Source organism: Sodalis sp. dw_96, from assembly GCF_018449575.1.
In the GTDB taxonomy this organism is placed as follows: domain Bacteria; phylum Pseudomonadota; class Gammaproteobacteria; order Enterobacterales; family Enterobacteriaceae; genus Acerihabitans.
The window spans coordinates 57,672-173,014 of sequence record NZ_JAAVUT010000002.1 but is presented as its reverse complement, the minus strand read 5'-3'; the positions used below and the strand labels follow the sequence as shown (position 1 = coordinate 173,014).

Below are 115,343 nucleotides of genomic sequence, written 5' to 3'. Positions count from 1 at the left end.
CTGGCGGGTCGTGGCGCTGTCATTGTTATTAGGTACACCGACATTGAGCCTGGTGGGTGCCGTCGGCGTGGGGTTAACCGTCGGCTTACGCAGAGGCGGTGTATTGCTGAGTTTATTATTGTTACCCTTGTTTATTCCGGTGTTGATTTTCGCCACGGCCGCCATTGATAGCGCGGCTCAGGGTTTACCCATTAACGGGTTTTTGGCGATCCTCGGTGCATTCCTGGTGTTAAGCGTCATGTTGGCGCCTTTTGCCGCCGCCGCAGCGTTACGCATAACGCTGCAATGATTTTTGCCGCGACGGTTTGATTGTTTTGACAGTGGACAATGTTAAGCATGTGGAAAATGATTCATCAATTGGGCAGGCCAGAGCGGCTTTATCGGCTGTGTGGCGGTCTGATTCCCTGGTTGGCGCTGGCCGCGGCGAGCTCGTTGCTGCTTGGCTGGGTCTGGGGGTTTGGTTTTGCGCCACCGGATTATCAGCAGGGTAATGGTTTTCGCATCATCTACGTTCATGTACCCGCCGCCATGTGGTCTATGGGAATCTATGTAGCGATGGCGCTGGCGGCGTTTACCGGTGTGGTTTGGCAAATAAAAATGGCGGATTTGGCGGCGGCGGCGATGGCGCCGGTGGGGGCGGTATTTACCTTTATCGCTCTGGTGAGCGGCTCCGCCTGGGGTAAGCCCATGTGGGGCACCTGGTGGGTATGGGATGCTCGCCTGACGTCGGAACTGGTATTGCTGTTTCTGTATTTGGGGGTCATCGCGTTATATAACGCCTTTGAGGATCGGCGTCTGGCCGGACGGGCAGCCGGTATTCTGATCCTGGTGGGGGTGGTGAATATCCCCATCATCCATTATTCGGTGGAGTGGTGGAATACCCTGCATCAGGGATCCACCAATATGCAGCAAAGTATTGACCCCAGTATGCGCACACCGCTGCGCTGGGCGATCCTGGGTTATCTGCTGTTTTTCCTGACGCTGACGCTGATGCGTTTGCGCAACCTGATCCTGCTGCAAGAACGCCATCGTCCCTGGGTGGTGGCATTGGCAACCAAGGAGCATGTGTCATGAGCCCGGCATTCAGTTCCTGGGCGGCCTTTTTTGCCATGGGCGGTTATGCTTTTTATGTCTGGTTGGCGGTGGCCGCGACGTTGCTGCCGCTGGCCGCGCTCATCATTCATACCCTGTGGCGCCGACGGGCATTGTTGTCGGAAATCCGTCGCCAGCAGGCGCGCCTGCTGCGTATCCGCCAGGGTTCGTCCGTTTCCCGGCCGCAAATAACTCCCGCCTCACACTCAGGGGATATCCAATGAATCCTCGCCGTAAAAGCCGTCTCTATTTATTGCTCGGCATGCTGGCGGGCGTTGCGCTGACCGTGACACTGATTCTGTATGCGCTAAGCTCCAATATCGACCTGTTTTATACGCCTCGTGAGATGCTGCTGGGCAAAGGCGAGCAGCATGAATTGCCGCATGTAGGCCAGCGCCTCCGTATCGGCGGCTTGGTCATGCCGGGCAGCGTGCGGCGCGATGCGCAAACACTGAAGGTGAGCTTCAAAATATATGATGCCGCCGGGGCGATTGCGGTAAGTTATGACGGCATCTTGCCGGACCTGTTTCGGGAAGGGCAGGGGGTGGTGGCACAAGGTGTGCTGGGGGACGGTAATCTGGTGCAAGCGAAGGAAGTATTGGCAAAACACGATGAGAATTATACTCCGCCTGAAGTGAAGGAAGATATGAAGAGTTCTGCCGCGCTTCCGTCCGGCGGCTCGCGTTCCTTGAGCTCGCCCTTTCCTAGTGCGCCGGATGCGGGTAAAACCGGTTTCAATATTGCACAAACCAAGGTTGCGCCATGATCCCGGAACTGGGTAATTTCCTGCTCTGCCTGGCTATCGCGCTGGCGCTGTTATTGAGCATCTATCCGCTGTGGGGCGCGGCCCGTCAGGATGCAAGGCTCATGGCAACGGCGCGCCCGCTGGCTTGCGGATTGTTCTTGTGCATCGGCGGAGCCTTTGTTTGTCTGGTGTACGGGTTTGTGGTCAATGATTTCACTCTGAACTATGTGGTGAATAATTCCAATACCCGCTTGCCGCTGTATTACCGCATTGCCGCCACCTGGGGCGCCCATGAGGGGTCATTGCTGCTGTGGGTGCTGCTGCTGAGCTGCTGGACATTGGCGGTGGCGCTGTTCAGCCGCCAAATGCCCGACGAGGCGGTGGGACGTGTACTGGCGGTGATGGGGATGATCAACACCGGTTTTCTCGCCTTTATTTTACTCACCTCCAACCCCTTCAGCCGTACCCTGCCGGATTTTCCCATCGACGGGCACGATTTGAATCCGGTGTTGCAGGATATCGGGTTAATCTTTCATCCGCCATTGCTGTATATGGGATATGTGGGATTTTCCGTGGCCTTTTCCTTCGCCATCGCTTCGCTTATTGCCGGTCGTCTTGATACCGCCTGGGCGCGCTGGTCGCGTCCCTGGACCCAGGCCGCCTGGATTTTTTTGACCATGGGTATCGTGCTCGGCTCCTCCTGGGCCTATTACGAGCTTGGCTGGGGCGGATGGTGGTTCTGGGATCCGGTGGAAAACGCCTCCTTTATGCCCTGGCTGGCGGGGACGGCTTTGTTGCATTCACTGGCGGTGACTGAAAAACGCGGCACCTTCCGATCGTGGACGGTGCTGTTGGCTATCGCCGTGTTCTCCCTCTGTCTGCTGGGGACTTTTCTGGTGCGCTCCGGGGTGCTGGTCTCGGTACACTCTTTTGCCTCCGATCCGGCGCGCGGGATGTTTATCCTGGCGTTTCTGGTGTTGGTGATCGGCGGTTCGCTGCTGCTGTATGCCATCCAGGGGGGGAAGGTGCGCAGCCAGGCGCAAAATGAGCTGTTGTCGCGCGAAAGCTTTTTGTTGAGCAATAACGTGCTGCTGATGGCGGCGATGCTGGTGGTACTGCTGGGCACGCTGCTGCCCCTTATCCATAAGCAGCTTGGCATGGGTAGTATCTCCATCGGCGAACCTTTCTTCAACAGCATGTTCACCTGGCTGATGGCGCCGTTTGCCCTGCTGATGGGGATTGGTCCGCTTATCCGCTGGCGGCGGGATGAAGCGAAAAAATGGATTAAGCGCCTGGGCTGGGCGCTGGCCGCCTGTCTGGTGCTGTCGGTGTTGTTACCCCGGCTGATGGGGGATGATATCCGCGGTATGACCGTGACCGGCCTGATGATGTCCCTTTGGGTGATTATCCTGACCCTGATGGAGCTGCACGAACGCGCCACCCATCGCCACTCGTTCTGGCGCGGACTGGCGCATCTGACCCGCAGCCACTGGGGTATGGTGTTCGGCCATCTGGGGGTGGCGGTAACGGTCATTGGCATCACGTTCAGCCAGAACTACAGTCTGGAACGGGATGTGCGGATGAAAACCGGCGACAGCGTGGATATCCGGGGTTACCGCTTCACGTTCCGGGATTTAAGCAGCCTGGCGGGGCCGAACTATACCGGTGCGGCGGCGGTGTTCGACGTAACGCACAACGGTAAACCGGAGGCCCGGTTACAGGCGGAAAAGCGTTATTACAGCGTGAGCAGGACCGTCACCACAGAAGCGGCCATCAGCGGCGGTTTAACTCGCGATCTGTATGCCGCACTGGGTGAGGAGATGGATGACGGCGCCTGGGCGGTCAGGCTTTATTACAAACCTTTTGTCCGCTGGATCTGGCTGGGAGGGCTGTTGATGGTGGCAGGCGGTTTGTGCTGCCTGGCTGATCCCCGTTACCGTGCCCAGAAAAAGTCCCGGTTAACCGGATCGGCGGAGCTATGAAACGCAGGCTGCTATTCCTCGTCCCGCTGCTTTTGTTCCTGGCGCTGGCGGCGGCCTTTATCGTGCAACTGACCCGTAATGCCCACGGCGATGATCCCACTTTACTGGAGTCGGCGCTTATCGGTAAGCCGGTGCCGGTTTTTACCCTGCAATCCCTGGACAATCCGGCCAAGCGTTACGATCAATCGGTTTTACGCGACGGTAAACCGCTGCTGCTGAATGTGTGGGCCACCTGGTGCCCCACTTGCCGGGCGGAGCACCAATTCCTTAATACGCTGGCGGCGCAAGGTATTAGGGTGGTAGGCATGAATTATAAAGACGACCGGTTTAAGGCGGTGAATTGGCTCAATACCTTGGGCAATCCTTATGCGTTGAGCCTGTATGACGGCGACGGCATGCTGGGGTTGGATCTGGGTGTCTATGGCGCGCCGGAGACCTTTCTTATCGATGGACGGGGCATTATTCGCTATCGGCACGCGGGGGACTTGAACGCCGAGGTCTGGCGGCGGGAAGTGCGGCCGCTCTATGAAAAATATGCCGGGGGGGCCTGAATGCGCTTGCATACTCTGTTTACGGTCCTGGTGTTGATGAGTTTTACCGCCGGCGCCGCCATTGATACCCGGCAGTTCAACAGCGTGGCGCAAGAGCAGCAATATCGGGAATTAACCGAGCAACTGCGTTGCCCCAAATGTCAAAATAACAGCATTGCCGACTCCAATGCGATTATCGCCGCCGATATGCGTACCAAAGTGTACCAGCTGATGCTGCAGGGACAGACTAAACGACAGATCATCGATTACATGGTGGCGCGCTATGGCAATTTCGTCACTTATGAGCCGCCGTTAAATCCCCTGACGCTAATGTTATGGTTCGGACCGCTGCTAGCGGTGGTTATAGGGGGACTGGCGGTGATATTACAGGCCATGCGACGCGGCAGCGGGACGGAATCGCTGTCGTCCGATGAGCGGCGACGTCTGAAGCAGTTGCTGGATAAGCCGGACGGGAAGCAATCATGATAGCCTTGGGTGTGACCATGCTGGTCCTACTGATCCTGGCCGGGGGAGTATTTGTGTTGCCGGCCCTGCGCCACGGTCCTCGTCCCGGCGCGCTGACCCGTGACGGCCTGAATACCCTGTTTTACCGGCGGCGCCTGGACGAGTTGGCCCATGATGAAGCGGAGGGCGTGATTATTGAGCGCTCGCGGCACATAGAGGATTTACAGCAAAATCTGCTGGCGGATATTCCGCCGGGACAGCAAGCGCCCCGGCGCACGCTGAGCGCCTGGGTGATGTTGCCGGGGGTAGTGGCGCTGGTGGTGGTGACCCTGGGTTTTTACGCCGGGACCGGCGGCATGGGACAGCTTTGGCGCTGGCAACGGACGGTGGATGAGCTGCCCGCGCTTCGCGCCCGTATCATGGACCCCAAGGCCCGGCAATTGACGCCGGAGGAGTTGTCGCATTTCGCGGTGGGGCTGCGCGCGTCATTGCAGCGGCAGCCGGACAATCTGCGGGATTGGTTAATTCTCGGACGTATCGGGGTGGTGTTAAAAGACGCGTCCATGGTCACTCATGCCTTCGAGCGAGCCTGGCTGTTAGCGCCGGATGATGAAAGTATTGAGCTCGATTATGCCGACGTGCTGACCCGATCCGCCGATCCGGGAGACAATCTGGACGGCAACCGGCTGCTGCTGCGTTTTGTGCAGCGCCGGCCGGATAATCTTCAGGCTCTGGGCCTGCTGGCCGTCAGCGAGTATCAGCAGAATAATTTTTCGCAGGCTATTATACTCTGGCAGCGTCTGTTGACATTATTACCCGCAAACGATGCCCACGTGGAGATTATCAAGCATAGTATCGCACTGGCTCGCGAGCAATCCGGCCAGGAGACGGCTAAACTCGATGTTACCGTTACGCTGGCGCCGGCGATAGCCGATAAATTACCGCGGCGGGGGGTGCTGTTTATTTCGGCCACCGATGGTAAAAGCCCGCAGCCGGTGGCGGTAAAAACCTTGCCGCTGAGCCGTTTTCCATTATCGTTATCCCTGGACGACAGCAACGCCATGATGCCGGAGCGTTCGCTTTCCGCTCAGGCTCAGCTAAAAGTGCGGGTCAGACTCTCTTTGGACGGTACCGCCGAGGCTAAACCGGGGGATTGGTTTGGCGAGAGCGCCGTACAGGATTTTAACGGCGCCGGCCGGATTGCCGTGCAAATCGATCAACAAGTGCCCTAGAGGCGGGCATAATAATTTAAAACGGAGTCGAATGATGAATTACCGCCTGTCAGGTGTTGCGCTGGCCACAGTATTGATTCTGGGGTGTGCCGGCAAAACCGATCAGTCAGCTCAGAAACGTTCTGATCCGCTGGAAGGGTTTAACCGGACAATGTTCAATTTTAACTACAATGTCCTTGACCCTTATGTGGTGCGTCCGGCGGCGGTGGCCTGGCGCGATTATGTGCCGATGCCGGCGCGTAACGGTCTGAGCAATTTTTTGAGCAATCTTGAAGAACCGGCGTCCATGGTGAACTACTTCGCCGTCGGCAAGCCGTATGAAGCCATGATTCATTTCAACCGCTTCTTCCTGAATACCTTGCTGGGCATGGGTGGGCTGATCGATGTGGCTTCCATGGCGAACCCCAAACTGGCTAAGGAGCAGCCTAGGCGCTTCGGTACGACGCTTGGCACCTATGGCGTGGGATATGGTCCGTATGTGGTGCTGCCCGCTTACGGCAGCTTTACGCCCCGTGAGGATCTTGGCGGCGCGGTGGATAACTTCTATCCGGCCCTCAGTTATCTGACCTGGTGGATGAGCATTGGCAAATTTGTTTTCCAGGGCATAGAAACCCGTGCCGAATTGCTGGATTCGGACAGTCTGCTGCGTAACTCCTCCGACCCGTATGCCTTGGTGCGCGCGGCCTATTTCCAGCGGCACGATTTCCTGGCCAACGGCGGACGTCTGTTACCGCAGGAAAACCCGAACGCACAGGCGATACAAGGAGACCTGAAAAGTATCGATGCGCCTTAGACGGAGGAGGTTCAGCCTTCTGGCCCTTAACGCGTGGCTACGGGGGCGCCGTGATTCAAGCCTCAGTGGTTGCGGGCCTGGCGTGCAGGATGGTTGCTCGGCCGGTGGTTCCAAACGTGCGAAGTGATGCCGCCCGCGGCGGCGATAAGCCGTGGGCAGTGGGTTAACCCCTGTTATCATCTTGGCGGGACGCGTATAATCAACCACAGATACTTCTAAGCTTATTATTGTTAAACAGGTTTATCCTGTGGAGAAAAAACGATGGCCCATTCAATTAATAAATGCAGCGCTGAAGAAACGGCGGCCTGCTGTTGTGTCGACGTCGGTACCATTATCGACAACGAAGATCGCAAGGCGTCTTTCAGCCATGTCTATGAACAACGCCCCCAGGCTGAAGCCATGTTGGCGAAGCTGACGGAAAAAGCCCGTGCGGTGGAATCTGATCCTTGCCAGATAACCAGTCGCATTGAACCCTCTGAAGGCGGCGTAACGTTAACGGCTGATTTCAACTTCAGTTGCGAAGCTGAAAGTTTAATCTTTCAGCTCGGGTTGCGTTAAATTCGCACTATCGCGGGACGGAGAACGGCCCGCGATTAACCCATTCTCTTCATTTATTTTTCCTTTTTTATTTCCCCTTTTCCACTTTAATAGATATTGAATATATTCAAAAAGCTTCATCGTGAAATAAGATTTTTTTCAAAAAAATATACTTTTTATCGTTATTCAATAAAATAAAATGCCTCCTTTCCTTGATGCATTCCTCAATAAATAATAGCAGGTCCTTGTTTAAGGCTTCCCATAAGGAGGAGTAGCGGCGCAAAAAATGTAATGGTTTGATAAGAGCAAATAAAATTTCATACGCCCGCCTGGCTTATGGCGGAACATCGCTGTAATTGCAGGAAGCGAAGCGGTAAAACCGGCGCGTAGGATCCGGCGCGAATCCTCAGTGGTGCGGATTGTCGATTACCTGCTATATTTGAAATTAAGATTAAAAGCATTCGCTGGAATTAGGCACGAAGGTATGCTTATAGTAAGAAGGCAGGTATAACATTAAATTCCCGCCGGAGTTATAGCCACCCGGTCTCTAAGAATTTAACAACTTATTAATTAAAAGCCGTGGCGGCATCGGACGCATGTACTCCTTTGTCAGCAGATTGATTTTTATTAAATGTTTACCACGGGATCGTAATCCATATGAATACCCTTTTTTGCCATAACGCGCGTCAAAATGGGGAGCTTGGGAGGACCACTTGACCCATCCACTTTTATAGCCGTCCGGTCTCTTCCCGATCGACCCGTTGAGTCCCGTGGCCGCATCCGTGGTAAGCCGTTAGGGACTTGGTTGGGGGCCGACAAGTGTCAATTGCAAAAATGTTACTTAACGCGCACCTTTATCTTAAAGTGTTGTCTTATGCTAATAGCCATTACACTCAGTAGGCGTATTTGTTATGACATTTTGTTTTCGGGAGGGGCATCTGTGTTCGATGTGTTGACTACCTAGTGGGTATTGATGTAAAAAACAGCGTTTTATTACGTGATTTCGAGCTCTCAATGCCCGGTCGCTTCGGGGGAACGGTTTGCTATGCGTTTTTGGGTTGTCATAGATTCTCAGAAATAGCGACAGCATATGGCCAAACACGGTAAAACCTGTTTTCCCATGGCGTTTTTTGTCAAATAACAACGGTGCACTATGCAAGTTTTAATTATGCGGCACGGCGACGCTGCGTTAGAAGCCGCCAGTGATGCTGAAAGACCTTTAACTGTTCGTGGCCGTGATGAATCACGCCTGATGGCGAGTTGGTTGACTAGCAAGATTATCGACACCGACCGCGTTTTGGTCAGCCCTTATTTGCGTGCCAGGCAAACGCTGGATGTCATGCGGGAAGAACTGGCGTTGCCCGAAGGTGAAGAGAGCCTGCCGGAGCTGACTCCGGGGGGTGATGTGGCCATGATCTGCTGTTATTTGCAGGCCCTGGCCAATGAGGGGCTGGGAACCGTGCTGGTGATCTCCCATCTGCCGCTGGTGGGGTACCTGGTGGCGGATCTGTGCCCTACGGAGCAGGCGCCGATGTTTGCCACCTCGGCGGTGGCCTGTGTGGATTTGGAGGCGGGCGACGGTAAAGGGGTGTTGAACTGGCAGGTCAGTCCGTCGCAACTGCTCGCGAAGGTTTGAGTCAGCCGTTACCGGCATTGAGGGGTTATTCGTCCAGCTCGATCAACACCAAGAGCGCGGCGTCACCGCCAAAATTTTTCGGCGCCTGATGAAAACCGAGCACGTCGGGATGCTGCGCCAGCCAAAGCGGCGTTTGTTGCTTCAAGATATGTTTACCATGGCCGTGCATGACGCAGGCGCAGTGCACATGTTCCCGCCGGCAGGCGGCCAGCAGCGCACCCAGTTCCTGCTTGGCTTCGGCCTGGGTCATGCCGTGCAGGTCGAGAAATAATTCAGGTATGTAATCACCCCGCCGTAATTTTTTCACCTCGTAGGGGCTTACGTCAGGTCGCATATAGCGGGCCGGCCCTTCGCTCTCCAGCAGCGGCTGGAACTCATCGGAAAAATAAAAACTGGCGTCCACCTGTTCATGCAACAATCGCCGGGCGGGCAGAGTGCTGGTCTTCAACCGCGGTTTGGGCGGTTTGACGGTATCCTGCCGCAAGGGTTTAGTACCGGCCACAGACTCGCGAAACAGATGGCGTTCTTCTTCGGCCAGGTGATATCTTTTTTTCATTCCCCACTCTGCAATTGCTATTTTTAGCAAGTTTACCCTCTCTTTTCCTTTTCCGGCGAACCTTTCCGGCAAAAAAAATGAGGTGAGAGATGTCCCGGGACGGTTATGCCTGCTGCTTTGTGGGGCGCTTCATGGCAAACTACCCGGCAGATGAGATGACAATGCCCTTGCGGAGAGCAAATTGGATAAAATTTTTGTGGATGAAGCGGCCGCCGAGCTGCACACGGTACAGGATCTGCTGCGCTGGACCGTCAGCCGGTTTAATGCAGCGCAGATCTTTTACGGCCACGGCACCGACAATTCCTGGGACGAGGCGGTACAGCTGGTCCTGCCAAGCCTGTTCTTGCCGCTGGATTTTCCTGAGGAGATGTATCACTCACGGCTGACCTCCAGCGAGCGTTACCGCATTGTGGAGCGGGTGGTCCGCCGGGTTAACGAACGTATTCCGGTGCCTTATCTGACGAATAAAGCCTGGTTTTGCGGGCTGGAATTTTATGTGGACGAGCGGGTACTGATTCCCCGTTCCCCTATCGGCGAACTGATAGACGACCGCTTCCATGATTTGTTGCCCGGCCCGCCGACCCATATCCTTGATATGTGCACCGGCAGCGGCTGCATCGCTATCGCCTGCGCATTTGCTTTTCCGGAGGCGGAAGTGGATGCGGTGGATATTTCCGGCGACGTGCTGTCGGTGGCGGAAATGAATATTCAGTCCTATGACTTGGATCAACGGGTGACGCCAATCCGTTCCGATTTGTTCCGTGAGCTGCCGGCGCTACAATATGACCTGATAGTCACCAATCCCCCGTATGTGGATGAAGAGGACATGAGCGACCTGCCGCAGGAGTTTCGGGCGGAACCGGTATTGGGCCTGGCGGCGGGCAGCGATGGACTGAAATTGGTGCGCCGCATTCTGTCCGCCGCGCCGAACTACCTGAGCGAGGACGGGGTATTGATTTGCGAAGTGGGTAACAGCATGGTTCATCTGTTGGAACAATACCCCGACATCCCTTTCAGGTGGCTGACCTTCAACCACGGCGGCGACGGCGTCTTTATGCTGACACGGGCGCAGCTGGCGGCCTGTAGCGGGACCTTCGCATTGTATCGGGACTGATTGGTATCGGAATTGTTTGGCGGGCATCGCTCCACGTGAGCGGGGGTAGTCTTCAAGGTCCTACTCTTATGGCAAAAAACCGGTCAGGGTTAATTACTTATTGTGGTTAAACAAAGGAGTCCCGATGGCAGGGAACAGTATTGGCGAATTATTTCGTGTCACGACCTTTGGCGAATCCCACGGGGTGGCGCTGGGGTGCGTGGTTGACGGCGTTCCCCCCGGTATCCCGCTGACGGAAGCCGATTTACAGCACGATCTCGACAGGCGGCGGCCCGGCACCTCCCGCTATACCACGGCGCGGCGCGAGCCTGACCAGGTGCGGATCTTGTCCGGGGTGTTCGAAGGCGTCACCACCGGCACCAGTATCGGATTACTGATCGAAAACACCGACCAGAGATCGCAGGATTACAGCGCCATCAAAGACGTGTTCCGTCCAGGCCATGCGGACTACAGCTATGAAATGAAATATGGCCTGCGCGATTACCGCGGCGGCGGACGCTCCTCGGCGCGGGAAACCGCGATGCGGGTGGCGGCGGGGGCGATTGCGAAAAAATACCTGGCGCAAAAACACGGCGTCCTGGTGCGGGGATATCTGGCGCAGATTGGCGATATCCGCTGTGAGTTGAAAGCCTGGGAACAGGTGGAACAAAATCCGTTTTTTTGTCCCGATCCCGACCAGTTGGACGCGCTGGATACCCTGATGCGCAACCTGAAAAAAGACGGCGATTCCATCGGCGCCAAGGTGACAGTGGTGGCTGAGCGCGTGCCGGCCGGTCTGGGTGAGCCGGTATTCGATCGTCTGGATGCCGATTTGGCCCATGCCCTGATGAGCATCAATGCGGTAAAAGGGGTGGAAATCGGCGACGGGTTCGCCGTGGTCACCAAACGCGGCAGCGAAAACCGCGACGAAATCACGCCGGCGGGTTTTGTCAGCAATCATGCGGGCGGGGTGCTGGGCGGTATCAGCAGCGGGCAAACGATCATTGCCCATATCGCGATGAAACCCACCTCCAGTATCATGGTGCCCGGCCGTACCATCAACCGCCAGGGCGAACAGGTGGAAATGGTGACCCGTGGCCGGCATGATCCCTGTGTCGGCATCCGCGCGGTGCCCATCGCCGAAGCCATGATGGCCATCGTGCTGATGGATCATCTATTGCGGCAGCGCGCGCAAAACGGCGATGTCGTCCCAACCCTGCCCCGGTGGTAAAAAATGCGACAATGGATAGTCGGGTTATTGGCCGTGCTGGCCTTCAACGCCTTCGCGGCTCCAACGCCCTGGCAGAGAATCATCCATCCGGTGGCCGGCAGTCCGCAGGCAATCGGCGCTTTCGCTAACGGCTGTATTATCGGCGCCCAACCGTTGCAACTGGAGGCGGCGAATTACCAGGTGTTGCGTCCGGATCAGCGACGTTATTTCGGCCATCCCGACCTGCTGCTGTTTATCCTGCGGTTGAGCAATCAGGTCAGGAATCTGGGGCTGGGAGAGGTGCTGGTGGGGGATATGGCGATGCCTGCCGGCGGCCGCTTCAGCACTGGCCATGCCAGCCATCAGTCCGGGCTGGATGCGGATATCTGGCTGCAAACGCCGCGTCAACGCTGGACGGCGCAAGAACTGCTGAAACCACAGCCGCTGGATTTAGTGGCGGCGGACGGGCGGGACATTAATTCGCGCCTGTGGCAGCCGCAGACCATGATGCTGATCAAGCTGGCGGCCCAGGATAGCGACGTGACGCGGATTTTTGTCAACCCGGCCATTAAAAAACAGCTGTGCCGCGTCGCCGGGCCGGATAGCGCCTGGCTGACCAAGGTGCGGCCGTGGTTCGGTCACCGCGCCCATATGCATGTGCGTCTGCGCTGTCCGCCCGATAGCCGGGAGTGCCAGGATCAGCCCCCGCCGCCGGCCGGCGACGGTTGCGGCGCCGAATTGGACAGCTGGTTCCTGCCGCCCAAGCCCGGCAAGCCGCCGGTGAAAAAGGCGCCGCCGCCGCTGCCGCCGTCGTGCCAGGCACTGCTGGATAACCATCTGGTGGCTGACTGAAAAGGCGTGACCTGCGCAGCTTTATGTAAACAGTAGGCGGATGGGCGGCCGGGCACGGCCAGTCAAAATAGTCACGGATAAAACATGGATTGGTTAGCGGTTTCACCCCCGGTATTGCTACTGCTGTTCGGCGTGGCAATCTTTGCCGGGTTTATTGATTCCATTGCCGGCGGCGGCGGTTTGATTACCGTGCCGGTGCTGCTGGCGGCGGGATTACCGCCTGCTCAAGCGCTGGGCACCAACAAACTTCAATCGGTGGGCGGCTCTTTTTCCGCCAGCCTCTACTTTATTCGCCGACGGGCGGTGGATCTCGGCGGGCAAAAACTCACCATCGCCATGACGTTTATCGGCTCCATGACCGGCGCTATCCTGATTCAGCATCTGCAGGCTGGTTTGCTGCGTCAGGTCCTCCCGCTGCTGGTCATCGGCATCGGCCTGTATTTCCTGCTGATGCCGCGTATCGGCGAGGAGGATAGGCAGCGTCGCTTATCCCCCTGGCCGTTCGCCCTGGCGGCCGGTTGCGGAGTGGGATTTTACGACGGATTTTTCGGCCCCGGCGCCGGCTCGTTTTATGCCCTGGCCTATGTAACGCTGTGCGGTTTTAATCTGGCCAAATCCACCGCCCATGCCAAGGTACTGAATTTTACCTCCAACCTCGGCGGTCTGATCCTGTTTATAGTTGCGGGTAAACTGGTGTGGAGCGTAGGATTTGTCATGCTGGCCGGCCAGATAATCGGAGCCCGGCTGGGCGCCCGCATGGTATTGACCAAAGGGCAAAAATTGATTCGTCCGATGATTGTGGTGGTCTCGCTGTTGATGAGCATAAAACTTCTCTATGACAGCCATGGCGCCGATATCACGTTGTGGCTCACCTCCCATTGGTAAAATACAAAGAAATTATGCGAACCGAAACCCATCATTATCAGCAGTTAATCGAGATATTCCATCGATGTTTCGCCGACAGCCTCAATACCCGGTTGGTCAAGGGGGATGAGGAGCCGATCTACCTGCCGGCTGATGAACTGATTCCTTATCATCGTATTGTGTTCGCCCATGGTTATTATGCCAGCGCATTACATGAAATCGCCCATTGGTGTGTGGCCGGAGCGTCCCGCCGTCTGCAGGTTGATTTCGGCTATTGGTATTGTCCCGACGGGCGGGACGCGCCGACCCAGCGGCAATTCGAGCAGGTGGAAATCAAACCGCAGGCGCTGGAATGGCTGTTTTGTGTCGCGGCGGGCTTTCCCTTCAATGTCAGCTGCGATAATCTCAGTGGAAATTGTGAACCGGACCGCATGGCTTTTCAGGGCCAGGTGCACGGCAAGGTTATGGACTATTTATCCCGCGGTATCCCTCAACGGGCGGCCCGTTTTATCGGGGCATTGCAGTCATTTTACCAAACAGCGCCGTTAACGCCGGCGCTGTTTCGCCATCCCGCCGATCTCGCGGCGGTTTCGGCGCGGAATAATCAATAGAGGACATTTGATGATCGCAGATTTTGAAGCGCGTATCCTGGCGTTAATTGACGACATGGTGGAACATGCCAGTGATGACGAATTGTTTGCCGGCGGCTATCTGCGCGGCCACCTGACGCTGGCGGTGGCCGAAGCCGAGGAGAACGATGAGCATACCCTTGAGGCCCTGCATGAACGGGTTCAGGGCGGTATTAATAAAGCCATCGGCAACGGTGAGCTGTCGCCGCCGGATCAGGTTCTGGTATTGGGTATGTGGCACAAGCTGTATGAGCGCGCGAAAATCTGAATTGACCTCTTACCAAAGGTAAACGAAACTGAATTATCCGCCCCGACAGCGCTATTAATCACGTAAAATCCCTACCCTGTGGTCACAGGTTTGCAGGCCGGCGGTGTGGATGATTCAGATTCTCTCCGGTTGGGCCGCGATCGGCCTGGCCGGGGGGCAATGACATAGACATTGTTGCCGCTCGATTTCATCTTCCCCGATCTCTTGCCCCGTGATTCGCCTTCTTAAGCCTGACCGCAGCTGCGGCAACGTTGCCCAGGCGGTGTTCCCGCCAAAAAAAACGACCGGAAAGGAGTTTTTGCCAAGCGAACCAGCTCTTCTCCCCGGATGATCATGATCTCTTCGGCCCGGGATCGATCGGCGGTCAATGGATGCTTAATTATAAGGAAGGTTGATGTCTATCAAATTCTCTCCCCCTAAAAGCCTGCCCGGATATCGCGGTTTTGCACGTCTGGTGCCGATTTTCACACTGGCGGCCTTTAATAGCGTCGCCGCGCAATCCCTGCCGCTGGAAGAGAGTGAGGATCCACGGCGAAAAATCGAAGATGCGGATGTTATCACCGTCACCGCTCCCCGGGGATCGCCGCTGACGGTGGTCACTTCTCCCAGAACACCGCGACAGCCGGTGCCGGCAAGCGATGGCGCCGACTACCTGAAAACCATTCCGGGATTTTCCCAGGTCCGCAACGGCGGAACCAACGGCGATCCGGTTTTTCGCGGCATGTTCGGTTCGCGCTTGAAGATTCTGGCCTCCGGGGCGGAAGTTCTCGGCGCCTGTCCCGGCCGCATGGATGCGCCTACCGCCTATATCTCGCCGGAAAGCTTTGACCTGCTGACCCTGGTAAAAGGTCCGCAGACCGTGTTATGGGGTCCCGGAGCCTCGGCGGGCGTCGTGCGTTTCGAACGCATTCGTCCCCACTTCGCTAACGGGGGCGCCGCTGCCGATGCCGGCCTGTTGGCGGGGTCCCATCGGCGTCTCGATAAAAATATCGATGCCCGCCTGGGTAACGAACAGGGATATGTGCAGCTTATCGGCACACAATCACGGGCCGGGGATTATCGGGACGGCGCATCCCGGCGCATCCCGTCCCGCTGGAATAAATGGAGCGGCGACGTGGCGCTGGGCTGGACGCCGGGCGTCGACACGCTGGTGGAGGTCAGCGGTGGAAAAAGCGACGGCGAGGCCAGTTATGCCGGTCGGGGCATGGACGGTTCGCAGTTCAAGCACGAACGCCTCGGCGTCCGTTTCGAAAAACAGGGGATTGGTCAGGTGCTGGATAAAGTGGAAGCGCAGCTCTACTACGGCTATGCCAACCATGTCATGGACAATACCACCCTGCGTACCCCCGGCAAACAGCCGGGCTGCTGCTGCAAGCCAACGCAGCATGGGATGAATGCCGCCAAACGCAAGAACCTGGATCGGCGCACCGCCGGGGGCCGGGTCACGACCGACTGGTTATGGCAGGACCTGAAGCTGCAATCCGGTGTGGGTATGCAGGCCGATAGCCATCGCGGCAAAACCAACGGGACCTGGGTTAAAGACGCCCATTTTGCCGATTACGGCCTGTTCGGTGAACTGACATGGTTTGCCGGCGGGCCGAGCCGCTATATCGGCGGGGTGCGTCTGGATCAACATCGGGGAGAAAAATTCGGTTATGGCGGCGAGCAATCCCGTTCGGCCGTCGCTACCGCCGGGTTTGTCCGTTACGAGCACAGGCCCGCCGCGCTGCCGTTCATGTTGTATGCCGGATTGGGTTATACCGAGCGCTTTCCTGACTATTGGGAGCTGTTTTCTCCCTCATACGGGCCCGGCGGCGGCAATCCTTTCAACACCCTTAAAAGTGAAAAGACCAGCCAAATCGATGTGGGCGCCCACTATATTGGCGAAAAATACAATGGCTGGATCTCGGCTTACCTGGGCCGGGTCAATGATTTTATCCTGATCAAATACGATCCGAAAAACGCCAACCGCAGCCAGGCCGATAATACCGATGCGGTCATCATGGGCGGCGAGCTGGGGATGGAATATCAGATAACCGAACGGTGGAAAACCGATGCCGCCCTGGCTTACTCGTGGGGTAAAAATAGCCGTGACGGCCGGCCGTTGCCGCAGATACCGCCCCTGGAGGCGCGGTTCGGGCTGGTGTATGAAAGGGAGCATTGGAGCGCTGCCGGGTTATGGCGCGTTGTCGGCAGCCAGCACCGGATAGCGTTGAACGAAGGCAACGTGGTGGGGAAAGACTATGATGCCGGCGCGGGTTTCGGCGTGCTGTCGGCCAACGTCGCGTTTAAGCTGACCAAACAGGTGAAGATAAGCAGCGGCATCGATAATATCTTCAATAAACGCTACAGCGAGCACCTGAACCTGGCGGGGAACAGCGGTTTTGGCTATTCCGCCAATGAGCCGGTGAATGAACCGGGCCGAACGGTGTGGGCTAAACTGAACGTCTCTTTTTGAGCCGCTCAAATCTCCTGTCCTTTTAACAGCTTTCTCATCCAGAAACGATTGGGGCTTACGGCCGCCGCGAGCTCACGGCTGACGGGAAGCGGCTCGCCGAAGATTTGCGCCGCCAGGATCTCAGCCGCCAGCGGCGCCGAGCATAAACCCCGGGAGCCCAGAGCACCCAGCATAAATAGATTGGCGTGGTGTGGCGCAGGCGAGATGGCGCCGCCGCACTCCAGCAACCGGGGCAGATAGCGGTAATGGGCCAGGGTGGCATCGTGATCGGGCACATTGCCCACCATGGGCATATGATCCCGCGCGCTGCAACGGACGCTGCAACGGGCCTGCCGATGATGGATATCCACACTGTCGGTCCAGGATTGATGGGGCAGGCAGGCTACCAACCGGTCATGATTCCGCTGCTGCTCGGCGGGGCTGAAGTCGGTGCTTTCATCATGCCATACCGCGCTGGCGCCCAGACTGTGGGTCTGGTGGCCGGGGCTGGCGGGCGTCAGGTAGCCGTCATAACAGAGCACCTGTTTCAGGGCCGCCAGCCCGGGGACGGCGGGGATATGGCTCACCTGTCCGCGCACGCTGGTGAGGGGCAGGGAACGGGTGACCGGCCATTGCAGCATATGATGGCCGTTGGCCAGCACCACCACGGCATGATCGGCGATGGCGCCATGGGCGAACCGCAGTTGCCACCCGGCGACGATGGGCTCCAGTCGTTCCACTGAATGACCGTAATGGATGCTCATACCGCATCGCTGTCCCTGTTCCAATATACCGGCTATCAGCTGCGCCGGATTCAGCCAGCCCCCCAGGGGATAAGTGGCGCCGCCGGTGCCCGCCGCCAGTCCGGCCAGTTGTTCCACCTCATGGCTCTCCACGCCGCGCACCAGGGCTTCCGGCAAGCCCAGCGCCAGGATTTCACCGATTTTGCGCGCGCTGCGCGCGTCATAGGCCAATTGCGTCACGCCGCACCATTGATGTTCGAATCGGATGCCCCTGCGGGCAAAGTCCCGGTAACTGCGGCAGGCGAAAGGGAACGCGGCGGCGAAAAATTGCGTCAGAGCCGGGTCTTCACTATTGAGCAAGGGATACAATGCGCCCTGGCGATTACCGGAGGCCCCCCGGGCCGGGGCGTCATCGGCACAATAGAGGGTGACCCGCGCCCCGCGCCGTTGCAAAGCCACCGCGCAAAGCGCGCCGGCAATACCGCCGCCGATAATCGCCACTTCTTGGGGGTAACCCGGGCTTTGCCGGTGATACCAAGGGGTGCCGACGATCCGCGGGGCGGGGACATCAAGTTGCCCCACCAGCATTTCCCGTTTTTGACCAAAGCCCGGCGGCTTGTCGACCTTGAACCCCGCCTGCTGCAATCCCCGGCGCACAAATCCGGCGGCGGTAAAGGTGGCGAATGTTCCCCCGGGCCGGGCCAGGCGCGCCATGGACTGAAAAAGCCTGTTGCTCCACATGGCGGGGTTTTTCGCCGGCGCGAAACCATCAAGAAACCAGGCGTCCACTTGACCGTCGAGGCTATCGTCCAACTCCGGCAGCACGTTGTTCACATCCCCAAACCACAGGTCCAGGGTGACCGCGCCGTCGTCCAGGATCAGCCGGTGGCAGCCGGCGATGGCCGGCGGCCAGAATTCATATAGCTGCGCGGCGTAAGCGGCCAATTCCGGCCAGCGCTCCAGGGACAGCACCAGATCGGGAACCTGCAGGGGAAATTGCTCGAAGCTGATGTAATGCAGGTGCCGCAGGACTTCGCCCTGATTATCCTGACGGAACCGACGGAACGCCTGCCATAAGGCCAGAAAATTCAGACCGGTGCCGAACCCGGTCTCCGCCACGATAAACGACGACCGGGGATGCTGAAGGAAACGGGCGGGCAGGCCGTTGTTTCGCAGAAAAACATAACGGGTTTCTTCCAGCCCGTCCTCATTGGAAAAGTAAACGTCATCAAATTGTCGGGATACAGGTGTACCCTGTTCATTCCAATCAAGTACCGCATGGCCGATAGGGACGCGATTCAAGGCAATAGCCTCATTTATCTGGGTGTGAAGCGATTCTAACCAGGTGTGCTTCGGGGCGCAAATTTTGCAAAGTTCGTCTGATCGGACTTGTTCAGCGTACAACTGTAAGCTAAAGTGCGTCACAGAATCTCATATATAAATACAAGAGGTATTAAATGAAACGTGCGGTGATTACCGGCCTGGGAATTTTATCGAGTATCGGGAACGACCAGACGGAAGTTTTGTCTTCCCTGCAACAAGGCCGCTCCGGAATCACTTTCTCCCAGGAGTTGAAGGATTCGGGCATGCGTAGCCATGTCTGGGGCAATATCAAACTCGATACAACCGGGCTGATCGATCGAAAAATTGCGCGCTTTATGAGTGATGCTTCAATTTACGCTTATCTCTCCATGGAACAGGCAATCAAAGACTCCGGACTGAGTCCCGAAGACGTTTCCAACGATCGTACCGGCCTTATCGTCGGCTCCGGCGGCGGTTCGCCGCGTAATCAGGTAGCCGGTTCGGACGGAATGCGCGCCCGCGGCCTGCGCGGCGTCGGCCCCTATATGGTCACCAAGGCCATGGGATCCGGGGTTTCCGCCTGCCTGGCGACGCCGTTCAAGATCCGCGGCGTTAACTATTCCATCAGTTCCGCCTGCTCCACTTCCGCCCACTGTATCGGTAACGCGGTGGAAATGATCCAGCTGGATAAGCAGGATGTGGTTTTTGCCGGCGGCGGTGAAGAGCTGTGCTGGGAAATGGCCTGCGAATTTGACGCCATGGGCGCTCTGTCCACCCGTTATAATGAGACCCCCGCCAAAGCCTCACGCACCTATGACGTCAACCGCGACGGTTTTGTCATTGCCGGCGGCGGCGGTATCGTGGTGGTGGAAGAACTGGAGCACGCGCTGGCCCGCGGTGCGCATATCTATGCCGAGGTTATCGGGTATGGCGCGAATTCCGATGGGGCCGATATGGTGGCGCCGTCAGGGGAAGGGGCGATTCGCTGTATGAAGATGGCGCTGAAAAATGTCGATACGCCCATTGATTACCTGAACGTTCACGGCACCTCTACGCCGGTGGGTGATGTGAAAGAGCTGTGGGCGATTCGCGAAACCTTCGGCAGCAGCCAGCCGGCTTTTTCATCCACCAAAGCCATGACCGGACACTCGCTGGGTGCCGCCGGGGTACATGAAACCATTTTTACCCTGCTGATGCTGGAGCATAATTTTATTGCCCCGAGCATTAATATCGAGGAACTGGACCCTCAGGCGGAAGGCATGAATCTTATCACCGAACCCACTGAACGGCCCTTGACCACCGTGATGACCAATAGCTTTGGTTTTGGCGGTACCAACGCCACGCTGGTGATGCGCAAGCTACTCTAACCGCCGGCATTTCCCCGGCATCAAGCCTGAACCACCTGGATACCGTCACCGGCCGAAGGTGGTTCTTTAACTGCGTTCGCGACAGCCCATTAACCCACCCGGCGCTGAGTCGACAGCCTATCAGCACCCGTAACGGACAGGGCTCGGCGCCAATTCAACACCCGCTATACCAATATCATTAACTCAGTCTGGCGCTAAACCAGCAGCCACACCAGCACCAATACCGCCAGCAGCGCCAGCACCACCGCCCAGCGGCTTTTGGCGATACCCACGGTATGTTCCCTGGGTTCGGTGACAATCAGAGGATTCATCACCGGTTGCAAAAGTCGTAGGTCGGAGGTTTGATGCTGACTTTGGGTACGTGACAGGCGGTAGATAAACAGGAACTGCATCACCGCGCTGACCTGGGCGGGACTTAGCACGCTTTGGGCGGTGGCGTTGAAATGCAGCAGGCAATAGGCTTCGATGGCCTGCTGTTCGTCGCTGCTGGTGGGCTGTTTCAAGGTGGCCTGCACCGTCGCCAGGGTGGGCGAGGCTTGTTGCGACAACGTCACATGACCCTGAACAAACTGCATCAGCAGGGGAAAATGGCGAGCCGGAATGGGATCGCCGGACTTCAGCCCCATCATGGTCATCAGGCTTTGCCAGATATCCGCCGGCGATTCGCCGGTGACCGCCGCCAGCCGTACCACCTGCTGATTCAGGGTATTATGCTCGGCGGGCAACAGGGTCCGATCGGAGATGGCGGCCTGTTGCGGCTGGGGAATATCCAGCCGCCCCTGCTGCAACAGCTCCACGACCTGCTGCAGCTGTTCGGCGTCCAGCTGGCTCAATACGGTATGGCCGAATTCCCGCCGTATATAATCGCTCACCGCCTGGCGGTTATTGCCTTGGGGCAGCAGGTCGGTTAATTGCTGCATCAATTGCCGTCCGGCAAGGGTTTGCTGCGCCTGATCGAGCCGGCCTTGCAGCAACAGTTCCGCAGGCTGGAATTGACCCGAGGTCAACTCCCCCTCGCCGGGGATATCAAGCTGATGGCGCAACGCGGCCCAGATTTCGGGGGATTTGCTGCCGCTCAACGCCATGATTTTGACAATCAGCCGCTCAAGGGCGGTTCGTTGCGCTGTGCTGAGCGGGCTGTCATTGTCCCGCACAACGTGAGGGGGAGCACCCGTCCGACCCTGGGGCGGATCGCCCGGCGCCGGGTTGCCGGGACCTTGTACAGGTTGCATATGACTCATCCTTTCTTAACAGAGGGTTGCTGCCATTCAACCCGGTCATATCGGCGGGCGTCCGAAATTCGTGCGGCGAATAATAACAAGTCGCACAATTATAGGGTAGCAGCAAGCGTCAGGAAGGCATTTTCTGCTCTTAATGGGGGCGGTATGGCAAAAATACGGGGTTGATTCATCCCGGACGGCAACAGGTTGTGCTGAAATATTGCATGTTAGCGTTGGGTTTCCATGGCTTTCGGTGGCAGAATATTCTCCTTTTTAAATTCAATGACAGTCTGTTAATGGCTGACGGAGCCCGATGTGAAAATCCTGGTGGACGAAAACATGCCATACGCCCAAGCGCTGTTCAGCAGGTTAGGGGAGGTGCTGCCGGTTGCCGGGCGTCACATCGCCGCCGATACGCTGCGGGGGGCCGATGCGCTGATGGTACGCTCCGTCACGCCGGTGAACGCCGGCTTGCTGCAGGGCAGTGGGGTGAAATTTGTCGGTACCGCCACCGCGGGCACCGATCATGTGGATGAGCAGTGGCTTGCCGACGCCGGCATCGGTTTCTCGGCGGCGCCGGGCTGCAACGCGGTGGCGGTGGTGGAGTACGTTTTTTCCTCGCTGCTGTGGCTGGCCGAGCGGGATGGATTTGCCCTGGCGGATAAAACCATCGGCATTATCGGGGCGGGCAATGTCGGCGGCCGGTTGAACCGGCGTTTGCAATCTTTAGGCATCCGGACCCTGCTATGCGATCCCCCCCTTGCCGCCCGCGGCGACGCCGGGCCGTTTTACCCGCTGGAAAAACTGGTGGCGCAGGCGGATGTGCTGACCTTTCACACGCCGCTAACCCGCACCGGCCCCTATCAAACCTGGCATCAGGTGGACGACTCCCTGCTGGCGGCCCTGCCGGACGGACGCATACTGATTAACGCCTGCCGCGGCGGCGTGGTGGATAATGCCGCCTTGTTAACCGCGCTGGAACGGGGCAAGAAGCTGAGCGTCATTCTGGATGTCTGGGAGCCGGAACCGGCGCTGTCGCTGCCGTTGCTCGGCAGGGTGGATATCGGCACGCCGCATATCGCCGGCTATTCGCTGGAGGGTAAAGCGCGCGGTACCACCCAGGTCTATGAGGCCTACAGCCGTTTTCTCGGCACGCCGCTGCTCGCTCCCCTGGATCAACTGCTGCCGGCCCCGGCGGTGGAGCGGGTGCGGATACAGGGCCCTTTGGATGAAGGGATGCTAAGGCGGCTGGCGCATCTGGTGTATGATGTGCGCCGCGATGATGCGCCGCTGCGGCGGGGAGCGGCGGTGCCGGGGGAATTCGATCGGCAGCGCCGCCAGTATCAGGAACGCCGCGAGTGGTCGTCGCTGCGGGTGGAAAGCGATGACCCCGCGGTGGTCGGGCTGTTGCGGGATCTCGGATTTAGCGCCGTCCCCGCGGATTCTTAACCTTTCTGGAGAACATCATGTCTGACGGCTGGAATATCGCCCTACTGGGCGCGACGGGCGCTGTGGGTACGGCGCTGTTGGAACTATTGCAGGAACGGCAGTTTCCGGTAGGGGAACTCTATTTATTGTCCAGTGAACGGAGCGCCGGCGAGACGCTGCGTTATGACGGCAAAAGCTACCTGGTGAGCGATGCCGCGCTGTTCGACTGGTCGCAGGCGCAGCTGGCGTTTTTTATCGCCGGCAGCGCCGCCAGCGCAAGTTATGCCGATCAGGCCGCGATGGCGGGCTGCCTGGTTATCGACAGCAGCGGATTGTATGCTCTTGAACCGGACGTGCCGCTGGTGGTGCCCGGCGTGAACGACCAGGTGCTGGCGGATTATCGCAACCGCAATCTGGTGGCGGTGGCGGACAGTTTAACCAGTCAGCTGTTGCTGGCCATCAAACCCTTGACCGAACAATCCGGGTTAACGCGCCTGAACGTGGTGAATCTGCTGTCGGTATCCGGCCAGGGCAAGGCGGCGGTGGATGCCCTTGCGGGCCAGAGCGCGAGGTTACTGAACGGGCTGCCTACCGAATCGGGATTTTTCAGCCGGCAGTTGGCCTTTAATCTGTTGCCGCTGTTGCCGGATGAAGGAGGCAGCGTGCAAACCGAGCGTCGCCTGGTGGACGAGGTCCGCAAGATATGGCTGGACGAAGGGTTGCCTATCTCGGTGGGCACGGTCCAGGCCCCGGTGTTTTACGGCCATGCGCAAATCGTGCATATGGAAACCGAGCGTCCCATGGGCGCGGGGGAAGCTCGCTCCCTGCTGGACAACGTCGAACATCTGAGCGTGAGCGAAGAGCAGGATTACCCCACCCAGGTGGAGGATGCGTCGGGACAGGTGCGGCTGAGTATCGGCTGTCTGCGCAATGACTATGGCATGCCGGATTTGCTGCAATTCTGGTCGGTGGCGGATAATGTTCGCTTCGGCGGCGCGCTGATGGCGTTGCTCACCGCCGAGCTTTTGGTGACGGAGTATTTGAATTAATGTCGCAGGCGGTATCCGGGTTTGCTCCGGCGCCGATGAAAATCGCGCTGGGGATTGAGTACGACGGCAGCCGTTTTTACGGTTGGCAACGACAGCAGGAGGTGGTCAGCGTCCAGGCTTGCCTGGAACAGGCCCTGTCCAAGGTGGCGGACGAGCCGGTGACGGTCTTTTGCGCCGGGCGCACCGATGCCGGGGTGCACGCTACCGGTCAGGTAGTGCATTTTGAAACCCGCGCCCGGCGCGAGGACGCCGCCTGGACCCTGGGGGTGAACGCCAATTTGCCGGCGGATGTGGCGGTGCGCTGGGCGACCGGCGTGACGGCGGATTTTCACGCGCGTTTTAGCGCCACGGCACGCCGTTACCGCTATATTATCTATAATCACCCTTATCGCCCGGCCATTTTATCCCGCGGGGTGACGCATTTTTATCATCAGCTGGATGCCCAAAAAATGGAGCGGGCGGGGCGCTGCCTGCTGGGCGAACATGATTTCACGTCGTTTCGCGCCATGCAGTGCCAGTCACGCACCCCCTGGCGCAATGTAAAACATTTGACGGTCACCCGTCAGGGCGCGTATGTGGTGGTGGATATCAAAGCAAATGCCTTTGTTCATCACATGGTTCGTAATATTGTAGGCAGCCTGCTGGAAGTGGGCTGCGGGCGCCAGGAGGAAAACTGGATGGAACAGCTGCTGGCGGCCCGCGATCGAACCCTGGCGGCGGCCACCGCCAAAGCGGAAGGTTTATATTTGGTGGCGGTGGATTATCCGGTAGGCTTTGACTTGCCCGTGCCGGCCTTGGGACCGCTGTTTTGGCGGAGTAACCTTTATTGAATTTCTTGCGCTTCCGGGGATGGTTATATGGAATTTATCCATTTTGTTGTTGATTTTGTTCTGCATATTGACGTTCATTTGGCGCAATTGGTGGCGCAGTACGGTATCTGGGTTTATGCCATTCTGTTTTTGATTCTGTTTTGCGAGACCGGCCTGGTGGTGACGCCTTTTTTACCGGGAGACTCATTGTTGTTCGTCGCCGGCGCGCTGGCGGCATTGCCGTCCAATAGCCTGGATGTGCATCTGATGGCGTTTTTACTGGCATGCGCGGCGGTGCTGGGGGACGCGGTGAACTATACCATCGGACGGCTGTTCGGCGAGAAGCTGTTCAGTCGTCCCGACTCCAGGGTTTTCCGCCGCAGCTATCTGGATAAGACCCATGAGTTCTATGCCCGCCACGGCGGCAAAACCATCATCCTGGCCCGTTTTGTGCCCATTGTCCGCACCTTCGCGCCGTTTGTGGCGGGGATGGGACATATGTCATATCGCCATTTTGCCCTGTTCAACATCACCGGCGGCGTGTTATGGGTAGCCCTTTTCACCTATGCCGGCTACCTGTTCGGCGATTTGCCGGTGGTTCAGAGCAATCTGAATTTACTGATTGTGGCCATTATCGTGCTGTCCGTGCTGCCGGGCGTGATTGAAGTCTGGCGGCATCGCCGGGCCGCCGGCCGAGGATAATGCGCTTTATACCGCTGCGTTAAGCGTGAATTATGCGCATCGGGCAGAGTTTTCTATCCCAACTGGTTGGCGGTTATGGTTTAATGGGCAACATTTTCAAAGACCATTCTCTTTCCCCTGAGAAAGCGCGCGGCGAATGTTACGACCGCGCGGTGGTCTTAGTATGAATATGAACAGCGGACTGGCGCTTGCCAGGTTCAAACAGAAAGGTTATCGATGAGCTGGATTGAACGAATTCTCAATAAGAGCACTGTCACCCCGGCGCGCAGGGCGAATATCCCTGAAGGTGTCTGGACGAAATGCGATAGTTGCGGCCAGGTTTTGTATCGTGCGGAGCTTGAGCGCAACCTGGAGGTTTGTCCCAAATGCGATCACCATATGCGTATGACCGCGCGCGCGCGTTTGCTCTCCTTCCTGGATAAAGGCAGCGAAGTTGAGCTGGGCAGCGAGCTCGAGCCGCGGGACATTCTCAAGTTCAAAGATTCGAAAAAATACAAGGATCGCCTGGCGGCGGCCCAGAAAGCCACTAATGAAAAAGACGCCATGGTGGTCATGAAAGGGATGTTGTACGGCATGCCGGTGGTGGTCGCGTCATTTGAATTCGCCTTTATCGGCGGTTCCATGTCGTCGGTGGTGGGCGCGAGGTTTGTCCGGGCGGTGGAGCAGGCGCTGGAAGACGAATGTCCGCTGGTCTGTTTCTCCGCCAGCGGCGGCGCCCGTATGCAGGAAGCCCTGCTGTCCCTGATGCAAATGGCGAAAACCAGTGCCGCACTGGCAAAACTGCGGGCCAGACGCTTACCCTATATATCCGTGATGACCGACCCCACCATGGGCGGCGTCTCCGCCAGCCTGGCTATGCTGGGAGATTTGAATGTCGCCGAACCGAAAGCGCTAATCGGCTTCGCCGGACCGCGGGTGATTGAGCAAACGGTACGGGAAAAATTACCGGCCGGTTTCCAGCGCAGCGAGTTCCTGCTGGAAAAAGGGGCTATCGATATGATCGTGCGCCGGCCGGAGCTGCGTCTGAAGCTGGCAGGCCTGTTGGCCAAGTTTACCCACCGGCCCCAGCCCGAAGCCACCCATTTGATGCCGGAGCCGCGACAGGAATTCATTCCCGAGGAGCATCAGGACGGGGCATAGCCGAGACTAAACCCCCCGCTGCAAGCGGTCCGGGGCTTTTTAGTGAATCAGTACAGTCAATGAACGGGACGTATGGAAAAGCTTCTTACTCCTCAAGCCACGTCGCCATTGGAGGCGTGGCTTTATTATCTTGAGCGCCTGCATGCAAAAACCATCGACCTGGGCCTGGAACGGGTAGGGGCGGTGGCCGCCCGCCTGCAATTGCTGCAGCCCGCGCCGCGGGTTTTCACCGTGGCGGGCACTAACGGCAAAGGCACCACCTGCCGTCTGCTGGAAACGATTTTGCAGGCCGCGGGTTATAGCGTCGGCGTCTACAGCTCGCCCCATATGCTGCGTTATACCGAGCGAGTGCGCATTCGGGGTGAGGAATTGCCCGAAGCGCGGCATAGCGAGGCCATGGCGGCCATTGAGTCCGGTCGTGGCGATATCTCCCTCAGCTATTTCGAATTCGGCACCCTGGCGGCGCTGTGGCTGTTTAAACAGGCACGGCTGGATGTGGTTATCCTTGAGGTCGGTCTGGGGGGACGCCTGGACGCCACCAATATCATCGATGCCGACGTGTCGGTGATAACCAGCATCGGGCTCGACCACACTGAATTGCTGGGACCCGATCGCGAAAGTATCGGCCGGGAAAAGGCGGGCATCCTGCGCGGCGGCAAACCGGCGGTTATCGGCGAGCCCGATCGCCCGGCTTCCATCGATCTGCACGGGCAAGCGGTAGGGGCGAAGCTGTTCTGCCGTGACCGTGACTGGTGGTATGAACGGGATGGGGCCGGCTGGAACTGGCGGGACGACGAAGGGTCGTTTACCGGTCTGCCGCTGCCGGCTATCCCGCTGGCCAACGCCGCCACCGCCCTGGCCGCCCTGCGGCGCTCGTCTCTCAAAACGGACGAAGCGGCCATCCGCCGGGGGCTTGAGTCAGCGTCCCTGCCGGGCCGCTTTCAGATTATCGGACAGCATCCTTTACGTATCCTCGATGTGGCGCATAATCCCCATGCCGCCGCCTATCTTTCCACGCAGCTGGCGCAGCTGGCGCAGCTGGCGGTGGCGGGTAAAGTGCGGGCGGTGGTGGGGATGCTGGCCGACAAGGATATTCCCGCTACCCTGGACTGCCTGCGCGGACAGGTGGACGAATGGTACTGCGCCAGCCTTGAAGGGCCGCGCGGCGCCGACGCGGCTCAGGTTGCGTCCTGTCTGGAGCGGGCCCGCCGTTTCGACGACGTGGCCGCCGCCTGGCGCCAGGCGCTGCTGGATGCTGATTCCCGGGATTGTGTGCTGGTATTCGGCTCGTTTCATACCGTGGCGCCGGTCCTGGCGATGGTTAACGCGGAGAAACAACGTGGCGAGTAAATTTCAAAACCGTCTGGTGGGAACCATCATCATTGTCGCGCTGGGGGTGATTGTGTTGCCCGGCTTGCTGGACGGCAAAAAGAAGCATTACCAGGACGAGTTCGCCGCTATTCCCCTGGTGCCTAAACCGGGGGACACCGATGAAACCGAAGTGTCGCCGCAGGCTAACCAGGCGTTGCCCAGCCAGCCTCCGGAAGGCGCGGGGGCAGCCGTGAAGCAGGCCAATAACGCCCCTGAAAGCGAATCGCAGTCGGCGGCGCCGGTTCCGGATGTCCCCGAACAGCCCACCATCGTGTCTCCGAGGCCTAATCCGCCCGCCCCGCGCCAGCAGGTGAAACCGCCTGTTCGCCCGTCAACCGCCAAAACAGCGGTTAAACCGGAAGGCAAATCGCCGGCGTCAATGGCGGAAATGACGCCGGAAGCGAAACCGGCATTGACCAGAAAAGAAAACAAGCCGACGGAAGAGACGGCGCCCAAGACCATGGCCGCGGCACCGAAACCCGCCGCGCCGGCGCCGAAGCCCGACACGCAGCAAACCGCCGAGCAGCCGCCGAAAGGCCAGGCCTGGGTGGTGCAACTGGGGGCATTAAAAAATGCCGCCAAGGTGACTGAAATCGCCGCCAAGCTCAGGTTGTCGGGTTATCGGGTCTACACCGTGCCGTCTCAGCCGGTAGCGGGCCAGATTACCCGGATTTTTGTCGGACCGGACGCCTCAAAGGATAAGCTGCAGTCCGCGCTGCCGGAAATGAATCAGCTAAGCGGCCTGTCTGGACAACTGCGTGCCTATCAGGTGCATTAACCGCCAAAGGGGCGGAGCGAAACGCCGGGTTTTCCCCCGTTTCGCTCTATCTTCTTGCGGCGGATGGTTTTTTTTAATCGCCGTTATTTATTTGACGAGAGGACGGAATTCCGGTGCGCAAACGTTTTCTTTTTCTGATAGAATTCGCCGCGAACCAGTTGTCGGGGCGGATAATCATGGAATGTACGCATGACTTGGGTTGATTATGTCATCATCGGCATCATTGCTTTCTCAGCCTTGGTAAGTCTGATTCGCGGGTTTATACGTGAAGCGTTGTCGTTAATAACCTGGGGATGTGCTTTTTTTGTCGCCAGCCACTATTATGTATATCTCGCAGTCTATTTTACCCGCTTTGAAGACCAACTTGTTCGCAACGGTATCGCGATTGCCTTGTTGTTCGTGGCGACTCTGATCGTCGGGGCAATCGTCAATTACGTGATTGGCTCTTTGGTGGAACGGACCGGTTTATCCGGCACCGACCGCGTGTTGGGGGTGTGTTTCGGCGCGCTCAGGGGCATATTGATCGTCGCGGCGATCTTGTTCTTTCTGGACACCTTCACCGGCTTTGCCCAAAGCGCGGACTGGCATCAGTCGGAGTTGATACCGCAATTCAGCGGTATCATCAGATGGTTCTTTGACTATCTGGCAAGCACGTCGAGTTTTTTACCGAAGCATTAATCGCTCCGGTAACGCTGATGAGGAAATGACAACATGTGCGGTATTGTCGGTATCGCCGGTTTTATGCCGGTCAACCAGTCGATTTATGACGCGTTAACGGTGCTTCAGCATCGTGGGCAGGACGCCGCGGGCATCGTCACCATCGATGCATTGAACTGTTTTAGGTTGCGCAAAGCCAATGGCCTGGTGAAAGACGTATTTGAAGCCCGCCATATGCAACGGCTGCAAGGTAACATGGGCATCGGTCATGTCCGTTATCCCACCGCCGGCAGTTCCAGCGCTTCCGAAGCCCAGCCCTTTTATGTCAATTCCCCGTTCGGTATTACCCTGGCTCATAACGGCAACCTGACCAATGCCCATGAGCTGCGCACAAAATTATTCGATAAAGGGCGTCGTCACATCAACACCACGTCCGATTCGGAAATCCTGCTCAACATCTTTGCCAGCGAGTTGGACCGCTTCCCGGATTATCATCTGGAAGCGGACAATATCTTTGCCGCCGTGGCCGCGACCCATCAGCAGATCCGCGGCGCCTATGCCGTGGTGGGCATGATCATCGGCCACGGGCTGGTGGCGTTCCGCGATCCCAACGGCATACGTCCGCTGGTCATCGGTAAACGTACCCTGGCGGACGGACGCAACGAATACATGGTGGCGTCGGAAAGCGTGGCGCTGGATACCCTGGGTTTTGAGTTCCTGCGCGACGTGGCGCCGGGCGAAGCGGTGTACATCACCGAAAAAGGCCAGTTGTTTACCCGGCAATGCGCTGAAAATCCGCAAAACCATCCCTGCTTGTTCGAATACGTCTACTTTGCCCGGCCGGATTCCTTTATCGATAAAATTTCCGTCTACAGCGCCCGGGTGCGCATGGGACAGAAATTGGGCGAAAAAATTGCCCGCGAATGGGAAGATCTGGACATTGACGTGGTGATTCCGATTCCGGAAACCTCCTGCGATATCGCCCTGGAAATCGCCCGCATCCTGAATCTGCCCTATCGGCAGGGGTTTGTAAAAAACCGCTATGTCGGCCGGACGTTTATCATGCCGGGCCAGCAGGTTCGCCGCAAGTCGGTGCGCCGTAAACTCAACGCCAACCGCGCCGAGTTCCGTGATAAAAATGTGCTGCTGGTGGATGACTCCATCGTCCGGGGCACCACCTCCGAGCAAATCGTCGAAATGGCGCGCGAGGCCGGCGCCCGTCACGTCTATCTGGCCTCCGCCGCGCCGGAAATCCGTTTCCCCAATGTCTACGGCATCGATATGCCGAGCGCCACCGAGCTGATTGCCCATGGCCGCGAGGTGGATGAAATCCGCACATTGATTGGCGCCGATGCGCTGATATTCCAGGATTTAAGCGACCTGGAGCAGGCGGTGCGCGAGGATAATCCGGACATTGCGCAGTTTGAATCCTCGGTGTTCAACGGTATTTACGTCACCAAGGACGTGGATCAGCGTTATCTGGACTATTTGGAATCCTTGCGTAACGATGACGCCCAAGCGGTACGGATGCAAAATGAAGTGGAAAATCTGGAAATGTATAACGAAGGTTGAGACACACCTTCCCGGTGCATTGACTTAACGACTGCACTTCCCCGCGGCATAGCGTGCCACAGGGAAGTGCAAAAATTCACGCACCCGGGCGGTTACGCGCGCCGGGTGTTTTTTATTCAGGGCATACGCCATGGGGATAGTTTCCGGGATGACGAAATGAAACGACTGATTGTGGGCCTTACCGGGGCCAGCGGGGCTATCTATGGCGTACGGCTATTACAGGTATTGAAATCGGTGGAGGGGGTCGAGACCCATCTGGTCCTGAGCAACGCCGCTCGCCAGACCTTGGCGCTGGAAACCGATTATAGCGTACGGGATCTGCAGGCGCTGGCGGACGAAGTGCACGACAGCCGCGATATCGCCGCCAATATCAGCTCCGGCTCGTTCAAAACCGCCGGCATGGCGGTGCTCCCCTGTTCGATGAAAACCCTGTCCGCCATTGTCAACAGCTACACCGACGGACTATTGTCCCGGGCGGCGGACGTGGTGTTGAAAGAGCGCCGCACCCTGGTGCTTTGTGTCCGCGAAACCCCTCTGCATGTGGGTCACCTGCGCTTAATGACCGCCGCGGCCGAGATGGGGGCGGTTATCATGCCGCCGGTGCCGGCGTTTTATCATCGCCCCTCGACGCTGCAGGACATTATCGATCAAACGGTTAACCGGGTGCTGGATCAATTTGACATTGAGCTTCCGCAGGATCTGTTCGAACGCTGGAAAGGTTCCTGAAGGAGCGTGCCGGCAGGCTGCCAGTTCCATTTTAAAGACTCATTTTCCATCAGGGACGCTGCCTGATGGCGCGTTCTTATAACATTGCACCAATAATGATCATGCTGTGTATAATCATGGTGCAAAGCGCGGCATCTTTTCAAGCAGCGGGGAAACGGCTTGCGCCGCTCCCGGTTTGGATACGGTGGAAAAGGTGACGTGAGGGTAACTTTATGCACCCCGGCCGTGGGTGCTTCCGCTAATGATTAAAATGGCACGGAAAGTGCAAATGAAATAGCCGTAAAAGCCGGAAAAGGCTGAAAAGGCCTCAAAACATCATAGGGTCTACCTAACTAAAATAATTCCGAGGGTATTGTATGAATAAGCTGGTTAAAGTTCTTCCCCTAATATTGACTATGGCTTGCGCGGGGAGCGTTTTCGCGGCGGTACCAAAAAGCATCAAGATCGGCACCGATCCCACCTATGCCCCGTTCGAATCAAAAGATTCCAGCGGCCAACTGGTGGGTTTCGATATCGATTTGGCGAAAGAACTTTGTAAGCGTATCAAAACCAAGTGTACCTTTGTGGAAAGTGATTTTGATGCCTTGATCCCCTCCTTAAAAGCTAAAAAAATCGACGCCATCATCTCTTCTCTTTCCATTACCGAAAAGCGCCAGCAGGAAATTGATTTTACCGATAAGCTGTATGCCGCCGACGCGCGCCTGATTGCCAAAGCCGGAACCAATATCACGCCGACCCTGGATTCCCTGAAGGGTAAACGTGTGGGCGTTCTGCAGGGTTCTACCCAGGAAGCCTATGCCAACGCCAATTGGCAGCCAAAGGGTATCGATGTGGTGGCCTATGCGAACCAGGATCTGATTTACGCCGACCTCGCCGCCGGCCGTATCGACGTGGCGTTCCAGGATGAAGTGGCCGCCAGCGAAGGCTTCCTGAAACAGCCTGCCGGCAAAGGCTATGTATTTGCCGGTCCGTCAGTGAAAGACGATAAATTCTTCGGCGTGGGTACCGGTATGGGCTTACGTAAAGATGAAACCGATCTGAAAGCTGCGTTGAACAAAGCCTTTGCCGATATGCGCAAAGACGGCACCTACGAGAAGTTTGCCAAGAAATATTTCGATTTCGACGTGTACGGCGGTTAATCCTGTCATTCGGTGTATGCCCGCCAGCGTTGCGGGCATACATGTTTTTATCCTCCGCCAGGACAGGATATGATCGATGCTTTATGGCTACGCACAACTTATATTTAACGGTGCCCTGGTTACTCTTGAACTGGCGGTGAGTTCCGTATTGCTCTCGGTGGTTATCGGCCTGATTGGCGCAGGGGCAAAACTTTCCCAAAGCCGTGTGCTGGCGGGTATCTTTGAAGGCTACACCACGCTTATTCGCGGCGTGCCCGATCTGGTGTTGATGCTGCTGATTTTTTACGGTTTGCAAATCGCCCTGAACAGCGTTACCGAGTCCCTGGGAATGGATCAAATCGATATCGATCCGATGTCGGCGGGTATCATTACCCTGGGTTTCATTTACGGCGCGTATTTCACCGAAACCTTTCGCGGCGCCTTTATGGCGGTGCCGAGAGGACAAATCGAAGCGGCTACCGCCTTCGGCATGTCCAGTCAACAAATTTTTCGCCGCGTCATGTTTCCCGCCATGATGCGTTTTGCCTTGCCCGGTATCGGCAATAACTGGCAGGTTATTCTCAAGGCCACCGCCCTGGTGTCCCTGCTGGGCCTGGAAGACGTGGTGAAAACCACCCAACTGGCCGGTAAAGGCACCTTTCATCCGTTTTATTTCGCGGTAGTGGCCGGTGTGGTGTATTTGATATTTACCACGTTGTCCAACGGGGTTTTGTTATGGCTGACGCGCCGCTATTCTCTCGGTGTTAAAAAGGCCGAATTATGATTGAGATCCTTCAACAGTACGGCCATGCATTATTATGGAGCGACGGCTACCGTTTTACCGGTCTGGCCATTACCCTGTGGTTATTGATTTCCTCTGTGGTCATGGGGGGTATCCTGGCGGTTTTTATGGCGGTGGCGCGGGTGTCGCCTCTGCCGTGGCTGCGATTTCCGGTCTGGCTGTTTACCTATATCTTTCGCGGTACACCGCTTTATGTGCAACTGCTGGTGTTCTATTCCGGCATGTACAGTCTGGATATTATCCGCGGTTCGGATTTCCTCAATGCGTTTTTCCGCAGCGGCCTGAACTGTACCATTCTGGCCCTGACCCTCAATACCTGTGCCTATACCACGGAAATTTTCGCCGGCTTCATTCGCGGGGTGCCCAGCGGAGAAATCGAGGCGGCCCGGGCCTATGGTTTTACCTGGTTCAAGCTCTACCGCTGTATCATTCTGCCTTCGGCCCTGCGTTCCGCCATTCCGGCGTATAGCAACGAAGTGATCCTGATGCTGCATTCCACGGCGCTGGCGTTTACCGCCACCGTGCCCGATGTGCTGAAAATCGCCCGGGATATAAATGCGGCGACTTACCAGCCGTTTTATGCTTTTGGTATTGCGGCGGTGATATATTTGATGATCTCTTTCGTGCTGATCGGGTTGTTCAAACAGGCCGAAAAACGCTGGTTGCGGCATGTTAAGCCGCAATAATCCCTCAAGGCGCAGAATATGGGTAACGATATGCAAGACACTAAATTATTGATTCAGGAACTACACAAGCGCTATGGGGATCAGGAAGTCCTCAAAGGGGTTTCCCTGGAAGCGCGGGCCGGGGATGTCATCAGTATTATCGGCTCCTCGGGATCCGGTAAAAGCACTTTTTTACGCTGTATCAATTTCCTTGAAAAGCCCAGCGAAGGGTCCATCAGCGTCAATAACGTCGATATCCACATGGTCCGCGACCATGACGGCCAGCTTAAGGTGTTTGATAAAAAACAGCTGCAGCTGCTGCGTACCCGCCTGACTATGGTGTTCCAGCATTTCAATCTGTGGAGCCATATGACGGTGCTGGAGAACGTCATGGAAGCCCCGGTACAGGTGCTGGGCTTGAGTAAACGCGAAGCCCATGACCGGGCGGTTTTATATCTGGATAAAGTGGGCATAGACGAACGGGCCCGGGCCAAATATCCCATCAATCTCTCCGGCGGGCAGCAGCAGCGGGTATCCATTGCACGCGCGCTGGCGATGGAGCCGGAAGTGCTGCTGTTTGACGAACCGACTTCGGCGCTCGACCCCGAATTGGTGGGCGAAGTTCTGCGCATTATGCAAAAACTGGCGGAAGAGGGTAAGACCATGGTGGTGGTCACCCATGAAATGGAATTTGCCCGGCACGTTTCCAATCACGTCATTTTTCTGCATCAGGGGGTCATTGAGGAAGAGGGCTCGCCGGCCGACGTGTTCGGTAATCCCAAAAGCCCGCGCCTGCAGCAGTTTCTCTCCGGTGCGCTGAAATAAGGCCTGTCGCAAAGGCGTATTCGGCCCGAGGTTATAGCGTTGGTTTAGCGGGCACGGCGCTTCGCGGCGACGGCCGTTTAGGCCGCAGAGGCGACAATCTCTTCCAGGGCTTCGCGCAGTTCGCTGTAACGGAACACGAAGCCGGCCTGTTCCAGGCGTTTCGGTACGGCGCGCTGCCCGCCCAGCACCAGGGCCGCGCCTTCTCCCAGCATCAATTTCACCGCGCTGGCCGGCGCGCGCATGATAGCCGGCCGGTGCAGCACTTCCCCCAGGGTCGCTGCAAACTGCTCATTATGCACCGGGTAAGGGGAAACCAGATTAAAGGGCCCTCGCAGAGTATCCGTGGTCAGCAAAAACAGCAGGGCATTTACCATATCCTCAATATGGATCCAGGGTAAAAACTGACGTCCGTCGCCCACCGGCCCCCCCAGCCCCATTTTAAACAGCGGCAGTAACTTGCTCAGCATGCCGCCGTCCGGGGCCAGCACCACGCCGGTGCGCGACAGGCATACCCGTGTCTTGCCGCTATCCGCCGCCAGCGCCAGGGTTTCCCAACGCTCGCACAGGGTATGGGAGAATTCATTGGCGGGCGGTTCGTCCTCGGTAACCAACTGTTGGTCCTGATTGCCGTAATAACCGGCGGCGGAACCCGATATAAAGACCGAGGGCGGATTGTCGCTCTGGTTGATCAATTGACTCAGGCGCTCGGTGATATCCCAGCGGCTGCGGCACAGCAGATCTTTTTGTTCAGGGGTCCAGCGTTTCTCCGCGATGGACTCGCCGGCCAAATTGATTACCGCATCGAATTCATTCAGTTTTTGGCATGAGGTGAGGGAAGTGAGAGTGGTGATATGCGAGCCTAGTTTTTGATGGGCGCGGGGCGTATCACGGGTCAATACCGTAATTTGGTGTGATAATGCCAGCAGCCTGATGATCAGGTGCCGCCCAATCAGTCCGGTTCCTCCGGTCATCAAAATTTTCATCATTGCTCCCCTGTTACACCGGTGTAACCATACCGTTATGTTTAAATCATAGGACATATTGAAGCAAAATTGCGTGTTTCATCACCGCTAATGGGGAATTTAACCGCAGCCCGGCGGAAAAAATGGCTGCCAATCAGTAAAATGCCGCGCTTTGCGAGGCGAAGCGCGGGTTTTGGGTTATTTTTTGGCCGTCAGACCATAAGCGCGTTGCACCGCCGGGCGCGATGCAATCAGATCAAACCAGCGCCGCACCGCCGGATAATCAGCAAGATCGATGCGCTGGCGTTCGTGGGACACTGCCCAGGGATAGGTGGCGATATCGGCTATGGAGTAGTCTTCGCCGGCCAGGTATTCATGATGCTGCAGTTGCCGGTTGAGAACGCCATACAGCCGCGCGGTCTCCACCTGGTACCGTTCCATGGCATAGGGCACCGGTTTAGGGGCAAAATGATTAAAGTGGTGGTTTTGCCCAAGCATCGGCCCGAATCCCGATACTTGCCAGAACAGCCACTGGAGGGTGGATTGACGTTCCCGCAGATCTTTTGACAACAATTGACCGGTTTTTTCCGCCAGATAAAGCAAAATGGCGCCGGATTCAAACAAGCTCAACGGTGCGCCGCCATCGGCGGGCTCCTGGTCAACAATGGCCGGAATTTTGTTGTTGGGGGAGATGGCGAGAAACGCCGGAGAAAACTGTTCATTTGCCGAAATATTGATGGGGTGAATCTGATAAGGCAGGCCGGTTTCTTCTAAATAGAGAGTAATTTTATGCCCGTTAGGGGTAGGGGCGTAATACAGGTCAATCATAGCTTCTCCTTGTCGCCGCGTAGGTAAATCAATGCTGACACTTTAGAACAATTATCACAGGAAAGCATCCTCCCGGCCCCTATTCACCGTCGCGCCAGGCCATGAATCGGGAGAGGAGCGTTACCGCATCAGCGAAGTTTGTTAAGCTAGGCAAAACGCCCACTCCGTCCGTTTGTCGTTCGTGCGTAGTTAGAGATAATACATTCATAATTTCATAGAAAGTGAGGAGAGGTAAATGAAACTGCTGTTTGCCGCCGATATCCATGGTTCCCTGGCCGGCGCCAGGCAAATGCTGGCCGCCTTCGACGCAAGCCGAGCCGATTGGCTGATTCTGCTGGGAGATTTGCTTTATCACGGGCCGCGCAACGCGCTGCCGGAGGAATACCGCCCGGCGGATGTGGCTGACTTGTTGAATAATTATGATGACCGCATTATCGCGGTACGCGGCAATTGCGACAGCGAAGTCGATCAGATGCTGCTGAAGTTTCCCATTACCGCCCCTTGGCAACAGGTCTTGCTGGAGCGGACCCGCCTGTTCATCACCCACGGTCATCTGTTTAATCCCGACGCCCACCCGCCCATGCGCCCGGGCGATGTACTGGCCTACGGCCATACGCATATCCCCCAGGCCGAGGTGGTGGAGGGAATTATCTGCTTTAATCCCGGCTCGGTGAGTTTGCCCAAGGGCGGCTTTCCACCCAGTTACGGCGTGCTGGAAAATGGAACATTGCGGGTAGTTTCATTGGAAACGAGCGAAACTATTGCGCAAGTCGCGATTACCCACTAATTTATGACGGATCTCGGTACGAATATTTTCCAATTTTTTACAAAAGGTGCGCGGCTCTTCCGCGTCTTATAACAAGGGATTCGAAAGATGGTGCAACAAAGTCAGGCTGCGGGTATTGAATGGGTTGACATCGTCAACGAAGAGAATGAGGTCATTGCCCAGGCCAGCCGTCAGCAGATGCGTGCCGAACGCCTGCGGCATCGCGCCAGCTATATCGTGGTCCACGACGGCGCCGGCAATATCCTGGTACAGCGCCGTACCGAGATCAAGGATTTCTATCCCGGTTATCTGGACGCCACCGCCGGCGGCGTGGTGCAAACCGGCGAGAATATGCTTGAATCCGCCCGGCGTGAAGCGGAGGAAGAGCTGGGCATCGCCGGCGTGCCTTTTGCCGAGCACGGCGTGTTTTACTTTGAAAACGAGCATTGCCGAGTGTGGGGCGCGCTGTTCAGCTGCGTTTCCCACGGCCCTTTCGCCCTGCAGGCCGAGGAAGTGGAGGCGGTGAAATGGCTGCGTCCGGAAGAGATAACCGCCCGCTGCGACGAATTTACTCCCGATTCGCTGAAAGCCCTGTCCCTGTGGATGAGCCGCAATAACCCTCAGGGCTACGGCAAACCCCTGGCCCCATCCGCCCCGCAAGAAAAGCCCGCCGAACAATAGCGGTCGCCAACACCGGGCGTGCAACGATCGTGTTAAAGGGAGACCGTGTTGATGGGGCCAAAGCGGCCATTGTCGGCCGCAGAGCGCCCCACAGCGCGCTAAGCCGCAATCATCGAACGTGCAGCGAACGTGTTAAAGGGAGAGTGTGCTGATGGGGCCAAAGCGGCCATTGTCGGCCGCGGAGCGCCCCATAGCGCGCTAGGCCCGCCATCACCGAACGTGCAGCGAACGTGTTAAAGGGAGAGCGTGCTGATGGGGCCAAAGCGGCCATTGTCGGCCGCAGAGCGCCCCACAGCGCGCTAGGCCCGCCATCATCGAACGTGCAGCGAACGTGTTAAAGGGAGAGCGTGCTGATGGGGCCAAAGCGGCCATTGTCGGCCGCAGAGCGGCCCACAGCGCGCTAGGCCCGCCATCACCGAACGTGCAGCGAACGTGTTAAAGGGAGAGCGTGCTGATGGGGCCAAAGCGGCCATTGTCGGCCGCGGAGCGCCCCATAGCGCGCTAGGCCCGCCATCACCGGACATGCAACAAACGTGTTAAAGGGGGGGAAGCGCGGCAATAAAAACGCCGGCTTGCGCCGGCGTCATGGTGACAGCTTTAACACCCGTCAGGCTTATTTAGCCGTTTCAGCCTGTTTTGACTGAATGGCGGTCAGGGCGATGGTATAGACGATATCGTCCACCAGGGCGCCACGGGACAGGTCGTTAACCGGCTTGCGCATGCCTTGCAGCATCGGCCCGATGGAGATCAGGTCGGCGGAACGCTGAACCGCTTTGTAAGTGGTATTGCCGGTGTTCAAATCCGGGAAGATGAACACGGTGGCCTTACCGGCTACCGGTGAGTTCGGCGCCTTGGACAGCGCAACGTCGGCCATAATGGCCGCGTCATACTGCAACGGACCGTCGATCACCAGGTCAGGGCGTTTCTCCTTGGCCAAACGGGTGGCTTCACGGACCTTCTCCACATCGCTGCCGGCGCCGGAGGTGCCGGTGGAATAAGAAATCATCGCCACACGGGGATCGATGCCGAAAGCGGCGGCCGAGTCAGCGGACTGAATAGCGATCTCGGCCAGCTGTTCCGCGGTGGGGTCCGGGTTGATGGCGCAGTCGCCGTAAACCAGCACCTGTTCCGGCAGCAGCATAAAGAACACCGAGGACACCAGGGAACTGCCCGGGGCGGTCTTGATCAACTGCAGCGGCGGGCGGATGGTGTTGGCGGTGGTATGAACCGCGCCGGAAACCAGCCCGTCCACTTCGCCCTGTTCCAGCATCAGAGTACCCAGCACCACGTTGTCTTCCAACTGTTCGCGTGCCACTACTTCAGTCATGCCTTTGCTCTTGCGCAGCTCAACCAGACGCGGCACATAACGTTCGCGGGCGACTTCCGGATCGATGATTTCGATGCCTTTACCCAGTTCCACGCCCTGCACCGCGGCAACACGATGGATTTCATCCGGGTTGCCCAACAAAACGCAATGGGCGATGCCGCGTTCGGCACAGATGGCGGCCGCCTTGATGGTGCGCGGTTCGTCGCCTTCCGGCATCACGATACGTTTGCCGGCCTGGCGGGCCAGTTCGGTCAGTTGGTAACGGAACGCGGGCGGCGACAGACGGCGTGAACGTTCGGAGCTGGCGGTCAGCGATTCTATCCACTTATTGTCGATATGGCCGGCCACGTAGTTAGCGACTTTTTCCACCCGGCTATGGTCGTCGGCCGGCACTTCCAGGCTAAAGCTTTGCAGATTAAGGGAAGTCTGCCAGGTATTGGTATTGACCTTGAACATCGGCAAGCCGGTGCGGAAGGCGCGTTCGCACAGGCTGTTGATGACAGGATCGATTTTGTAACCGCCGGTCAGCAGAATGGCGCCCAGTTCAACACCGTTCATGGCCGCCAGGCAAGCCGCCACCAGAACATCGGGACGGTCGGCGGAGGTTACCAGCAGCGAACCCGGACGGAAATGCTCCAGCATATTCGGCAGGCTGCGGGCGCAGAAGGTGACCGATTTGACGCGGCGGGTCTGGATATCGCCTTCATGGATAATGGTAGCGCCGAGATGCTTGGCCATATCGATGGCGCGCACCGCGATCAGATCGAAACTCCAGGGCACAACGCCCAATATCGGCAGCGGGCTGTTGTCGAACAGCTGTTTGGCATCGATATTAGCGACGCTGGCTTTGGTGGAGTCATCGAATATTTCGGATAAATCGGGACGGGTACGGCCCTGGTCATCCACCGGCGCATTCAGCTTGTTGACGATAACGCCGATGATGCTTTTATTCTTGTTGCCGCCGAAGCTGGAACGGGCCAATTCAATCCGTTCTTTCAGCTGATCGGGAGAATCGTTGCCCAAGGACAGGACAAACACGATTTCAGCGTTAAGGGTTTTGGCGATTTCATAGTTCAGCGCATTGGCGAACTGATGCTTGCGCGTCGGGACCAGACCTTCCACCAGCACCACTTCCGCATCTTTGGTATTGTCATGATAGCGGGCGATGATCTCTTCCATCAGCACGTCTTGCTGATTAGACCCCAGCAGCGATTCCACATGGCTCATCCGCAGCGGTTCGGCGGAGGGAATGGTGGAATTGGCGCGGATAATATTGGTCGTGGCATCAAGTGCATCATCACCGGAACGGGGCTGGGAGATCGGTTTGAAGACACTCAGACGCACGCCTTTTTGTTCCATGGCGCGAATGACACCCAGGCTGATGCTTGTCAGTCCGACACTGGTGCCGGTGGGGATCAACATGATTGTACGGGACACGGCTAAACCTCTTTTATACGGTTGCTCGTTGGTCAAACAAGTGTTCCGCCGGGGAAATCCTGCGGCGGAACGGAGAAAGTATCACGCGGTCAGACGGGCGGCGTCCTGGGCGATGACCAGTTCTTCATTGGTCGGGATAACAATGGCCGGGCGGCTGGCATCGGTGGTGATAACGCCGCTTTTGCCGAAACGGGCGGCTTCGTTGCGTTCCAAATCGATTTCAAAGCCCAGCAGCGACAGTTTCTTCAGCGTCAGCTCCCGAACCATGGCCGCATTTTCACCAATGCCGCCGGTGAAGATAATCGCATCGAGCCGGCCGTCCATCAACGCGGTATACGAACCGATATATTTCGCCAAGCGATGGCAGAACACATCCATGGCGCGTTTGGCTTCCGGTTTCGCCGCATAATTGTCGATGACCCAACGCATATCGCTGGTTTCGCCGGTCAGTCCCAGCAGGCCCGATTCCTTGGTCAGCAGATGGTCGATTTGATCAACCGACATCCCCATGGCATTATGAAGATAAAACATGATGGCGGGATCGATATCGCCGCTGCGTGTGCCCATGACCAGGCCTTCCAGCGGAGTCAGTCCCATGGACGTATCCACGCTCTCGCCGTTGCGCACCGCGGTAATAGAGCCGCCATTGCCGAGGTGACAGGTGATAAGGTTAACCGCCGACATCGGCTTATTCAGGAATTTGGCCGCTTCACGGGTCACGTAAAAGTGGCTGGTGCCGTGGGCGCCGTAGCGGCGGATGCCGTGTTCTTTATATATCGAGTACGGCAGGGCATACAGGTAGGCTTCTTCCGGCATGGTTTGATGGAACGCGGTATCAAAAACCGCCACGTTTTTCTCAGCCAGTTTCGGAAAATTCTTCAGCGCTTCGTTGATGCCGATAATATGCGCGGGATTATGCAGCGGCGCAAACGGGATGGAATCCTTAATGGCTTGTAAAACCGCGTCGGTAATCACGGCCGAGCTGGTATATTTTTCGCCGACATTGACAACACGATGACCGATAGCGGTGATTTGTGCCGATAATTCTGGTTTTTGCGCCAAAATTGTATTAACTATAAAGCGTAATGCTTCACTGTGTGCGGCGCGGTCGCCCAATTCAGCTTCGTGTTTAGCGCCGTCCATCTTCCATTTGATGCGCGCTTCCGGCAGGTTGAAGCACTCGGCGAGACCGGAAAGGAATTCTTCACCGCTTGCAGCATCGATAATGGCAAATTTAAGGGATGAACTGCCACAGTTAAGAACCAGTACTAGCTTACTCGACATGGAAGTACCTATGTGTTGTGCATGGTTAATAAATCATCAATCAGACTTAAAGCGTAGCGCATTAGCCCATTGAGATTTATGATTAACATCATGCCAAAGGTCATTTTTTTGACATGAAGTCGAAAATAGTTGAAGTTACTCAATTTTTTTTGAAACGTAATTTTGCTTATTCCCCGCCGCTATGGGCGGAGAATATTTGAATCCTGCAGTCCGGGCTGATGTATTCCCGCCGCGAGACGGCAATAAGGATAACGATTGCCGACAGCAAAGACAAAATATATTTAAATGTTCCAAAGTTATCTTGTGATATTGCACAAAAAATTTAATTTTTATTCGTAAAGTTGAGGTCCGCTATGGCGACAATCCCCTCCGGTTCGGTAAGCTGGTATAAAATTTTCCAGCGCGGACAAGACTATATGAAAACCTGGCCGACCGACAAACGCCTGGCGCCGCTTTTCCCGGAAAACCGCATGATCACCGCCACCCGTTTCGCCGTGCGGTTTATGCCGGCGGTGGCCGTCTTCACCCTGAGCTGGCAAATTGCCCTCGGCGGTCAGCTCGGCCCCGCGGTGGCGACCGCCATTTTCGCCTGCAGCCTGCCGATGCAGGGGCTTTGGTGGCTGGGCAAGCGCTCGGTCACTCCGCTGCCGCCGACCCTGCTGCACTGGTTCCACGAAGTGCGCCACCAATTGACCGAAGCCGGGCAGGCCATGGCACCGGTGGAGGGCACGCCTACCTACCAGATGCTGGCGGATGTTCTCAAGCGGGCCTTCAAGCTGCTCGACAAAGCCTTTCTGGACGATTTATAAGCGTACCGCGCCCGCCGACGTATGCGGCGGGCCGATATTTCATCATCGGCTGTTTTAAATCAAAAAAAAGCACCGGCTTCAGATACCGTCACCGCCTGCAGTATGACATGCTAACGGCGGGATAGTTTCGGCGATATAAAGCACAAAATCAGGAGTGGATGATGGAGATGACAAACGCCCAACGGCTTATTCTGTCGAACCAGTATAAAATCATGATCATGCTGGATCCGGACAATGCCGAGCGTTACCGCCGCCAGCAGACCATTGTGGAACGCGGATACGGCTTGCAGATGGCAGAATTGGATCGGGATTTTGGCCAATTAAGCGAAGATGTCTGCCGCACGATTATCGATATTATGGAAATGCATCATGCCCTGCAGGTGTCCTGGGGCAATTTGAAGGAGCGCCAGGATATTGATGAACGGCGCTTATCCTTCCTGGGTTTCGATGCCGCCACGGAATCCCGTTACTTGGCTTATGTCCGCTTTATGGTCTTTACCGAGGGACGCTACACGCACTTCGATTCCGGTACGCATGGATTTAATGCCCAAACCAAAATGTGGGATAAATACCTGCGCATGCTCGCCGTTTGGCAGTCCTGCCCGCGTCAATACCATTTGAGCGCGGTTGAAATTACGCAAATCATTAATGCCTGAAGGCCTAATCCGGAGATATGCCAGTGCTTTGTAGAGGTTTTTTGTTTGACCTTGATGGAACCTTGATTGATTCATTACCGGTGGTGGAATTAGCCTGGAGTAATTGGGCTAAAAGCAAAGGTGTGCCGGTTGAGGACGTTTTTAATTTTATCCATGGTAAACAGGCCATTTTTTCATTGCGCCATTTCATGCCGGGCGCCAGTGAACAGACGCTGCGGGCTGAATTCCTCGCCCTGGAAAAATTTGAATCGGAGTGTACCGACGGCGTGACGGCGTTGCCCGGCGCGGTGGCGCTGCTCAATCGCCTGAATGAACTGGATATTCCCTGGGCCATCGTGACATCGGGAACGATGCCGGTGGCCTCCGCCCGGATACGGGCCGGCAATCTGCCGGCGCCGGCGGCGCTTATCACCGCCGAGCAGGTGGCGCGGGGTAAACCCCAGCCGGATGCCTACCTGCTGGGAGCGGATAAGCTGGGATTCGCGCCCCATGACTGTATTGTGGTGGAAGACGCCATCGCCGGTATACAGGCCGCGCTCGCCGCCGGTTGCCCGGTGATAGCGGTTAACCCGCCGGACCACACGCCGCAGAAGGACGCCGTGGGCATGGTGCTCACTTCCCTTGAACAATTGCGCATCGACCGTGACGCCGACGGCGCCAGGGTCAGCTTAAGATAACCTGCCTGAGCGCCTCATGGCACGGCCAGCTGTCACCGATCGTGCAACGAGCCTGTTAAAGGGAGAGCGCGCTGATGGGGTCGAAGCGGGCGTGGTTTTTCCGCCCGCCGGAGTGCCCCACAGCACGCTAGGCCCGCCATCACCAATCGTGCAACGAGCCTGTTAAAGGGAGAGCGCGCTGATGGGATCGAAGCGGGCGTGGTTTTTCCGCCCGCTGGAGTGCCCCACAGCACGCTAGGCCCGCTATCACCAATCGTGCAACTAGCCTGTTAAAGGGGAGGCGCCCTTACAGCGGCGAATCATGGTTGCTGATTTCGTCCAACGACAGGCTGAAGCTCGGGATAAACACCGTCATAAAATACTCCATCTCCGGGCTGTTGCGCTCTTCGAGGGTTTTTTCCAGCCGCGCCATGGCCGGGGTGAACTCATTGTTGCCGGCGGAAATCTCCTCCAGGCATTTCAGGTAGGCGCACAGAGTATCCGCCTGCTTCACCACCGCTTTCTCCTCCGGCGCATAGGACTGCTCGTCAATCAGCGGCCGGAAATCCTCCCGCAGCTCTTCCGGCAACATCTCAATCAGCTTTTGCTGGGCAATTTTTTCGATGTTTTTGTACTCATGGGCGATTTGCGCATTGAAGTACTTAATCGGCGTCGGCATATCGCCGGTGAGCACTTCGCTGGTATCATGATACATGGCCAGCAATGCGATACGTTCAGCATTCAGCCGGCCGTCGAACCTGCGGTTTTTAATCACCGCCAGGGCGTGGGCCACAAACGCCACCTGCAGGCTGTGTTCGGACACATTTTCGGTACGGATGTTGCGCATTAACGGCCAACGATTAATCAGCTTCAACCGGGACAAATGGGCAAAAAAATGGCTCTGGTTCATAACTCACTCTTATTGCTGATGATATTTCTGCAAAAAACGACTGAATTTGCCGATGGCGGTTTCAAGAATATCCACTCGCGGCAGCGTAACGATCCGCAAATGATCGGGCCACGGCCAGTTAAACGCGCTGCCCTGCACCAGCAGCACCTTCTCTTCCAACAGCAAATCCAACACCAATTTCTGATCGTCGAGGATATTGAAACGACGGGCATCGATACGCGGAAACATATAAAGCGCACCGCTGGGTTTGACGCAGGAGACGCCGGGAATATCGTTAATCAGTTCCCAGGCGCGGTTGCGCTGTTCGTATAACCTTCCCCCCGGCATGATAAATTCGCTGATGCTCTGGTAACCTCCCAGCGCGGTTTGGATGGCATGCTGCATCGGCACATTGGCGCATAAACGCATTGACGCCAGCATTTCCAGTCCTTCAATATAGCCTTTGGCCTGTTTTTTCGGTCCGTTCAGCACCATCCAGCCCTGGCGAAAACCGGCGACACGATAGGTCTTGGACAGGCCGTTAAAGGTCAGGGTAAGCAAATCGGGCGCCAGGGCGGCTATAGAATGATGCTGCGCCTCGTCATAGAGTATTTTGTCATAGATTTCGTCCGAGAAGATAATCAGGTTATGTTGGCGGGCTATCTCCACCAACTCCAACAGCATCTCCTTACTGTAGACCGCCCCGGTGGGGTTATTAGGATTGATGATCACCAGTCCCCGGGTGCGCGGCGTAATTTTTTTACGAATATCGTCCAGATCCGGGAACCAGCCGGCGCCTTCGTCACAGAGATAATGCACGGCGTTACCGCCGGACAGCACCACCGACGCGGTCCATAACGGATAATCCGGCGCGGGTATCAGCATCTCGTCGCCGGTATTGAGCAGCGCCTGCATTGATTGCAATATTAACTCGGATACCCCGTTGCCGATATAAACGTCCTCAACGGTAATATCCAGCATATTACGCGCTTGATAATGCTGCATGATGGCTTTACGGGCCGAATAAAGGCCCTTCGAATCACAATAACCCTGCGAGGTGGGCAAATGGCGAATCACATCTACTAAAATTTCATCTGGAGCCTCGAATCCGAACGGGGCGGGGTTGCCGATATTTAGCTTAAGAACTTTATTACCTTCTTCTTCGAGACGCTTGGCTTCTTTGAGCACCGGGCCACGAATGTCGTAACAAACATTTTCTAATTTGCTGGATTTTTCAACGCTAGTACTCACGATATTATGCCTTATGCAGGGAAAACGTATTCCAACCCGGAAATCACGCATTCTGCATAATGTACTCCACTGGTTTGCCCTTTAGAAGGTTTCACGGCGGCATTCGCGGTTAAGTTCAGGCTGAGAGGAGTAAGGCAATATGGGATTTTCCCGTTGCTGTCGCAGGCAGAAAAAAATACCGTAAAAATAGTAATGTTAAATATTTTATGCTGATGAAATAATCTTTACATTACGCTTAGTTTCACGGTTTGAGTATTTTATATACTAATGACGGCTAATAGGGTCTACTCTGATAAAAGAGGTCGGTTGGCGACCGGTCTAGTTACCAGCGGTTAAGATGTTAAGAAAAATTGCGTAAATATCCCTTTCGCATTCCTTTTAGCGTAAGTGGGCGTGGATGAAGCCAAGTAGCATGATACTTATCACACTTTTCACCCAAGCAAAGTATCTCTACTTCATCGGCTTGTGAGCACTTTCCCATTGAAAATTAAAGGTCAACTTTTGATGCTTACAAATTATTGTTGTTTCGTTTAAGGTGGCTATTTATGGTATACATTTACCGGTAAGAAAATTTTGGTATGAGTTATATTTTGATCGTAGAAACAATAGTTAAGAAAAATTTATGTAAATAAAGCAGGTTGAGATAAAAAAATACGACCTAGCCACTAATATTCAACATTTGTAATTGAAGTGAGCGTGCCATTTAATTAATTACATTTAAGTTTTAGTTTACTGTTAAGCCTTTCTTTGTTTTACATTTAGCTGTATGCAGATGATATCCTTGTGAAATTTAGCCCTTTATCCGTTGTGGGCGCTAGGTTTCAACGATACTAGCCACTATTTATATAAGTATGAGCTTTGCCTGTAAAACGCAAAGTCCCTGCAAGATTTAAGTGCGTATCGGCTATGGAAACGACTGACAATGTTGTCGTTGAGGTACGTGGGGGATACCTGCATACGGTTATAGCTTGGAAATGCGATTTTTAGAAACGCCAGGGTAGTAGTGTGTAATTAGAATTCAAAAGTGAAGACAATATTATGACCAATGCAAATCGTCCAGTGCTCAATCTAGATCTTGATTTATTGAGAACGTTTGTTGCCGTCGCTGATCTTAACACCTTTGCGGCCGCAGCAGCTTCAGTATGCCGAACACAATCGGCTGTAAGCCAGCAAATGCAACGATTAGAACAGCTTGTCGGAAAAGAATTGTTTGCCCGTCATGGTCGAAACAAGCTTTTGACCGAACACGGAATTCAATTGCTTGGTTATGCCAGGAAAATTTTGCTTTACAACGACGAAGCATGCACGTCCCTCATGTACAGCAACATCCAGGGCTCGCTGACAATCGGCGCATCTGATGATACGGCTGACTCCATACTGCCGTTCCTGCTCAGTAGGGTCACCAGGATTTACCCGAAACTGTCCATTGATGTCTGTGTCAAACGTAGTCCTCTCATGCAGGAAATGCTGAACAGCGGGGAAGTGGATTTGGCTATCACCACGCTGGGCGAGGGAAAACATCCCCATGTCACCCTGCGGACTTCCCCCACCCTGTGGTATTGCGCCGCCGATTACCGTTTCAGTCCCGGCGATGTGATACCGCTGGTGGTTTCCGATGAACCCAGTCCGTTTCGAACGCAGGCCATTGAGTTTCTACAGGAAGCGGGTATTCCATGGCGTATCGCATACAGTGCGTCCACCTTGGCGGCTATTCGCGCTGCGGTTAAAGCGGGTCTCGGGGTTACCGCCAGGCCGGTGGAAATGATGAGTTCGGATCTCCGGGTCCTCGGGCAAAGCGACGGATTGCCGGTACTGCCGGATACGCAGTATGTTCTGTGTAAAAATCCTCAATGTGAAAACGAGTTGGCCATGGCGATTTTCAGCGCCATCAACTCCGGTAACGGCTCCTATAGTCCGGTATTTCCGCGCGCCGCGGATGGGGAGGGAGAAGGTGAAAGCTTCACCGTCAAAGACGAATAATCGTGAGATATAGCTGATTAAGCCCCTGATTAAAGGGGCTTAATTTTTTAAAAGTTCTTAAAAAGGTAATTATATAAAATTATTAAATTGAAGCTCTTATAAATATCGATTTTAGTCTCTCCACTTTCCCCCGCGCCATTACGGTGCCGCGTTTTCATTCGCCGACAATGTTAAGCAGTGCTTTATCCATGAATATCAAAATCAAAACGCCGTTTCTGTAAAAAAAATCGTTGCGAGGCGCACATAAAGTGCAACTTTTACCGTCAAAAGTTGCAAAATTGTGTCCTGGATCATATTTTGCCCTTACCAAAAACACGGAATAACATGATTTCCCGCGAAAATGGTATAGTGTCTTCCAGGTTATCTCGTTACCAGATGAGTTTGTTGGACCGTTCTCATCGTTAACTGACACGATTAAGCGACTAACTTACGCATCAAATGTTAATAAGATATTGCATGTGTAAATTACTATGAAGTTTCCTTTGTCCAAGTTGACAGAAGGTTATGCAAAGGAGTAAAAACCCCACATAATGACTGTGTTTGCCGGTGGCTGCAGTGCACTATGCGGTTTTTTTAATCCTTCCCATGAATCGATGTGGTGAGTCGAACTGCCGTTAAAGAGCAGGCTGCAAACGCCACTTTTGATGAGTAAGCAAAGAGAATGTCAATAACCACTGAAGTCACCGCCCATTATTGGGCACTCGCCGTGTTTTTCGTTGGCGCCGCCGGTCTCTGCTGCTTCATGTTATCCGGCGGTTATCTCCTGGGCGGAAAAGCCCATGCCCGTTCGAAAAATGTCCCGTTTGAATCCGGTATCGATCCCGTTGGAACCGCAAGATTGCGGCTTTCGGCCAAATATTACCTGGTTGCCATGTTTTTCGTCATTTTCGACGTGGAAGCATTGTATCTATACGCCTGGTCGACTTCTATCCGCGAAGTGGGGTGGGGCGGCTTTTGCGAAGCAGCCGTTTTCATTTTAGTGTTGTTGGCGGGATTGGTTTACCTGGTGCGGATTGGCGCGCTGGATTGGACGCCCGAACGTTCCCTGCGTCTGCGCCGGTCCGGCCACATCGCCGAAAACCAACGTCGACAGCCGTAACAGCGAGGCAAAGAAATGGATTATACACTTACCCGAGCTAATCCGGACGATAACGAAGACGGTAACAGCGGAAATGACCGCTATCCGCTGCAAAAACAGGAAATCGTCGCCGATCCCTGGGATGGGCAGGTAAATCGCAGCGTCTTTCTCGGCAAGCTTGAAACCGCGTTGCATAACGCGGTGAATTGGGGTCGCGGCAACTCTCTTTGGCCCTATAACTTCGGTCTTTCTTGCTGTTACGTTGAAATGACCACCTCTTTCACCGCGGTGCACGATGTGGCGCGCTTCGGTTCCGAGGTTATCCGCGCCTCACCGCGCCAGGCGGATTTCATGGTCATCGCCGGCACACCTTTCACCAAAATGGCCCCGGTTATCCAGCGCCTGTATGATCAGATGCTTGAGCCGAAATGGGTGATTTCCATGGGTGCCTGCGCGAATTCCGGCGGCATGTATGACATTTATTCGGTGGTGCAGGGCGTGGACAAATTCCTGCCGGTGGATGTGTATATTCCCGGTTGTCCTCCGCGTCCCGAAGCTTATATCCAGGCATTGCTGCTGTTGAAGGAATCTATCGGCAAGGAGCGGCGGCCCTTATCTTGGGTGGTGGGCGACCAAGGGGTCTATCGCGCCAATATGCAGTCGGAACGCGATCGCAAGCAGGGTGAACGAATCGCGGTAACCAACCTGCGTTCCCCCGACGAAATTTAGTTTTAAAGCGCGAAGCAACCAGACATTTGTCGGCCATAATCAGTTAACGCGCTCAATGGCATGACGCCGGTACAGCCTTAATTTGGTGAAAAAAACTATGACAGAGTTGATGACGCAAAACCTCGCCCAGCCGGCCTGGCAAACTCGCGATCACCTTGATGATCCGGTTATCGGCGAATTGCGTGACCGTTTCGGCCCGGATGCCTTCACAGTACAGCCCACCCGTACGGGCATTCCGGTGGTATGGGCCAAGCGCGAGCAGATTCTCGACGTCCTGCTGTTCCTGAAAAAACTGCCGAAGCCCTATGTGATGCTATACGATCTGCATGGGGTGGACGAGCGTTTGCGTTCTCATCGCGAAGGCTTGCCGGCGGCGGACTTCACCGTGTTTTATCACCTGATTTCCATCGAACGGAACCGGGACGTCATGCTCAAGGTGGCGTTGTCGGAAAGCGACATGCATCTGCCCACCGTCACCAAAATTTTCCCCAACGCCAATTGGTACGAACGTGAAACCTGGGAGATGTTCGGCATGACCTTCGACGGCCATCCCCATTTGACCCGGATCATGATGCCTAAAAGCTGGCAAGGCCATCCGCTGCGCAAAGATTATCCCGCGCGGGCCACCGAATTCGATCCCTTCACGCTCACCAAGCAGAAGCAGGACTTGGAAATGGAAGGACTGACCTTCAAACCCGAGGATTGGGGCATGAAGCGCAGCCGCGAGAACGAAGACTTCATGTTTTTGAATCTCGGTCCTAACCATCCCTCGGCGCACGGGGCGTTTCGTATTATTTTGCAGCTGGACGGCGAAGAGATTGTCGACTGTGTCCCCGATATCGGTTATCACCACCGCGGCGCGGAAAAGATGGGCGAGCGGCAATCCTGGCACAGTTATATCCCCTATACCGATCGGGTTGAATACCTGGGGGGATGCGTCAATGAAATGCCTTACGTGCTGGCGGTGGAAAAACTGGCCGGTATCGTGGTCCCGGACCGGGTAAACGTGATTCGCGTGATGCTCTCCGAGCTGTTTCGCATCAATAGCCACCTGCTGTACATCAGCACCTACATTCAGGATATCGGCGGTATGACGCCGGTATTCCTGGCCTTTACCGATCGCCAGAAAATCTATGACGTGGTGGAAGCCATTACCGGCTTTCGCATGCATCCGGCCTGGTTCCGCATCGGCGGCGTGGCCCACGATCTTCCCCGCGGCTGGGACGGATTGCTGCGTACTTTCCTCGAGTGGCTGCCCAAACGCCTCGATTCCTACGTGAAAGCGGCGCTGAAAAACAGCGTGCTGCGCGGACGGGCCGAGGGCGTCGCCGCTTATGGCGCCCAGGAAGCATTGGATTGGGGGGTGACCGGCGCTGCGCTGCGCGCCACCGGCATCTCCTTTGACGTGCGCAAATGGCGGCCCTATTCGGGGTATGAGAATTTTGATTTCGAAGTGCCGGTGGGCGACGGCATCAGCGACTGTTACAGCCGCGTCATGCTTAAGGTCGAGGAGATGCGCCAGAGCATGCGTATTCTTCAGCAGTGCCTGGATAATATGCCGGAAGGGCCGTTCAAGGCCGCTCATCCCCTGACCACGCCGCCGCCTAAAGAACGCACGTTGCAGCATATCGAGACGTTGATTACCCACTTTCTCCAGGTGTCCTGGGGACCGGTGATGCCGGCCAACGAGTCTTTCCAGATGATCGAGGCTACCAAGGGTATCAACAGCTATTACCTGACCAGCGACGGCAGCACCATGAGTTACCGGACCCGTATCCGCACGCCGAGTTTCCCGCATCTCCAGCAGATACCTTCGGTTATACGCGGCAGCCTGGTTTCCGATCTCATCGTTTATCTGGGCAGTATCGATTTTGTTATGTCAGATGTGGACCGCTAATTATGCCAGAATCTAAAGCCACCCATGAACAGACCGTTGCGTCCGGCCAGCCGGCCGCAGCCGAAGTTTTTGCGCTGAGCGCCCTTGAGCGTGATGCCATAGAACATGAAAAACAGCATTACGAAGATGCCCGCGCCGTTTCCATCGAAGCGCTGAAAATCGTGCAAAAGCAGCGCGGCTGGGTGCCGGACGGCGCCATTGACGCCATCGCCGAGGTGTTGGGCATCCCCGGCAGCGATGTGGAAGGGGTCGCCACCTTTTATAGTCAGATTTTCCGCCAGCCGGTGGGGCGGCATATTATCCGTTATTGCGACAGCGTGGTATGCCACATCACCGGTTATCAGGGCATTCAGGCCGCGTTGGAACAGTCCCTCAATATAAAACCGGGCCAGACCACCGGGGACGGGCGTTTTACTCTGCTGCCCACCTGCTGCCTGGGAAATTGCGATAAGGGGCCGACCATGATGATCGACGACGATACGCACGTTCATCTGACGCCGGAAGGTATCGGTTCGCTATTGGAGCAGTATCGATGACCAAACAGATTATACTTACTGCTGAAACGCATCCGCTGACCTGGCGCCTGCGGGACGATCAACAACCGGTCTGGCTGGACGAATACCGCGGCAAAAATGGTTATGCCGGCGCCCAAAAGGCCCTTAAAGGCATTTCCCCGGAAGATATCGTCGCCCTGGTGAAGGATTCCGGCCTGAAAGGGCGCGGCGGCGCCGGCTTTTCCACCGGGCTGAAATGGAGTCTGATGCCGAAAGACCCGTCCATGAATATCCGCTATTTGCTGTGCAATGCGGATGAAATGGAACCCGGCACCTATAAAGACCGGCTGCTGATGGAGCAACTGCCCCATCTGCTGGTGGAAGGCATGCTGATTGCCGCCTTCGCGCTGAAAGCCTACCGCGGGTATATCTTCCTGCGCGGTGAATATATCGAAGCGGCGGCGCACCTGCGCCGCGCCATCGCCGAGGCCACCGAAGCCGGTTATCTGGGCAAGAATATTCTCGGCAGCGGATTTGACTTCGAGTTGATGGTGCATACCGGCGCCGGCCGCTATATATGTGGGGAGGAAACCGCGCTGATAAGCTCGCTGGAAGGCCGCCGCGCAAATCCGCGTTCCAAACCGCCGTTCCCGGCCACCGCCGGAGCCTGGGGTAAACCCACTTGCGTCAATAACGTGGAAACCCTGTGCAACGTGCCGGCCATCGTGGCCGATGGGGTGGAGTGGTACAAAGGCATCACGGCGGGCAAAAGCAACGATACCGGCACCAAGATGATGGGCTTTTCCGGCCGGGTAAAAAATCCCGGCGTCTGGGAACTGCCCTTCGGCATCACGGCGCGGGAAATCCTGGAGGATTATGCCGGCGGCATGCGCGACGGCCTGACCTTGAAAGCCTGGCAGCCCGGCGGCGCCGGTACCGATTTTCTCACCGGGGATCACCTGGATCTGCCGATGGACTTCGAGCATATCGGTAAAGCGGGCAGTCGTCTGGGAACCGCGCTGGCCATGGCGGTGGATAATGAAATCAATATGGTTTCCCTGACGCGCAACCTGGAAGAATTTTTCGCCCGTGAATCCTGCGGCTGGTGTACGCCTTGCCGCGACGGCCTGCCCTGGAGCGTGAAGCTGCTGCAGGCGCTGGAAACCGGCCGGGGACAGCCGGGGGACATAGAAACCCTGGAGCAGCTTTGCCGTTTCCTCGGCCCGGGCAAGACTTTCTGCGCCCATGCTCCGGGTGCGGTTGAACCGTTGCAAAGCGCCATTAAATATTTCCGGGAAGAATTCGAAGCGGGAATTGCACCGCAGCATATCGGTAATACCCGTGCGATTGCCGGTGTACAGCCAAATTTGCTGAAAGCGCGTTGGTAACCCTGCAGTGGTTGTCCGCCGTCGGGCATGGGCGACCGCTGTTATGCACAAGACGCATTTTTGATTAACGCCCGCGGTTTTACGGGCCACACGGAAGCATGCTGACTATGGCTACCATTCATGTAGACGGCAAGGAATATGAGGTTAACGGGGCGGACAATCTGCTGCACGCTTGTCTCTCGCTGGGCCTTGATATTCCCTATTTTTGCTGGCATCCGGCGCTGGGCAGCGTCGGCGCTTGCCGCCAGTGCGCGGTCAAGCAATACCAAAACGCCGAAGACACCCGCGGCCGGCTGGTGATGTCCTGTATGACGCCGGCGTCGGACGGCACCTTTATTTCCATTGCCGATGACGAAGCGAAAAATTTCCGCCAAAGCGTGGTGGAGTGGTTGATGATCAATCATCCCCACGACTGCCCGGTATGCGAAGAGGGCGGTAACTGCCATTTGCAGGATATGACGGTGATGACCGGGCAGAATTTCCGCCGCTACCGTTTTACCAAACGGACCCATCGCAACCAGTATCTCGGACCGTTTATTTCCCATGAGATGAACCGCTGCATCGCCTGCTACCGATGCGTCCGTTACTATAAAGACTATGCCGACGGCACGGATCTCGGCGTCTATGGCGCCCATGACAACGTCTATTTCGGCCGTACCCAGGATGGGGCGCTGGAAAGCGAGTTCTCGGGCAATCTGGTGGAAGTTTGTCCCACCGGGGTGTTTACCGATAAAACCCATTCCGAACGTTACAACCGCAAATGGGATATGCAGTTCGCTCCCAGCGTCTGCCAGCAATGCAGCGTCGGCTGCAACACCAGCCCCGGGGAGCGTTACGGTGAACTGCGCCGCATTGAAAACCGCTTTAACGGCAGCGTGAATCACTATTTTCTCTGCGATCGCGGTCGTTTCGGCTACGGTTACGTCAATCTTAAGGACCGTCCCCGCCAGCCCCGGCAGCGTCGCGGCGAGGACTGGATCGCCCTGAACGCCGAACAGGCGATGCAAGGGGCCGCCGACGCGCTGCGGCAGGCCAAAAAAATGATCGGCATCGGGTCGCCTCGAGCCAGCGTGGAGAGCAACTTCGCTCTACGCGAACTGGTGGGCGCCGCCAATTTTTATACCGGTGTCTCCGCCGCTGAACAGGGCCGGATGGCGCTGATGCTGCGGATATTGCGCGACGGCGGTATCCGCACCCCGGCCCTGCGGGAAATCGAGGGTTACGATGCGGTGTTGATATTGGGTGAAGACCTGACCCAGACCGGCGCCCGTATCGCCCTGGCGGTTCGCCAGGCGGTCAAGGGCAAGTCGCGGGAAATGGCCGCGGCGCAAAAAATCTCGGACTGGCAGATTGCCGCCATTGAAACCATCGGTCAACGCGCCGGTTATCCTTTGTTTGTCACCAATGTCGATAGCACCAGGCTCGACGATCTTTCCGCCTGGACCTATTGCGCTCCGGTGGAGGATCAGGCCCGTCTTGGTTTCGCCATCGCGCATGCCCTGGATGACGGCGCGCCGGCGGTGACGGACCTGGCCGACGAGGTGAAAGATAAACTGGATGTGGTGGTGCAGGCCTTGGCCGGCGCCCGTAAGCCGCTGATTATTTCCGGCGGCGGAGCAGGCAGCGAAGCGGTGATTGCCGCCGCCGCCAACGTTGCCCAGGCGTTGAAAGGCCGCGGCGCCGATGTCGGTATAACCTTTGTCGCGCCGAGCGCCAACAGCATGGGGCTGGCGATGATGGGCGGCGGTTCTCTTGACGATGCGCTGGAACAGTTGGAAAGCGGCGCGGCGGACAGCGTTATCGTGCTGGAAAACGATCTCTATCGCCATGGCTCGGCCCCGCGTATCGATGCCGCATTGGCGAAAGCCATTAACCTGATTGTGGTGGACCATCAGCATACCGCCATTATGGATAAAGCCGATCTGATCCTGCCGGCGGCCAGCTTTGCCGAAAGCGACGGCACGCTGGTGAACCAGGAAGGCCGGGCGCAGCGTTTCTTCCAGGTGTTCGATCCGGCGTATTATGATAGCCAGACAGTGATGCTGGAAAGCTGGCGCTGGCTGCACTCGCTGCATTCCACCTACCTGAATCGCCACGTGGACTGGACTCAGTTTGACCATATCATCGCCGCCTGCGCCGAGGCGCTGCCGCAATTGGCAGGCATCGTCCAGGCCGCGCCGAACGCCGGCTTTCGCGTCAGCGGCCAGAAACTGGCCCGCGAACCCCACCGCTACAGCGGGCGGACCGCCATGCGCGCCAACATCAGCGTGCACGAACCCCGCCAGCCGCAGGACCAGGACACCATGTTCGCCTTCTCCATGGAAGGAAACAGCAGTCCGCAGGGCCTCAGTAAACAGGTGGCTTTCGCCTGGGCGCCGGGCTGGAACTCCCCGCAGGCCTGGAACAAGTTCCAGGATGAAGTGGGCGGACATTTGCGAAACGGCGATCCCGGCGTTCGGTTGCTGGAACCCGGTGACGGCAGCCTGGCTTACTTCACCGCCATCCCGGCGGCCTTTTCCCCGCTATCGGACGGACGGTGGCGTATCGCCCCGTATTATCATCTGTTCGGCAGTGAGGAAACCTCACAGCGCGCGGCGGTTATCCAGGAGCGGATGCCTGCGCCTTATGTGGCGGTCAACCGACGGGACGCCGAGCGGCTGGGGGTCAACAGCGGCACGCTGTTGGAGTTTACCTGCGCCGGCCAATCGGTGCGGCTGCCGGTGAGATTCAGCGAGGGCTTGACCGTCGGTCAGATCGGTCTGCCGCTGGGTTTACCGGGCATTCCGCCGGTGTGGCTGGGGCAAACCGTTGACAATCTGCGGGAGGCCGCATTATGAGTTGGTTAACATCGGATGTGATTGACGCCATTATTGCCGTGCTGAAAGCGATTGTCATTTTGCTGGTGGTGGTGTCCTGCGGTGCGTTCATGAGCTTTGGCGAACGCCGTCTGCTGGGGTTGTTCCAGAACCGTTACGGACCAAACCGGGTAGGGTGGGGCGGTTCGCTCCAGCTGGTGGCGGACATGGTGAAGATGTTCTTTAAAGAGGACTGGATCCCGCCGTTCGCCGACCGGATGATATTCACCCTGGCGCCGGTGATCGCCTTTACCGCGCTGCTGCTCTCCTTCGCCATCGTACCGGTGAGTTCCAGCTGGGTGGTGGCGGATCTCAACATCGGCGTGCTGTTCTTTCTGATGATGGGTGGTCTGGCGGTATACGCGGTGCTGTTCGCCGGCTGGTCGAGCAATAATAAATACTCCCTGCTGGGGGCCATGCGCGCCTCGGCGCAAACCCTGAGCTACGAAGTGTTCCTCGGGCTGTCGCTGATGGGCGTGGTGGCGCGGGCCGGATCCTTCAAGCTGGGGGATATCGTCGCTTCCCAGGCGCATTTGTGGAATATCATCCCGCAGTTCTTCGGTTTCGCCACCTTTGTGCTGGCCGGGATTGCGGTGTGCCACCGCCATCCCTTCGACCAGCCGGAGGCCGAACAGGAACTGGCCGACGGTTATCACATCGAATATTCCGGCATGAAATTCGGTCTGTTTTTTGTCGGGGAATACATCGGTATCGTGACGGTGTCGGCCCTGATAGTGACGCTGTTTTTTGGTGGCTGGCAGGGGCCGTTTTTACCCTCCTTTATTTGGTTCGCCATCAAGACCGCCTTTTTTATGATGATGTTCATCCTGATACGCGCGGCGCTGCCCCGTCCGCGTTATGACCAGGTGATGGCTTTCGGTTGGAAATTCTGTCTGCCGTTAACGCTGCTGAACCTGCTGGGAACAGCGGCGGTCATCTTGTACAACGCTCAATAGGGGGTGAAAAAACCATGACATTAAAAGAGCTGGTCTTTGGTTGCGGCACCCAGTTACGCAGTATCTGGATGATTGGCATGCAAGCGTTTAATAAACGCGAAACCCAGATGTATCCCGACGTGCCGGTGAATCCGCCGCCCCGTTTCCGCGGCCGCATCGTATTGACCCGGGATCCCGACGGCGAGGAGCGCTGTGTTGCCTGTAACCTGTGTGCCGTAGCCTGTCCCGTGGCCTGTATTTCGCTGCAGAAGGCGGAGACCGCCGATGGACGCTGGTATCCGGAATTTTTCCGTATTAACTTTTCCCGCTGCATTTTCTGTGGTTTGTGTGAAGAAGCCTGCCCCACCACGGCAATCCAGCTGACGCCGGATTTTGAAATGGGCGAGTACAGGCGGCAGGATTTAGTGTATGAGAAAGAAAATTTGCTGATTTCGGGGCCGGGTAAGTATCCGGAATATAATTTTTACCGGATGGCCGGCATGGCGATCGGTGGGAAAGATAAGGGCCAAGCGGAAAACGAAGCCAAACCCATCGACGTCAAAGGTTTGCTGCCCTAAGGAGTTAAGCATGGAAGTCGCTTTTTATGTAGCCGGTCTGGTGGCCATATTGGCCACGCTGCGGGTCATTACCCACACCCATCCGGTCCGCGCACTGCTGTATCTGATCGTGTCGCTGCTGGCCATTGCCTGCGTGTTTTTTACCCTTGGCGCGTATTTTGCCGGCGCGCTGGAAATTATTGTGTATGCCGGCGCCATCATGGTGCTGTTCGTGTTCGTGGTGATGATGCTTAATCTCGGGGCGTCCACGGCGCGCCAAGAGCGTGATTGGCTGACGCCCTCGGCCTGGATCGGACCGGGTATCCTGTCGCTGCTGCTGCTGTGGACCCTGATTCGGGGGATACACGGCGCCCCGGATCATGGCATCAGCGGCGAGATGATCAGTGCGAAAAACGTCGGTATCACGCTGTTCGGGCCTTATGTCCTGGCGGTGGAGCTGGCTTCCATGCTGCTGCTGGCCGGTTTGGTGGTGGCCTTCCATTTGGGACGTGAAGACCGTGAAATGGATGTCCAGGCCAAGGGGCCGAAACTTCCCGATGCCATAAAAAGAAAATCGGAGGAACAAGCATGATCCCGTTATCCCACGGACTCATTCTGGCCGCCATACTGTTTGTTCTCGGTTTGACGGGCATGCTTATCCGCCGCAACCTGCTGTTTATGCTGCTGGGGCTTGAAATCATGATCAACGCCTCCGCCCTGGCGTTTGTGGTGGCGGGCAGTTACTGGGGACAGGCCGACGGACAGGTGATGTATATTCTGGCCATCAGTCTTGGCGCGGCGGAGGCCAGTATCGGCCTGGCACTGTTGCTGCAGCTGCATCGTCGTCGCCAAAACCTGAACATTGATAAAGTCAGCGAGATGCACGGATGAACCTACTTTACTTAACCATTCTGTTCCCTTTGCTGGGATACCTGCTGCTGGCGTTTTCCCGGGGACGCTGGGGGGAAAACGCATCGGCCTTCGTGGGCGTCGGTACCATACTGCTGGCGGCGCTCACCACCCTCTGGGTCGCCATTGATTTCCTCGGTACCCGCAGCGGCGACACGGCGGTGTTCAATCAGCCGCTCTGGACCTGGATGTCGGTGGATAATTTTAATATCGCCGTGACCCTGAGCCTGGACGGCCTGTCACTTACCATGCTGTCGGTGGTCACCGGGGTCGGCTTCCTTATCCATCTGTTCGCCGCCTGGTATATGCGCGGTGAAGAGGGATACTCGCGTTTTTTTGCCTACACCAACCTGTTTATCGCCAGCATGGTGCTGCTGGTGCTGGCGGATAATCTGCTGCTGATGTATCTCGGTTGGGAAGGGGTGGGATTGTGCAGTTACCTGCTCATCGGTTTCTATTATACCGAATCGAAAAACGGCGCGGCGGCGATGAAAGCGTTTATCGTCACCCGCGTCGGCGACGTGCTGTTGGCCTTTGCCCTGTTTATCCTGTTTACCCAGTTGGGCACGCTGAATTTCCGTGAAATGGTGGTGCTTGCGCCGCAGCATATGGCGGCGGGTTCCACCGCCATCACCCTGGCAACCTTGATGCTGCTCGGGGGGGCGGTGGGTAAATCGGCTCAGCTGCCGTTACAGACCTGGCTGGCGGACGCCATGGCCGGTCCCACCCCGGTATCGGCGTTGATCCACGCCGCTACCATGGTGACCGCCGGGGTTTACCTGATTGCCCGGACCCATGGCCTGTTCCTGATGGCGCCGGAGGTCTTGCATCTGGTGGGCATCGTCGGCGCCATCACCCTGGTGCTGGCGGGATTCGCCGCCCTGGTGCAAACGGACATAAAGCGCGTTCTGGCCTATTCCACCATGAGCCAGATAGGCTACATGTTCCTGGCCCTGGGTGTTCATGCCTGGGATGCGGCCATTTTCCACCTGATGACCCACGCGTTTTTCAAAGCCTTGCTGTTCCTCTCATCGGGCTCGGTTATCCTGGCCTGTCACCACGAGCAGAATATTTTCAAGATGGGTGGGCTGCGTAAATCCATCCCGCTGGTCTACATCTGCTTTTTGGTGGGTGGCGCGGCGCTGTCGGCCCTCCCCATCGTCACCGCCGGTTTCTACAGTAAAGATGAAATCCTCTGGGGCGCCCTGCTGAACGGCAATAATAACCTGATGCTGGCGGGCCTGGTGGGGGCGTTCCTCACCTCCATTTACACATTCCGCATGATTTTTATCGTCTTTCACGGCAAAGAGCAGATCAAGGCCCATGCCGGCAAAGGCATCAGCCACCATCTGCCGCTGCTGGTGCTGCTGGTGCTCTCCACCTTTATCGGCGCGCTGATTACGCCGCCGCTGGCGGGGGTCCTGCCGGACATCCGTGCCGGCGAGGACGGCAAGATGGCGCTGGAAATCGTCTCCGGCGTGGTGGTCATCGCCGGTATTCTGATTGCCGCCTGGCTCTATCTCGGTCAGCGTCTGCTGGTGAAATCCATCGCCGCCAGCGCGCCGGGACGGTTGCTCACCCTGTGGTGGTTTAACGCCTGGGGGTTCGATTGGCTGTACGACAAAGTGTTTGTACAAACCTATCTGGGCATAGCCAGACTGCTGCAGCGGGATCCGCTGAATGCCTTGATGAATACCCCGGCGGTGTTGGCACGCTGGGGAGGTCGCGGCCTGACCCTGAGCGAAAACGGGCAGGTACGCTGGTATGCGGCATCGATGAGTTTAGGAGCCGTGATTGTCGTGGCGCTGCTGATATTAATCTGACGTTTATCCGTTAACGCTTCTCGGCAAACGGATGGTGTCTGACAAAATAACGGTGGTTACGACACGCGCGGAGCGGGGGAAGTACGGTTTCCCCGTTCGACAGCAAGTTTTTCAGGTTTTTTCAATTTAGGGACGCATAACGCCATGCTACTACCTTGGCTGATACTTTTCCCCTTCATTGGCGGTCTGCTGTGTTGGCAAAGCGAGCGATTCGGTACTAAGGTACCGCGCTGGATTGCCGTGATCTCCATGGGGCTGACACTGGCGCTCTCCCTGCAGTTGTGGTTGCAGGGAGGTTATTCACTGGTTTCGGCGCAGGGGCTGCCCCAGTGGCAATCTGAATATGTGCTGCCGTGGATACCGCGCTTCGGCATTTCATTCCATTTGGCGCTGGACGGGCTGTCCTTGCTGATGGTGGTGCTGACCGCGCTGCTGGGGGTGCTGGCCATTCTCTGTTCCTGGCGTGAAATTCAGCGCTACCAGGGATTCTTCCACCTTAACCTGCTGTGGATCCTCGGCGGCGTCATCGGCGTGTTCCTGGCTATCGACATGTTCCTGTTTTTCTTCTTCTGGGAAATGATGCTGGTGCCGATGTACTTCCTGATCGCCCTATGGGGACATCGGGCATCGGATGGTAAAACCCGTATCGCCGCCGCCACCAAATTCTTCATCTACACCCAATCCAGCGGTCTGGTGATGCTGGTGGCCATCCTGGGGCTGGTGTTCGTCCACTACAACGCCACCGGGGCCTGGACCTTCAACTACGAAGATCTGCTGCATACCCCCATGTCTTCCACGGTGGAATATCTGCTGATGCTGGGATTCTTCCTGGCCTTTGCGGTGAAGATGCCGGTGGTGCCGCTGCACGGCTGGCTGCCGGACGCGCACAGCCAGGCGCCTACCGCCGGCTCCGTCGACCTGGCGGGCATACTGTTGAAAACCGCGGCCTACGGCATGCTGCGCTTCAGCCTGCCGCTGTTTCCCCATGCCTCCCACGAATTCGCCCCCATCGCCATGTGGCTCGGGGTAATAGGTATTTTTTACGGTGCCTGGATGGCGTTTGCCCAGACCGATATCAAACGCCTGATTGCCTATACCAGCGTGTCCCATATGGGGTTCGTGCTGATAGCGATTTACAGCGGCAGCCAACTGGCCTATCAGGGCGCGGTGGTGCAGATGATTGCCCATGGCCTTTCCGCCGCCGGGATGTTCATCATCTGCGGACAGCTTTATGAACGCCTGCACACCCGCGACATGCGTCAAATGGGCGGCCTGTGGGGCCGGCTGAAGCTGATTCCCGCCCTGTCTTTGTTTTTTGCCGTGGCGACCCTGGGCATGCCGGGTACCGGTAACTTTGTCGGTGAATTTCTGATCCTGTTCGGCAGCTTCCCGGTGGTGCCGGTTATTACGGTGATTTCCACCTTCGGCCTGGTATTCGCGTCGGTTTATGCGCTGATTATGATGCAGCGCGCTTATTACGGTCCGGCCAAATCCCCTGATATCCTGCCGGGTATGACGATACGAGAGCTGTCAATCATCATGCTGCTGGCGGTGCTGTTGGTATTGCTGGGAATTTTCCCGCAGGCGGTACTGCAGACGTCGCAGGCGGCAATGAGCAACGTACAGCACTGGTTCTCGATAAACGAAGCTGGTTCAACTTTTACAACAACAAGGCCGTAATTCGCCATGACAATAACTCCTCAACAACTGATCGCACTGTTGCCGCTGTTGATCGTCGGATTGACGGTGGTGGTTGTGATGCTGTCCATTGCGTGGCGACGCAACCATTTCGTCAACGCCACCCTGACGGTCATCGGCCTCAATGTGGCATTGCTTTCACTCTTTTTCGTCGGCCAGGCTGGCCCCATGGACGTCACGCCGCTGATTCGGGCGGACGGTTATTCGATGTTTTATACCGCGCTGGTGCTGTTTGCCAGCCTGGCAACCAGCACCTTCGCGTATCCCTGGCTGGCGGGCTATCCCGGTAACCGCGACGAGTTTTATCTGCTGGTATTAATCGCCGCCACGGGCGGCATACTGCTGGCGGGGGCCACGCATCTGGCGTCCATGTTCCTGGGCATCGAGCTGCTCTCGCTGCCGCTGTTCGGCCTGATTGGCTACGCCTACCAGCAAAAACGCCCGTTTGAAGCCAGTATCAAATATACCCTTCTGTCCGCCGCCGCATCGTCCTTTCTGCTGTTCGGCATGGCGCTGGTGTATGCGGATACCGGCAGCCTGTCATTTGTCACCCTGGCTCGCCAGCTTAGCGGGGCCATGTTGCAACAGCCGCTGCTGCTGGCGGGACTGGGCATGATGATTGTGGGTGTCGGCTTTAAACTCTCACTGGTGCCGTTCCACCTCTGGACGCCGGATGTGTATCAGGGGGCGCCGGCGCCGGTGTCCACCTTTCTCGCCACCGCCAGCAAAGTGGCGATTTTCGCGGTGCTGATGCGTTTGTTCCTGTACGCGCCGGTCACCGACAGTGAGGCGCTGCGGGTGGTGCTGGGCATTATCGCTTTCTGCTCCATCCTGTTCGGTAACCTGATGGCCCTGGGGCAAAGCAATATCAAGCGGCTGTTGGGCTACTCTTCCATTGCCCACCTGGGTTATATGGTGGTGGGTCTGATTGCGGTTAACGCCCATTTGCTTTCCATGGAAGCGATCGGGGTCTATCTGGCGGGTTATCTGTTCAGCAGCCTGGGCGCCTTCGGTGTGGTCAGCCTGATGTCCAGTCCCTATACCGGGCCGGATGCCGATTCATTGTTCTCTTATCGCGGGCTGTTCTGGCATAAGCCTATTTTGTCGGCGGTGATGACCGTGATGATGTTGTCCCTGGCGGGTATCCCCATGACGCTGGGTTTTATCGGCAAGTTCTATATCATCGCCGCCGGTGTGAGCGCCCATTTATGGTGGTTGACCGGTACGGTGGTGTTAGGCAGCGCCATTGGCCTTTATTACTATCTGCGGGTGATGGTCAGCCTGTATCTTAGCCCGCCGGAAAGATTACGGCGGGATACCCCGAGCAACTGGGCGTTGACCGCCGGCGGGGTCGTGGTGTTGATCTCCTCGCTGCTGGTGCTGCTGCTGGGCATTTATCCGCAGCCGCTGATTGCCATTGTGCGGCTGGCGCAGCCGATTATGTAATGTGTTCCGCGCCTTCGGCGCGGACTTACGTTAGCACGTTCGGTGATAGTGGGCCTACCGAGCTGTGGGGCGCTCCGGCGGGCGAAAAACCACGCCCGCTTCGACCCCATCAGCACGGTCTCCCTTTAACAGGCTTGCTGCACGTTCGGTGATAGCGGGCCTAGCGTGCCGTGTGGCGCTCCGGCGGGCAGAAAAATCATGCCCGCTTCGACCACATCGGCGCGCTCTCCCTTTAACAGGCTCGCTGCACGTTCGGTGATAGCGGGCCTAGCGTGCCGTGTGGCGCTCCGGCGGGCGAAAAACCACGCCCGCTTCGACCACATCGGCGCGCTCTCCCTTTAACAGGCTCGCTGCACGTTCGGTGATAGCGGGCCTAGCGTGCCGTGTGGCGCTCCGGCGGGCGAAAAACCACGCCCGCTTCGACCCCATCAGCACGGTCTCCCTTTAACAGGCTCGCTGCACGTTCGGTGATAGCGGGCCTGCCGCATTCGGATACAATTCCCCGCAAAAAAAATTTGTTAAAAAAACCTTTATTGACCCTAATCATTGTTTATTAGTGCGGTTCGGTGATAATGCAAATAAATCTCATTGACGTTTGGTATTGGTTCAATGTTCACTTCTTTGCCGAAAATTTTGTTGTGTGCTTCGATCTGGCTGCTCGGTGTGACCTGCGCCTGGTCGGCTGATGATTACAAAGCCTGGATAACCGATATTCAGGGCCGTCTGGATACCACCGCTCAGCTTTACCAGCAGCAACAAAAAGATGCCGCGCGCCGCGAAGTGCAAATGGCCTATTTTGAGGTGTTTGAAAATCTCGAAGGACCCATTCGTATTAATACGTCGGCGCAGAAAAGTTATCAAATGGAAAGCGAGTTTGGCGAAATCCGGCAGATGATCAGCGACGGCAAGCCGCTGTCGGACGTACAGGCGAAAATTGACACCCTCAAAGGGGAGTTGACCGACGTACTGCCGGCATTGACCGGCGGTAAATCCCTGGTGGCCACCGCGCAAAACTCGGTCTACGGCAATGACAAAATCGCTTTTTATTGGCAGCAGCAATTCAAGGTGATTGACGATTTGCTGGCCAACGCGGTGACGCAATACCAGCAGGGTCAGTATGACGCCGCCAGCCAAAGCGTGCAGCAAGCCTATTTCCAGGGATTCAAAAATTCCGAAATGGAAATGTCGGTGCGTAATAACCTCTCTTTGCAGCAGGCCGCCGACATTAAGCAGCAATTCACCGATTTGGGTACCTTGGCGACGCAACCGGATCAAATGACCGCCGTGGCCTACAGCGACACCACCCTCTTGCAGAATATTGAAGATATGCTGCCGGGCTTGCCCACCACCCGTCCGGATCAACCGGTGTCTGCTCCAACAGCGGCAACGGCAGCCGCCGGCAGCGGGGCGGGCAGCACGGCCGCGGATACAGCGCCTGATGCCAACTGGCGGCAGGTGAGCGATGATATTAATTCCGCGGTTGCCGCCGCCATCGCCCAATACCGCGCCGGACAGGGGAAAGAGGGCATGCTGGCGATTCAGGATGCCTACTTCGATCATTTCGAAGGCAGCGGCATGGAGAATAAAATAGGCTCCCGCGACACTGCATTCAAAACCAGCCTGGAAGGCTATTTTACCCGCTTGGTCAGCCTGATGAAGGCCGGTCAGCCGGTGGGCCAGCTACAACAGCAGGCCGATGCCCTGAGCCAGGATCTCACTAAAGCGGTGGATATGCTGGGGGCCGGGCAGGAAAGCTCTTGGAGCCTGTTTATTTACAGCCTGCTGATTATCGTGCGTGAAGGGTTGGAGGCGCTGCTCATCGTGACAGCCATCATTGCTTACCTGGTGAAAAACAAGCATCAGGACAAGCTGCCGATGATCAACCAATCGGTGTGGGTGGCGTTGCTGGCCAGCCTGGTCACCGCGGCGCTTTTCCAGTGGATGTTCGCCAATTCCGGTGCCAATCGGGAATTGCTGGAGGGCGGAACCATGATGGTGGCGGTGGTGACCCTGTTCTTTATGAGTTACTGGCTGCTGTCAAAAGTAGAGGCGAGGCACTGGAAAGCCTACCTGGAAGGCAAGCTGTCGTTGTCCCTTACCAGCGGTTCCCTGGCCGGCCTGTGGTTCACCAGTTTCCTGGCGGTATACCGCGAAGGGGCGGAAACCGTCCTGTTTTACTACGCCCTGATTGGGGATTCCGCCGGCGTGACTGGACATATGTCCATCCTGGCCGGGTTCCTGGTGGGATGTGTCGTGCTGTTGCTGGTGTATGTGCTGATGCGTTACACGGTGGTGAAACTGCCGCTTAAGCCGTTTTTTATGTTTACCGGCAGTTTTATGTACTTGATGGCGTTTGTGTTTGCCGGTCAGGGAGTATTGGAGCTGATTGAAGGAAAATTATTCGAACCGACATTATTAAAGAATATGCCGCAAGTGAGTCTATTGGGAATTTATCCCTATCTGGAAACCCTGGCTCCGCAAGTGGTTTTGGTACTGGCCGCGCTGGTCGCTCTCTGGGTGATGCGTCGCCGTTCCCGTACCGTGATACCCGGACATGAAGCAGTGTAGAGCAATTTATAACAATTATACCCAATTGAAGTAACGGGTATTTACCCTAAATAATTCGAGTTGCAGGAAGGCGGCGACGCAGCGAATCCCCAGGAGCTTACTCAGGTAAGTGACTGGGGTGAGCGAGTAAAGCCAACGCAGCTGCAACTCGAATTATGACGGGTATGACTTGAGGATGAGGTAGATGATGATAAACAAAGGGTTGATAACCGCCATGGTTGTCACCAGCTTTATGGCCGCTCCGGCGGTATTGGCCGCCGAGCATCCGGCCGGTGAGCCTATCACCATGAACGGCATGGAAATCGCGGCGGTGTATTTACAGCCCATCGAGATGGAGCCTCGCGGCATGGGTTTGCCCGCGGCCAAGGCTGATGTCCACCTGGAAACCGATATCCACGCGGTGAAAGGCAACCAAAATGGTTTTGGCGTGGGTGAATGGATGCCTTACCTGACCATCAGTTTCTCCCTGGTGAACACCGATACCGGTGCGAAACAGGATGGTACATTTATGGCAATGGTGGCCAACGATGGTCCGCATTATGGTCAGAATGTGAAAATGATGGGCGTGGGTAACTATAAAGTGACTTTCCACATTGATCCGCCGCCGAAGGCCGGCCTGTACCGTCATACCGATGCTGAAACCGGCGTCGGCCCGTGGTGGAAGCCGTTCGACGTCAGCTACAATTTCAAATATGTCGGTCTGAAATAATACTCTCCAGTCACGACCGTCGCGGCGGTCGTGTTCTGTTTTCGTTGTCGCAGTGGCCTGCCGGACCACCGCATATGATGATTACCGGTTCTGAGTAGGCGTCATGGACTATTTTTTTGTTAGCGCGTTACAAGCTTTCCTGCCGGTGGCGCTGCTTTGTGGTTTAAATTGGGTCCGCCGGCCAACGCCTTCCCTGCGGGGATTGGTATGGGTAAATTTACTGGCCCTGGCGGCCGGTACCCTGGCGGGGGTGTACCTGCCCGCCAGCCAGACGCTTCAACTGACGCTGACCGTTCTGCAGGTGATTTTGCTGCTGTTGTTCCTGGCCAGTCAGTTCACTTTTTCTCATCGTATCGGCTATGGCTGGCAATTTCTGCTGGTAGCCGGTGCGGCATTGCATTGGGGCACCGATCCCAATCTCAGCGCCCTGACGTCCTCAGGGGTTATCAACACCGATTTATTGTTGAATCTCAGCGCGGTGGTGTTCGCCGTGGTGATATTGTCCCTGAGCGCGGTCATGACCAGCATGGTGGTGCGGCGGCTGGCGGCGTGGCGTTGGCCGCTGCTGATGGTTTTGTCTCTGCTGCTGCTGTTGCCCCTGTGCGGTGAGTGCGTCCTGCTGCTGATGAAGCTGGAGACGATCGGGCTGACGAAACCGCGCCTGAGTTTTGTCGCCCATGTCACCAACGGCGCGCCGTGGCTGAATTATTTCAGCGCCGGGGTGATGGTGATACTGCTGGCCGGTTACCTGCCGCTGCTGGTGCGCCTGCGTGGCGAGTATCGCGCCCAGGGGGTTGCCACCCTTCGCCGCAAAGGGATCGCGCATTATCGTGATGCCCGCCGTACCGCCGGCAGCCTGCTGGCGGCGGCGTTGCTGGTGGTGGCCGGCCAGCTTTACTGGGATTTGGTGGCGTCTCAGCCGCCGCGTTTATCGGAAGCGGTGGCGGTGACCCTCGCCGCCGACGGCCAAGTGCATATCCCGCTGCAACAGGTACGGGACGGCAAATTGCACCGGTTCGTCTGGGTGGCGGACGACGGTAAAGCGGTGCGTTTTTTAGTCATTAACCGTTATCCGGATCGTTTGCGGCTTGGGGTGGTCTTCGACGCCTGCCTGCTATGCGGCGATCAGGGCTATGTGATGGAGGGCAACCAGGTGGTGTGCGTCGCCTGCGGCGTGCATATCTTTATCCCTTCCATTGGTAAATCGGGGGGCTGTAATCCCATTCCCATCGCCGACTGGCATAACGATGATAAAGAGCTGACGATCGGCAAACCGGCACTGGTGGCGGGGGTCAATTTTTTTACCACCGTGATGACGCTGCATGTCGTCGACCCGGTGGACGGCAGCAAGCTGACCAATATCAAGGCCGAATACAAATACAGTTACGGCGGGAAAATGTACTTTTTTGCCAGCGAAGCAAACTATAACCGCTTCCGAGGGCAACCGACCCAATTCGTGCCGGCGGCCACCGGCAGTGACGCGGCGGAGGATTAGCGATGTTGTGGCGTATGTTGCGGCAGTCATGGTGTAAAAATATCCGGCGCAAATCGCTGGCGGTATTGACGGTATTCCTTGCCGCCGGGCTGATTTCGGCATTGCTGGCGGTCTCCATCGATATCGGCGACAAGATGGCGCGGGAACTGAAATCCTACGGCGCCAATATTCTGATCGAACCGGCGGGCCAGGCGGCGATGCCGGTGATGTTCGGCCAGCGCGCCGTGCCGTTATCCGGCGAGGACCTTATCGATGAGTCCGAACTGCCCAGTATCAAGGATATCTTCTGGCGTAATAATATTGTCGGCTTCGCGCCGCTGCTCAACGGTGAGGTAACGGTCAACAATACTCAGGTGCCGGTGCTGGGCACCTTTTTCTCACAGCCGGTAAACGTGCCGGATGAGACGGATTACCATACCGGGCAGGAAGTTATCAGTCCCTACTGGCGGGTGGCGGGGCAGTATCCCCAAGAGCCGGTGGCGGCGGGGCGGCAGCCGGAAGCCTTGATAGGCAAACAGCTCGCCCAGCGCAGCGGCTGGAAAACCGGTGACGTGTTAACCCTTAAGGGCGACCACGGAACGGTGTCGGTGCGCATCAGCGGCGTGTTGACCAGCGGCGGTGATGAAGAGGGCCGTCTGGTGATGCCGTTGGCGGTGGTCCAGCAGCTGTTGGGATTGACCGGCAAGGTGCAGGCGGTGCGGGTCTCGGCCCTGACAGTGCCGGAAAACGCACTCTCACGCCGGGCCCGGGATAACCTGGACGGCCTGTCGGCGGCGGATTATGACCGCTGGTATTGTACCGCCTTTGTCTCATCCATCGCCCATCAGCTGGAAGAGGCGATTTCCGGCTCGGTGGTGCATCCCATTTGGCAGGTGGCGGCCTCGGAAGGGGTGGTCATCGAGAAAATCCAGCTGCTGCTGGCGGTGGTGACGCTGGCGGCGCTGGCGGCCTCGGCCATGGGCATCGCCTCGCTGATGACCAGTACCATCATGGAGCGCGCCCGCGAAATCGGTCTGATGAAGGCGCTGGGCGCGCACCAGTGGCAAATCATGCTGCTGTTTTATCTTGAGGCGGTGATGAGCGGCGCCTTGGGCGGCCTGCTGGGCTGCGTTGCCGGCTGGGGGCTGGCGAAAGCCATCGGTATGATGCTGTTCGGCGTCCCGCTGAGCTTTGCCTGGGTGGTGGTGCCGTGCGTGCTGGTGATAGCGATTCTGATCGCGGTCATCGGCACCTGGTTCCCGGCGCGGCGCATCGGCAAGCTCTATCCGGTGGAGGTGCTGTATGGCAATTGATTGCGCGACCCACAAGCCGGCGGTGCGTAAATCCGCCTTCGGCAACTCCATGTTCTGGCTGCTGGTGGTGCGGGCGCTGAGACTTCGCCTGCAGCGGGTGGCGGTGGTATTCGCCGCCCTGACGGTAGGGGCGGCCATCGTCACCGCCATGGCGTCGGTGTATTTTGATATCAATGCCAAAATGAGCCAGGAACTGCGCACCTTCGGCGCGAATTTTTATCTTGGCCCCGGTCACGGCAACAGCCTGCCGGAGTCAATGCTGCAACCCATTATCGACGGTGCGCCGCCGGGGCTGATCAACGCCGCCAGCCCCTATCTGTACGGCATGGTGCGCACCGAACTGCAAAAAGTGGTGCTGATGGGAGTGTGGTTTGATTCCCTGCAGCAGTTGGTGCCTTACTGGCAGGTAAAAGGGGACTGGATCGGCGTCAATTTTGACGATCGCCATGCCATGATAGGCATTAAGCTGGCGGACATTTTGCACGTCAAGCTGGGAGATACAGTGACCCTGGTGGAAGGCAACAAACGCAAGGCTTTGCAAATCAAAGGCATCGTCGAAGCCGGCGATGCCACCGACAATATGCTGATTCTGAACCTGGATTTGGCGCAGGAGTGGTTGCACCAGCCGGGGGAAATCAGCGATGCCATGTTCAGCGTCAACAACGATCTCGGCCAGGTGGATGCTTTCGCCGGACGACTGCAGCGGCAGCATCCGGAGCTGGATGTGCGGCCGATCCTGAAGGTCTCGGCCTCGGAAGGCCAGGTGCTGGATAAAATCAAAGGCCTGATGGGATTGGTGTCGGCGGTGATCCTGATATTGTCGTCGTTATGTGTCAATACCACGCTGATGGCCATTGTGGGCGAACGTTCACGCGAGTTCGCCCTGCAAAAGGCCCTGGGGGCGAGCGCCCGGGATATTACCCTGCAAATGCTGGCGGAAACCGGCATTATCGCGCTGGCGGCGGTGATTTGCGGTGTGGCAATCGGTTTTGTGCTGGCGCAGGTCCTGGGGCATGCGGTGTTTAACGCATCCATTGCCCTGCGCGCCCCGGTTTTTCCGCTGACCCTGGTGCTGTCCCTGCTGGTGGCGGCTGTCGCGGCCATTGTCCCGGTGCGGCGTGCTTTGCGTGTCGTCCCGGCCCTGGTCCTGAAAGGAGAATAAATATGGCTTCAACCATCCGGTTGGTGCAACCGCAGCCCGCGGCGGATTTTGTCATCGAAACGCGGCACCTCTTCAAACGCTTTGGCAAAGTCACGGCGCTGGAGGATATTAATATCCGCATCCGCCGGGGTGAATTTGTCGCCTTTATGGGGGCCTCGGGTTCCGGCAAGACCACGCTGATGAATATCCTGACCTGCCTGGATACCGTCAGCGAAGGGCAGGTGCTGCTGGACGGCGTGGATGCCGCCGCGCTGGATGAAGAGGGGCGGCGCAATTTTCGCGCCGACAAGATAGGTCTGGTATTCCAGCAATTTCACCTGATTCCGTTTCTCACCGCGCTGGAAAACGTCATGCTGGCACAACACTATCACAGCGTGGTGGACGAACCCGCCGCCCGGGCGGTACTGGATCAGGTGGGCCTGGGGGCGCGGGTGGATCATTTGCCCAGTCAGCTTTCCGGCGGCGAGCAGCAGCGGGTCTGTATCGCGCGGGCATTGGTTAACGAACCGCCGGTTATTTTCGCCGATGAGCCTACGGGCAATCTGGATGAAGAAAATGAACAGCGGGTGCTGGATCTGCTGACGGATTTGCACCGTCAGGGCCGAACCATCGTCATGGTGACCCACAATCCTGAGCTGGGACGTTTTGCCGATCGCATCATCCGTTTGCAACACGGTAAATATTTAGGGGAGGAAAAGAATCATCATGAAATGGCGTCGCGCGGTTAATCTGTTTTGCCTGCTGGTGCTGGCGTCGGTTCTCGGCGGCTGCAAAGATCAGCAGCAGGTGGCCATCGGCGCCAAGGCCCCCTCCCTGGCCGCGTTCGATTTGCGCGGTCAGCCGGCGGCACTGGAAAAATGGCGCGGAAAACAGGTATATTTAACCTTCTGGTCAGCAGACTGCGGCGGCTGCGCGGCGGATTTGGCCGCCTTGCAAAAGCTAACCGATAGCTATGATCACGGGAACGGCAACGGTCTGGTAGTGGTGGCGGTGAATACCGATCCGCAGCAGACGGATCTCTCCCCGTTTCTCGGTCAGCTGCATCTGACTTATCCGGTGGTGCGCGATCAACTCGGCATCACCAAAGAGCGTTACCAGGTGATTGGCACCCCCACCTCATATCTTATCGACGGGCAGGGTAAGGTGGTGGAGGCGCATCAGGGCATGCAGGGTGAACCTGCGCTGGCGGCGATGTTCCGTCAGGCGCAACAAGGAAAATCATGAGAAAAATCATTTCTGCCGCGCTGCTCTGCTGCGTGGCGCTGCCGGTCTTCGCCGCCGCCGACGGGGCGCAAAAATACAATCAGACCTGCGCCGATTGCCATGGCCGCAAGGCCGACCGGCAGGCGTTCGGCAAGGCGCCGCCGTTGATATCCCTGTCCCGCGATCAACTGATATCCGGCCTTACCGACCGCCGGGACGGCAAGATCGAGACCAGCGGCGCCGAGCATCAGGCCAAAACCACCCTGACCGATCAGGATATCCAGGGACTGGCGGATTATATCCAAACGCTTAAACATTGACAGCGTTCATAGCGGGTTGATTTTAAGAATGATCCGGCTGCAAATGTTCCTCGGTTATTGAAATACTTGACTATAGTTATAGCGTCGGTCTTTCATCAGAACACGGAGAACAGTTATGGTAAACCCAACAGATCCTATTCAACCGCATGAAACGCATGCGGATGACGACGTGCAATTGTTGTCCGATACCCTGGAAGAAGTTTTGGCCTATTCCGGCGATAAGGCGGACCAAAAATATGTTGAGTTGAAGACCCGCGCCGAAGCGGCTCTGGACGAGGTCAAGAAACGCATCAGCCGTGCCTCGGATAATTATTATTATCGTGCCAGGCAGGCGGTTTACCGCGCCGATGAATACGTTCAGGAAAACCCCTGGCACGGTGTCGGTATCGGCGCATCGGTAGGCCTGGTGTTCGGTTTGCTGCTGGCCCGTCGCTAATGTTCCGCCGGCTGGCTGAAAGGGCCAGCCGCAATCCTGCAAATCGATGCATATCTATCAGCATTCCTTTCGTTTTTGTCATGACCGACCCTATAATCCATACTCATATAATTAGCTAATATACCCAATAGCTTTCGAGTCGCCGCCTTAGTGCAACTTGAAAGATAAAGGGAATAATTATGCGGGTGCTTATGCTGCCGTTACTTCAATCAGCGCTCCAACAGCATATGGACGAGGGGAATATTCCCGACGTGCCGGGGGTTTATTCCATCAGTCTGTCCTGGACGCCCGGCGTTAATCCGCCCATGCTGGATTGGCTGAACGCTTTGCCGCTGTACCCCCAATGTTATTGGCAGCATCGCGACGGTGAACTGGAGACGGCGGCCTGCGGCGGCGTAAAGGTGTTTGACCGCCTGGCGCCGGCACAGGCCTTTTTAGCCGCCCATCCGGCCCGTCCCACGCTGCGCCTTTGGGGTCTGAACGCGTTCGGCAGCGGAGAGGGCGAACCGGAAAGCTATCTGTTTTTACCCCGGCTCACCTGGCAGCGCGACCGGCAATCCCATCAGCTCATCCTCAATCTGGCCAGCGACACCTCGCTGCTGGAGGATGCGCGGCGCTGTGCCGTCCAATTGGATGCATTGGCCCGGCTGCCCGCCGCCGTACCCCTCGACCCTTTTGCCGCCCATGAAATCAGCGCCGCGCACCAGCCCGGACGTCCCCAGTGGCGGGAGGTCATCGCCCAGGCGCTGTCGGCCCTGCGTCGGCAGCAGTTCGCCAAAGTGGTCCTGGCGCGCCGTACCCGCCTTGAACTCAGGGGTAACCTGTGTGCCGCCGCTCTGATGGCCGCCAGTAAGGACGTTAATCATCACTGCTATCATTACATGCTGTGCTGGTCTCCCCGGCAGGCGTTTCTGGGGTCAAGCCCGGAGCGGCTTTACCGTCGGCGGGAAAACCGGCTCGATACCGAAGCGCTGGCGGGCACCGTTGCCGCCGGCGGGCCTTCGTCATCCGCCGCCCAGTTGGCGGACTGGCTGATGAACGACGATAAGAATCAGCGGGAAAACCTGCTGGTGGTGGACGATATTTGCCAACGGCTGCATCCGGCGGCGCTCTCACTGGACGTCACGCCGCCGGAGGTGATAAGCCTGCGCACCGTGCAGCACCTGCGGCGGACCATCATGGCGCAGCTCAACTGCCGGGACGACGCCCGCTGTTTGTCACTGTTGCAACCCACCGCCGCGGTGGCCGGGCTGCCCCGTGACGCCGCCCGGCGCTTTATAACCGACCATGAGCCGTTCAGACGGGAGTGGTATGCGGGTTCGGCGGGGTATCTTTCCCTTGCGCAGTCGGAGTTTTGCGTCTCCCTGCGCTGCGCGCGGGTGGAAAATCAATCCGCCTGGCTGTACGCCGGGGCCGGCATTGTGGAAGGATCCGACGCGGATCAAGAGTGGCGGGAAATTGAAAATAAAGCCGCCGGCATGCGTACCCTGTTCGCCGCCGGGCCGTCTGAGCCGCCGGGATGAGCCAATGCCGTTTTATATCAACATCCCGTCGGCGGTACTTGTCTATAATGGCGGCTTGCCGGATGGCGGGGAATACGTAACCTGTCCCTCTTATGCTCTGACCGCCGTGGCGGGACGGGTTTTTTTATACCCTTGATACGGTTTTCTTTCATGACAAAAAACGCTATGCCCGACGCGTCTTCAGCCGAATTTAACCGGCATTGGGCCAGAGTAGTACTGGAAACCCTCACCCGCCACGGCGTGCAGCATATCTGTATTGCGCCCGGATCCCGTTCCACCCCCCTGACACTTGCCGCCGCCGGTCATCCGCGGTTGACTCGTCATACCCATTTCGATGAGCGCGGACTGGGGCATCTGGCCCTGGGGTTGGCTAAATCCACCGGCGGCCCGGTGGCGGTCATCGTCACCTCCGGCACCGCGGCGGCCAATCTCTACCCGGCGCTGATTGAAGCCAGCCTCACCGGCGAAAGGCTCATTATGCTCACCGCCGATCGGCCGCCGGAACTGATAGACTGCGGCGCCAATCAGGCCATCCGCCAGCCCGGTTTGTTTGCCGGTTTTGCCGGTCAGTCGATAAATCTGCCCCGTCCAACGCCGGATATCCCGGCGAGCTGGCTGGTGTCCACCCTCGATCAGGCATTGTCCGCCCGCGAAACGGTGCATATTAATTGTCCGTTTGCCGAACCCCTGTACGGATCGGAAGAGGACGACGAGGACCCCTGGTCGTCGGCGCTGGGGGCGTGGTGGCGGGATAACCGTCCCTGGCTGGCGGTATCCCATCCGACGGACGCCCACACCGTGCCGGTGGATGACTGGGACGGCTGGCGCCGGCGCAAAGGAGTGATTATCGCCGGGCGTTTGTCGGCCCGTGAAGGGGTTAGGCTGGCGGAATGGGCCGCCGAACTCGGTTGGCCTCTGATTGGAGACGTGCTGTCGCAAACCGGCCAGCCGCTGCCGTTTGCCGATTTATGGCTGGCGGATCCCGCCGCGGGGCAGTGCCTGCAACAGGCGGAACTGGTGATCCAGTTCGGCGGCAGCCTGACCGGCAAGCGCCTGCTGCAATGGCAGGCGCAGTGCCGGCCGCAGGAATATTGGCTGGTGGATCCGCTGCCGGGCCGTCTGGATCCGGCCCATCATCGCGGGCGACGTTTACATTCAGCCATCGGCGCCTGGCTGGACAGCCATCCTCCACGGGCCCATTCCTTGCCACATTCCTTGCCACATTCCTTGCAAAAAGAAGAGCCCTGGGCCGCGCCGCTGGAGGCCCTAAGCCGCCGGGCACAGCGCCATATCCGGGCGGCGATGACCGATTCCCTGGGTGAAGTGGAACTGGCGCACCGTTTGGTGGAATTGCTGCCCGCCGACGGCAGGCTGTTCCTGGGCAATAGCCTGGCGGTGCGGCTGGTGGACGCCCTGGGGCAATTGCCGGCGGGATATCCGGTATACGGCAACCGCGGCGCCAGCGGTATTGACGGTTTGCTCTCCACCGCCGCAGGCGTGCTAAGGGGCGGCGATCGGCCTCTGCTGGCTCTGGTGGGCGATTTATCGGCGCTGTACGATCTCAATGCCCTGGCGCTGTTTCGCCAGACCACCGCGCCGGCGGTTATTCTAGTGGTCAACAATAACGGCGGCCAGATATTCTCCTTGTTGCCGACGCCCGAAACGGTGCGGGAACAATATTACGTCATGCCGCAGCAGGTGGAGTTCCGCCATGCCGCGGCGTTGTTCGGCCTGCATTATGCCCGGCCGCCGAATTTTTCCGCGTTGAAAAGCTGCATGGCCGATGCATGGCGGCAGCCGACGGGCGGCGCCGCCACGTTGATTGAATTGGCGGTGCCGGCCCATGAGGGTGCCGATCGGTTCCGGAGCCTGGTGGCCGGGATGGCGGCGGTATGAAGTGGTGGGTGAATCGTCTGCGGCCCGGTGAAGCCGGGCGGCCCTGGCTGGTGTGGCTGCACGGTCTCCTGGGCAGTGGCGATGACTGGGCGCCGGTGTTACCTTATTTTGATGCCTGGCCGCTGGCGGTGCTGGATTTGCCGGGCCATGGCGCATTTTGCTCCATGCCGCCGGAAAGTTTCGACTCCGTATCCCTGGGACTGACGCAAACCCTGGCGTCCCTGGGCATCGAACACTATATTCTTATCGGCTATTCTCTCGGCGGCCGTATCGCCTTTTACCATGCCTGCCGGGATCGTCCGGCGGGATTGCGCGGGCTGTTCGTGGAAGGGGCGCATCCGGGGCTGGACAATCAGGCCGATCGGGATGACCGCCTGCGCCATGATCGCGCCTGGGCGCAACGTTTTGCCCAGCAGCCCCTGTGGCAGGTACTGGACGACTGGTACCGGCAGCCGGTATTCGGTGATTTGTCCGACCCACAGCGCCGGGAGCTGGTGGCGCTGCGCGGCCATAATCAGGGCACCGCCATCGCGGCCATGCTGGATGCCACTTCTCTGGCGCGCCAGCCTGATTTTCTGCCGTCGCTACAGGGCTTGACCCTGCCTTTCGGCTATCTGTGCGGCGAGCGGGACGGTAAATTTTCCGCGCTGGCACGGCAGGGGGCCTTACCCTGTTCCCTGGTGCCCGGCGCCGGCCATAATGCCCACCGGGCCGAGCCGGCGGCCTTTGCCGCGGAACTTTTATCCTTGCTTGCACCGTTATATTAAAGGAAGGTTTTATGCTTAAACCCAGTGAAGAACAATGGTATGCCCCGGTGGACTGGCACGATTGCAGCGGTGACTTTGTGGACATCCGCTATCAGAAATCCGCCGACGGCATCGCCAAAATCACCATTAATCGTCCCCAGGTGCGTAACGCCTTTCGCCCGCTGACGGTTAAGGAGATGCTCCAGGCCCTGGCGGACGCCCGCTATGATGAAGGGATCGGGGTGATTATTCTCACCGGTGAAGGGGATTTGGCGTTTTGCTCCGGCGGCGATCAGAAAGTCCGGGGTGATTATGGCGGTTACAAAGACGATAGCGGCGTGCATCACCTGAATGTGCTGGATTTCCAACGGCAAATCCGGACCTGCCCGAAACCGGTGGTGGCGATGGTGGCGGGTTATGCCATCGGCGGCGGCCATGTGCTGCATATGATGTGCGATCTCACTCTGGCGGCGGACAACGCTGTTTTCGGCCAGACCGGTCCACGGGTGGGATCTTTCGACGGCGGTTGGGGAGCGGCCTACATGGCCCGCATCGTCGGCCAGAAAAAAGCCCGGGAAATCTGGTTCCTATGCCGCCAATACGACGCCCGGCAGGCGCTGGACATGGGGCTGGTGAATACCGTGGTGCCTCTGGCCTCCCTGGAGAAGGAAACTGTGCGCTGGTGCCGGGAAATGCTGCAAAACAGTCCCATGGCGCTGCGCTGCCTGAAGGCTGCCCTCAATGCGGATTGCGACGGCCAGGCGGGGCTGCAGGAGTTGGCGGGCAATGCCACCATGCTGTTTTATATGACCGAAGAGGGCCAGGAAGGCCGCAACGCCTTTGTGGAAAAACGCCAGCCGGACTTCTCCAAGTTCAAACGGAACCCCTGATGCGCCGCGGGACACTTTTGGGCTATAGCCTGCCGCTGCATGCCGGCGTGGTGCTGCGCGGGCAGCGGCTGTCGCAGCGCACCGGTCTGGTGGTGCGCCTTGAGCAGGATCACCGCACCGGCGAAGGGGAGATTGCGCCGCTGCCCGGTTTCAGCGGGGAAACGCTTTCTCAGGCCGCCGATGCGGCGCTGCTGCTTATCCGACGCTGGGTGGCCGGTGCGTGCATCCTGACGGACCTTGACCCGTCGGACGGAGCGCAGGCCAGGCAGCCAATACCGCCCTCGGCGGCATTCGGTCTCAGCTGTGCCCTGGCGGAGCTGGAAGAAAGCCTGCCGACCCAAGCCCCTTATCTTTCGGTGCCCTTATGCGGCGGCGACAGCGCTGAATTTATCCGGCGTTTGAGCGCCCCGGGGGATAACCCGCTCGCCAAGGTCAAAGTGGGCCTGATGGACGGCAGGGAAGAAAGCCGGAGGGTGAACAGCATGCTGGCGGCGCTGCCCCGGCTGCATTTACGCCTGGATGCCAACCGCAGTTGGACCGCCGCCGCCGCCGCCGGGTTTGCCGAGAGCCTGGACCCCGCGCTCAGCGGGCGAATCGATTTTATTGAGGAACCCTGCGCCACGCCCGCCGAATCCCTGGCGTTTTCCCGTGGCACCGGCATTGCCATCGCCTGGGACGAAACGGTGCGCGAGGGGAATTTTTATCCCTGTCCCCAGCCGGGCGTGGCGGCGATTATCATCAAACCCATGCTTACCGGCAGCCTGGAGCGCTGCCGGCGTTTAATCGACGGGGCGCGGCAGGCGGGTTTAACGGCGGTAATAAGTTCTTCCATTGAATCGAGCCTGGGCCTGACACAACTGTCCCGGCTGGCGCACTGGCTGACCCCCGGCGTTACGCCCGGATTGGATACACTCTCGCTGCTGGGGGCGCAATTGCTGCGGCGCTGGCCCGGCAGTCCATTGCCGTTGCAGTCCCCCGGGGAATTGCAAATCATCGCCCGTGTCACCTAATGGGCTGTTTACTTGATGAATCTTCCTTCATACACCAAGAAGAAATACGACCATGACGAGCTTTGACAACTGGCCCTGGCATTATTGGGCGCACCATACACCACACAGCATCGCTTTGCGCACCCCCGCCGCTCAGTGGAGCTGGCGTGACCTGGCACAAAGGGTCAATCATCTGGCCGCCGCCTGGCAACAGGCCGGCGTCACGGCCGGCTGTGGTGTCGCCCTGCGGGGGAAAAACCGGCTGGAGCTGGTGCTGGCTTATCTGGCTGTCCTGCAATGCGGCGCCCGGGTCATTCCTCTTAGTCCCCAATTGCCGCCGGAGCTGCTGGCCCGGCGCTTGCCCAGCCTGAACATCGATTTTGGCTGGTGCGCCGAAGACCTGCCTTGGCCGGACGGTATCACCCCGCTGGCCATGAGCCTGTCCGACACGGGCGCTCCCGCCTTGATTCCCCACACCATGATCCCCTGGCAAATTAACCGCCTGGCGACCCTGACCCTCACATCCGGTTCCAGCGGTATGCCGAAAGCGGCGGCCCACACCTTCGCCGCTCATCTGGCCAGCGCGGCGGGCGTCTTGTCACTGATGAATTTCCAGCACCGCCATAGCTGGCTGCTCTCGCTGCCCTTGTATCATGTTTCCGGCCAGGGCATTGTCTGGCGCGCCCTGGCGGCGGGGGCCACGCTGGTATTGGCGGAGGGGGTGGCGCTGGAGCGGGCGCTGGCGGGCTGCAGTCATGCCTCCCTGGTGCCAACCCAGCTGTGGCGTCTGTTAAAGGGGGACATGGCCGATCTCAGCCTGCAAGACGTACTGCTGGGTGGGGCCATGATCCCCCAGGACCTTACCCGGCAGGCTGAAGCCGCGGGGATCCGGTGCTGGTGCGGCTACGGCCTCACCGAGTTCGCCTCGACGGTCTGCGCCAAACGCGCTGACTCCACGCCGGGCGTGGGGATGCCGCTGCCGGGTCGGGAACTGCGGCTGGTGGACGACGAAGTCTGGCTACGGGGCAACAGCATGGCGTCGGGCTATTGGCAGCAGGGGCGCCTGATACCCTTTACCGACGGCGACGGCTGGTTTCATACCCGGGATCGCGGCCGGTTTGTGGACGGCGAGCTGCACATCGCCGGCCGACTGGACAATCTGTTTATTTGCGGCGGCGAAGGTATCCAGCCGGAAGATATCGAGCGGGTGCTGACAACCCATCCCGGGGTGCGGCAGGCCTACGTGGTGCCGGTGGCGGACGAGGAATTCGGCCAGCGCCCGGTGGCGGTGGTGGAGGGGGAGGCGCCTTTCGGACAATTGCGCGTCTGGCTGGATCCACAGTTGGCGCCCTGGCAACGGCCGGTGGCTTATTTTGCGCTGCCGGACACCCTTGGCAACGGCGGCATTAAAATCTCCCGCCGCCGCATTCAGGATTGGGTCGCGGCGCAATTCACCATAAATCCCTAAAGAAAGGTTGTGTTTATCTGTCCGGCTTTCTAAAGTGACGGTATGGGATTTACAGGAGAGAATAATGCTTAGGGTAGAAATGCTGTGCACCGGCGATGAAGTTCTCCATGGACAGATTGTCGATACCAATGCGGCTTGGCTGGCGAATTATCTGTTTGAACAGGGCCTGCCGATGAGTGCGCGCATGACCGTGGGCGACAATTTATCCGCGTTGGTGGCGGCCTTGACCGAACGGAGCCTGCGGGCGGACATCCTGATTGTCAACGGCGGCCTGGGACCCACCAGCGACGATCTGAGCGCGCTGGCCGCCTCCACGGCGGCCGGGGAAGAGTTGGTGGAGCATCCCGAATGGCTGGCGAAAATCGAAGCGTTTTTTGCCGAGCGGGGACGGGTTATGGCCCCCAGCAACCGCAAGCAGGCACTGATCCCCGCCAATGCGGAGATGATCGACAATCCGGTGGGCACAGCCTGCGGGTTTGCCCTGCAGCTGAATCGCTGCCTGATGTTTTTCACCCCCGGCGTGCCGTCGGAATTCAAGGTGATGGTGGCACAGGAAATTGTGCCGCGACTGCGTGAGCGTTTTGATCTGCCCGATCCGCCGCTGTGCCTGCGGCTGACCACCTTCGGTCGCGCGGAAAGCGAGCTGGCCAGCCAGCTTGACGATATGCCGCTGCCGGAAGAGGTGGTACTGGGCTACCGCTCCTCAATGCCGATCATTGAATTGAAACTCACCGGCCCGGCCCACGAGCGCGAAGCGATGGAGCTGGCCTGGCAGCAGGTCCGGGCGGTGGCGGGGGAAAGCGCGATATACGAAGGCACGGACGATTTACCCACCCAGTTGGCCGGCCGACTGCGCCAGCTGGGGCTGAATCTGGCTATCGGCGAGCATTTCACCGCCGGGTTGCTGACCTGGCAGTGCCAAAGCGCCGGCATGCCGGTGGTGAGCGGGGAATGGTTATCCTCACTTGCCGCCGAGAGTGTGGCTGCTGACAGTGCCGCTGATAGTGTGGCTGATAGTGTGGCTGAAAATGCCGCACAGGCGCGGCAATCCGCAGCGGGAGAAGGTTCCTCTTTGCAAAGTCTGGCCCGGCAGGCGGAAAAACTGGCCGCCCGCCACGGCGCGCAGCTGGTGCTGGCGGTGGGTAATCTGGAGCAGGACCGTCTCAGCCTGGCGCTGCATACTCCCGATCGCAGTTATGCCCAAACGGTGACTTTTACCATCAATATACAGCGTCACGGTCTCAAGACCCGGCAGGAAGTGGTCTCGCTGATGGCGCTGAACATGCTGCGGCGCTGGCTTAACGGCTGGCCGGTCTACGCCGACCACGGCTGGATACGGATTACCGATACCCTGGCGTAAGCTTCCCCGGTAAGGCACGACGGTGTTGCGGCGGGCGCGTGGCGAACTCAATTCATGCAGCAAAAGCCGAACAGCGGGAGAGCCGGCCGATAGGGTCGTTGTCCCGCGTTTCAATGAAGACCGCGAGGTGATATTGCCGGCTATCTCATTGCCGGGTAAGGGGTCGTCAGTCATCCTTAATCAGGAATTGCTTAAACTGGGGACTCATATAGGCGGCATATCCCGTGTCGGTCTTGCTGATAAGATAAACCGCCAGGCCCTGTTTTTTGGCAACCTCAATCGCTTTCTCCGGCCCGAGCACCATTAGACTGATATCCCAGCCGTTGGCTTCCAGCGGGGTGGCGGCAATGACGGTTGCCGAGGCCAGTTTGTGTTCGATGGGTCTGCCGGTTTTGGTATCGATGATATGGGAATAGCGTTTGCCGTCTTTTTCAAAATAATTGAGATAGCTCCCGGAAGTGCTGATATCGTAACCCTGCAATTTTACCGCATCCTGCTGGATGGCAAAGGCGGCATCGTTGGGCTGGCGAATGGCGATACGCCAAGGCACGCCTTGGGCATTGACCCCCCGGGCAAAAACCGCATTGCCTACTGATACCAGATAATTAGTGAGTCCTTTACTGTCCAGCAGGCGGGAGAGCAGCTGTGCCGCATAGCCTTCTCCCAAGGCGGAAAGGTCCACATACACACCGGGAAGGTCTTTTTGCAGCCAGTCGCCCCCGCTGTCGCTTATCAATTTAAGATGCTGTAACCCCACCAGCCGGCGCGCGGAATCAATCTGCTGCTGACTGGGAAGGGTACCGCGCTTGCTTTTGTCCGGACCAAACCCCCATAAATTCACCAATGGACCGGCGGTGATATCTATCGCACCGTCAGAGTCATGCCCGATACGCAGGGCGGTGGCGATAATTTCCGCCATACCGCGACTGATGGGTTTGGGGTCGCGGCCCTGATAACGATTGAATTGAGAGAGAATGGAATCTGGTTTGAAGGTCGATATCTCGTTATCAACCTGATCCAGCACTGCGCTTATTTCATGCTGCAGAATCTGTGGGTCTTCGGGCAGCGGACCAATGATTTTCACGCTGTACAGCGTATGAATTGCCTGGCCGTTAAACGCATGGTTTTCCGCTTCCGCGGGATTTTTCATGATAAAAAATATTATGATGAATATGCCGACCAACCCGCTGATCAGCAGGGCCTTTCTAATACGCGACGGCATAAGCATAACGAAAAACCCTCCAAACCTTCCGGCCCTGTAGCGACATGGACTGCACAGTCATAATAATAAGGGATTATAAACACTTCGCTTGTGCGGTTTCCAGACAGCATCTGTAGTCACAGGGGGCATTTTTGTAAACAGGGCAATGCATACCATGAAAAACAATAACGATTCCGAGCTGATGAGCAGGACATCTGATAGACCGTAAACGATTATGCAGCAGCCAATCAGCAGCATTGGCGTATTCTTTTTCACCAGTGACTGAGCGACGATATAAACATAGAAAAATAATACCGTCAGAAAACCAACAATACCTTGCAACGAGGCGGCTTCAAGCAGTTCATCATGCAGGTGCGTGTCGATATATTCCATCGCGGTTTTGTTATTCGGATCGTGGGCGATGATCTCCGCGGCTTGTACGTGACGCTCCTCAGCGGTGTTACCGAAAGGATGCTGAGAGAATATATTCAGGCCGACATACCATAACGAGAAGCGGGAACCCAGTGATGATTGATCGTTACCGCTCTGGTAAAGCATAATTTCAGTGTCGGTTTGTTCAATCTTCGGCTTAATGTATTTGCCATAAGACATGCCCACGCCCAGTCCTAACAGCGCCATGACGATCAGCAAAGGTTTAAGGTAAATCTTGCGGAAATGAAACAGCATCATCAGAAAAATCATTAGCAGGTGCGCAAGTATTGCGGCACGGGTACCCATCATGATGATAATCAGGAAGGAGATGAATATCACTGCGGTTGTTGCAATATGATTATTGAAACTGTTCTTAAATGTGAGAAGCAAATAAATAAGGAGAATAGACAGCGCAGAATAAATATAGGCCGCAATGGTTGCGCGGTTGGTACTAAGGGCGATGCGATCCATACCGTGATAAATTTGATAGATGCCAAAGGCGGTAGCCAGCATAAAGGCTAACGCAAATCCAGACAACATGTATTTACGGTAATTGAAATTGACCAGATAGTGAGAATACTGTGTGATATAAAAGATTAACACGCCGCCGACAATCAGTTTCTTACCCGAATTCAATTGTATAAACCCTAACCCGCAGGTGTGCTTATGGCGATAAAGGAACAGTGTCCAGATAATTTTGACCACGCCAATCAATATGATGGCATAAGAAAGATCCATCTTTGGCCATCTGATGTTTTTTCGCTCGACGAACAATCCAAACAGGGAAAGGTAGAAAGAGAAAAAGAAAAGTTCCCGCTGCTTGCCGGTTGAAATTAATGTAAAAACAACCGATAAGACAGCCAGTATAAAACTGGCCAAATAGAATCCCTGTCCTAATTTGCCTCTGAAAAGTAATTCTGCCGCCTTTTTTTTATAACTGAACCTGACTGCTGGGTTTATAAAAAAACGGATGCTGCGAGTCTCCTGCACTTTCTCCTTTAACGTATTTAGCTGCTTCATATCTGTAAGCCATTGTTTCCTTTTAATTTGTATATCCAGCCAGTGACATAAGACTAAATCATGAAATTTTTTGCCAAAAAGCGCATCCATTTTTTCCGTGCAAACGAAAAGATTATGTATTTTCTTTGCTGATGGGGAGTTCGACAGGCTGTTATCGCGTTTTATATAAAGGTAGTGGCTCTCATGGGAGAAAACGATCGGTGCGGCTTTGGTCAGGATTTGCGGAAAGACGTAAAAATCTTCATAGCAGGTAAAATCCGGCATAGGGAATGACAGCAGCAGGTCACGATGTATGAATTGCCCAATCAGATGCGCCTGGAAATCTTTGTGAACCAGGAAACGCGTAATCGCTTCATCCGCGGATAAGGTCTCTGCTTTCAAACCCTTCCAGGTTTTATCGGCAGCACTGAGTTCACGCACCTCTTGTAACTTGGTCAATAGCAAGCCGGGCTTTTTCTCATCCAGGAAGGTGATGATTTCTCCAAGGGAGCCGGTTTTCAGCAGGTCGTCACTGTCGAGCATAGTGACGTATTCACCCTTGCTGTGAGCAATGCCAAAGTTACGCACCTTTCCAATGCTGTTGAATTCAACCCCATAATACTGTGCCTGAGGAGTTGACTGAGCAAATGCCATGAGAATTGAAGCGGTGTTATCCCCTGAAGCATCGTTGATGAGGATGATTTCACAGCGTCCGATATCGGCACCTAATGCCGCAAGCAGGCTTTGCAGTGTGTCCTGGAGATAGCCGTCGCTGTTATGGGCAGCAATAATAATACTAAGAGTCACATTCTGTGCGGACATATTATTAGGGTAGACTCAAAAATTTGACTTAAGGGCGCTGTTTCAAATCTCATCAACAGCAATACAACAGCAATATTTATATTTCGATTTTATTTTATTTATCTATTTTATCTTAATCGTTTGATTTTCAACACACCCTGAACACGGGCGGTGATAGTTATAAAATACCAATCGGTTGGTGTCAATGCCAATTTACATTTTCACATTGGCCTAACAATTCGGCCACCTTTTTATATGAATAAAAGTCATTTTTATAATCAATTAACTGATGGGAATTTCGTTTAAGTACAGAATGAGCGCATTCCGCTTTCTCATTCAAACGGGACATGAAGATATATTAGGCCTGCTTCATATATTAATTTTAGAGATGCCAGTTAATTTTTGGCGAGCCAGCTACGCTGGGGCAGGGATGTCGAATTGTGGGAAATCATACTGCTGATAAACGAGCCTGTCGCCAGGTTAAACCAACCGTTTTCCTTTCTTTACCGGCCCCGATCTTCACGCCAGAATAGGACGTACACCTTGACCACAATCGGGAACAGGCCGATCTCCGAACGGCGTCGGAGCGGCCCGCGCGCCAGGGGCATGCAACTCTTCTATTTTGCAGAGGGGGACAGCGCACCGCCAAAATCTTCCGCATCCACATCATACCCCGACGGTTCCCAGCGGATAAGCAGCAACGCCAGCAGACCCGCCAGGGGTGCCACGGCAATCACCCAGAACACGCCGGTTTTCAGCAGCGCCACCAGCACCGGAAACAGGAACAGCGACAGCGTGGAGCTGGCGCGCATCAGAGTCTGGTTGAATCCAACTCCGACGCCGCGTAGTGAAGTAGGATAACTCAGCGAGGCAAAAGTCATGCTGTGGGAACCCGGGCCGAACCCTTGGCCGAACAGGAACAGCGCCAGCATGGCGATGGCAAGCGCGGCATGGACGCCGTCCGCCGGCCGGCCGATTAGCGCCAGCCCGATCAAGGCCGTCAGTTGGCAGGCATACCCCAGCACCGTCATCCACCAGGCTCCGAACCGGGGCACCCAACGCACGCCTATCAGGCCGCCCACAAAGGCAAATAACAGATTTAATCCCAGGGAGGCCAGAATGGTGGTCAGCATGGACTGTGCCAGAAAGCTGCTGATGATCACCGGTAAACCGAATGCTACGGCGTTATAGGCAAATGACGAGGCCACGGCGATAACCGTCGCCAGCACGGTGCGGCGTAAATAGACCCCTTGCAATAACCGGCCGTAATTGCTCCAGCGGGCGCGCAGCGCCTTGGGCGTGGGCTGCTGTTCAGCCACGGGCGCAGCCTGGGCGTTGATGCCGTAGGAACGCCGCAGTATTTGCGCCGCGCCGGTCAAATCACCCTGATTGGCCGCCCATACCGGCGACTCGCTGATATAACGGCTGCGGATGGCAATAATCGCCAGCGCCGGTACCGCGCCGAATCCCAGGATCAGGCGCCACAGCCAATGGGTTTGTTCGGCGGGCAGCACGGCGTACAGCAACAGCACCAGCAAGTAGGAAATACTGATGGCGGCATACCAAGTGGGACACCACATGGCGACACTGGCCGCTTTATTGCCGCGCCCCTTCAGTCGGGAAAACTCCGCCAGAAACGCCATGGCCACCGGCAAATCGATACCGACCCCCAACCCCATGACAAAACGCGCGCCGGCCAATACCCATTCGTTCGGAGCGAATGCGCAGGCAATGGCGGCGAAGACAAAGAAAAACATATCGGCCATAAAGACCCGGTAGCGACCGATTTTGTCCGTGAGATAGCCGCCGAAAAACGCGCCGACAATGGCGCCGAAGGTGATGGCGGAGGCCACCATGCCGGTGCCCGCCGGGGTCAGGTTGAATTCGTGGGTAATATCCTTCACCCCGAACGCCAAGGCCCCCAGGTCGTAGGCATCAAGAAAGACGCCCCCCAGGGCGATGCCGATAATAATTCCGGCATGACTGCGTTTTTCAGCGCCGGAATTGACCAAATGAGACACATCGGCGGCGCTGCGGATGAAGACGGTTTCGCTCTCGTACGGCCTTTCCCGGTCAAGGACGGCGACGTGCGCCATATTAAGGAGTTCGGACATAATATTAAGAAGACTTATTAATATGTGATCTAGGTATCAAGAGCATACCGGGCACGACGGTGAAAACCAATTCCGAATCGCTATAACTTACAACCAAAAGGTTGAAGCGCCACACGGCACGCTAGGCCCGCCATCACTGAACGTGCAACGAGTCTGTTAAAGGGTGAGCCGCCGGGTCGACGCCGACTAAAGTTCCAGCTCGATATCACCCGCAGGCAGACAGCAGCAGGGCAGGATGTCGCCGGGCCGGATACAGGCCAGGGGGGATTGGATATAATCAACCCGGCCCTCCAGCAGGCGCATACGGCAGGCGCCGCAGTAGCCGGACCGGCATTGAAACTCCACGTCGATATGGTTGGCCTCCAGGGCATCCAGCAGCGAGTGGTGGCCGGGTTCGCACCGGAGCTGCGCCCCGAGATGGCGCAGCGTAATCTTGGCTGATTCGTTCATGGCTTACAGTTCGAAATCGCTCAGATCGCCCGAGTTCATCTCGGAGTCGATTTGGCCTACCAGGTAGGAGCTGACCTCCACTTCCTGCGGCGCCACCTGCACATTGTCCGATACCAGCCAGGTATTGATCCACGGAATAGGATTGGAGCGGGTGGCAAAGGGCAGGTCCAGGCCCACCGCCTGCATGCGGATATTGGTAATATAATCCACATACTGGCACAGGATGTCTTTATTCAGGCCGATCATCGAGCCGTCGCGGAACAGATAACTGGCCCACTCCTTTTCCTGCTCCGCCGCCAGCACGAACAGGTCATAACACTCCCGCTCGCACTCTTTGGCAATCTCGGCCATTTCCGGGTCGTCCTCGCCGGAGCGCATCAAATTCAGCATATGCTGGGTGCCGGTAAGATGCAGCGCCTCGTCGCGGGCGATCAGGCGGATGATTTTGGCGTTGCCTTCCATCAGCTCGCGCTCGGCAAAAGCGAACGAACAGGCGAAGCTGACATAAAAACGGATGGCTTCCAGGGCGTTGACGCTCATCAGACAGAGGTAAAGACATTTTTTCAGCTCATGCAGATTCACCACCACCTCGCTGCCCTTCACCTGATGGGTGCCGATGCCGAGCAAATGGTAGTAGCCGGTCAACTCGATAAGCTTGTCGTAATAGCCCGAAATATCCTTGGCCCGCTTCAGGATCTCTTCATTGGTAACAATATCGTCGAACACCAGCGAAGGGTCGTTGACGATATTGCGGATAATATGGGTATAGGACCGGGAATGAATGGTTTCCGAAAACGCCCAGGTTTCCACCCAGGTTTCCAGTTCAGGAATGGAAATCAGCGGCAGCAAGGCGATGTTGGGGCTACGGCCCTGAATGGAGTCCAACAGGGTCTGGTACTTCAGGTTACTGAGGAAAATATGCTTCTCGTGTTCCGGCAACGCCTGAAAATCGATGCGATCGCGGGACACGTCCACTTCTTCCGGCCGCCAGAAAAAAGAGAGCTGCTTTTCAATCAATTTCTCAAAGATATCGTATTTTTGCTGATCGTAGCGCGCAACGTTCACCGACTGGCCGAAAAACATCGGCTCAAGCAATTGGTTGTTTTTATTCTGTGAAAATGTGGTATAGGCCATGGTCTCTCCCGTTACTCGCGGACGGCAATGGCGCCGCCCGCGGCCATGTTTAAATCTTGCAGGCTCCGCTTTCGCAATCATCAGTCTCGGCGGCGGCTTCCATATCTTCCTGGGCATCTTCCGCGCCGTCACGGGTATTCTGATAATACAGCGTTTTGACACCGAATTTGTAGGCGGTGAGCAGATCCTTCAGCAATTGTTTCATCGGCACCTTGCCGGCCGGGAAACGGGTCGGATCGTAATTGGTATTGGAGGAAATGGCCTGGTCGACGAATTTCTGCATCAGCCCCACCAACTGCAGATAACCGTCGTTATTCGGCATTTCCCACAATAACTCGTAAGCGCCTTTCAGCCGGTCGGATTCCGGTACCACCTGGCGCAGTATGCCGTCTTTCGACGCCTTGATGCTAACGTAGCCTCTCGGGGGCTCAATGCCGTTGGTGGCATTGGAGATTTGCGACGAAGTTTCAGACGGCATCAGCGCCGACAGGGTTGAATTGCGCAGCCCGTGCCGTTTGATGTCGGTTCGCAGGGCGTCCCAATCGTAATGCAGCGGCTCGCTGCAAATCCCGTCAAGATCCTTTTTATAGGTATCGGTAGGCAGGATGCCCTTGGCATAGGTGGTTTCATTGAACCACGGGCAGGCGCCACGTTCTTTGGCCAGTTCGTTGGAGGCTTTTAACAAATAATACTGAATGGCCTCGAACGTCCGGTGCGTCAGATTATTGGCGCTGCCGTCGGAATACCGCACGCCGTTTTTCGCCAGATAATAGGCATAATTGATCACCCCCACGCCGAGGGTCCGCCGTCCCATGGCGCCGCGTTTCGCCGCCGGGATCGGATAGTCCTGGTAATCCAGCAGCGCGTCCAGCGCACGTACCGCCAGGGTCGCCAGCTCCTGCAGATCGTCCAGGCTCTCCAGGGCCCCCAGGTTGAAGGCCGAGAGGGTGCACAGGGCGATTTCGCCATTCTCGTCGTTGACGTCTTCCAGAGGTTTGGTGGGCAACGCCACTTCCAGGCACAGGTTGGACTGGCGGATGGGCGCCACGGCCGGATCGAACGGGCTGTGGGTATTGCAATGATCCACATGCTGAATATAAATCCGGCCGGTGGAGGCGCGCTCCTGCATCATCAGGGAGAACAGCTCCACCGCCTTGACCCGACTTTTACGGATAGAGGCGTCCTGTTCGTAACGGGTATACAGCCGTTCGAATTCCTCCTGATCGGCGAAGAACGCGTCATAGAGCCCGGGGACATCGGACGGGCTGAACAACGTGATCTCTTCGCCCTTCACCAGGCGCTGATACATCAGTTTATTAATCTGCACGCCATAATCCATATGGCGGACGCGATTGCCCTCCACGCCGCGGTTGTTTTTCAGCACCAGCAGGCTTTCCACTTCCAGATGCCAAAGCGGGTAAAACAGCGTGGCCGCGCCGCCGCGCACGCCGCCCTGGGAACAGGATTTCACCGCGGTCTGGAAATGTTTGTAAAAAGGAATGCAGCCGGTGTGAAAAGCCTCGCCGCCGCGGATCGGACTGCCCAGCGCCCGGATGCGGCCGGCATTGATGCCGATGCCGGCCCGCTGCGACACGTATTTGACGATGGCGCTGGAGGTGGCGTTAATGGAATCGAGACTGTCGCCGCATTCAATCAGCACGCACGAGCTGAACTGGCGCGTGGGGGTACGCACCCCGGACATGATGGGCGTCGGCAGGGAAATCTTGAAGGTGGAGACGGCGTCATAGAAACGCTTGACATAATCCAGCCGGGTTTCCCGCGGATAACCGGAGAACAAGCAGGCCGCCACCAGGATATAAAGGAACTGCGCGCTTTCGTAAATTTCGCCGCTGACCCGGTTTTGCGCCAGATATTTGCCTTCCAACTGCTTCACCGCGGCGTAGGAGAAATTCATGTCCCGCCAGTGATCGATAAAACCGTCCATCAGGGCGAACTCTTCCGCGGTGTAATCTTCCAGCAGATGTTTATCGTATTTTCCCATGCCCACCAGCCGCGACACGTGGTCGTAAAGCTTGGGCGGCTCAAACCGGCCATAGGCCTTTTTACGCAAATGGAACACCGCCAGGCGGGCTGCCAGGTATTGATAATCCGGCGCGTCGCGTGAGATCAAATCCGCCGCGGCCTTGATAATGGTTTCATGAATGTCGGCGGTTTTAATGCCTTCATAAAATTGAATATGGGAGCGTAGCTCAACCTGAGAGACCGAGACGTTCTCGAGCCCTTCCGCCGCCCAGTCGATGACGCGGTGGATCTTGTCCAGGTTGATTTTTTCTTTACTGCCGTCGCGTTTTGTAACAAGCAGACTCTGGTTCATGAGGCTTAATACCTGTCTGAGTGATCCCTATAGAAAAGTAAAAATAGTGTCTCATTTTGGGGAAAAGCACTATATATAGGGTTTTTTGTTAATTTGATAACAAGATAGTGATTTACTGTCGTTATTGCAAGGGACGAAAATGAGGGTTTTTGTGGATAACTTGGGGGCGAAATGTTAACAGCCCGACTAAAGCGCTATTCCGTCTGCCCTTAAGGCATGTCAACCGCTGTAGATAAAAAATTCAAAAAGATATTATTTGTCGATTTATTAAACGTTGTCTAAGCCGGCCTCAACCGGCCGGCGCTGATCAACTGGTCTGGGTTACAGCGGGTGACGGGTGTGCAGCATGTAATTAACATCGACATTGCCGCCCAGGGTAAAACGATCCCGCAACGGATTATAGTGCAGACCGGTAATATGCCGCTCCTGCAACGGAGTGCCGTCGAGCCACTGCAGCAGTTCCGCCGGCTTGATGAATTTAGCGACATCATGAGTGCCGCGCGGCACCAGACGCAACAGGTATTCGGCTCCGACGATGGCCATCAGCCACGCCTTGGGATTACGGTTCAGGGTGGAGAAAAACACGTCGCCGCCGGGTTTAACCAGCTGTGCGCAGGCGCGAACGATGGACGCGGGATCCGGGACGTGTTCCAGCATTTCCATGCAGGTGACCACATCATAGCGGCCCTGATTTTCTCCGGCATGATCTTCTACGGTCTGCTGGATATAGTTAATATCCAACTGGCTCTCCAACGCATGCAGCCGGGCCACCGCCAGCGGTTCGGCGCCCATGTCCAGCCCGGTGGCCGTCGCGCCTTCCCGTGCCATGCTTTCGGTCAATATTCCCCCGCCGCAGCCTACGTCCAGTACCGTTTTGCCGAACAGACCGTCGGCATGGCGCAAAATATAGTCCAGGCGCAGGGGATTGATGCGGTGCAGGGGTTTGAATTCCCCTTCCATGTCCCACCAGCGCGAGGCCACCGCGTCGAATTTGGCGATTTCCCGCCGATCCACATTATCGCTGCCGGCTGCGGCCTGAGAATTGTTGCTGACTTTCCGGTTCATAACGGCCCTTCCTGAGTATTTAAATATTCCCGTCATACTTTAAGTTGCAGGTGCGTTGGCAATACTCGGCTCAATCATGAGCCTCGCCCCTTTGGGGCCGCTGCAAGCAGCGTTCAAATCTGCACAGCAGATTTGTCCTCGTTCACCCCAGTCACTTACCTGAGTAAGCTCCTGGGGATTCGCTGCGTCGCCGCCTTCCTGCAACTTAAAGTATTTTGGGTATAGCGAAATGAAGCCAGTATACCTTCAACCAGACATCCGGTCAGTGATTCGGTAGCGGAAACAACTATAACTACGGGTTTTCGTCGCCGACAATTTTCCCAGAATCACCTATCTATGGTATACTTTGGCACCTTTAAATCCGGGTGGATGCTTCAATTAGTAGAGGGATAGCGGCTCAATGAGTGACCTTGCCAGAGAAATAACACCGGTCAACATCGAAGAAGAGTTAAAAAGCTCTTATCTGGATTATGCCATGTCCGTTATTGTCGGACGTGCGCTGCCGGATGTACGGGATGGGTTAAAACCGGTACACCGCCGCGTATTGTTTGCGATGAGCGTACTCGGTAATGACTGGAATAAACCTTACAAAAAATCGGCCCGTGTGGTCGGGGACGTCATCGGTAAGTATCATCCCCATGGGGATACCGCGGTCTACGACACCATCGTGCGTATGGCCCAGCCGTTCTCGCTGCGTTATATGCTGGTGGATGGCCAGGGTAATTTCGGTTCCGTCGACGGCGACTCCGCCGCGGCGATGCGTTACACCGAAGTCCGCATGTCGAAAATCGCCCATGAACTGTTGGCGGACCTCGAAAAAGATACCGTGGATTTTGTGCCGAACTACGACGGCACCGAACAAATCCCCGATGTCATGCCCACCAAGATCCCCAACCTGTTGATCAATGGCTCCTCCGGTATTGCCGTGGGCATGGCCACCAATATTCCGCCTCATAACCTGACGGAAGTGATCAACGGTTGCCTTGCCTATATCGACGATGAAGATATCAGCGTCGAAGGCCTGATGGAACATATCCCGGGGCCGGACTTTCCCACCGCCGCCATCATCAACGGCCGGCGCGGTATTGAAGAGGCCTACCGCACCGGACGCGGTAAAATCCTGATCCGCGCCCGCGCGGAAGTGGAAGCCGATGCCAAAAGCGGTCGCGAAACCATCCTCGTGCATGAAATTCCTTACCAGGTGAACAAAGCACGGTTGATTGAAAAAATCGCCGAACTGGTAAAAGACAAGCGTATCGAAGGCATCAGCGCCCTGCGGGATGAATCCGATAAAGACGGCATGCGCATCGTCATCGAGATCAAACGCGACGCGGTGGGGGAAGTGGTGCTGAACAACCTCTATTCCCAAACGCAGCTGCAGGTCTCCTTCGGCATTAATATGGTGGCGCTGCATCAGGGCCAGCCCAAGATCATGTCGCTGAAGGATATCCTTTCCGCCTTCGTGCGCCACCGTCGGGAAGTGGTGACCCGCCGTACGATTTTCGAGCTGCGCAAAGCGCGGGATCGCGCCCATATCCTCGAAGCCCTGGCGGTGGCGCTGGCCAATATCGAACCGATTATCGAATTGATCCGGCATGCGCCGAGCCCGGCCGAAGCGAAAAGCGGCCTGATCGCCCGCTCCTGGGAACTGGGCACGGTGGCGGCGATGCTGGAACGCGCCGGCGACAACGCTGCGCGGCCTGAATGGCTGGAAGAGCAGTACGGTATTCGCGACGGCCGTTATTTCCTGACCGACCAACAGGCACAAGCCATCCTGGATCTGCGCCTGCAGAAATTGACCGGGCTGGAACATGAAAAACTGTTGGACGAGTATAAGGAGCTGCTGACCCAAATCGCCGAACTCATCATCATCCTGGAAAACCCGGATCGGCTGATGGAAGTGATTCGCGAAGAGCTCAACGCGATGAAAGAGCAGTACAACGATGCCCGTCGCACCGAAATCACCGCCAATACCTCCGATATCAATATCGAGGATCTGATCAATCAGGAAGATGTGGTGGTTACCCTGTCCCATCAAGGGTATGTCAAATACCAGCCGCTCACCGACTATGAAGCCCAGCGTCGCGGCGGCAAAGGCAAATCGGCGGCCAGGATCAAGGAAGAGGACTTCATCGATCGCCTGCTGGTGGCCAATACCCATGACACCATTCTGCTGTTCTCCAGCCGGGGACGTCTGTATTGGATGAAGGTTTACCAACTGCCGGAAGCCAGCCGCGGCGCCCGTGGCCGGCCTATCGTGAATCTGCTGCCCCTGGAGCCGAACGAGCGTATCACCGCCATCCTGCCGGTGCGTGAATATGAAGAAGGGCGCCATGTATTCATGGCCACCGCCAGCGGCACGGTGAAAAAGACCGCGCTGACTGAATTCAGCCGTCCGCGCAGCGCCGGCATTATTGCCGTCAACCTGAATGACGGTGATGAACTTATCGGCGTCGATCTTACCGACGGACAGAACGAGGCCATGCTGTTCTCAGCCTACGGCAAGGTGGTGCGTTTCCCTGAAGGACAGGTGCGTTCCATGGGCCGTACCGCCACCGGCGTGCGTGGCATCAATCTGGCCGACAAGGACCGGGTGGTTTCCCTGATCATACCTCGCGGCGACGGTCCGATCCTGACCGTAACGCAGCACGGTTACGGCAAGCGCACCGCCCAGGCTGAATACCCCACCAAATCACGCGCCACCCTCGGCGTGATCTCGATAAAAGTGAGTGAGCGCAATGGCGAGGTGGTTGGCGCCGTGCAGGTGGAAGACAGCGATCAAATCATGATGATCACAGACGCCGGCACCCTGGTGCGCACCCGGGTATCCGAAGTCAGCATCGTCGGCCGCAACACCCAGGGGGTTACCCTCATCCGCACCGCTGAAGGCGAACATGTGGTGGGTTTGCAGCGCGTGGTTGAACCGGTGGATGACGAAGATCTCGACACCGTCGAAGGGCTGGCGGAAGGCGAAGAGAACGACGCGGGGGACGACGCCGATATCGATGATGACGCCGTGGATGATATCGCCATTGACGATGCCGACGACGCGGATGACGCGGATGACGCTGACGCTGACGACGAAGACGAGGGTGAAGACTACCCGAACAGTTAATGGCCTACCTGTTCCGACTGGGCACGGTTCAAGGTACGGGGGTGGTGAGCCCAACATGCCGAGAGGCGCTGACAAACGGACTCGGTGTCTATAAGGCGGGGCAGGGTGATAGAGGAGTAAACCGTCCGCGCCAGGACGGCGCGGATCGAGCCTCCATGGATGGATTCACGGCGTGTTTACGATCTATCGCCCTGTCCCGACCTGTCATGGTTCAAGCTACGGTGTTGGCGGGCCTACCGTGCCATGGGGCGCTCCGGCGGGCGGAAAAACCACGCCCGCTTCGACCCCACTGGCACGCTTTCCCGCTGTTTAGCATTGTGGGTCCGCTGTTCCAACCGGGCTCGGTCGCCAACCTGCGGAACTTCCTTCAGGCAGCCGACGGATGTCAGCAATATCGGCCAGCGCATTGCGCTGGCTTTTTTTATACGGGGTCGGTAGTGTATCGGCTGGGCAGGCCCGCATTAATCAGTTCTAGCACTGGAACGGTACAGTTTTGAAATACTTTTCATCCTTTCGCACAACGGTAAAAATATCCCGCTATCTGTTCCGGACGCTGGCGTTTTTGCTCTGGGCGCTGGGGGCGCTGTTATCCACCTTTTACATTATCAGCCTCTTGCATCAGCGCGAATCCGATTTACGTCAGGAATATAACACCAGCTTCGCCCAGGCCCAGAGCTATTTCACCCGCTCCGCCGATATGATGCGGGGATTAAAATATGTGGCGGAAAACCGCCTCAGCGCCAGTTTACCCGGTCCGGATGTGATGAGCGGCCTGTTGGCCGGCAAGGTAAGCCGACCGGATTACTCGCCGCTTTCTCCCAACGCCGATTGCGGCCGTGCGGAAACTGAATATCAACATTCCGTGGATTCGCTGAGCTATTTCCTCAGCTACTGGAAAGACAGTTTTACCGAGAGTTACGACCTGAACCGGGTTTTTTATATCAGCGGCGAAAGCCTCTGTATGGCAAATTTCAATCTCCGTGCCGATAACGGTGCCGGCAACGCCTTACCAAAAAGCCTGCAGCAACAGGTGGTTAAATACCGCAATGCCCGGCAAAACGACCGGGAAGACGACCTCTATTGGGTGGTCCCCGGCCAGCGGTCCGGCAGCGGCTATTTTTACATGTTAACCCCGATTTACGCGGCCAATAAGCTGGAAGCTCTGCTGGGCATTGAGCTGAATGTCCGGCTGGAGGATTTTGCCGCCACCAGTACTCTGCCCATCGGCATTACGCTGCTGGATCAGAATAACGCCCCGATGATGTCATTGTCCGGCGGGGCGCGCCGGGTTTCCGAACTGAGCGCCTATCCTGAGGCGGCCGGTTTTTACGGTTATACGGAAGGCTTCAAGAATCTGGTGATGAAACGGAGCCTGGTCCCCACGTCCCTAAGCATTGTCTACTCGCTGTCGCTATCGACGATTTTAGAGAATTTTAAAGCGCTGTTTATCAATGCTTTCTTGTTAAACGTACTCTCGGCCATGCTGCTGTTTATTCTGACCTGGATGTTTGAGCGCAAAATGTTTGCCCCGGCGGAAAAAAATGCGCTGCAACTGGAGGAAAACGAGCAGTTCAATCGCAAAATCGTCGCTTCCGCACCGGTGGGTATTTGCATACTGCGCATCAGCGACGGCGCGAACCTCATCAGCAACGAGCTGGCGCATAACTACCTGAGTCTGCTGACCTTTGAGGATCGGGAACGCATAATACATATCATCTGCGGACAGCAGGTGAATTTTGTTGATGTCATGACCAGCAATAACAATAACTTGCAGATAAGCTTCGTCCATTCCCGCTACCTCAATGAAAACGTCGCCATCTGTGTGCTGGTGGATATCAGCGCCCGGGTGCGGATGGAAGAGTCTTTACAGGAAATGGCGACGGCGGCGGAGCAGGCCAGCCAGGCGAAATCCATGTTTCTGGCCACGGTCAGCCACGAACTTCGCACGCCGTTATACGGCATTATCGGCAACCTGGATCTGCTGAAAACCCAGGATTTGCCGGAAGGAGTAGACCGGCTGGTGATGGCAATGAATAACTCTTCGGCGTTATTGCTCAACATCATCAGCGATATCCTGGACTTTTCCAAAATCGAATCCGAGCAGCTAAAAATTGAACCGCGCAGTTTTTCCCCTCGTGAGGTGGTGGGTCATATCGCCGGCAACTATTTGTCGCTGGTGGTGAAAAAGCGCCTGGGCCTATACTGCTTTATCGATCCCGGCGTGCCGCTTAGCATGCGCGGGGATCCGGTGCGGCTACAGCAGGTATTGTCGAATATATTAAACAACGCCATCAAATTTACCCATAGCGGCTGTATCTCGATTAACGTCTTTTGCCACGACGGCTACCTGCAGTTATGCATCCGTGATACCGGTGTCGGCATTCAGCAGCGGGAATTAATCAAACTGTTTGATCCTTTCGTACAGTTAGGCAGCGATGGACACCAGCAATTCCAGGGAACCGGATTAGGTCTGGCGATTTGCGAGAAACTGGTCAATTTGATGGACGGCGACATAGCCCTGGAATCGGAAAGCGGGTTGGGTAGCCAGTTCACCATCCGGTTGCCGTTGTACGAGGCTTCCAATACCTACCAGGTGCTCAACAGCGATATGTACGGGCGGGTTTGTTGGCAGGCGTTGCGCAATACCGCCCTCGAACGCTACCTGACCCGCCTGCTTGAAGAAAACGGCCTGACTATCAAGCGGCATACCGATGAGGCCATCGGCGACGACGAGGTGTACATCAGCGAGGATGAGATTGCACCCTCGGGCAGTCATCGCGCCTGGATCCGCTTCTCCATCGCGCATATCGGCCCGGCATTGGAAATCAACCCCGGCCAGTGGCTGGTCAGCCCGGCGTTTGCCGAAGAACTGCCGTTGTTGCTGTTAAAAATTTATCGCTGTGAACCGACGGCGGCTTCGGCGCCGCCATTGACCCTGTCACCACCGCCGATGAATGGCGAAAACAATGATATCAAAATCCTGGTGGTGGACGATCATCCCATCAACCGCCGATTGCTGGCGGATCAACTGAGTTCTTTGGGATATCAGGTCATGACGGCGAACGACGGCGTGGATGCATTGAGTTTTCTGAACAAGCAGTCGGTGGATATCATCCTGAGCGATGTAAACATGCCGAAAATGGATGGTTATGAGTTAACCCGCCGCTTACGGGAACAGGGCAGGGTATTACCGGTTATCGGCGTGACCGCCAACGCGCTGGCGGAAGAGAAACAACGCTGTCTGGATGCGGGAATGGACAGTTGCCTGTCTAAGCCGGTCACACTGAATGTATTGCAACCGACGCTGGCCCAATTCAGCCGCAAGGTCAGGGAGCGGCGCGGCGAGCTTGAGGAACATTCCTGATTCCACGAGCGGCCGGTTCAACCGCGCCGGTATCGGACCGTTACTCTTTATCCACCGGCGCCATGCTGACCGACGACAGGTAATTGAGAAGGGCGATATCATTTTCCACGCCAAGCTTCAGCATGGCCGATTTCTTCTGGCTACTGATGGTTTTGATACTGCGGTTCAGCTTTTTAGCAATTTCCGTCACCAGGAAACCTTCGGCGAATAAACGCAACACTTCGCTCTCTTTAGGCGACAGGCGCTTATCGCCGTAGCCGCCGGCGCTAATCCTTTCCAGCAGTTTAGCCACGCTGTCCGGGGTATATTTTTTGCCTTTTTGCAACGAGGCCAGCGCTTTGGGTAAATCGGTGGGTGCACCTTGTTTCAGGACGATGCCGTCGATATCCAGTTCCAGCACCGCGCTGAGAATCGCCGGGTTGTTATTCATGGTTAATACAATAATCGCCAGCTGAGGATAATGACGCTTGATGTATTTAATCAGGGTAATGCCGTCGCCATACTTCTCGCCGGGCATCGACAGGTCGGTGACTAAAACATTTGCATCCAGCTTACCGAGACTATTGATGAGCGACGTGGAATCTTCGAATTCACCGACTACTTTTACCCATTCAATTTGTTCCAGCGATTTTCGGATACCGAATAGAACGATAGGATGGTCATCAGCAATGATGACGTTAAGATTATTCATAAAGTTGACTACCTTGCATGCTGTAGCAGTTTAATGACAAAAACATCAATTTGGCGGATATCGTTGCCGATTTTAGAATTATCATTTTCTATAATAGCGCGTTTGATATGTTGTTCCAGCGTTTCACATAACAGCTTGCCGGGAAGTAGATTCAGCATGGCAAAAACACCTTTCAGGCGGTGCGCAGTCTGGGCCAGAGCGGGTAAATCGCCGTTCTCGGCTTCAGTATACAGCCTCTTGATGTCATCGGGTACTGTCTCGACAAAGAGCGGGATATAGTCCCCGGTCAGCAGGGGAACGGGCTCATCCACGTCGCCGACGGATTCTTTCTCAACTGGTTGAATAGTGTCGGTTTGCGCCAAACGCAGTTCCATTAATTGTAGCACCGCATCGAGCAAAGTCGCGGCGAGATTATAATTCACCTGCACGCGGCAGGGTGTCAAAGGGATTATCCCGCCCTCGTTGGTCTGCACCAGAATGGCAAAATCCTCCAAACGCGACGGATCGTCCGTCACCAGCAGATCGTGTTCCCGCACCAGCGTATGCTCCTCGGGATGGATGCATTCCACTCCCCACTGTTGCAGCATATCGTTAATGATTCCCTGTATTTCCTCATTGGCGATATCCAGCATGACCACGGTGCCGCCAAGAATTTTTTCATTATCATCCTGCTCTGCGATATCCACACGAGGCAATGTCAACCTTACCCTATAGCGGGTGCCGATATCGATTTTGCTGTGTATATCCAGGTTGCCGCCCATTTTTTTCGCCAATTGGTTGCAAAGAAACCAGGAAAGGCCGGAGCCCCGCTGATAGCGATCTTTTTGCGCCTGGGTGACAAAAGGCTGCTGCAGGTTGGCCAGTTCCTTGGCGTCAATGCCGTTACCGGTATCGCTAAGGCTTAAGATCACCGTATCCGGGCGGGAAGGATCCTGGTCGACCGACAGAACGATTTTGCCGTACTGAGTGCTGATAATGCTGTAATCCAGCAGCAGCGAGAGGATTTTTTTAACCGCCGCCCCATCGCCGATATGCTGCTGATTAAAAGGCAGCCGGTAGTGATTAAACAGGCCAAGGCCCTTTTGGTTCAGGGCGGGCAGGCGTTCCGCCAGCAAATCGTCCACCAGGGCGGACAACGAAAAGGCTTCCTGTATCGGCTGCCAGTCCTGCAGCTCCAACTGAGTCAGCAAGCGCAGGTTGTCGAACAGCGCCCCCAGACGGCCGACTTCGGTTTTCAGGTTAAACAACAGGCGCTGGCGTTTTTCTTCCGCCCCGGCATGAAGCAAACCCTCGAGCAGCGTATTGATCTCCATCAGTGGTTGATTCAGCTCGTGCTGAAAATTGGTCAGGATGGTTCGTCGGGCCTGATGGTTTTTATTCAGTTCCTGCTGCGCCTGCTGCAACTTTTTATTGACCAGCACTTCTTTATCATGGTCCAGCAATTGGAACAGGTAGGTATCCGGCGAAAGGCGGCTTTTGAACATCCTGATTTCATACACTTCATTGTTCACCGTGGCCTGGATAACACCCTGATGGGCTTCCGCCAGATTGGCTATCTTTTGCAAACTAAGGTGGGGCAGCAGGTGGTCGGCGATTTTATTGCTGGCCACCAGGTTATTGGTGCTGAAATCATAAACCAGCAAACCCAGCGGCAGGTTGGCTATCACTTCCTCACTGAGTATCTGTCGTGATTTCAAGGCGAGGGCCATATTTTCCCTGGGGCGTAAGAAATGCTGGCGAATCAGGTAAATACCAAAGACGGATAAGGCAATCAGCAAAAAATGTATCGCGATGGGCCACAAATTATTGCGCAGCAAATCCACCGTCAAACTGGTCAGCGGCACCCTATAGACCAAATTCAACGGTGCATCCACCAGGCGCGTGCCGATCTGCAGGCTAGACCCTTTAATATGGCTGGCGATTTTTTGTGTGTTATCCCGATCGGCATTGCCGTCATTCGCCTCTGCGCCGTCCATCTCCGTATCGGCATCGTCGGCGGCGACCAGGGAAAAGTTGGCCCGCGCCATATTCAGCGGGATAAGATCGCCGATGGGTAAATCCACCGCGATAATGGTGGCCAGGTGGCCCGGCTGGTTAAAGATGAAGCGCTGGGTAACATAATAATCGTTTTGCAGGCGAAATTTACGCAGCGGCGAGAAACTCTCCCGCTGATCCAGGATATTGGCCTGCTGCAGCATTTCGCTGCGACGCGACTTGATCAAGGCGCTGGTATAGCTGTCTTCAAAACGGGTGGCGGTATCCCGCAACGGCTGGGTGGAAATCAACGTCAGGCTGTTGTCGGTGCCGTTCAGGTAATATAAGGAATAAGCGTTGCCCTCCGAACCCCATAGAATATCGAGATAAGACGACATGCTGGCGGCGATGGACAGCGTGGTGGCGTCATGAACGCCAAAAATCAGGGCATCGGTTTTTTTATGCGGCTTATCAACATAAAACACATCCGGCCGCAGGCGGGATTCTTTCAGGCTCGTGCCGTCGTTGTTCTGGGGGCTGCCGCTTGCCGACAACGACAGGTCATATAACTGATCCGTCACAAAGCGGTAAGTATCGATCCGTTTTTGCAGCGCGGCGGAGAGGGTAGACATGCTGTGTTTCTTTTCAATGAGATACGCATTGACGGCATGAAAACCGAATAGCCATAACGACAGCAATAGCAGCAGGATAAACACTATCAGGCTGCGGGTTAACGCCGCCGAGGTTAACTTCAGGTTCTTAATTTGCATAAAGCGGGTTTCGCCACTGGTTTTTCATTGGGTAGCACGGCGTGCGCTCCAGCTTACAACCAAAAGGAGCAATGCGACACAGCCGAACGCGATAAACAGGCTGGTCAAATGGGCAATAAAACCAATCAATGCCGGGCCGGCCAATATACCGGCATACCCTACGCCGGAGATCGCCGCCAGCGCCAGGTTGGGCGGCATATCCTTTTGATTGCCGACCACGCTGAACAGCAAGGGCACCAGATTCGATGCCCCCAGCCCCACCAGCATAAACCCCAGCAGGGTGATGTAGGGCTGGTTGACCGCTATCGCCAGTCCGATACCCGCCGAGGCGCATAAACTGCCCGCCAGCAGGGTACGATACCGGCCGATGGCATTAATCAATCGATCGCCGTTCAGGCGTCCGACGGTCATGGCAATAGAGAACAAGGCATAACCCAGTCCGCCCATGGCGCTGTCAAGACCCCGTTCCACGGTCAGGAACAGCGCGCTCCAGTCCAGCATCGCGCCTTCGGTTAAAAAGAGAATAAAACATAACGCCCCGATGAAAAGGACCTTGCCGCGGGGTCTGACAAAGAGGGGGCCCGCATCGTCTTCCGGACGGTCGGCCAACAAATCTTCGGCGGCGTATAGCAGCAAAGCCAGGATGACCAGGACCACGACGATAACCGACCAGAGCGGATTCAGGTTCAGCCACAGCAGCAGGCTGACCAAACCCGCCCCGCAGATACCGCCAATACTGAAAAAACCATGAAATCCCGACATCATGGCCCGGCCGCTGGCTTTTTCCACCGCCACCGCCTGGATGTTCATGGTGATGTCCATTGCCCCCAGCCCCATGCCGAACAGCATTAATGACAGACCGAGGGTAAAGGTACTGTCGGCAACGGCCAGCGCGGGAAGCGTGAGTACCAGCAGGGCGGCGGATCCGATAATCAGCGGTTTACAGCCGATCCGGCCGGCCATGGGCGCCGCCAGCGGCATGGCCAGTAGCGATCCGATGCCCAGACACAGCAACAGCATGCCCAGCGATGCGTCGTTAATGTCCAGCCGCTGCCTGGCGAAAGGTACCAAGGGCGCCCAGGACGACATCCCGAAGCCGGCAATAAAAAAGACGATGCGGGTGGCAATGCGTACCGGTAAAGCGGCGTGCTGTTCCGTATTCAGCGTGTCAGTCATAAAACTCTCGGTATCTCCCGCCAGGATCAAGATTAAACATTAAGCATAGTTAATATAAGGTCGGAAAAACGAAACCCACGGCGCCGCTACTCAACGCCGCCATCGCTATCCCCCCGCCGATCAAGCCATAACCCAATCATTTGTACTACATAGTCCTGCTGGCTATCGGTAAGAGGTTGCCCTTTGGGTATACCATGCCATTTTTCCAGGCAACCCCGGCAGCAGGTCGCGGTGGCATGTTGCGCCACAAACACCGGGTGTCCCCGCCAAGGCGTTTGCTTACCGTCTTTGGAGGGTAAGGCGGGCGCCAATCTCACAGAGATGAAATCACGGGCATGAGAGAGTATTACCGGCATTCCTTTGCTGCGCAGATAGGCCAGATCTTTTGGGTTAAGCCGAAATTTTGAACGAAAAGCCGATTGCTGCAAGCGGCTCCATACATCTTCGACATTTTGATTTTGCTGCATGGCGTTAAGGTTTCCGTAGGAACAGCGCGTTCCTCACGGCCAGTTTTCCGGCGGATCATGGCATAAAGTGTAACACGACCCAGGGGCGGGAACGAAGTCTGACGTACAGGTGAACAGGGAGATGGGGCGGCACGGGGGACAGAATCAACCGTAGAGAGATGATGAAAGTAGGTTCGCATCAGGGGTGGAAGCGTGAAAGGGAATTAATATATACATTGATACATTAGGGCAGCAATAAAACCCCACATCATTATATTTACTTTTTGCAAGTTTAATGTGATGCGGATCGTATATTTAAGCCTTGATTAAAAAAGAGTGAAACTAATGTTTCATAGTGCGAATATTTAAGACCGATATTTATAATTTTAATCTAGAATTAATATAAAACGTTAATGTAGAAATAATTTGTATATAAAATTAACATTTATTAATATATAATTCTCTCTTTATTCATAATTAAAATTAACGCATAAAAAAACCGGCACAAGGCCGGTTAATAAAGACGTTAAACCAAATGAGAGTAATAATGACAATTTAATGATGATAGCGCTTAAAATGATAGAGGAAAAAAAAGAGTCTTTTTAGCACATCGTGCTATTTGACAATTTTATTTTAAGTCATTGTTTTTGATGTTTATTTTTAATAATGTCAAAAACAAGACTCACCTCAAAGTTTTAATTTTCTATGTATGGTGATTATCAGGTTAGTTCCATGGCGGAAACATTATTAAATATAAAATTTGCATTTTGAAACATTGTAAGCCAATTCGTATCATTTTAACGCTAGTATAAAACTGCATTTATTGCAGAATAAGATTGCGTGTCAGATAGACAGCATTGATACAGCACACAAAGTAAAATAGTGGCCAAAGATAATAAATATACCGAGGAAAAGAAAATGAAACTACAGGTTCTTGCCCTGTTGATTCCAGCCATGTTAGCGGCTGGTACGGCTGGTGCTGCAGAAGTATATAATAAAGACGGTAATCAGCTTGATTTGTTCGGATCCCTTCATGGATTGCACTATTTCTCTAATAACGATAGTGCTAACGGCGATCAGACCTACACCCGTATCGGTTTCAAAGGTCAAACACAGATCAACGATCAATTGACCGGTTATGGCGACTGGGAATACCAGATAAACGGCCATGTCACTGAAGCATCCGGTACCTCTGACGGCGGCAACTTCACCCGGTATGGCTTTGCCGGCTTGAAATTCGGCGATTACGGCTCCTTCGATTACGGTCGTAACGACGGTATCCTTTACGACATCGCCGCCTATACCGATATGCAGCCTGAATTCGACGGTTCCACCTATAGCCCCGATCAGTTCATGTTCGGTCGTTCCAGCGGTGTCGCCACCTATCGCAACAACAACTTCTTCGGCCTGGTTGACGGACTGAAATTCGCTTTGCAATATCAGGGTAAGAACGGCGGCCCCGGCGAGAGTGCCAACGGTCGTGATGTGCTGGGCCAGAACGGCGACGGCTTCGGGGCTTCGTTAAGCTATGACCTCGGCCTGGGCTTTACCGCCGGCGGCGCGTTCTTTAACTCTAAACGTACCGACGAACAAAATGGTAGCGGCAACCCCGGCATTTCCGGTCGCGGCAGCAATGCCGAAGGCTATACCGGCGGCATTAAATATAACGCTAACAATGTTTATGTAGCGGCCATGTTCACCCAGTCCTACAATGCCGCGCCGTTCGGCTCCAGCAGTTCAAGTGTTTATGGTTACGCCAACAAGGCCCAAGCCTTCGAAGCCTATGCTGGATACACATTCGACTTCGGTCTGGTTCCGTTCGTTGGGTATAACCAAACCCGTGGCGAAAATATCGGCGCTGCCGGCGACGGTAATACCTATAACAACCAGGATCTGGTGAAGTTTGTTGACGTGGGTGCGACTTACTACTTCAACAAAAACATATCGACCTATGTTGACTACAGAATCAACCTTATCGATAGCAGCCAGTTTACTAATGCAACCGGTATCAACACCGACGACATCGTTGCCCTTGGTTTGGTTTACCAGTTCTAATCACGCATATCCACACGCTATGGGCAACAGGGAGGTTGCCCGTTATGGCAGGATGCCTTGCTCTCCACGCTATCGCGACAAACCACAAAATTTCATCGACAGACCCCGATCCCCTATCCGCCAATATCTTGCCCGCTGCGCTCTATGCCTTTCTCGATCTCTCTCGGCTATTTACTGTTAATGTTATCCATATTGCATTGAATAATGCCAATAATTTATTAGCTATTCTCAAGGTGAAAATTTTACTTTCACTGAGACAGTATTCCTGCAACAATATTCCCTAAACTGTTAATAGACTTGCCTACAATGAATGGCTCACGCTTGCCCGGCAAGCCAAATATGCCCGGGGCTTAAATAAATAACTCATTGCCAATGCGTTTAAGTTTGGCCATTTACTATCCCCTCATGGAATATCCTCGCGTCTGAATAACTGATTATGCCAATAAATTTTACATGGTGATGATTAATAATGAATTGATATCATTAAATTTTACTTTTATAAGTAAAAATAGAAATTTTTTTATAATTATCATTATTTATCATTTAGTTATAATTTTACGTGCGTGAGATAAGAAAAATCGGCAAATAAATAGGTTAATAGGTGTTCACCGCGTCGGGGTCGGCCTTATCGGGTATTTTAACCTGTGGGTCTCCTGTTGATTAAAGCAATGGCAAAAAATAAATATATAGTGAGGAAATAATGAAACTACGTCTTCTTTCAATCATGATGCCGGTGGCTATTATTTCCGGTACGGCGGACGCCGCCGAAATATACAACCGTGACGGCAATAAATTAGATCTTGCCGGTACTATTGTTGGTGTGCATTATTTTTCCAATAATCAGAAGGCCGATGGCGATCATTCCTATATGCGATTCGGGTTCAACGGAGAAACCCAAATCACCGATGAACTGACCGGTTATGGACGGTGGCAGTATCAGGGTGAGCTGAACAAATCCGAAGAGGAAAAAGACAAACAGGGCTCGACCCTGCTCGGTTATGCCGGGTTGAAATACGGTAAATTCGGCTCCTTCGACTATGGACGTAACTTCGGCGTGCTTTACGATGTGCTTGCCTGGACAGACATAGTGCCGGAGCTTGGCGGCGATACCTACGGCGTCGACGATATGATGTCCAATCGCGGCAATGGCATGGCGACCTATCGCAACAGAGGTTTTTTCGGCCTGGCCGAAGGTCTTAATTTTGCGCTCCAATATCAAGGGAAAAATCCCGAAAGCAGCGAAAAGGGCAAAGGTCGCGAAGCTGTCAGGGCCAATGGCGACGGCTACGGCATGTCGGTTTCCTATGATTTTGGCGGGGGGATCGGTGCCACCGGGGCCTTTACCAGTACCAATCGCACCGTGGGGCAACGGAATCTTGCCTACGGTCATGGCGGCGGTCACGCCAACGCCTATGCCGGCGCGCTGAAATATGACCGGGAGGGAATACTTCTGGCGGCCATGTATACCCAGAGCTATAAATTGATGCGTTTCGGCGATAGCGAGAAAATAGCCTATGGATTCGTCAACAAAGCACGAAACGTTGAACTGGTGGCCCAGTATACCTTTAAGTTCGGACTACGGCCCGGCCTGGCTTATGTGCAGGCGCGTGGAGACAATATCGAAGGTTACGGTAGCCAGGATCTTCGGAAATACATCGACATCAGCACCTCCTATTCTTTTAATAAAAACATGCTCGCCTTTATTGATTATCAAATCAACTTGTTAAAAGATAATGATTTTTCACGTGCCGCCGGGATGCATCACGATAACATTGTTGCCGTGGGCATGACCTATCAATTCTGAGGAAAGGATTGGCCGGCCATGCTGGGTAGCATGCGGGCATGAGGGATGTTCACTCGTATTGTTAAAGATTACCGGCTTTAATGGGTATGATTGAAAACTCCAAAACGGTACAAGGGAACGGTCTCATGAAAAAACGGGCATGGTTAACCGGCGCGGTTTTTGCCGCTTGCGCAATGTTGAGTTCGGTGTTCATGACGGCACCGGCGCAGGGGGCGTCCGCACCGGCAAAGGTCACTTTTGTGCAAGAGTGGCCGGTGGCGGATGGTTTTTGGATACCCTGGACATTGGGCAAAGCGAAGGGATTCTACCTTGACGAGGGTATCGACCTGAACATCGTCGCGCCGCCAACCGTGGCGGATACCATGAAATTCCTCGGCACCGGCCGGGCCGATGTGGCCTTTACCACGGTGATGGATATTATCTTTGCCAAAGAGCAGGGCGCGCCGGTGATCGCCATCGGACGGTACGGCACCGGCAACAATTGGGGTATTTTCACCCAGGAAGGACATCCTCTTACCGTCAGCGAACTGAAGGGCAAAAAAATCGGCATTTATAATGATGCCTGGACCAAGGCCCAGCTTTCACTGGTCCTGAAAAGCGCGGGCATGACGCTGGACGATGTGCAAATGGTGGCGGCCGCGGATGACACCGTTCCCCTGCTGCTGCAAAACCGAGTCGACGCGACCACCGGTATTACCAACGCAGAAGGGACCGAATTGGCGGTGGTGGGGAAGCAAACGCCGGTCTTTATGCCGGCTACCGCGTATGGCGTGCCCGATACCCCGATTTTTATGTTTGCCGGCAACCAGCAATGGCTGGCTAAAAACCCCGCCCTGGCCAAGGCGTTCATGCGCGCCACCAGCAAGAGCATCCGTTATGCCATTGCCCATCCGGACGAGGCCACCGCTGCGTTTGCCGCCCAATACAGCAAGTCCTATGATGCGGCTTTTGTCAAACGCCAATGGCAGGATACCATGGCGGTGCTGGGTAAACCGGACAGCGAGCAGTTAAGACTCAACGATCGCGCCTGGAGTGAGCTGATCACTGCCATTACCGCCCTTGGCATTGTGAAACAGGCGTTGCCGCCCGGGCAATATTACACCAACGATTATTTACCACAGGAATAGGAGGTTTGTATTGCCAAAGGGTTTTTAGTCAACTCACGCGCGACGTAATCCTTATCCGCGGTATCCTGGGACCAGGCCATTCCCGTCAGCACGATACCCAACAGCGGTATCGTGGACCAGGCTACTCCCGGCAGCACGATACCCGACCGCGAATTCCCCGACAGCAGCAGCATCCCCGGCCGCGGCATCCTTGGCAACGAAAAGCAACGCCTGTTCGATTCTGTCGACGTTTAGCTCAAAGGGCAGACGGGCGGCAATGGACGGGGCAATCTGCACGTCCCGGGCAATCTGCGCGGCACGTGTTGCCACCGATTCGGTAACGCCCAACTGGCGCAATGTCAGCGGTGTTGAAAACGCTTTTAACAAACCCAGTAACTTCGGCCTTGATGGCGCGCCGGCTGTATTATCCAGCAAGGATTGTATGACCAATCCAAAGCCCACCAGCTCGCCATGCAGGAAACCGTGCAGATCGGGCTGACGGGTAATGCTGTTATGGATCCCATGGGCGACGCCGATGCGCGTGATTTCGTCACGCATGCTGTTTGCCATGCCGGCCAGGGCGATGACGGCATCCACCACTTTTATCAGCGCCGGCGTCACCTGTCGCGCCTGATTGTCGGCGATGGCCTGTTCGCCGAGCTGTTCAAAAATATCCAATGCCAGCTTCGCGGCCTGAGCCTTTAATACCAAGGACAGGCTGCTGTCATCATGGCGTAAATAGGGTTCGAACTCATACCATTTCGCCAAGGCATCCACAATACCGGCTTTCAGATAACGAACCGGCGTTTGGGCGATGATTTGGCTGTCCACCAGCACCCATTCAGGGGTGCGTTGCAGCGGCATGGAATTCAAATGGGCGCCGGCTTCGGTATAGAGTACCGAAATCGGCGACCAGGCGGCGCAGGTGGCGGCAACGGTGGGCACGGTAATCAGCGGCAAACGTCCGCCGGATTCCGCTATCCCTTTCGCCGTATCCAGCACTTTCCCGCCGCCGATGCCGATGATAAGCTTGAAATCTCCGGCCACTGCCTGTTCGGTAAAGGCAGCGATAGTGGCGGCGGTACATTCGCCTTGCAAAAAATACCGTTGATAGTGGATATCCAGTGCGGCGAAGCTGGAATCGACGGCTTGCTGTGTCGCCAGCCATGCCTTGGGACTGGTAATAATCATGACGCCGTCGCGGGTAAAAGGCGAGACATAATCGCCGATACGGGCGATAAGCCCCGGTTCGTTCAGGTAATTTTGCGGTGCTTTAACAACAATCACGCTCTGCCTCTCTTGCTTTTGCCGGCGGTTCACCGGCCTCGGTTAGGCCATCATTTTCAACGGAGCGGTACGGGCCAACGGCCTGGTGACCGCGACGAGCATTATTTCTGCATACCCCAGCGTTTGACCGTCACTCGTTCGAGGGTGGTAAAAATCAGACCTTCCACCAACAGCCCGATAATGATTACCGATATCAGGCCGGCAAACACCCGGTCGGTAAAAAGTTCGTTACGGTTTTGGAAGATATACCAGCCCAAGCCCCCCTTACCGCTGGAGGCGCCGAATACCAGTTCGGCGGCGATAAGGGTCCGCCAGGCGAATGCCCAGCCGATTTTCAGGCCGGAGAGAATGGAGGGCAGAGCGGCGGGGATTAGAATGTACCAAACGTAGCGCAATCCGCGCAGGCCGTAATTCCTTCCGGTCATGCGCAGCGTATCGGACACCCCCATAAAGCCGGCATAGGTATTGAGTGCCATGGGCCACATCACGGAATGCACCAGCACAAAAATAAGGCTGTTTTCCCCCAGGCCAAACCACAATAACGATAACGGCAGCAGGGCAATGGCGGGCAGGGGATTGAACATCGAGGTCAAGGTACTCAACAGATCCCGTCCGACACGGGTCGATACCGCCAGCGAACTTAGCACCAGTGCCAGCACGGTACCGATAACATAACCTTTGATAAGGGTGCTTAATGAAAAACCGATTTTTGTCGGCAGTTCTCCGCTGGCCATATCCTGCATAAAGGCCTTCAGGGTCTGGATAAATCCCGGCAGCAGCAGGTCGTTGTTTTGCCAGCGCGCCGCCCCTTCCCATAGCAGGATCAAGACCAGGATAATGACCGATTTGCGCAGCCAGGCTTGATTCCACAGACGGGTGGTAAACGGCAAGGGTTTCACCAGGGTCATTTTCCCCAGGGGCGGCAGGTCATAAATATATTCCGGACGTACCGGTGGCTGAAGACTCATATTACTTTCTCCCCGTCGTTGCCATCATTTACCCACGACCCTGAAACGGGGTTTAGCCGTATCGATAGGCACCGCTGCGGGCGCGCTCTGCGGGTCGCTGAACAACATGTCATGGATGCGCTGCGCCGTTTGCTGGAAATCAGCGCTGCCGAAATCGTTAATGCCGAACTGGTGGCTGTTGATTTCTGCCCTGACGCGGCCGGGATGAGGCGACAACAGCAATATCCGGCTGCCCACCACCAGAGCTTCCTCGATGGAATGGGTGACGAACAGCAAGGTAAACCGCACTTCTTCCCATAAAGCCAGCAGCTCTTCCTGCATTTTGCGCCGGGTCAGGGCGTCCAACGCGGCGAAAGGTTCATCCATCAACAGCACTTTCGGCTGCATCGCCAAGGCGCGGGCAATGGCCACCCGCTGTTTCATGCCGCCGGATAAGGTATGGGGATAGGCATCGGCGAAGGCCGACAGTCCCACCTTATCCAGAAAATAGCGCGCATGTTCCCGGGCTTCGGCGCGTCGCGCTTTGCCGCTGGCCAACAGCGGAAACATCACGTTTTCCAGCACGGTTTTCCACGGCGGCAATTGATCGAATTCCTGAAATACCATCAAACGGTCCGGCCCCGGCTGGGTCACGTTTTGACCATCCAATTCGATTCGGCCGCTTACCGCCGGCAAAAAACCGCCAATGGCTTTCAACAGACTGGATTTGCCGCAGCCGGAAGGGCCCAACAGCACAAACCTGTCCGCGGCGAACACCTCAAAGCCGACATTATGCGTGGCGCGAACCACCCGCTGGTGGGTATGGTATTCAAGATTCAACGCATCGACCCGGAGCAACGGCGCCGCCGGGATATGCTGGACGTTATAAGCCATTATGCAGGTCCTGTAACCGTTAAAGGCGAAAAATCAACTGCCGGGCAGCGCGTAGGCTTCAGGAAAAAAGTAATCTTTCCAAGAGCCGGCCTGATTTTTCAGTACGCCTAATTCATGTAATTTATCCGCATAAACAAAGGTCTTTTGCGGTGTGATAGTGAAATCATTTTCCGGATCGCTGATGATTTTCTCGATAAGCGCCAACGGCAAATGGGATTTCTCTACCCGAATATACGTTTCGGCCGCCTCGTGTTTATTTGCCTTGATAAATTCGGCGGCTTCCGCCAGCGCTTCAAAAAAGGCTTTATAGGTTTTCGGATTGGCATCGTGGAATTTTTCCGTGGTATAGAGCAGATTAAAGGTGCCTTTCCCTCCCAACACATCATAAGAGCTCAGGATTTTATGGATATTGGGATGTTCCAGCGCCTGATATTGAAACGGCGGACTGGAAAAATGCGCGGTAACTTCAGAACCGCCGGAAATCAATGCGGCGGTGGCATCCGGATGGGGCAGACTGAGGGTGATATTATCGAAGCGTTTATAATCCGCGTTGCCATAAAGACGAGCGGTTTCAATTTGCAGCGTACGTGATTGAAAACCAACACCGGCCGCGGGTACGGCGATACGATCCTTATCGGTCAGATCCTTGATGCTTTTCACCGCCGGATTATTGCTAAGCAAATAATTGGGCATGGATCCGAGGGAGGCAATAGCTTTGACATTCTGCTTGCCGCGGGTGCGATCCCATACGGTCAGCGCCGGTGGCACCCCGGCGGAGACCACATCCAGCGAACCGGTCAACAGCGCCTCGTTCATGGCGGTGGCGCCGGAAATGCTGTGCCAGTCCACCTTGATGTCCAGCCCTTCCTGCTTACCGTATTTTTCAATCAGATGCTGGTCCTGGACTACATCCAAAATCAGATAACCAATACCGAACTGTTGCGCGATACTGATGGTTCCTTCCGCACGGGCATTTATCGAGCCCAAAGATAAACCGAGCGCGACAACAATGCCCGCTCGTTTAAAAAGTGCATTCATTGATTTATCCTAATAAAAGAAGTGCTGTTTAGCCCATCATAAAGTCGAACGGTACGTATCCCTAAAGTGTTTTTTGGAATAAATTAGAAGCAAATTCTTAGACAATATTGAGATTTACTTAGCGAATTTTTAGCTAACGTCGTAATTTATTGCTTAGCGTTAATTTACCTATGCTTAGCATATTCTTATCTTTGGGCGCGGAGCGCTTCGGCGATAAAGTTCTTCGGATATTATATATACCCAATAGTTTACGTGTTGCCGCTTTGCCGCAATGTGTAAAATAAAAAGTATATGCGGCATTTATTATCGGAGTAGCGCTTGTGCCCATTTTTCAGCATCGATTTTTGCGGGAATTTCTTACCGCCCGCCTGACGGAAAATCAGGTTGATAACAAGATTGCCGCCCAGGTGGCGGATAATTTGGTGGAAGCCTGTTTAAAGGGGCATGATTCCCACGGTGTGAGTATGCTGCCGCGCTATATCGCCGCCATTCGTGAAGGAGGATTGCATCCCCATGCCGACGCGGTACTCACCCTCGACGCCGGGGCGTTGCTGTCCTTTGACGGCGGTCAGGGTTTTGGGCAGGTGGTGGGCCGTCAGGCCATGGCGCAGGGCATCGAACGGGCTAAACAGCTCGGCGTGGCGGTAGTGGGGCTGGCTAATTCCCATCATCTCGGCCGCATCGGCGCCTGGGCGGAACAAGCGGCGGCGGCCGGTTTGGTCTCCATTCATTTTGCCAACGTCAACAGCCGTTCGCCGGTGATGCCGTGGCAAGGGCAAAAGCCGCGGCTCGGGACCAATCCGTTCTGCGTCGGCATACCCATAGCCGGAGCCGATCATCCGTTGATCCTGGATTTCGCCACCAGCATTATCGCCGGCAATAAAGCCCGCATCGCCTGGAATGCCGGCCAGGATTTGGCCCCCGGCTGTATTGTGGATGATCAGGGCCAGCCCGCCGTCGATCCGCGCTGGCTGATGGAAGAACCTTTCGGCGCATTATTGCCCTTCGGCAAGCATAAAGGCTCCGGCCTGTCGGTGGTCTGCTCATTGCTGGGAGCGGCCTTGACCGGCGGCATGACCGAGAGGCATGATAACCGCGATACGCAACGTATTCTCAATAGTATGTTGTCGATATTAATTGATCCCCTGAAGCTTGGCGGGGCGGCGAATTACCCGCTGGAGATCGCCGATTTGCTGGACTGGGTTCGCAGTTCCCGCGACGATGGGGCACTGCTGCTGCCCGGTGACGCGGAACATGAGAAATATCAACAGCGGCTGGCGCTGGGGATTGAGGTCGACGACACCAGCTGGCGGCAATTGGCGGCGCTGGCGGACCCGGCGGCTATAGCGGCCGGCCATTAAGGCCCAACCGACGAACGTAAATTTATTTCACTCCTTTATCAGGACAATACGATTATGCATCTGGCCCGTTTTCCCCGACTCTCCCTAGGTCAATTCCCGACGCCTTTGGAGGCGTTGCCCAATTTGAGTCGCTATCTCGGCGGCCCCACCCTCTATATTAAACGTGACGACAGCACCGGCCTTGCCACCGGCGGCAA

At 56.2% G+C, this 115,343-nt stretch carries 99 protein-coding genes (2 of these 99 cut by a window edge); 75 read left to right on the top strand and 24 right to left on the bottom strand.

The window, feature by feature from the left end; genetic code table 11:
* The 11 genes from ccmB to sixA form a co-directional block, all read left to right on the top strand.
* Positions 1-289, top strand: partial view of a heme exporter protein CcmB gene (gene ccmB / locus HB631_RS03855; RefSeq protein WP_213989843.1) — the 3' end only. 371 nt of this gene lie to the left of the window's left edge; 289 of the gene's 660 nt are visible here — the last part of the coding sequence; its start codon lies off the left edge, out of view; its stop codon occupies positions 287-289.
* 47 nt (positions 290-336) lie between these two features.
* Positions 337-1,074: a heme ABC transporter permease gene (locus HB631_RS03850; protein ID WP_213989842.1), complete on the top strand. Its 738-nt coding sequence runs from the start codon at positions 337-339 to the stop codon at positions 1,072-1,074.
* Complete coding sequence (gene ccmD / locus HB631_RS03845) at positions 1,071-1,316, top strand: heme exporter protein CcmD (RefSeq protein ID WP_213989841.1); 246 nt, start codon at positions 1,071-1,073, stop codon at positions 1,314-1,316. The genes HB631_RS03850 and ccmD overlap by 4 nt, the downstream gene beginning before the upstream one ends.
* Positions 1,313-1,858, top strand: a complete 546-nt coding sequence (gene ccmE, locus HB631_RS03840; RefSeq protein ID WP_213989840.1) for a cytochrome c maturation protein CcmE — start codon at positions 1,313-1,315, stop codon at positions 1,856-1,858. The genes ccmD and ccmE overlap by 4 nt, the downstream gene beginning before the upstream one ends.
* Positions 1,855-3,819 carry a heme lyase CcmF/NrfE family subunit gene (locus tag HB631_RS03835; protein WP_213989839.1) on the top strand — a complete coding sequence of 655 codons (1,965 nt, stop codon included), beginning with the start codon at positions 1,855-1,857 and terminating at the stop codon, positions 3,817-3,819. The genes ccmE and HB631_RS03835 overlap by 4 nt, the downstream gene beginning before the upstream one ends.
* Positions 3,816-4,370 carry a DsbE family thiol:disulfide interchange protein gene (locus HB631_RS03830; RefSeq protein WP_213989838.1) on the top strand — a complete coding sequence of 185 codons (555 nt, stop codon included), beginning with the start codon at positions 3,816-3,818 and terminating at the stop codon, positions 4,368-4,370. The genes HB631_RS03835 and HB631_RS03830 overlap by 4 nt, the downstream gene beginning before the upstream one ends.
* The gene (locus tag HB631_RS03825) at positions 4,371-4,835 is read left to right on the top strand and encodes a cytochrome c-type biogenesis protein (RefSeq protein ID WP_213989837.1); all 465 of its coding nucleotides are present in this window, start codon (positions 4,371-4,373) and stop codon (positions 4,833-4,835) included.
* Entirely contained in the window at positions 4,835-6,046 is a 1,212-nt protein-coding gene (ccmI, locus tag HB631_RS03820) for a c-type cytochrome biogenesis protein CcmI (RefSeq protein WP_213990134.1), read from the top strand. Before HB631_RS03825 ends, ccmI begins: the two co-directional genes overlap by 1 nt.
* A 34-nt stretch (positions 6,047-6,080) precedes the next feature.
* Entirely contained in the window at positions 6,081-6,839 is a 759-nt protein-coding gene (gene mlaA, locus HB631_RS03815; protein ID WP_213990133.1) for a phospholipid-binding lipoprotein MlaA, read from the top strand.
* Between the two features lie 261 nt (positions 6,840-7,100).
* Positions 7,101-7,397, top strand: coding sequence for a YfcZ/YiiS family protein (locus HB631_RS03810; protein ID WP_213989836.1), 297 nt, complete (start codon positions 7,101-7,103; stop codon positions 7,395-7,397).
* Positions 7,398-8,529: 1,132 nt separating this feature from the next.
* Complete coding sequence (sixA, locus tag HB631_RS03805; protein WP_213989835.1) at positions 8,530-9,012, top strand: phosphohistidine phosphatase SixA; 483 nt, start codon at positions 8,530-8,532, stop codon at positions 9,010-9,012.
* A 25-nt stretch (positions 9,013-9,037) separates the two neighbouring features.
* Here the strand turns inward: sixA and smrB are convergent, their stop codons facing one another.
* Positions 9,038-9,568, bottom strand: coding sequence for an endonuclease SmrB (gene smrB, locus HB631_RS03800; RefSeq protein ID WP_213989834.1), 531 nt, complete (start codon positions 9,566-9,568; stop codon positions 9,038-9,040).
* 181 nt (positions 9,569-9,749) lie between these two features.
* On the opposite strand from smrB, the gene prmB reads away from it, so the two are divergent.
* From prmB to HB631_RS03765, 7 genes are all read left to right on the top strand, one after another.
* A complete protein-coding gene (prmB, locus tag HB631_RS03795) occupies positions 9,750-10,682 on the top strand; it encodes a 50S ribosomal protein L3 N(5)-glutamine methyltransferase (protein WP_213989833.1) in 933 nt (310 codons plus the stop codon).
* Between the two features lie 124 nt (positions 10,683-10,806).
* On the top strand, positions 10,807-11,892 hold the full coding sequence (gene aroC / locus HB631_RS03790) for a chorismate synthase (protein WP_213989832.1): 1,086 nt from the start codon (positions 10,807-10,809) through the stop codon (positions 11,890-11,892).
* A 3-nt stretch (positions 11,893-11,895) separates the two neighbouring features.
* Positions 11,896-12,723 carry a penicillin-insensitive murein endopeptidase gene (mepA, locus tag HB631_RS03785; protein WP_213989831.1) on the top strand — a complete coding sequence of 276 codons (828 nt, stop codon included), beginning with the start codon at positions 11,896-11,898 and terminating at the stop codon, positions 12,721-12,723.
* A gap of 84 nt (positions 12,724-12,807) precedes the next feature.
* The gene (locus tag HB631_RS03780) at positions 12,808-13,608 is read left to right on the top strand and encodes a sulfite exporter TauE/SafE family protein (RefSeq protein ID WP_213989830.1); all 801 of its coding nucleotides are present in this window, start codon (positions 12,808-12,810) and stop codon (positions 13,606-13,608) included.
* Positions 13,609-13,622: 14 nt separating this feature from the next.
* Entirely contained in the window at positions 13,623-14,198 is a 576-nt protein-coding gene (locus HB631_RS03775) for an elongation factor P hydroxylase (protein ID WP_213989829.1), read from the top strand.
* Positions 14,199-14,208: 10 nt separating this feature from the next.
* Positions 14,209-14,484, top strand: coding sequence for a YfcL family protein (locus tag HB631_RS03770; RefSeq protein WP_213989828.1), 276 nt, complete (start codon positions 14,209-14,211; stop codon positions 14,482-14,484).
* A gap of 394 nt (positions 14,485-14,878) precedes the next feature.
* Positions 14,879-16,942: a TonB-dependent copper receptor gene (locus HB631_RS03765; RefSeq protein WP_213989827.1), complete on the top strand. Its 2,064-nt coding sequence runs from the start codon at positions 14,879-14,881 to the stop codon at positions 16,940-16,942.
* A gap of 5 nt (positions 16,943-16,947) precedes the next feature.
* Here the strand turns inward: HB631_RS03765 and mnmC are convergent, their stop codons facing one another.
* On the bottom strand, positions 16,948-18,966 hold the full coding sequence (mnmC, locus tag HB631_RS03760) for a bifunctional tRNA (5-methylaminomethyl-2-thiouridine)(34)-methyltransferase MnmD/FAD-dependent 5-carboxymethylaminomethyl-2-thiouridine(34) oxidoreductase MnmC (protein WP_213989826.1): 2,019 nt from the start codon (positions 18,964-18,966) through the stop codon (positions 16,948-16,950).
* Positions 18,967-19,121: 155 nt separating this feature from the next.
* Here mnmC and fabB point away from each other — a divergent pair, with 155 nt between their 5' ends.
* Positions 19,122-20,333, top strand: a complete 1,212-nt coding sequence (gene fabB / locus HB631_RS03755; protein WP_213989825.1) for a beta-ketoacyl-ACP synthase I — start codon at positions 19,122-19,124, stop codon at positions 20,331-20,333.
* Positions 20,334-20,527: 194 nt separating this feature from the next.
* On the opposite strand, the gene flk is transcribed toward fabB, so the two are convergent.
* Positions 20,528-21,565: a flagella biosynthesis regulator Flk gene (gene flk / locus HB631_RS03750; protein WP_213989824.1), complete on the bottom strand. Its 1,038-nt coding sequence runs from the start codon at positions 21,563-21,565 to the stop codon at positions 20,528-20,530.
* Positions 21,566-21,868: 303 nt separating this feature from the next.
* Between flk and pdxB the strand changes: the two genes are divergently transcribed.
* The 14 genes from pdxB (at position 21,869) to hisP (ending at position 35,195) form a co-directional block, all read left to right on the top strand.
* Positions 21,869-23,002, top strand: coding sequence for a 4-phosphoerythronate dehydrogenase PdxB (gene pdxB / locus HB631_RS03745; protein ID WP_213989823.1), 1,134 nt, complete (start codon positions 21,869-21,871; stop codon positions 23,000-23,002).
* A 17-nt stretch (positions 23,003-23,019) separates the two neighbouring features.
* The gene (locus HB631_RS03740; protein ID WP_213989822.1) at positions 23,020-24,030 is read left to right on the top strand and encodes an aspartate-semialdehyde dehydrogenase; all 1,011 of its coding nucleotides are present in this window, start codon (positions 23,020-23,022) and stop codon (positions 24,028-24,030) included.
* Entirely contained in the window at positions 24,030-24,860 is an 831-nt protein-coding gene (truA, locus tag HB631_RS03735; RefSeq protein ID WP_213989821.1) for a tRNA pseudouridine(38-40) synthase TruA, read from the top strand. Before HB631_RS03740 ends, truA begins: the two co-directional genes overlap by 1 nt.
* 27 nt (positions 24,861-24,887) lie before the next feature.
* Complete coding sequence (locus HB631_RS03730) at positions 24,888-25,541, top strand: DedA family protein (RefSeq protein ID WP_213989820.1); 654 nt, start codon at positions 24,888-24,890, stop codon at positions 25,539-25,541.
* A 216-nt stretch (positions 25,542-25,757) separates the two neighbouring features.
* Complete coding sequence (gene accD, locus HB631_RS03725) at positions 25,758-26,681, top strand: acetyl-CoA carboxylase, carboxyltransferase subunit beta (protein WP_213989819.1); 924 nt, start codon at positions 25,758-25,760, stop codon at positions 26,679-26,681.
* A 72-nt stretch (positions 26,682-26,753) separates the two neighbouring features.
* On the top strand, positions 26,754-28,031 hold the full coding sequence (folC, locus tag HB631_RS03720) for a bifunctional tetrahydrofolate synthase/dihydrofolate synthase (RefSeq protein ID WP_213989818.1): 1,278 nt from the start codon (positions 26,754-26,756) through the stop codon (positions 28,029-28,031).
* Positions 28,021-28,830 (top strand): cell division protein DedD, encoded by an 810-nt coding sequence (gene dedD, locus HB631_RS03715; RefSeq protein ID WP_213989817.1) that lies wholly within the window; start codon positions 28,021-28,023, stop codon positions 28,828-28,830. The genes folC and dedD overlap by 11 nt, the downstream gene beginning before the upstream one ends.
* A gap of 189 nt (positions 28,831-29,019) precedes the next feature.
* Positions 29,020-29,508 carry a colicin V production protein gene (gene cvpA, locus HB631_RS03710; RefSeq protein WP_132927188.1) on the top strand — a complete coding sequence of 163 codons (489 nt, stop codon included), beginning with the start codon at positions 29,020-29,022 and terminating at the stop codon, positions 29,506-29,508.
* Between the two features lie 33 nt (positions 29,509-29,541).
* Positions 29,542-31,059: an amidophosphoribosyltransferase gene (gene purF / locus HB631_RS03705; RefSeq protein ID WP_213989816.1), complete on the top strand. Its 1,518-nt coding sequence runs from the start codon at positions 29,542-29,544 to the stop codon at positions 31,057-31,059.
* A gap of 156 nt (positions 31,060-31,215) precedes the next feature.
* Positions 31,216-31,785 carry a UbiX family flavin prenyltransferase gene (locus tag HB631_RS03700; protein WP_213989815.1) on the top strand — a complete coding sequence of 190 codons (570 nt, stop codon included), beginning with the start codon at positions 31,216-31,218 and terminating at the stop codon, positions 31,783-31,785.
* 356 nt (positions 31,786-32,141) lie between these two features.
* On the top strand, positions 32,142-32,924 hold the full coding sequence (argT, locus tag HB631_RS03695) for a lysine/arginine/ornithine ABC transporter substrate-binding protein ArgT (protein WP_213989814.1): 783 nt from the start codon (positions 32,142-32,144) through the stop codon (positions 32,922-32,924).
* A gap of 76 nt (positions 32,925-33,000) precedes the next feature.
* Positions 33,001-33,687, top strand: a complete 687-nt coding sequence (locus HB631_RS03690) for a histidine ABC transporter permease HisQ (RefSeq protein WP_213989813.1) — start codon at positions 33,001-33,003, stop codon at positions 33,685-33,687.
* Entirely contained in the window at positions 33,684-34,391 is a 708-nt protein-coding gene (locus HB631_RS03685) for an ABC transporter permease (RefSeq protein WP_213989812.1), read from the top strand. Before HB631_RS03690 ends, HB631_RS03685 begins: the two co-directional genes overlap by 4 nt.
* Positions 34,392-34,421: 30 nt before the next feature.
* The gene (gene hisP, locus HB631_RS03680; RefSeq protein WP_213990132.1) at positions 34,422-35,195 is read left to right on the top strand and encodes a histidine ABC transporter ATP-binding protein HisP; all 774 of its coding nucleotides are present in this window, start codon (positions 34,422-34,424) and stop codon (positions 35,193-35,195) included.
* A 77-nt stretch (positions 35,196-35,272) separates the two neighbouring features.
* Here hisP and HB631_RS03675 read toward each other — a convergent pair whose 3' ends face one another.
* Both HB631_RS03675 and HB631_RS03670 read right to left on the bottom strand, forming a co-directional pair.
* On the bottom strand, positions 35,273-36,178 hold the full coding sequence (locus tag HB631_RS03675; protein WP_213990131.1) for a TIGR01777 family oxidoreductase: 906 nt from the start codon (positions 36,176-36,178) through the stop codon (positions 35,273-35,275).
* A 177-nt stretch (positions 36,179-36,355) separates the two neighbouring features.
* Complete coding sequence (locus HB631_RS03670; RefSeq protein ID WP_213989811.1) at positions 36,356-36,985, bottom strand: glutathione binding-like protein; 630 nt, start codon at positions 36,983-36,985, stop codon at positions 36,356-36,358.
* A 235-nt stretch (positions 36,986-37,220) separates the two neighbouring features.
* On the opposite strand from HB631_RS03670, the gene yfcE reads away from it, so the two are divergent.
* Positions 37,221-37,772, top strand: a complete 552-nt coding sequence (gene yfcE, locus HB631_RS03665) for a phosphodiesterase (RefSeq protein ID WP_213989810.1) — start codon at positions 37,221-37,223, stop codon at positions 37,770-37,772.
* 87 nt (positions 37,773-37,859) lie between these two features.
* Complete coding sequence (yfcD, locus tag HB631_RS03660; RefSeq protein WP_213989809.1) at positions 37,860-38,432, top strand: NUDIX hydrolase YfcD; 573 nt, start codon at positions 37,860-37,862, stop codon at positions 38,430-38,432.
* A gap of 613 nt (positions 38,433-39,045) precedes the next feature.
* Here yfcD and pta read toward each other — a convergent pair.
* Entirely contained in the window at positions 39,046-41,196 is a 2,151-nt protein-coding gene (pta, locus tag HB631_RS03655) for a phosphate acetyltransferase (RefSeq protein ID WP_213989808.1), read from the bottom strand.
* Positions 41,197-41,277: 81 nt separating this feature from the next.
* On the bottom strand, positions 41,278-42,480 hold the full coding sequence (ackA, locus tag HB631_RS03650; protein WP_213989807.1) for an acetate kinase: 1,203 nt from the start codon (positions 42,478-42,480) through the stop codon (positions 41,278-41,280).
* Positions 42,481-42,833: 353 nt separating this feature from the next.
* Here ackA and yfbV point away from each other — a divergent pair, with 353 nt between their 5' ends.
* The 3 genes from yfbV (at position 42,834) to HB631_RS03635 (ending at position 44,622) form a co-directional block, all read left to right on the top strand.
* Complete coding sequence (gene yfbV / locus HB631_RS03645) at positions 42,834-43,289, top strand: terminus macrodomain insulation protein YfbV (RefSeq protein ID WP_213989806.1); 456 nt, start codon at positions 42,834-42,836, stop codon at positions 43,287-43,289.
* A 161-nt stretch (positions 43,290-43,450) separates the two neighbouring features.
* Complete coding sequence (locus HB631_RS03640; RefSeq protein WP_213990130.1) at positions 43,451-43,945, top strand: YfbU family protein; 495 nt, start codon at positions 43,451-43,453, stop codon at positions 43,943-43,945.
* A 23-nt stretch (positions 43,946-43,968) separates the two neighbouring features.
* Positions 43,969-44,622 (top strand): sugar phosphatase, encoded by a 654-nt coding sequence (locus HB631_RS03635; protein ID WP_213990129.1) that lies wholly within the window; start codon positions 43,969-43,971, stop codon positions 44,620-44,622.
* A 286-nt stretch (positions 44,623-44,908) separates the two neighbouring features.
* Here HB631_RS03635 and yfbR read toward each other — a convergent pair whose 3' ends face one another.
* Positions 44,909-45,511 (bottom strand): 5'-deoxynucleotidase, encoded by a 603-nt coding sequence (gene yfbR, locus HB631_RS03630; protein WP_213989805.1) that lies wholly within the window; start codon positions 45,509-45,511, stop codon positions 44,909-44,911.
* A 9-nt stretch (positions 45,512-45,520) separates the two neighbouring features.
* A complete protein-coding gene (locus tag HB631_RS03625) occupies positions 45,521-46,741 on the bottom strand; it encodes an aminotransferase class I/II-fold pyridoxal phosphate-dependent enzyme (protein WP_213989804.1) in 1,221 nt (406 codons plus the stop codon).
* 1,038 nt (positions 46,742-47,779) lie between these two features.
* Here HB631_RS03625 and lrhA point away from each other — a divergent pair.
* The 30 genes from lrhA (at position 47,780) to HB631_RS03475 (ending at position 82,587) form a co-directional block, all read left to right on the top strand.
* On the top strand, positions 47,780-48,721 hold the full coding sequence (gene lrhA, locus HB631_RS03620) for a transcriptional regulator LrhA (RefSeq protein WP_213989803.1): 942 nt from the start codon (positions 47,780-47,782) through the stop codon (positions 48,719-48,721).
* Positions 48,722-49,382: 661 nt separating this feature from the next.
* Complete coding sequence (locus tag HB631_RS03615; RefSeq protein ID WP_213989802.1) at positions 49,383-49,820, top strand: NADH-quinone oxidoreductase subunit A; 438 nt, start codon at positions 49,383-49,385, stop codon at positions 49,818-49,820.
* A gap of 15 nt (positions 49,821-49,835) precedes the next feature.
* Positions 49,836-50,528 carry an NADH-quinone oxidoreductase subunit B gene (locus HB631_RS03610; protein ID WP_213989801.1) on the top strand — a complete coding sequence of 231 codons (693 nt, stop codon included), beginning with the start codon at positions 49,836-49,838 and terminating at the stop codon, positions 50,526-50,528.
* An 85-nt stretch (positions 50,529-50,613) separates the two neighbouring features.
* Positions 50,614-52,425, top strand: coding sequence for an NADH-quinone oxidoreductase subunit C/D (gene nuoC, locus HB631_RS03605; protein WP_213989800.1), 1,812 nt, complete (start codon positions 50,614-50,616; stop codon positions 52,423-52,425).
* 2 nt (positions 52,426-52,427) lie between these two features.
* Entirely contained in the window at positions 52,428-52,961 is a 534-nt protein-coding gene (nuoE, locus tag HB631_RS03600) for an NADH-quinone oxidoreductase subunit NuoE (RefSeq protein WP_255556799.1), read from the top strand.
* Complete coding sequence (nuoF, locus tag HB631_RS03595; RefSeq protein WP_213989799.1) at positions 52,958-54,307, top strand: NADH-quinone oxidoreductase subunit NuoF; 1,350 nt, start codon at positions 52,958-52,960, stop codon at positions 54,305-54,307. Before nuoE ends, nuoF begins: the two co-directional genes overlap by 4 nt.
* 107 nt (positions 54,308-54,414) lie before the next feature.
* A complete protein-coding gene (nuoG, locus tag HB631_RS03590) occupies positions 54,415-57,144 on the top strand; it encodes an NADH-quinone oxidoreductase subunit NuoG (protein WP_213989798.1) in 2,730 nt (909 codons plus the stop codon).
* The gene (gene nuoH, locus HB631_RS03585) at positions 57,141-58,118 is read left to right on the top strand and encodes an NADH-quinone oxidoreductase subunit NuoH (protein ID WP_213989797.1); all 978 of its coding nucleotides are present in this window, start codon (positions 57,141-57,143) and stop codon (positions 58,116-58,118) included. The genes nuoG and nuoH overlap by 4 nt, the downstream gene beginning before the upstream one ends.
* 14 nt (positions 58,119-58,132) lie before the next feature.
* On the top strand, positions 58,133-58,675 hold the full coding sequence (gene nuoI / locus HB631_RS03580; protein WP_213989796.1) for an NADH-quinone oxidoreductase subunit NuoI: 543 nt from the start codon (positions 58,133-58,135) through the stop codon (positions 58,673-58,675).
* Positions 58,676-58,685: 10 nt separating this feature from the next.
* On the top strand, positions 58,686-59,246 hold the full coding sequence (gene nuoJ / locus HB631_RS03575; RefSeq protein WP_213989795.1) for an NADH-quinone oxidoreductase subunit J: 561 nt from the start codon (positions 58,686-58,688) through the stop codon (positions 59,244-59,246).
* Positions 59,243-59,545 (top strand): NADH-quinone oxidoreductase subunit NuoK, encoded by a 303-nt coding sequence (gene nuoK, locus HB631_RS03570; protein ID WP_132927240.1) that lies wholly within the window; start codon positions 59,243-59,245, stop codon positions 59,543-59,545. Before nuoJ ends, nuoK begins: the two co-directional genes overlap by 4 nt.
* The gene (gene nuoL / locus HB631_RS03565; RefSeq protein ID WP_213989794.1) at positions 59,542-61,386 is read left to right on the top strand and encodes an NADH-quinone oxidoreductase subunit L; all 1,845 of its coding nucleotides are present in this window, start codon (positions 59,542-59,544) and stop codon (positions 61,384-61,386) included. Before nuoK ends, nuoL begins: the two co-directional genes overlap by 4 nt.
* Before the next feature lie 144 nt (positions 61,387-61,530).
* Positions 61,531-63,066, top strand: coding sequence for an NADH-quinone oxidoreductase subunit M (gene nuoM / locus HB631_RS03560; RefSeq protein WP_213989793.1), 1,536 nt, complete (start codon positions 61,531-61,533; stop codon positions 63,064-63,066).
* A 6-nt stretch (positions 63,067-63,072) separates the two neighbouring features.
* Positions 63,073-64,530, top strand: a complete 1,458-nt coding sequence (gene nuoN, locus HB631_RS03555) for an NADH-quinone oxidoreductase subunit NuoN (protein WP_213989792.1) — start codon at positions 63,073-63,075, stop codon at positions 64,528-64,530.
* A gap of 609 nt (positions 64,531-65,139) precedes the next feature.
* The gene (locus HB631_RS03550; protein WP_213989791.1) at positions 65,140-67,098 is read left to right on the top strand and encodes an FTR1 family protein; all 1,959 of its coding nucleotides are present in this window, start codon (positions 65,140-65,142) and stop codon (positions 67,096-67,098) included.
* Positions 67,099-67,282: 184 nt separating this feature from the next.
* A complete protein-coding gene (locus HB631_RS03545) occupies positions 67,283-67,807 on the top strand; it encodes an iron transporter (protein WP_213989790.1) in 525 nt (174 codons plus the stop codon).
* Between the two features lie 103 nt (positions 67,808-67,910).
* A complete protein-coding gene (locus HB631_RS03540; RefSeq protein ID WP_213989789.1) occupies positions 67,911-69,302 on the top strand; it encodes a Fe-S-containing protein in 1,392 nt (463 codons plus the stop codon).
* A 2-nt stretch (positions 69,303-69,304) separates the two neighbouring features.
* Positions 69,305-70,594: an ABC transporter permease gene (locus HB631_RS03535; RefSeq protein WP_213989788.1), complete on the top strand. Its 1,290-nt coding sequence runs from the start codon at positions 69,305-69,307 to the stop codon at positions 70,592-70,594.
* Between the two features lie 49 nt (positions 70,595-70,643).
* The gene (locus tag HB631_RS03530) at positions 70,644-71,756 is read left to right on the top strand and encodes an ABC transporter permease (protein ID WP_213990127.1); all 1,113 of its coding nucleotides are present in this window, start codon (positions 70,644-70,646) and stop codon (positions 71,754-71,756) included.
* Between the two features lie 2 nt (positions 71,757-71,758).
* Positions 71,759-72,484, top strand: a complete 726-nt coding sequence (locus HB631_RS03525) for an ABC transporter ATP-binding protein (RefSeq protein WP_213989787.1) — start codon at positions 71,759-71,761, stop codon at positions 72,482-72,484.
* Positions 72,462-72,980: a TlpA disulfide reductase family protein gene (locus HB631_RS03520; protein ID WP_213989786.1), complete on the top strand. Its 519-nt coding sequence runs from the start codon at positions 72,462-72,464 to the stop codon at positions 72,978-72,980. The genes HB631_RS03525 and HB631_RS03520 overlap by 23 nt, the downstream gene beginning before the upstream one ends.
* Positions 72,977-73,279, top strand: a complete 303-nt coding sequence (locus tag HB631_RS03515; protein WP_213989785.1) for a c-type cytochrome — start codon at positions 72,977-72,979, stop codon at positions 73,277-73,279. The genes HB631_RS03520 and HB631_RS03515 overlap by 4 nt, the downstream gene beginning before the upstream one ends.
* Positions 73,280-73,394: 115 nt before the next feature.
* Positions 73,395-73,715 (top strand): stress response protein ElaB, encoded by a 321-nt coding sequence (gene elaB / locus HB631_RS03510; RefSeq protein ID WP_213989784.1) that lies wholly within the window; start codon positions 73,395-73,397, stop codon positions 73,713-73,715.
* Between the two features lie 179 nt (positions 73,716-73,894).
* Entirely contained in the window at positions 73,895-75,238 is a 1,344-nt protein-coding gene (gene menF, locus HB631_RS03505) for an isochorismate synthase MenF (protein ID WP_213989783.1), read from the top strand.
* Positions 75,239-75,388: 150 nt separating this feature from the next.
* Complete coding sequence (menD, locus tag HB631_RS03500; RefSeq protein WP_255556796.1) at positions 75,389-77,134, top strand: 2-succinyl-5-enolpyruvyl-6-hydroxy-3-cyclohexene-1-carboxylic-acid synthase; 1,746 nt, start codon at positions 75,389-75,391, stop codon at positions 77,132-77,134.
* A complete protein-coding gene (menH, locus tag HB631_RS03495) occupies positions 77,131-77,901 on the top strand; it encodes a 2-succinyl-6-hydroxy-2,4-cyclohexadiene-1-carboxylate synthase (RefSeq protein WP_213989782.1) in 771 nt (256 codons plus the stop codon). Before menD ends, menH begins: the two co-directional genes overlap by 4 nt.
* An 11-nt stretch (positions 77,902-77,912) precedes the next feature.
* On the top strand, positions 77,913-78,770 hold the full coding sequence (gene menB / locus HB631_RS03490; protein WP_213989781.1) for a 1,4-dihydroxy-2-naphthoyl-CoA synthase: 858 nt from the start codon (positions 77,913-77,915) through the stop codon (positions 78,768-78,770).
* Entirely contained in the window at positions 78,770-79,780 is a 1,011-nt protein-coding gene (gene menC, locus HB631_RS03485) for an o-succinylbenzoate synthase (RefSeq protein ID WP_213989780.1), read from the top strand. The genes menB and menC overlap by 1 nt, the downstream gene beginning before the upstream one ends.
* A gap of 52 nt (positions 79,781-79,832) precedes the next feature.
* Entirely contained in the window at positions 79,833-81,227 is a 1,395-nt protein-coding gene (gene menE, locus HB631_RS03480; protein ID WP_213989779.1) for an o-succinylbenzoate--CoA ligase, read from the top strand.
* Between the two features lie 64 nt (positions 81,228-81,291).
* A complete protein-coding gene (locus tag HB631_RS03475; protein ID WP_213989778.1) occupies positions 81,292-82,587 on the top strand; it encodes a nicotinamide mononucleotide deamidase-related protein YfaY in 1,296 nt (431 codons plus the stop codon).
* 166 nt (positions 82,588-82,753) lie between these two features.
* On the opposite strand, the gene HB631_RS03470 is transcribed toward HB631_RS03475, so the two are convergent.
* From HB631_RS03470 to ubiG, 7 genes are all read right to left on the bottom strand, one after another.
* Positions 82,754-83,809, bottom strand: a complete 1,056-nt coding sequence (locus HB631_RS03470) for an FAD:protein FMN transferase (protein ID WP_213989777.1) — start codon at positions 83,807-83,809, stop codon at positions 82,754-82,756.
* Between the two features lie 57 nt (positions 83,810-83,866).
* The gene (locus HB631_RS03465) at positions 83,867-86,041 is read right to left on the bottom strand and encodes a glycosyltransferase (RefSeq protein ID WP_213989776.1); all 2,175 of its coding nucleotides are present in this window, start codon (positions 86,039-86,041) and stop codon (positions 83,867-83,869) included.
* A 596-nt stretch (positions 86,042-86,637) separates the two neighbouring features.
* Complete coding sequence (locus HB631_RS03460; protein ID WP_213989775.1) at positions 86,638-88,134, bottom strand: MFS transporter; 1,497 nt, start codon at positions 88,132-88,134, stop codon at positions 86,638-86,640.
* 186 nt (positions 88,135-88,320) lie between these two features.
* The gene (gene yfaE / locus HB631_RS03455) at positions 88,321-88,584 is read right to left on the bottom strand and encodes a class I ribonucleotide reductase maintenance protein YfaE (RefSeq protein WP_213989774.1); all 264 of its coding nucleotides are present in this window, start codon (positions 88,582-88,584) and stop codon (positions 88,321-88,323) included.
* Between the two features lie 3 nt (positions 88,585-88,587).
* Complete coding sequence (gene nrdB, locus HB631_RS03450) at positions 88,588-89,718, bottom strand: class Ia ribonucleoside-diphosphate reductase subunit beta (protein ID WP_213989773.1); 1,131 nt, start codon at positions 89,716-89,718, stop codon at positions 88,588-88,590.
* 49 nt (positions 89,719-89,767) lie between these two features.
* Positions 89,768-92,053 carry a class 1a ribonucleoside-diphosphate reductase subunit alpha gene (gene nrdA / locus HB631_RS03445; RefSeq protein WP_213989772.1) on the bottom strand — a complete coding sequence of 762 codons (2,286 nt, stop codon included), beginning with the start codon at positions 92,051-92,053 and terminating at the stop codon, positions 89,768-89,770.
* Positions 92,054-92,374: 321 nt separating this feature from the next.
* The gene (gene ubiG / locus HB631_RS03440) at positions 92,375-93,118 is read right to left on the bottom strand and encodes a bifunctional 2-polyprenyl-6-hydroxyphenol methylase/3-demethylubiquinol 3-O-methyltransferase UbiG (RefSeq protein ID WP_213989771.1); all 744 of its coding nucleotides are present in this window, start codon (positions 93,116-93,118) and stop codon (positions 92,375-92,377) included.
* Positions 93,119-93,518: 400 nt separating this feature from the next.
* Here ubiG and gyrA point away from each other — a divergent pair, with 400 nt between their 5' ends.
* Positions 93,519-96,233 carry a DNA topoisomerase (ATP-hydrolyzing) subunit A gene (gyrA, locus tag HB631_RS03435; RefSeq protein ID WP_213989770.1) on the top strand — a complete coding sequence of 905 codons (2,715 nt, stop codon included), beginning with the start codon at positions 93,519-93,521 and terminating at the stop codon, positions 96,231-96,233.
* Positions 96,234-96,726: 493 nt separating this feature from the next.
* The gene (rcsC, locus tag HB631_RS03430) at positions 96,727-99,597 is read left to right on the top strand and encodes a two-component system sensor histidine kinase RcsC (protein ID WP_213989769.1); all 2,871 of its coding nucleotides are present in this window, start codon (positions 96,727-96,729) and stop codon (positions 99,595-99,597) included.
* A 40-nt stretch (positions 99,598-99,637) separates the two neighbouring features.
* Here rcsC and rcsB read toward each other — a convergent pair whose 3' ends face one another.
* The 4 genes from rcsB to HB631_RS03410 form a co-directional block, all read right to left on the bottom strand.
* On the bottom strand, positions 99,638-100,288 hold the full coding sequence (gene rcsB, locus HB631_RS03425) for a response regulator transcription factor RcsB (protein ID WP_132927300.1): 651 nt from the start codon (positions 100,286-100,288) through the stop codon (positions 99,638-99,640).
* 8 nt (positions 100,289-100,296) lie between these two features.
* A complete protein-coding gene (gene rcsD / locus HB631_RS03420) occupies positions 100,297-103,032 on the bottom strand; it encodes a phosphotransferase RcsD (protein WP_213989768.1) in 2,736 nt (911 codons plus the stop codon).
* Positions 103,033-103,056: 24 nt separating this feature from the next.
* Entirely contained in the window at positions 103,057-104,208 is a 1,152-nt protein-coding gene (locus tag HB631_RS03415) for an MFS transporter (protein ID WP_213989767.1), read from the bottom strand.
* A gap of 86 nt (positions 104,209-104,294) precedes the next feature.
* On the bottom strand, positions 104,295-104,675 hold the full coding sequence (locus HB631_RS03410; protein WP_213989766.1) for a DUF4186 domain-containing protein: 381 nt from the start codon (positions 104,673-104,675) through the stop codon (positions 104,295-104,297).
* A gap of 897 nt (positions 104,676-105,572) precedes the next feature.
* Between HB631_RS03410 and ompC (HB631_RS03405) the strand changes: the two genes are divergently transcribed.
* The 3 genes from ompC (HB631_RS03405) (at position 105,573) to HB631_RS03395 (ending at position 109,640) form a co-directional block, all read left to right on the top strand.
* Positions 105,573-106,709, top strand: coding sequence for a porin OmpC (gene ompC / locus HB631_RS03405; RefSeq protein ID WP_213989765.1), 1,137 nt, complete (start codon positions 105,573-105,575; stop codon positions 106,707-106,709).
* Between the two features lie 700 nt (positions 106,710-107,409).
* Positions 107,410-108,513 carry a porin OmpC gene (gene ompC / locus HB631_RS03400; protein WP_213989764.1) on the top strand — a complete coding sequence of 368 codons (1,104 nt, stop codon included), beginning with the start codon at positions 107,410-107,412 and terminating at the stop codon, positions 108,511-108,513.
* 125 nt (positions 108,514-108,638) lie between these two features.
* Entirely contained in the window at positions 108,639-109,640 is a 1,002-nt protein-coding gene (locus tag HB631_RS03395) for an ABC transporter substrate-binding protein (RefSeq protein WP_213989763.1), read from the top strand.
* A gap of 51 nt (positions 109,641-109,691) precedes the next feature.
* On the opposite strand, the gene HB631_RS03390 is transcribed toward HB631_RS03395, so the two are convergent.
* The 4 genes from HB631_RS03390 to HB631_RS03375 form a co-directional block, all read right to left on the bottom strand.
* Complete coding sequence (locus HB631_RS03390; RefSeq protein WP_213989762.1) at positions 109,692-110,906, bottom strand: iron-containing alcohol dehydrogenase; 1,215 nt, start codon at positions 110,904-110,906, stop codon at positions 109,692-109,694.
* A gap of 101 nt (positions 110,907-111,007) precedes the next feature.
* Complete coding sequence (locus tag HB631_RS03385) at positions 111,008-111,874, bottom strand: ABC transporter permease (protein ID WP_213989761.1); 867 nt, start codon at positions 111,872-111,874, stop codon at positions 111,008-111,010.
* Between the two features lie 24 nt (positions 111,875-111,898).
* Entirely contained in the window at positions 111,899-112,747 is an 849-nt protein-coding gene (locus HB631_RS03380) for an ABC transporter ATP-binding protein (protein WP_213989760.1), read from the bottom strand.
* 33 nt (positions 112,748-112,780) lie between these two features.
* Entirely contained in the window at positions 112,781-113,785 is a 1,005-nt protein-coding gene (locus tag HB631_RS03375; protein ID WP_213989759.1) for an ABC transporter substrate-binding protein, read from the bottom strand.
* 320 nt (positions 113,786-114,105) lie between these two features.
* On the opposite strand from HB631_RS03375, the gene HB631_RS03370 reads away from it, so the two are divergent.
* Positions 114,106-115,146: a malate/lactate/ureidoglycolate dehydrogenase gene (locus HB631_RS03370; RefSeq protein WP_213989758.1), complete on the top strand. Its 1,041-nt coding sequence runs from the start codon at positions 114,106-114,108 to the stop codon at positions 115,144-115,146.
* Positions 115,147-115,200: 54 nt separating this feature from the next.
* Positions 115,201-115,343: the 5' portion of a D-cysteine desulfhydrase gene (locus tag HB631_RS03365; RefSeq protein ID WP_213989757.1), read on the top strand. The gene runs 859 nt beyond the window's last position; 143 of the gene's 1,002 nt are visible here — the first part of the coding sequence; the start codon lies at positions 115,201-115,203; its stop codon lies off the right edge, out of view.

Coding starts and splice junctions, on each gene's coding strand:
- HB631_RS03850 (WP_213989842.1), top strand. CDS start 337: ATGTGGAAAATGATTCATCAATTGGGCAGGCCAGAGCGGCTTTATCGG.
- ccmD (WP_213989841.1), top strand. CDS start 1,071: ATGAGCCCGGCATTCAGTTCCTGGGCGGCCTTTTTTGCCATGGGCGGT.
- ccmE (WP_213989840.1), top strand. CDS start 1,313: ATGAATCCTCGCCGTAAAAGCCGTCTCTATTTATTGCTCGGCATGCTG.
- HB631_RS03835 (WP_213989839.1), top strand. CDS start 1,855: ATGATCCCGGAACTGGGTAATTTCCTGCTCTGCCTGGCTATCGCGCTG.
- HB631_RS03830 (WP_213989838.1), top strand. CDS start 3,816: ATGAAACGCAGGCTGCTATTCCTCGTCCCGCTGCTTTTGTTCCTGGCG.
- HB631_RS03825 (WP_213989837.1), top strand. CDS start 4,371: ATGCGCTTGCATACTCTGTTTACGGTCCTGGTGTTGATGAGTTTTACC.
- mlaA (WP_213990133.1), top strand. CDS start 6,081: ATGAATTACCGCCTGTCAGGTGTTGCGCTGGCCACAGTATTGATTCTG.
- HB631_RS03810 (WP_213989836.1), top strand. CDS start 7,101: ATGGCCCATTCAATTAATAAATGCAGCGCTGAAGAAACGGCGGCCTGC.
- sixA (WP_213989835.1), top strand. CDS start 8,530: ATGCAAGTTTTAATTATGCGGCACGGCGACGCTGCGTTAGAAGCCGCC.
- smrB (WP_213989834.1), bottom strand. CDS start 9,568: ATGAAAAAAAGATATCACCTGGCCGAAGAAGAACGCCATCTGTTTCGC.
- aroC (WP_213989832.1), top strand. CDS start 10,807: ATGGCAGGGAACAGTATTGGCGAATTATTTCGTGTCACGACCTTTGGC.
- mepA (WP_213989831.1), top strand. CDS start 11,896: ATGCGACAATGGATAGTCGGGTTATTGGCCGTGCTGGCCTTCAACGCC.
- HB631_RS03780 (WP_213989830.1), top strand. CDS start 12,808: ATGGATTGGTTAGCGGTTTCACCCCCGGTATTGCTACTGCTGTTCGGC.
- HB631_RS03775 (WP_213989829.1), top strand. CDS start 13,623: ATGCGAACCGAAACCCATCATTATCAGCAGTTAATCGAGATATTCCAT.
- HB631_RS03770 (WP_213989828.1), top strand. CDS start 14,209: ATGATCGCAGATTTTGAAGCGCGTATCCTGGCGTTAATTGACGACATG.
- HB631_RS03765 (WP_213989827.1), top strand. CDS start 14,879: ATGTCTATCAAATTCTCTCCCCCTAAAAGCCTGCCCGGATATCGCGGT.
- fabB (WP_213989825.1), top strand. CDS start 19,122: ATGAAACGTGCGGTGATTACCGGCCTGGGAATTTTATCGAGTATCGGG.
- flk (WP_213989824.1), bottom strand. CDS start 21,565: ATGCAACCTGTACAAGGTCCCGGCAACCCGGCGCCGGGCGATCCGCCC.
- HB631_RS03740 (WP_213989822.1), top strand. CDS start 23,020: ATGTCTGACGGCTGGAATATCGCCCTACTGGGCGCGACGGGCGCTGTG.
- truA (WP_213989821.1), top strand. CDS start 24,030: ATGTCGCAGGCGGTATCCGGGTTTGCTCCGGCGCCGATGAAAATCGCG.
- HB631_RS03730 (WP_213989820.1), top strand. CDS start 24,888: ATGGAATTTATCCATTTTGTTGTTGATTTTGTTCTGCATATTGACGTT.
- accD (WP_213989819.1), top strand. CDS start 25,758: ATGAGCTGGATTGAACGAATTCTCAATAAGAGCACTGTCACCCCGGCG.
- folC (WP_213989818.1), top strand. CDS start 26,754: ATGGAAAAGCTTCTTACTCCTCAAGCCACGTCGCCATTGGAGGCGTGG.
- cvpA (WP_132927188.1), top strand. CDS start 29,020: ATGACTTGGGTTGATTATGTCATCATCGGCATCATTGCTTTCTCAGCC.
- purF (WP_213989816.1), top strand. CDS start 29,542: ATGTGCGGTATTGTCGGTATCGCCGGTTTTATGCCGGTCAACCAGTCG.
- HB631_RS03700 (WP_213989815.1), top strand. CDS start 31,216: ATGAAACGACTGATTGTGGGCCTTACCGGGGCCAGCGGGGCTATCTAT.
- argT (WP_213989814.1), top strand. CDS start 32,142: ATGAATAAGCTGGTTAAAGTTCTTCCCCTAATATTGACTATGGCTTGC.
- HB631_RS03690 (WP_213989813.1), top strand. CDS start 33,001: ATGCTTTATGGCTACGCACAACTTATATTTAACGGTGCCCTGGTTACT.
- HB631_RS03685 (WP_213989812.1), top strand. CDS start 33,684: ATGATTGAGATCCTTCAACAGTACGGCCATGCATTATTATGGAGCGAC.
- hisP (WP_213990132.1), top strand. CDS start 34,422: ATGCAAGACACTAAATTATTGATTCAGGAACTACACAAGCGCTATGGG.
- HB631_RS03675 (WP_213990131.1), bottom strand. CDS start 36,178: ATGAAAATTTTGATGACCGGAGGAACCGGACTGATTGGGCGGCACCTG.
- HB631_RS03670 (WP_213989811.1), bottom strand. CDS start 36,985: ATGATTGACCTGTATTACGCCCCTACCCCTAACGGGCATAAAATTACT.
- yfcE (WP_213989810.1), top strand. CDS start 37,221: ATGAAACTGCTGTTTGCCGCCGATATCCATGGTTCCCTGGCCGGCGCC.
- yfcD (WP_213989809.1), top strand. CDS start 37,860: ATGGTGCAACAAAGTCAGGCTGCGGGTATTGAATGGGTTGACATCGTC.
- ackA (WP_213989807.1), bottom strand. CDS start 42,480: ATGTCGAGTAAGCTAGTACTGGTTCTTAACTGTGGCAGTTCATCCCTT.
- yfbV (WP_213989806.1), top strand. CDS start 42,834: ATGGCGACAATCCCCTCCGGTTCGGTAAGCTGGTATAAAATTTTCCAG.
- HB631_RS03640 (WP_213990130.1), top strand. CDS start 43,451: ATGGAGATGACAAACGCCCAACGGCTTATTCTGTCGAACCAGTATAAA.
- yfbR (WP_213989805.1), bottom strand. CDS start 45,511: ATGAACCAGAGCCATTTTTTTGCCCATTTGTCCCGGTTGAAGCTGATT.
- lrhA (WP_213989803.1), top strand. CDS start 47,780: ATGACCAATGCAAATCGTCCAGTGCTCAATCTAGATCTTGATTTATTG.
- HB631_RS03615 (WP_213989802.1), top strand. CDS start 49,383: ATGTCAATAACCACTGAAGTCACCGCCCATTATTGGGCACTCGCCGTG.
- HB631_RS03610 (WP_213989801.1), top strand. CDS start 49,836: ATGGATTATACACTTACCCGAGCTAATCCGGACGATAACGAAGACGGT.
- nuoE (WP_255556799.1), top strand. CDS start 52,428: ATGCCAGAATCTAAAGCCACCCATGAACAGACCGTTGCGTCCGGCCAG.
- nuoF (WP_213989799.1), top strand. CDS start 52,958: ATGACCAAACAGATTATACTTACTGCTGAAACGCATCCGCTGACCTGG.
- nuoG (WP_213989798.1), top strand. CDS start 54,415: ATGGCTACCATTCATGTAGACGGCAAGGAATATGAGGTTAACGGGGCG.
- nuoH (WP_213989797.1), top strand. CDS start 57,141: ATGAGTTGGTTAACATCGGATGTGATTGACGCCATTATTGCCGTGCTG.
- nuoI (WP_213989796.1), top strand. CDS start 58,133: ATGACATTAAAAGAGCTGGTCTTTGGTTGCGGCACCCAGTTACGCAGT.
- nuoJ (WP_213989795.1), top strand. CDS start 58,686: ATGGAAGTCGCTTTTTATGTAGCCGGTCTGGTGGCCATATTGGCCACG.
- nuoK (WP_132927240.1), top strand. CDS start 59,243: ATGATCCCGTTATCCCACGGACTCATTCTGGCCGCCATACTGTTTGTT.
- nuoL (WP_213989794.1), top strand. CDS start 59,542: ATGAACCTACTTTACTTAACCATTCTGTTCCCTTTGCTGGGATACCTG.
- nuoM (WP_213989793.1), top strand. CDS start 61,531: ATGCTACTACCTTGGCTGATACTTTTCCCCTTCATTGGCGGTCTGCTG.
- nuoN (WP_213989792.1), top strand. CDS start 63,073: ATGACAATAACTCCTCAACAACTGATCGCACTGTTGCCGCTGTTGATC.
- HB631_RS03550 (WP_213989791.1), top strand. CDS start 65,140: ATGTTCACTTCTTTGCCGAAAATTTTGTTGTGTGCTTCGATCTGGCTG.
- HB631_RS03545 (WP_213989790.1), top strand. CDS start 67,283: ATGATGATAAACAAAGGGTTGATAACCGCCATGGTTGTCACCAGCTTT.
- HB631_RS03540 (WP_213989789.1), top strand. CDS start 67,911: ATGGACTATTTTTTTGTTAGCGCGTTACAAGCTTTCCTGCCGGTGGCG.
- HB631_RS03535 (WP_213989788.1), top strand. CDS start 69,305: ATGTTGTGGCGTATGTTGCGGCAGTCATGGTGTAAAAATATCCGGCGC.
- HB631_RS03530 (WP_213990127.1), top strand. CDS start 70,644: ATGTTCTGGCTGCTGGTGGTGCGGGCGCTGAGACTTCGCCTGCAGCGG.
- HB631_RS03525 (WP_213989787.1), top strand. CDS start 71,759: ATGGCTTCAACCATCCGGTTGGTGCAACCGCAGCCCGCGGCGGATTTT.
- HB631_RS03520 (WP_213989786.1), top strand. CDS start 72,462: ATGAAATGGCGTCGCGCGGTTAATCTGTTTTGCCTGCTGGTGCTGGCG.
- HB631_RS03515 (WP_213989785.1), top strand. CDS start 72,977: ATGAGAAAAATCATTTCTGCCGCGCTGCTCTGCTGCGTGGCGCTGCCG.
- elaB (WP_213989784.1), top strand. CDS start 73,395: ATGGTAAACCCAACAGATCCTATTCAACCGCATGAAACGCATGCGGAT.
- menF (WP_213989783.1), top strand. CDS start 73,895: ATGCGGGTGCTTATGCTGCCGTTACTTCAATCAGCGCTCCAACAGCAT.
- menD (WP_255556796.1), top strand. CDS start 75,389: ATGACAAAAAACGCTATGCCCGACGCGTCTTCAGCCGAATTTAACCGG.
- menH (WP_213989782.1), top strand. CDS start 77,131: ATGAAGTGGTGGGTGAATCGTCTGCGGCCCGGTGAAGCCGGGCGGCCC.
- menB (WP_213989781.1), top strand. CDS start 77,913: ATGCTTAAACCCAGTGAAGAACAATGGTATGCCCCGGTGGACTGGCAC.
- menC (WP_213989780.1), top strand. CDS start 78,770: ATGCGCCGCGGGACACTTTTGGGCTATAGCCTGCCGCTGCATGCCGGC.
- menE (WP_213989779.1), top strand. CDS start 79,833: ATGACGAGCTTTGACAACTGGCCCTGGCATTATTGGGCGCACCATACA.
- HB631_RS03475 (WP_213989778.1), top strand. CDS start 81,292: ATGCTTAGGGTAGAAATGCTGTGCACCGGCGATGAAGTTCTCCATGGA.
- HB631_RS03470 (WP_213989777.1), bottom strand. CDS start 83,809: ATGCCGTCGCGTATTAGAAAGGCCCTGCTGATCAGCGGGTTGGTCGGC.
- HB631_RS03465 (WP_213989776.1), bottom strand. CDS start 86,041: ATGTCCGCACAGAATGTGACTCTTAGTATTATTATTGCTGCCCATAAC.
- HB631_RS03460 (WP_213989775.1), bottom strand. CDS start 88,134: ATGTCCGAACTCCTTAATATGGCGCACGTCGCCGTCCTTGACCGGGAA.
- yfaE (WP_213989774.1), bottom strand. CDS start 88,584: ATGAACGAATCAGCCAAGATTACGCTGCGCCATCTCGGGGCGCAGCTC.
- nrdB (WP_213989773.1), bottom strand. CDS start 89,718: ATGGCCTATACCACATTTTCACAGAATAAAAACAACCAATTGCTTGAG.
- nrdA (WP_213989772.1), bottom strand. CDS start 92,053: ATGAACCAGAGTCTGCTTGTTACAAAACGCGACGGCAGTAAAGAAAAA.
- ubiG (WP_213989771.1), bottom strand. CDS start 93,118: ATGAACCGGAAAGTCAGCAACAATTCTCAGGCCGCAGCCGGCAGCGAT.
- gyrA (WP_213989770.1), top strand. CDS start 93,519: ATGAGTGACCTTGCCAGAGAAATAACACCGGTCAACATCGAAGAAGAG.
- rcsB (WP_132927300.1), bottom strand. CDS start 100,288: ATGAATAATCTTAACGTCATCATTGCTGATGACCATCCTATCGTTCTA.
- rcsD (WP_213989768.1), bottom strand. CDS start 103,032: ATGCAAATTAAGAACCTGAAGTTAACCTCGGCGGCGTTAACCCGCAGC.
- HB631_RS03415 (WP_213989767.1), bottom strand. CDS start 104,208: ATGACTGACACGCTGAATACGGAACAGCACGCCGCTTTACCGGTACGC.
- HB631_RS03410 (WP_213989766.1), bottom strand. CDS start 104,675: ATGCAGCAAAATCAAAATGTCGAAGATGTATGGAGCCGCTTGCAGCAA.
- ompC (WP_213989765.1), top strand. CDS start 105,573: ATGAAACTACAGGTTCTTGCCCTGTTGATTCCAGCCATGTTAGCGGCT.
- ompC (WP_213989764.1), top strand. CDS start 107,410: ATGAAACTACGTCTTCTTTCAATCATGATGCCGGTGGCTATTATTTCC.
- HB631_RS03395 (WP_213989763.1), top strand. CDS start 108,639: ATGAAAAAACGGGCATGGTTAACCGGCGCGGTTTTTGCCGCTTGCGCA.
- HB631_RS03385 (WP_213989761.1), bottom strand. CDS start 111,874: ATGAGTCTTCAGCCACCGGTACGTCCGGAATATATTTATGACCTGCCG.
- HB631_RS03380 (WP_213989760.1), bottom strand. CDS start 112,747: ATGGCTTATAACGTCCAGCATATCCCGGCGGCGCCGTTGCTCCGGGTC.
- HB631_RS03375 (WP_213989759.1), bottom strand. CDS start 113,785: ATGAATGCACTTTTTAAACGAGCGGGCATTGTTGTCGCGCTCGGTTTA.